Origin of the sequence: Clostridium intestinale (assembly GCF_035905475.1) — a bacterium.
Classification (GTDB): Bacteria; Bacillota; Clostridia; order Clostridiales; family Clostridiaceae; genus Clostridium_T; species Clostridium_T intestinale.
Window position 1 is genome coordinate 2,995,968 of the sequence record NZ_CP121166.1, and the last position, 115,343, is coordinate 3,111,310.

Annotated in this window: 119 protein-coding genes, 1 pseudogene, 2 riboswitches and 1 other annotated feature (2 of these 123 cut by a window edge); of the genes and pseudogenes, 21 read left to right on the forward strand and 99 right to left on the reverse strand. The window is 32.4% G+C overall.

The window, feature by feature from the left end:
* Positions 1-402, reverse strand: the start of a protein-coding gene (locus P8F83_RS15390; RefSeq protein ID WP_326511811.1) for a homoserine dehydrogenase. It extends 810 nt beyond the left edge of the window; 402 of the gene's 1,212 nt are visible here — the first part of the coding sequence; the start codon lies at positions 400-402; its stop codon lies beyond the left edge, outside the window.
* 170 nt (positions 403-572) lie between these two features.
* A riboswitch (SAM riboswitch) is annotated at positions 573-681 on the reverse strand.
* A 173-nt stretch (positions 682-854) separates the two neighbouring features.
* Between P8F83_RS15390 and P8F83_RS15395 the strand changes: the two genes are divergently transcribed.
* Positions 855-1,946, forward strand: coding sequence for an SIS domain-containing protein (locus tag P8F83_RS15395; protein WP_326511812.1), 1,092 nt, complete (start codon positions 855-857; stop codon positions 1,944-1,946).
* Here the strand turns inward: P8F83_RS15395 and P8F83_RS15400 are convergent.
* The 3 genes from P8F83_RS15400 to P8F83_RS15410 form a co-directional block, all read right to left on the reverse strand.
* Complete coding sequence (locus P8F83_RS15400) at positions 1,937-2,494, reverse strand: 5-formyltetrahydrofolate cyclo-ligase (protein ID WP_326511813.1); 558 nt, start codon at positions 2,492-2,494, stop codon at positions 1,937-1,939. The two genes, P8F83_RS15395 and P8F83_RS15400, sit on opposite strands and share 10 nt — an antisense overlap.
* 146 nt (positions 2,495-2,640) lie before the next feature.
* The gene (locus tag P8F83_RS15405) at positions 2,641-2,829 is read right to left on the reverse strand and encodes a hypothetical protein (RefSeq protein ID WP_326511814.1); all 189 of its coding nucleotides are present in this window, start codon (positions 2,827-2,829) and stop codon (positions 2,641-2,643) included.
* A gap of 121 nt (positions 2,830-2,950) precedes the next feature.
* Complete coding sequence (locus P8F83_RS15410) at positions 2,951-3,730, reverse strand: EFR1 family ferrodoxin (protein ID WP_326511815.1); 780 nt, start codon at positions 3,728-3,730, stop codon at positions 2,951-2,953.
* A gap of 120 nt (positions 3,731-3,850) precedes the next feature.
* Here P8F83_RS15410 and P8F83_RS15415 point away from each other — a divergent pair, with 120 nt between their 5' ends.
* Complete coding sequence (locus P8F83_RS15415) at positions 3,851-4,873, forward strand: IS6 family transposase (protein WP_326511720.1); 1,023 nt, start codon at positions 3,851-3,853, stop codon at positions 4,871-4,873.
* Between the two features lie 273 nt (positions 4,874-5,146).
* On the opposite strand, the gene P8F83_RS15420 is transcribed toward P8F83_RS15415, so the two are convergent.
* Positions 5,147-5,440 carry a hypothetical protein gene (locus tag P8F83_RS15420; protein WP_326511816.1) on the reverse strand — a complete coding sequence of 98 codons (294 nt, stop codon included), beginning with the start codon at positions 5,438-5,440 and terminating at the stop codon, positions 5,147-5,149.
* Between the two features lie 323 nt (positions 5,441-5,763).
* Between P8F83_RS15420 and P8F83_RS15425 the strand changes: the two genes are divergently transcribed.
* The gene (locus P8F83_RS15425; RefSeq protein WP_326511817.1) at positions 5,764-6,837 is read left to right on the forward strand and encodes a 2,3-butanediol dehydrogenase; all 1,074 of its coding nucleotides are present in this window, start codon (positions 5,764-5,766) and stop codon (positions 6,835-6,837) included.
* A gap of 47 nt (positions 6,838-6,884) precedes the next feature.
* Positions 6,885-7,913: a 3-oxoacyl-[acyl-carrier-protein] synthase III C-terminal domain-containing protein gene (locus tag P8F83_RS15430; RefSeq protein WP_326511818.1), complete on the forward strand. Its 1,029-nt coding sequence runs from the start codon at positions 6,885-6,887 to the stop codon at positions 7,911-7,913.
* A 63-nt stretch (positions 7,914-7,976) separates the two neighbouring features.
* Here the strand turns inward: P8F83_RS15430 and P8F83_RS15435 are convergent, their stop codons facing one another.
* The 5 genes from P8F83_RS15435 to P8F83_RS15455 all read right to left on the reverse strand — a co-directional run bounded on the left by P8F83_RS15435 (position 7,977) and on the right by P8F83_RS15455 (position 13,559).
* Entirely contained in the window at positions 7,977-8,336 is a 360-nt protein-coding gene (locus P8F83_RS15435) for a hypothetical protein (RefSeq protein WP_021800276.1), read from the reverse strand.
* A 56-nt stretch (positions 8,337-8,392) separates the two neighbouring features.
* Positions 8,393-10,018, reverse strand: coding sequence for a thiamine pyrophosphate-binding protein (locus P8F83_RS15440; protein WP_326511819.1), 1,626 nt, complete (start codon positions 10,016-10,018; stop codon positions 8,393-8,395).
* 16 nt (positions 10,019-10,034) lie between these two features.
* Positions 10,035-10,466 (reverse strand): GAF domain-containing protein, encoded by a 432-nt coding sequence (locus P8F83_RS15445; protein ID WP_326511820.1) that lies wholly within the window; start codon positions 10,464-10,466, stop codon positions 10,035-10,037.
* Between the two features lie 35 nt (positions 10,467-10,501).
* A complete protein-coding gene (locus P8F83_RS15450; protein WP_326511821.1) occupies positions 10,502-11,818 on the reverse strand; it encodes a methyl-accepting chemotaxis protein in 1,317 nt (438 codons plus the stop codon).
* Between the two features lie 144 nt (positions 11,819-11,962).
* Positions 11,963-12,046, reverse strand: a riboswitch (cyclic di-GMP riboswitch).
* 751 nt (positions 12,047-12,797) lie between these two features.
* Positions 12,798-13,559 (reverse strand): DeoR/GlpR family DNA-binding transcription regulator, encoded by a 762-nt coding sequence (locus tag P8F83_RS15455; protein ID WP_326511822.1) that lies wholly within the window; start codon positions 13,557-13,559, stop codon positions 12,798-12,800.
* A gap of 184 nt (positions 13,560-13,743) precedes the next feature.
* On the opposite strand from P8F83_RS15455, the gene P8F83_RS15460 reads away from it, so the two are divergent.
* From P8F83_RS15460 to P8F83_RS15470, 3 genes are all read left to right on the forward strand, one after another.
* Positions 13,744-14,646 (forward strand): glycyl-radical enzyme activating protein, encoded by a 903-nt coding sequence (locus P8F83_RS15460; protein WP_326511823.1) that lies wholly within the window; start codon positions 13,744-13,746, stop codon positions 14,644-14,646.
* Between the two features lie 5 nt (positions 14,647-14,651).
* Positions 14,652-17,045, forward strand: coding sequence for a glycyl radical protein (locus P8F83_RS15465; RefSeq protein WP_326511824.1), 2,394 nt, complete (start codon positions 14,652-14,654; stop codon positions 17,043-17,045).
* Between the two features lie 129 nt (positions 17,046-17,174).
* Complete coding sequence (locus tag P8F83_RS15470) at positions 17,175-18,515, forward strand: MATE family efflux transporter (RefSeq protein WP_420022622.1); 1,341 nt, start codon at positions 17,175-17,177, stop codon at positions 18,513-18,515.
* Between the two features lie 195 nt (positions 18,516-18,710).
* On the opposite strand, the gene P8F83_RS15475 is transcribed toward P8F83_RS15470, so the two are convergent.
* Together P8F83_RS15475 and P8F83_RS15480 are read right to left on the reverse strand one after the other, a co-directional pair.
* Positions 18,711-19,385 carry a hypothetical protein gene (locus P8F83_RS15475; RefSeq protein WP_326511826.1) on the reverse strand — a complete coding sequence of 225 codons (675 nt, stop codon included), beginning with the start codon at positions 19,383-19,385 and terminating at the stop codon, positions 18,711-18,713.
* Positions 19,378-19,926 carry a sigma-70 family RNA polymerase sigma factor gene (locus P8F83_RS15480; protein ID WP_326511827.1) on the reverse strand — a complete coding sequence of 183 codons (549 nt, stop codon included), beginning with the start codon at positions 19,924-19,926 and terminating at the stop codon, positions 19,378-19,380. The genes P8F83_RS15475 and P8F83_RS15480 overlap by 8 nt, the downstream gene beginning before the upstream one ends.
* Before the next feature lie 228 nt (positions 19,927-20,154).
* On the opposite strand from P8F83_RS15480, the gene P8F83_RS15485 reads away from it, so the two are divergent.
* The 3 genes from P8F83_RS15485 to P8F83_RS15495 all read left to right on the forward strand — a co-directional run bounded on the left by P8F83_RS15485 (position 20,155) and on the right by P8F83_RS15495 (position 24,839).
* Positions 20,155-22,311 carry a beta strand repeat-containing protein gene (locus P8F83_RS15485; protein WP_326511828.1) on the forward strand — a complete coding sequence of 719 codons (2,157 nt, stop codon included), beginning with the start codon at positions 20,155-20,157 and terminating at the stop codon, positions 22,309-22,311.
* A 140-nt stretch (positions 22,312-22,451) separates the two neighbouring features.
* A complete protein-coding gene (locus P8F83_RS15490; RefSeq protein WP_326511829.1) occupies positions 22,452-22,586 on the forward strand; it encodes a hypothetical protein in 135 nt (44 codons plus the stop codon).
* A 60-nt stretch (positions 22,587-22,646) separates the two neighbouring features.
* Positions 22,647-24,839 (forward strand): collagen-like protein, encoded by a 2,193-nt coding sequence (locus tag P8F83_RS15495; RefSeq protein WP_326511830.1) that lies wholly within the window; start codon positions 22,647-22,649, stop codon positions 24,837-24,839.
* A gap of 267 nt (positions 24,840-25,106) precedes the next feature.
* On the opposite strand, the gene P8F83_RS15500 is transcribed toward P8F83_RS15495, so the two are convergent.
* The gene (locus P8F83_RS15500; RefSeq protein WP_315110330.1) at positions 25,107-25,334 is read right to left on the reverse strand and encodes a DUF4177 domain-containing protein; all 228 of its coding nucleotides are present in this window, start codon (positions 25,332-25,334) and stop codon (positions 25,107-25,109) included.
* Between the two features lie 122 nt (positions 25,335-25,456).
* On the opposite strand from P8F83_RS15500, the gene P8F83_RS15505 reads away from it, so the two are divergent.
* Entirely contained in the window at positions 25,457-25,930 is a 474-nt protein-coding gene (locus tag P8F83_RS15505) for a MarR family winged helix-turn-helix transcriptional regulator (RefSeq protein WP_326511831.1), read from the forward strand.
* 420 nt (positions 25,931-26,350) lie between these two features.
* A pseudogene (locus tag P8F83_RS15510) lies at positions 26,351-27,638 on the forward strand (CynX/NimT family MFS transporter).
* Here P8F83_RS15510 and P8F83_RS15515 read toward each other — a convergent pair.
* The 14 genes from P8F83_RS15515 to P8F83_RS15580 all read right to left on the reverse strand — a co-directional run bounded on the left by P8F83_RS15515 (position 27,615) and on the right by P8F83_RS15580 (position 45,274).
* Positions 27,615-27,854, reverse strand: coding sequence for a hypothetical protein (locus tag P8F83_RS15515; protein ID WP_326511832.1), 240 nt, complete (start codon positions 27,852-27,854; stop codon positions 27,615-27,617). The pseudogene P8F83_RS15510 and the gene P8F83_RS15515 sit on opposite strands and share 24 nt — an antisense overlap.
* Before the next feature lie 91 nt (positions 27,855-27,945).
* Positions 27,946-28,101, reverse strand: a complete 156-nt coding sequence (locus tag P8F83_RS15520; protein WP_021800259.1) for a hypothetical protein — start codon at positions 28,099-28,101, stop codon at positions 27,946-27,948.
* Positions 28,102-28,260: 159 nt separating this feature from the next.
* Positions 28,261-30,087: a glutamine--fructose-6-phosphate transaminase (isomerizing) gene (gene glmS / locus P8F83_RS15525; RefSeq protein ID WP_326511833.1), complete on the reverse strand. Its 1,827-nt coding sequence runs from the start codon at positions 30,085-30,087 to the stop codon at positions 28,261-28,263.
* Positions 30,088-30,607: 520 nt separating this feature from the next.
* Positions 30,608-31,615, reverse strand: a complete 1,008-nt coding sequence (gene ilvC, locus P8F83_RS15530) for a ketol-acid reductoisomerase (protein WP_326511834.1) — start codon at positions 31,613-31,615, stop codon at positions 30,608-30,610.
* A gap of 19 nt (positions 31,616-31,634) precedes the next feature.
* Positions 31,635-33,305, reverse strand: coding sequence for a biosynthetic-type acetolactate synthase large subunit (gene ilvB, locus P8F83_RS15535; protein WP_315110339.1), 1,671 nt, complete (start codon positions 33,303-33,305; stop codon positions 31,635-31,637).
* Positions 33,306-33,324: 19 nt separating this feature from the next.
* Complete coding sequence (ilvD, locus tag P8F83_RS15540; RefSeq protein WP_326511835.1) at positions 33,325-34,983, reverse strand: dihydroxy-acid dehydratase; 1,659 nt, start codon at positions 34,981-34,983, stop codon at positions 33,325-33,327.
* 5 nt (positions 34,984-34,988) lie between these two features.
* Positions 34,989-36,071 (reverse strand): 3-isopropylmalate dehydrogenase, encoded by a 1,083-nt coding sequence (gene leuB, locus P8F83_RS15545; protein WP_326511836.1) that lies wholly within the window; start codon positions 36,069-36,071, stop codon positions 34,989-34,991.
* A gap of 101 nt (positions 36,072-36,172) precedes the next feature.
* Positions 36,173-37,765 (reverse strand): citramalate synthase, encoded by a 1,593-nt coding sequence (cimA, locus tag P8F83_RS15550; RefSeq protein WP_326511837.1) that lies wholly within the window; start codon positions 37,763-37,765, stop codon positions 36,173-36,175.
* Positions 37,766-37,800: 35 nt separating this feature from the next.
* Positions 37,801-38,316, reverse strand: a complete 516-nt coding sequence (gene ilvN, locus P8F83_RS15555; RefSeq protein ID WP_073021422.1) for an acetolactate synthase small subunit — start codon at positions 38,314-38,316, stop codon at positions 37,801-37,803.
* A gap of 700 nt (positions 38,317-39,016) precedes the next feature.
* Positions 39,017-40,366 carry a phosphoglucosamine mutase gene (glmM, locus tag P8F83_RS15560; protein ID WP_326511838.1) on the reverse strand — a complete coding sequence of 450 codons (1,350 nt, stop codon included), beginning with the start codon at positions 40,364-40,366 and terminating at the stop codon, positions 39,017-39,019.
* Between the two features lie 72 nt (positions 40,367-40,438).
* Positions 40,439-41,272: an AIM24 family protein gene (locus tag P8F83_RS15565; protein WP_073021418.1), complete on the reverse strand. Its 834-nt coding sequence runs from the start codon at positions 41,270-41,272 to the stop codon at positions 40,439-40,441.
* 10 nt (positions 41,273-41,282) lie between these two features.
* Positions 41,283-43,052: a M3 family oligoendopeptidase gene (locus P8F83_RS15570; RefSeq protein WP_326511839.1), complete on the reverse strand. Its 1,770-nt coding sequence runs from the start codon at positions 43,050-43,052 to the stop codon at positions 41,283-41,285.
* An 84-nt stretch (positions 43,053-43,136) separates the two neighbouring features.
* Positions 43,137-44,363 (reverse strand): ABC transporter permease subunit, encoded by a 1,227-nt coding sequence (locus P8F83_RS15575; RefSeq protein ID WP_326511840.1) that lies wholly within the window; start codon positions 44,361-44,363, stop codon positions 43,137-43,139.
* On the reverse strand, positions 44,363-45,274 hold the full coding sequence (locus P8F83_RS15580; RefSeq protein WP_326511841.1) for an ABC transporter ATP-binding protein: 912 nt from the start codon (positions 45,272-45,274) through the stop codon (positions 44,363-44,365). The genes P8F83_RS15575 and P8F83_RS15580 overlap by 1 nt, the downstream gene beginning before the upstream one ends.
* Before the next feature lie 314 nt (positions 45,275-45,588).
* On the opposite strand from P8F83_RS15580, the gene P8F83_RS15585 reads away from it, so the two are divergent.
* Entirely contained in the window at positions 45,589-45,942 is a 354-nt protein-coding gene (locus P8F83_RS15585; protein ID WP_315110481.1) for a YmaF family protein, read from the forward strand.
* A 51-nt stretch (positions 45,943-45,993) separates the two neighbouring features.
* Here the strand turns inward: P8F83_RS15585 and buk are convergent, their stop codons facing one another.
* The 5 genes from buk to cdaA all read right to left on the reverse strand — a co-directional run bounded on the left by buk (position 45,994) and on the right by cdaA (position 51,874).
* On the reverse strand, positions 45,994-47,064 hold the full coding sequence (buk, locus tag P8F83_RS15590) for a butyrate kinase (protein ID WP_326511842.1): 1,071 nt from the start codon (positions 47,062-47,064) through the stop codon (positions 45,994-45,996).
* 19 nt (positions 47,065-47,083) lie between these two features.
* A complete protein-coding gene (gene ptb / locus P8F83_RS15595) occupies positions 47,084-47,989 on the reverse strand; it encodes a phosphate butyryltransferase (protein WP_073021406.1) in 906 nt (301 codons plus the stop codon).
* 228 nt (positions 47,990-48,217) lie between these two features.
* Complete coding sequence (locus P8F83_RS15600) at positions 48,218-49,816, reverse strand: NAD(P)/FAD-dependent oxidoreductase (RefSeq protein WP_326511843.1); 1,599 nt, start codon at positions 49,814-49,816, stop codon at positions 48,218-48,220.
* 16 nt (positions 49,817-49,832) lie between these two features.
* Positions 49,833-51,050 carry a CdaR family protein gene (locus P8F83_RS15605; protein ID WP_326511844.1) on the reverse strand — a complete coding sequence of 406 codons (1,218 nt, stop codon included), beginning with the start codon at positions 51,048-51,050 and terminating at the stop codon, positions 49,833-49,835.
* Complete coding sequence (gene cdaA / locus P8F83_RS15610; RefSeq protein WP_073021400.1) at positions 51,017-51,874, reverse strand: diadenylate cyclase CdaA; 858 nt, start codon at positions 51,872-51,874, stop codon at positions 51,017-51,019. Before cdaA ends, P8F83_RS15605 begins: the two co-directional genes overlap by 34 nt.
* 158 nt (positions 51,875-52,032) lie before the next feature.
* Here cdaA and P8F83_RS15615 point away from each other — a divergent pair, with 158 nt between their 5' ends.
* Positions 52,033-52,944, forward strand: a complete 912-nt coding sequence (locus P8F83_RS15615) for a hypothetical protein (protein ID WP_326511845.1) — start codon at positions 52,033-52,035, stop codon at positions 52,942-52,944.
* A 71-nt stretch (positions 52,945-53,015) separates the two neighbouring features.
* Positions 53,016-53,627, forward strand: coding sequence for a cell wall hydrolase (locus tag P8F83_RS15620; protein ID WP_021800209.1), 612 nt, complete (start codon positions 53,016-53,018; stop codon positions 53,625-53,627).
* A 23-nt stretch (positions 53,628-53,650) separates the two neighbouring features.
* On the opposite strand, the gene P8F83_RS15625 is transcribed toward P8F83_RS15620, so the two are convergent.
* From P8F83_RS15625 to ptsP, 6 genes are all read right to left on the reverse strand, one after another.
* Positions 53,651-54,508 (reverse strand): NAD(P)/FAD-dependent oxidoreductase, encoded by an 858-nt coding sequence (locus tag P8F83_RS15625; RefSeq protein WP_326511846.1) that lies wholly within the window; start codon positions 54,506-54,508, stop codon positions 53,651-53,653.
* Positions 54,509-54,526: 18 nt separating this feature from the next.
* Entirely contained in the window at positions 54,527-54,838 is a 312-nt protein-coding gene (gene trxA, locus P8F83_RS15630; protein WP_021800208.1) for a thioredoxin, read from the reverse strand.
* A gap of 83 nt (positions 54,839-54,921) precedes the next feature.
* Positions 54,922-56,100: a beta-aspartyl-peptidase gene (iadA, locus tag P8F83_RS15635; RefSeq protein WP_326511847.1), complete on the reverse strand. Its 1,179-nt coding sequence runs from the start codon at positions 56,098-56,100 to the stop codon at positions 54,922-54,924.
* Positions 56,101-56,117: 17 nt separating this feature from the next.
* A complete protein-coding gene (locus P8F83_RS15640) occupies positions 56,118-57,341 on the reverse strand; it encodes a tetratricopeptide repeat protein (protein WP_326511848.1) in 1,224 nt (407 codons plus the stop codon).
* Between the two features lie 165 nt (positions 57,342-57,506).
* Positions 57,507-58,802 (reverse strand): homoserine dehydrogenase, encoded by a 1,296-nt coding sequence (locus P8F83_RS15645; protein WP_286909946.1) that lies wholly within the window; start codon positions 58,800-58,802, stop codon positions 57,507-57,509.
* A gap of 261 nt (positions 58,803-59,063) precedes the next feature.
* The gene (gene ptsP, locus P8F83_RS15650; protein WP_326511849.1) at positions 59,064-60,680 is read right to left on the reverse strand and encodes a phosphoenolpyruvate--protein phosphotransferase; all 1,617 of its coding nucleotides are present in this window, start codon (positions 60,678-60,680) and stop codon (positions 59,064-59,066) included.
* 368 nt (positions 60,681-61,048) lie between these two features.
* Here ptsP and P8F83_RS15655 point away from each other — a divergent pair, with 368 nt between their 5' ends.
* The gene (locus P8F83_RS15655) at positions 61,049-63,052 is read left to right on the forward strand and encodes a sigma 54-interacting transcriptional regulator (RefSeq protein WP_326511850.1); all 2,004 of its coding nucleotides are present in this window, start codon (positions 61,049-61,051) and stop codon (positions 63,050-63,052) included.
* A 49-nt stretch (positions 63,053-63,101) separates the two neighbouring features.
* On the opposite strand, the gene P8F83_RS15660 is transcribed toward P8F83_RS15655, so the two are convergent.
* Positions 63,102-63,686, reverse strand: coding sequence for a DUF1836 domain-containing protein (locus P8F83_RS15660; RefSeq protein ID WP_326511851.1), 585 nt, complete (start codon positions 63,684-63,686; stop codon positions 63,102-63,104).
* A 219-nt stretch (positions 63,687-63,905) separates the two neighbouring features.
* On the opposite strand from P8F83_RS15660, the gene trhA reads away from it, so the two are divergent.
* The 3 genes from trhA (at position 63,906) to P8F83_RS15675 (ending at position 67,216) form a co-directional block, all read left to right on the forward strand.
* Positions 63,906-64,553 carry a PAQR family membrane homeostasis protein TrhA gene (gene trhA, locus P8F83_RS15665; RefSeq protein ID WP_073021378.1) on the forward strand — a complete coding sequence of 216 codons (648 nt, stop codon included), beginning with the start codon at positions 63,906-63,908 and terminating at the stop codon, positions 64,551-64,553.
* Between the two features lie 162 nt (positions 64,554-64,715).
* Positions 64,716-65,975 (forward strand): hypothetical protein, encoded by a 1,260-nt coding sequence (locus P8F83_RS15670; RefSeq protein WP_326514852.1) that lies wholly within the window; start codon positions 64,716-64,718, stop codon positions 65,973-65,975.
* Between the two features lie 29 nt (positions 65,976-66,004).
* Positions 66,005-67,216 carry an alanyl-tRNA editing protein gene (locus P8F83_RS15675; protein WP_326511852.1) on the forward strand — a complete coding sequence of 404 codons (1,212 nt, stop codon included), beginning with the start codon at positions 66,005-66,007 and terminating at the stop codon, positions 67,214-67,216.
* Positions 67,217-67,235: 19 nt separating this feature from the next.
* Here the strand turns inward: P8F83_RS15675 and P8F83_RS15680 are convergent, their stop codons facing one another.
* From P8F83_RS15680 to P8F83_RS15695, 4 genes are all read right to left on the reverse strand, one after another.
* Positions 67,236-68,276 carry a ribonucleotide-diphosphate reductase subunit beta gene (locus P8F83_RS15680; RefSeq protein ID WP_315110381.1) on the reverse strand — a complete coding sequence of 347 codons (1,041 nt, stop codon included), beginning with the start codon at positions 68,274-68,276 and terminating at the stop codon, positions 67,236-67,238.
* Between the two features lie 9 nt (positions 68,277-68,285).
* Positions 68,286-70,511 carry a ribonucleoside-diphosphate reductase subunit alpha gene (locus tag P8F83_RS15685; RefSeq protein ID WP_326511853.1) on the reverse strand — a complete coding sequence of 742 codons (2,226 nt, stop codon included), beginning with the start codon at positions 70,509-70,511 and terminating at the stop codon, positions 68,286-68,288.
* Positions 70,512-70,776: 265 nt separating this feature from the next.
* Positions 70,777-72,633, reverse strand: coding sequence for a sensor histidine kinase (locus P8F83_RS15690; RefSeq protein WP_326511854.1), 1,857 nt, complete (start codon positions 72,631-72,633; stop codon positions 70,777-70,779).
* Positions 72,611-73,318: a response regulator transcription factor gene (locus tag P8F83_RS15695; RefSeq protein ID WP_286909965.1), complete on the reverse strand. Its 708-nt coding sequence runs from the start codon at positions 73,316-73,318 to the stop codon at positions 72,611-72,613. Before P8F83_RS15695 ends, P8F83_RS15690 begins: the two co-directional genes overlap by 23 nt.
* A 229-nt stretch (positions 73,319-73,547) precedes the next feature.
* Between P8F83_RS15695 and P8F83_RS15700 the strand changes: the two genes are divergently transcribed.
* On the forward strand, positions 73,548-74,405 hold the full coding sequence (locus P8F83_RS15700; protein ID WP_286909968.1) for a YitT family protein: 858 nt from the start codon (positions 73,548-73,550) through the stop codon (positions 74,403-74,405).
* 48 nt (positions 74,406-74,453) lie between these two features.
* On the opposite strand, the gene P8F83_RS15705 is transcribed toward P8F83_RS15700, so the two are convergent.
* On the reverse strand, positions 74,454-75,011 hold the full coding sequence (locus P8F83_RS15705; RefSeq protein WP_286909970.1) for a Fe-S-containing hydro-lyase: 558 nt from the start codon (positions 75,009-75,011) through the stop codon (positions 74,454-74,456).
* A gap of 13 nt (positions 75,012-75,024) precedes the next feature.
* The gene (locus tag P8F83_RS15710) at positions 75,025-75,867 is read right to left on the reverse strand and encodes a fumarate hydratase (protein WP_286909972.1); all 843 of its coding nucleotides are present in this window, start codon (positions 75,865-75,867) and stop codon (positions 75,025-75,027) included.
* Between the two features lie 105 nt (positions 75,868-75,972).
* Between P8F83_RS15710 and P8F83_RS15715 the strand changes: the two genes are divergently transcribed.
* Positions 75,973-76,770, forward strand: coding sequence for a hypothetical protein (locus P8F83_RS15715; protein ID WP_326511855.1), 798 nt, complete (start codon positions 75,973-75,975; stop codon positions 76,768-76,770).
* Between the two features lie 51 nt (positions 76,771-76,821).
* Here P8F83_RS15715 and cwlD read toward each other — a convergent pair whose 3' ends face one another.
* The 54 genes from cwlD to tuf (P8F83_RS15985) form a co-directional block, all read right to left on the reverse strand.
* Entirely contained in the window at positions 76,822-77,490 is a 669-nt protein-coding gene (gene cwlD, locus P8F83_RS15720; RefSeq protein ID WP_326511856.1) for an N-acetylmuramoyl-L-alanine amidase CwlD, read from the reverse strand.
* 179 nt (positions 77,491-77,669) lie between these two features.
* Positions 77,670-78,062 carry a 30S ribosomal protein S9 gene (rpsI, locus tag P8F83_RS15725; RefSeq protein ID WP_021800189.1) on the reverse strand — a complete coding sequence of 131 codons (393 nt, stop codon included), beginning with the start codon at positions 78,060-78,062 and terminating at the stop codon, positions 77,670-77,672.
* Positions 78,063-78,087: 25 nt separating this feature from the next.
* A complete protein-coding gene (gene rplM, locus P8F83_RS15730; protein ID WP_021800188.1) occupies positions 78,088-78,522 on the reverse strand; it encodes a 50S ribosomal protein L13 in 435 nt (144 codons plus the stop codon).
* A 161-nt stretch (positions 78,523-78,683) separates the two neighbouring features.
* The gene (gene truA / locus P8F83_RS15735; RefSeq protein WP_326511857.1) at positions 78,684-79,418 is read right to left on the reverse strand and encodes a tRNA pseudouridine(38-40) synthase TruA; all 735 of its coding nucleotides are present in this window, start codon (positions 79,416-79,418) and stop codon (positions 78,684-78,686) included.
* 11 nt (positions 79,419-79,429) lie between these two features.
* Positions 79,430-80,239, reverse strand: coding sequence for an energy-coupling factor transporter transmembrane component T family protein (locus P8F83_RS15740; protein WP_073021349.1), 810 nt, complete (start codon positions 80,237-80,239; stop codon positions 79,430-79,432).
* A 15-nt stretch (positions 80,240-80,254) separates the two neighbouring features.
* Positions 80,255-81,109, reverse strand: a complete 855-nt coding sequence (locus P8F83_RS15745; RefSeq protein ID WP_326511858.1) for an energy-coupling factor transporter ATPase — start codon at positions 81,107-81,109, stop codon at positions 80,255-80,257.
* Positions 81,094-81,939, reverse strand: a complete 846-nt coding sequence (locus P8F83_RS15750) for an energy-coupling factor transporter ATPase (protein WP_326511859.1) — start codon at positions 81,937-81,939, stop codon at positions 81,094-81,096. Before P8F83_RS15750 ends, P8F83_RS15745 begins: the two co-directional genes overlap by 16 nt.
* Positions 81,940-82,058: 119 nt before the next feature.
* Positions 82,059-82,400 (reverse strand): 50S ribosomal protein L17, encoded by a 342-nt coding sequence (gene rplQ, locus P8F83_RS15755; protein WP_021800183.1) that lies wholly within the window; start codon positions 82,398-82,400, stop codon positions 82,059-82,061.
* Positions 82,401-82,412: 12 nt separating this feature from the next.
* On the reverse strand, positions 82,413-83,360 hold the full coding sequence (locus P8F83_RS15760; protein ID WP_021800182.1) for a DNA-directed RNA polymerase subunit alpha: 948 nt from the start codon (positions 83,358-83,360) through the stop codon (positions 82,413-82,415).
* 100 nt (positions 83,361-83,460) lie between these two features.
* Positions 83,461-84,081 carry a 30S ribosomal protein S4 gene (gene rpsD, locus P8F83_RS15765; RefSeq protein WP_326511860.1) on the reverse strand — a complete coding sequence of 207 codons (621 nt, stop codon included), beginning with the start codon at positions 84,079-84,081 and terminating at the stop codon, positions 83,461-83,463.
* Between the two features lie 26 nt (positions 84,082-84,107).
* Entirely contained in the window at positions 84,108-84,503 is a 396-nt protein-coding gene (gene rpsK / locus P8F83_RS15770; protein WP_021800180.1) for a 30S ribosomal protein S11, read from the reverse strand.
* 15 nt (positions 84,504-84,518) lie between these two features.
* On the reverse strand, positions 84,519-84,887 hold the full coding sequence (rpsM, locus tag P8F83_RS15775) for a 30S ribosomal protein S13 (RefSeq protein WP_021800179.1): 369 nt from the start codon (positions 84,885-84,887) through the stop codon (positions 84,519-84,521).
* A gap of 209 nt (positions 84,888-85,096) precedes the next feature.
* On the reverse strand, positions 85,097-85,210 hold the full coding sequence (gene rpmJ / locus P8F83_RS15780; protein WP_003448032.1) for a 50S ribosomal protein L36: 114 nt from the start codon (positions 85,208-85,210) through the stop codon (positions 85,097-85,099).
* A 71-nt stretch (positions 85,211-85,281) separates the two neighbouring features.
* On the reverse strand, positions 85,282-85,500 hold the full coding sequence (gene infA / locus P8F83_RS15785; protein WP_021800178.1) for a translation initiation factor IF-1: 219 nt from the start codon (positions 85,498-85,500) through the stop codon (positions 85,282-85,284).
* Between the two features lie 7 nt (positions 85,501-85,507).
* Positions 85,508-85,789 (reverse strand): hypothetical protein, encoded by a 282-nt coding sequence (locus P8F83_RS15790; RefSeq protein ID WP_326511861.1) that lies wholly within the window; start codon positions 85,787-85,789, stop codon positions 85,508-85,510.
* Positions 85,790-85,874: 85 nt separating this feature from the next.
* Positions 85,875-86,624 (reverse strand): type I methionyl aminopeptidase, encoded by a 750-nt coding sequence (gene map / locus P8F83_RS15795; protein ID WP_073021336.1) that lies wholly within the window; start codon positions 86,622-86,624, stop codon positions 85,875-85,877.
* Positions 86,625-86,626: 2 nt separating this feature from the next.
* Complete coding sequence (locus P8F83_RS15800; protein ID WP_326511862.1) at positions 86,627-87,274, reverse strand: adenylate kinase; 648 nt, start codon at positions 87,272-87,274, stop codon at positions 86,627-86,629.
* Between the two features lie 23 nt (positions 87,275-87,297).
* A complete protein-coding gene (gene secY, locus P8F83_RS15805; protein WP_326511863.1) occupies positions 87,298-88,578 on the reverse strand; it encodes a preprotein translocase subunit SecY in 1,281 nt (426 codons plus the stop codon).
* Position 88,579: 1 nt separating this feature from the next.
* Positions 88,580-89,020, reverse strand: a complete 441-nt coding sequence (gene rplO, locus P8F83_RS15810; protein WP_021800173.1) for a 50S ribosomal protein L15 — start codon at positions 89,018-89,020, stop codon at positions 88,580-88,582.
* 20 nt (positions 89,021-89,040) lie between these two features.
* Complete coding sequence (rpmD, locus tag P8F83_RS15815) at positions 89,041-89,220, reverse strand: 50S ribosomal protein L30 (protein WP_021800172.1); 180 nt, start codon at positions 89,218-89,220, stop codon at positions 89,041-89,043.
* Between the two features lie 13 nt (positions 89,221-89,233).
* Entirely contained in the window at positions 89,234-89,731 is a 498-nt protein-coding gene (gene rpsE / locus P8F83_RS15820) for a 30S ribosomal protein S5 (RefSeq protein WP_021800171.1), read from the reverse strand.
* Positions 89,732-89,750: 19 nt separating this feature from the next.
* Positions 89,751-90,113 carry a 50S ribosomal protein L18 gene (gene rplR, locus P8F83_RS15825; RefSeq protein WP_021800170.1) on the reverse strand — a complete coding sequence of 121 codons (363 nt, stop codon included), beginning with the start codon at positions 90,111-90,113 and terminating at the stop codon, positions 89,751-89,753.
* Between the two features lie 18 nt (positions 90,114-90,131).
* The gene (rplF, locus tag P8F83_RS15830) at positions 90,132-90,674 is read right to left on the reverse strand and encodes a 50S ribosomal protein L6 (RefSeq protein WP_021800169.1); all 543 of its coding nucleotides are present in this window, start codon (positions 90,672-90,674) and stop codon (positions 90,132-90,134) included.
* 72 nt (positions 90,675-90,746) lie between these two features.
* Positions 90,747-91,145, reverse strand: coding sequence for a 30S ribosomal protein S8 (gene rpsH / locus P8F83_RS15835; RefSeq protein WP_073021328.1), 399 nt, complete (start codon positions 91,143-91,145; stop codon positions 90,747-90,749).
* 31 nt (positions 91,146-91,176) lie between these two features.
* Complete coding sequence (locus P8F83_RS15840) at positions 91,177-91,362, reverse strand: type Z 30S ribosomal protein S14 (RefSeq protein ID WP_021800167.1); 186 nt, start codon at positions 91,360-91,362, stop codon at positions 91,177-91,179.
* 15 nt (positions 91,363-91,377) lie between these two features.
* Positions 91,378-91,920: a 50S ribosomal protein L5 gene (gene rplE / locus P8F83_RS15845; protein WP_326511864.1), complete on the reverse strand. Its 543-nt coding sequence runs from the start codon at positions 91,918-91,920 to the stop codon at positions 91,378-91,380.
* 22 nt (positions 91,921-91,942) lie between these two features.
* Positions 91,943-92,257, reverse strand: coding sequence for a 50S ribosomal protein L24 (gene rplX, locus P8F83_RS15850; protein WP_021800165.1), 315 nt, complete (start codon positions 92,255-92,257; stop codon positions 91,943-91,945).
* Positions 92,258-92,277: 20 nt separating this feature from the next.
* On the reverse strand, positions 92,278-92,646 hold the full coding sequence (gene rplN / locus P8F83_RS15855) for a 50S ribosomal protein L14 (RefSeq protein ID WP_021800164.1): 369 nt from the start codon (positions 92,644-92,646) through the stop codon (positions 92,278-92,280).
* Between the two features lie 31 nt (positions 92,647-92,677).
* Positions 92,678-92,932, reverse strand: a complete 255-nt coding sequence (gene rpsQ, locus P8F83_RS15860) for a 30S ribosomal protein S17 (RefSeq protein ID WP_021800163.1) — start codon at positions 92,930-92,932, stop codon at positions 92,678-92,680.
* Positions 92,933-92,962: 30 nt separating this feature from the next.
* On the reverse strand, positions 92,963-93,175 hold the full coding sequence (gene rpmC, locus P8F83_RS15865) for a 50S ribosomal protein L29 (RefSeq protein ID WP_021800162.1): 213 nt from the start codon (positions 93,173-93,175) through the stop codon (positions 92,963-92,965).
* Entirely contained in the window at positions 93,175-93,609 is a 435-nt protein-coding gene (gene rplP / locus P8F83_RS15870; RefSeq protein WP_021800161.1) for a 50S ribosomal protein L16, read from the reverse strand. The genes rpmC and rplP overlap by 1 nt, the downstream gene beginning before the upstream one ends.
* A gap of 21 nt (positions 93,610-93,630) precedes the next feature.
* Positions 93,631-94,296 (reverse strand): 30S ribosomal protein S3, encoded by a 666-nt coding sequence (rpsC, locus tag P8F83_RS15875; RefSeq protein ID WP_238905885.1) that lies wholly within the window; start codon positions 94,294-94,296, stop codon positions 93,631-93,633.
* A gap of 18 nt (positions 94,297-94,314) precedes the next feature.
* Positions 94,315-94,650 carry a 50S ribosomal protein L22 gene (gene rplV, locus P8F83_RS15880; RefSeq protein ID WP_021800159.1) on the reverse strand — a complete coding sequence of 112 codons (336 nt, stop codon included), beginning with the start codon at positions 94,648-94,650 and terminating at the stop codon, positions 94,315-94,317.
* A 23-nt stretch (positions 94,651-94,673) separates the two neighbouring features.
* Positions 94,674-94,955 carry a 30S ribosomal protein S19 gene (rpsS, locus tag P8F83_RS15885; RefSeq protein WP_021800158.1) on the reverse strand — a complete coding sequence of 94 codons (282 nt, stop codon included), beginning with the start codon at positions 94,953-94,955 and terminating at the stop codon, positions 94,674-94,676.
* Positions 94,956-95,022: 67 nt separating this feature from the next.
* Positions 95,023-95,856: a 50S ribosomal protein L2 gene (gene rplB / locus P8F83_RS15890; RefSeq protein ID WP_021800157.1), complete on the reverse strand. Its 834-nt coding sequence runs from the start codon at positions 95,854-95,856 to the stop codon at positions 95,023-95,025.
* A gap of 56 nt (positions 95,857-95,912) precedes the next feature.
* Positions 95,913-96,212, reverse strand: coding sequence for a 50S ribosomal protein L23 (gene rplW / locus P8F83_RS15895; RefSeq protein ID WP_326511865.1), 300 nt, complete (start codon positions 96,210-96,212; stop codon positions 95,913-95,915).
* Positions 96,212-96,832, reverse strand: a complete 621-nt coding sequence (gene rplD, locus P8F83_RS15900) for a 50S ribosomal protein L4 (RefSeq protein ID WP_021800155.1) — start codon at positions 96,830-96,832, stop codon at positions 96,212-96,214. The genes rplW and rplD overlap by 1 nt, the downstream gene beginning before the upstream one ends.
* A 23-nt stretch (positions 96,833-96,855) precedes the next feature.
* Positions 96,856-97,485: a 50S ribosomal protein L3 gene (gene rplC, locus P8F83_RS15905; protein ID WP_021800154.1), complete on the reverse strand. Its 630-nt coding sequence runs from the start codon at positions 97,483-97,485 to the stop codon at positions 96,856-96,858.
* Between the two features lie 87 nt (positions 97,486-97,572).
* On the reverse strand, positions 97,573-97,881 hold the full coding sequence (gene rpsJ, locus P8F83_RS15910; RefSeq protein ID WP_021800153.1) for a 30S ribosomal protein S10: 309 nt from the start codon (positions 97,879-97,881) through the stop codon (positions 97,573-97,575).
* A gap of 397 nt (positions 97,882-98,278) precedes the next feature.
* On the reverse strand, positions 98,279-99,472 hold the full coding sequence (gene tuf, locus P8F83_RS15915) for an elongation factor Tu (protein WP_021800139.1): 1,194 nt from the start codon (positions 99,470-99,472) through the stop codon (positions 98,279-98,281).
* A 54-nt stretch (positions 99,473-99,526) separates the two neighbouring features.
* Positions 99,527-101,590 carry an elongation factor G gene (gene fusA, locus P8F83_RS15920; RefSeq protein WP_073022863.1) on the reverse strand — a complete coding sequence of 688 codons (2,064 nt, stop codon included), beginning with the start codon at positions 101,588-101,590 and terminating at the stop codon, positions 99,527-99,529.
* Between the two features lie 75 nt (positions 101,591-101,665).
* Positions 101,666-102,136, reverse strand: a complete 471-nt coding sequence (gene rpsG / locus P8F83_RS15925) for a 30S ribosomal protein S7 (RefSeq protein WP_073022862.1) — start codon at positions 102,134-102,136, stop codon at positions 101,666-101,668.
* Positions 102,137-102,277: 141 nt separating this feature from the next.
* Positions 102,278-102,655 carry a 30S ribosomal protein S12 gene (gene rpsL, locus P8F83_RS15930; protein WP_021800150.1) on the reverse strand — a complete coding sequence of 126 codons (378 nt, stop codon included), beginning with the start codon at positions 102,653-102,655 and terminating at the stop codon, positions 102,278-102,280.
* 50 nt (positions 102,656-102,705) lie between these two features.
* Entirely contained in the window at positions 102,706-102,945 is a 240-nt protein-coding gene (locus tag P8F83_RS15935; RefSeq protein ID WP_073022861.1) for a ribosomal L7Ae/L30e/S12e/Gadd45 family protein, read from the reverse strand.
* A 150-nt stretch (positions 102,946-103,095) separates the two neighbouring features.
* Entirely contained in the window at positions 103,096-106,632 is a 3,537-nt protein-coding gene (gene rpoC, locus P8F83_RS15940) for a DNA-directed RNA polymerase subunit beta' (protein WP_073022860.1), read from the reverse strand.
* Positions 106,633-106,652: 20 nt separating this feature from the next.
* Positions 106,653-110,357, reverse strand: a complete 3,705-nt coding sequence (rpoB, locus tag P8F83_RS15945; protein ID WP_073022859.1) for a DNA-directed RNA polymerase subunit beta — start codon at positions 110,355-110,357, stop codon at positions 106,653-106,655.
* A gap of 298 nt (positions 110,358-110,655) precedes the next feature.
* Positions 110,656-111,018 carry a 50S ribosomal protein L7/L12 gene (gene rplL / locus P8F83_RS15950; protein WP_021800146.1) on the reverse strand — a complete coding sequence of 121 codons (363 nt, stop codon included), beginning with the start codon at positions 111,016-111,018 and terminating at the stop codon, positions 110,656-110,658.
* Positions 111,019-111,073: 55 nt separating this feature from the next.
* A complete protein-coding gene (gene rplJ, locus P8F83_RS15955) occupies positions 111,074-111,580 on the reverse strand; it encodes a 50S ribosomal protein L10 (protein ID WP_021800145.1) in 507 nt (168 codons plus the stop codon).
* A gap of 35 nt (positions 111,581-111,615) precedes the next feature.
* Positions 111,616-111,745 (reverse strand) — a sequence feature (ribosomal protein L10 leader region).
* A gap of 44 nt (positions 111,746-111,789) precedes the next feature.
* Positions 111,790-112,479 carry a 50S ribosomal protein L1 gene (gene rplA / locus P8F83_RS15960; RefSeq protein WP_021800144.1) on the reverse strand — a complete coding sequence of 230 codons (690 nt, stop codon included), beginning with the start codon at positions 112,477-112,479 and terminating at the stop codon, positions 111,790-111,792.
* 55 nt (positions 112,480-112,534) lie between these two features.
* Positions 112,535-112,960, reverse strand: a complete 426-nt coding sequence (rplK, locus tag P8F83_RS15965) for a 50S ribosomal protein L11 (protein ID WP_021800143.1) — start codon at positions 112,958-112,960, stop codon at positions 112,535-112,537.
* A gap of 85 nt (positions 112,961-113,045) precedes the next feature.
* Positions 113,046-113,567 carry a transcription termination/antitermination protein NusG gene (nusG, locus tag P8F83_RS15970; protein WP_073022858.1) on the reverse strand — a complete coding sequence of 174 codons (522 nt, stop codon included), beginning with the start codon at positions 113,565-113,567 and terminating at the stop codon, positions 113,046-113,048.
* Between the two features lie 33 nt (positions 113,568-113,600).
* Positions 113,601-113,834, reverse strand: a complete 234-nt coding sequence (gene secE, locus P8F83_RS15975; protein WP_073022857.1) for a preprotein translocase subunit SecE — start codon at positions 113,832-113,834, stop codon at positions 113,601-113,603.
* Between the two features lie 36 nt (positions 113,835-113,870).
* Positions 113,871-114,020, reverse strand: a complete 150-nt coding sequence (rpmG, locus tag P8F83_RS15980; RefSeq protein ID WP_021800140.1) for a 50S ribosomal protein L33 — start codon at positions 114,018-114,020, stop codon at positions 113,871-113,873.
* A 171-nt stretch (positions 114,021-114,191) separates the two neighbouring features.
* On the reverse strand, positions 114,192-115,343 hold the 3' portion of the coding sequence (gene tuf / locus P8F83_RS15985) for an elongation factor Tu (RefSeq protein ID WP_021800139.1). It continues 42 nt past the right edge of the window; 1,152 of the gene's 1,194 nt are visible here — the last part of the coding sequence; its start codon lies beyond the right edge, outside the window; its stop codon occupies positions 114,192-114,194.

Consider the following 115,343-nt stretch of genomic DNA (forward strand, 5'->3'; position numbering starts at 1 on the left):
TATTAGTGGTTTTAAAATAGGAATTCCTCCACCTACAGAAGCTTCAAACTTCAACGTCACTCCACTCTCTTTAGCTAAAGATAATAGTTCTCCCCCATACTCCGCTATAAGATCCTTATTTGCAGTTACCACATGTTTTTTAGCTTGTAGTGCCCTTTTCACATATTCATAGGCTGGATGTAATGAACCCATGACCTCAACTACAATATCGCTTTCTTGACTAAAAAACTCCTCAACATTATCAGTCAAATATTCACTATACTTTTTATCCTCATGTTTGCTTAAACATCGTACAAGTATTGAAGACACTTCTAAATTGTCTATCTTGCTTTTGTTATTATCTATTAGTTCTATTAATCCACTTCCTACTACTCCATAACCCATTAATGCAATTTTTGCCATAAAAAAAGCCCCCTTATTATTTAAAAGTGGCCTTTTACCAAATATAAAAACAGCTAAAGCTACACTATTAAACAGCTTACTTATAGCGAAATAAAAAAACTACTTCTACTATAAGATAAGCAGAAATAGCTAATAAAGCACATTAATATATGCATGCAAAATTATTATTCCTCTTATCTATCAGGATATACCTGCAGGATTTAGCACAATTCCAACATAATGAGTGTTAGCTGTTGCTAGGTTTCATAGGGCCAGTCCCTCCACCATTCTTGATAAAAGACCATTTTGTATTTTTCATTACTTTTATTATACTTCTACCATATAAAATTGCAATGATTTTTAAATAAATAATTATTTTTAAATATAGTAACCTTTTTCATTATACTTAATAATATATTAAAAAGAAAAGGTTTTCTATCTCTTTCCATCACATTTTAAGGAGTTGATATTCAATGAAAATTCTTCCTAACAACAGTTGCTACACATTGGAAGAAATAAAACAACAGCCTAAGTTATGGCAAAAAATATATTATTCTATTAAAAGCAAAAAGGATGAAATTAATAATTTTCTAACGCCCTTACTAAATAACACTATATCTAGAATATTATTAATTGGTTCAGGTGCATCTGCCTATGTAGGAGATACCCTTATGCCTTATTTATCAGAAGAACTTAAAATTCCTGTAAACTCTATTCCAGCTTCAGAGATTTTAAACAATCCATATACTTATTTAAAAGACTTATCAAATATACTAGTAATTTTATATTCTAGATCAGGAAATACTAAAGAAACTTTAGATGCTTTAAATACATGCACAAAACTATTACAAAATTCTCATTTTATACTAGTAACAAGTAATAATGAAGGTATATTCTCAAAAGAATACTCAGATAAATCAAACTTTTATGTACTCACACTGCCAGAAGAATCAAATGATAAAGGATTCGCTATGACCTCTTCTTATTCCTGTATGGTTTTATCCTCAGTATTGCTATTTAATATTAATAATTTAGAAAAGCAAAAACTATATTTAGAAGAAACTTTGGTTAATTCAAAATATATACTTAATACAATTTGGAGTGATACACTAAACATAGTTAGAAGAAACCCAAGTAGAGTTCTTTATGTAGGTACTTCTGAACTAAAAGGAATGAGTAATTACTGTGCATTAAATACCTTGAAATTAACAAATGGAACAGTATATTCATTAAGCTGGTCTCCTTCTGATATCAATCAAAGTATAAAACCTTTTATAAATGACAATACATTAATATTCTTATTTAAATCCGTAAATAACCCTGACTTGGATTATAACCAACATTTTCTAGATATCATAAAAACTCAAGATAAAAAACCATTTGTTATAGTTGTATCTGAAAATTCCTCTTATTTAGATTCCTGTAATAAATGCTTTTATGTAAACTATAAAGATTCTATATTACCTAACATATACTTAGCACTTAACTATGTTTTATATTCTCAAATATTTAACTACATGTATTCCTTACATCTTGGTTTATCTCCAGATTTACCTTATTCGTGACACTTATATGTAAAGTCCTCAGTGACTATATAATCTATGGGTTTATCATAACTTTCTGTAGGAATGAAATCTATCACTTGTATGGAGTAGGCAACTGCTATTTTTAAAGTATTACTATTATATTGTGCTAAATATTTATCATAATAGCCTCCTCCATAACCTAATCTTTTCCCTTCCTTAGTAAAAGCTACTCCTGGCATAAGTATAAGATCACAATCCGCCTTAAGCTCTTCTCCATCTTCAGGCTCAAGTATTCCAAAAACTCCTGGTTTTAAGTTATCTAGTGAATCTATCTGTATAACCCTCATTTCCTTCTTTCTAACTCTAGGAACATATACCTTTTTCCCATCCTTTAATGCATCCTCTATTATACCAATAGTGTTAACTTCACTTCCAAATCCAATAAAACAAAAAATACTTTTAGCTTCTTTATAAAAAATATTACTTAAAATTTTATTTTTTATTTTTTCACTAAATTTGTTTCTTAAATCCGAATTAAGAGCATCTCTCTTATCTATCATTTTTTTTCGTATATTTATTTTATTCAAAAAATCACCTCATTAAAAAAGCACTTTTTTTCTTTTATTATAACATTTAATATTTATTTAGAAATATTTCTATGTTTTTATATTTCAAGTTTCTTCATAATAAAAATAAGGAGCTGCCTATTATAAAAGGCTGCTCCCTATAATCTTTATGATTCTACATAGTTACTTATTGTATCTTGAGCTTTTGTTAAAGCACTTTGTACTGCATCACAAGTTTGTTGTATTCTAGCTTTGTTTTCTTGTTTTTCTACACTTTGTAGAGCCTGATCCAAATGTTGTTTAACCTTCTGTAAATCATCTATTGAACATTCTACATTTTGTTTTGCATTTTTCATTATAAATCCCTCCAAGAAAATAATATTTGTGATCGAACACAATATTATTATTATCTTTTATAAGATTAAAATACTACTAAATACTTAACTAATTTAACATAAATTTTATAACATTAAATTATTATTTTTGATTAATTATATCATTAACATGAACATAGGGATTTATGTATCTTTTTCTATTAACCGTCTTTTTACCTATATTTATAGACTTTTTAGGGCAGGCTTGTATACATGCCATGCATTGTTGACATTGATGTTTCCAGCTTGGAACTCCATTCACTAGATATATATTATCAACAGGGCATATCTTTTGACACAACCCACATCTTGTACAATTTCCATCTATAACAAGTTTTTGATCTTTAAAATTTACGTTTCTGATAAGACTTCTATAAAGAGGTGAAATAGTATAATAATATAAACCTTTTTTTATAGGTTTTATTTTATTATCCTTAACTAAGTTTAATTCTCTTAATAAAATTCTTTTTTCTTTTTCAATTAGATTTTTAATATATTCATCATTTTTAACCTTATATATTTTAATATAATTATCCGGCATAGTAACATAATGGCTAAAACTTAGTTTATTGTTTTGTTTTTTCAATATAGAATCAATTTGCTTCATAGGTACACCTTCTGTACCACCTTTAGTGCTAATAGCAAATACATATGTATTTTCTTTAACTTTTAATTTTTCCATAAACTCCACAACAATTTTAGGTAACCCTCCATAATACATTGGAAAAATTACACCTACCTTATCATAATTACATTCTATGTTGTCTTCATTTATTAGCCTAGCTATAGGAACTATATCGCAATCACCTAAATAGCAGGCCGTTTCTCTAGCTATATAGAGAGAATTACCTGTTCCAGTAAAATAATATATAATTGTATTCATTTCTTTTCTCCCCATAAAAAATTACGTTCTGTTAAGTTATATGAACATTGCTCTTCTCAATCCTAGGAAATACAATAAGTTTGACTAGAACTAAATGTCCCCCTTGAAAGGAGAAGCGCAATGAACAAAACAAAAGTAAAATGTCCTCGTTGTAACTCTGACCAACTATATAAGTTTGGTTTAGATAAGCAGGCTAATCAAAAATATCAATGTAAAAAGTGTAAGCGACAATTCGCACCTGACTCCGTCAGAAAGCGGGTAACATCTAAATATCCAAGATGTCCAAAGTGTGGTAAAGCAACTTTCTTGCATCACATCTATAAACACTATAATCGCTATAAATGTGGTAATAAGAAGTGCAATCATATCATTGTTCATCACCATAACCTAAATATAGATGATGCCTCCAGTGAAAACCTAACCGGTTCCCTTTCTATGAAAGGTATGCGTTTTCCACTCCATACTATTCTGACTGCATTAACTTTATATTTTTTAAACAACTCATCAACAAGAACTATTTCACAGTTCCTTTTCGTAACTTCAAATATAAAGGTTTCTCATGTCACAATAGCTAGTTGGACTCAAAAGTTTGCACCTTTTTTCAAACAAAAAGCTGATAAGTTTAAAGAGCAGCTAGATCTCCAATCTGACGATTGGCATGCTGACGAAACAGTGGTCTTTATAAATGGTGAACGCTATTATTTATGGTTAGCTATTGACTCTGAAACGAGATTTATTTTAGCTTTTCATCTAACCAAATCACGTAGTGAGGATTCAGCATTTACACTAGTAAACCAAGCTAAACAATTTGGAATGCCATCAAACTTTATAACTGATAGACTACCTTCATATAACCAAGCTGTAGCGAAGCTATTGGGCGAAAACAAGCATGTGCCTGTTGCTCCTATGTCTAGCGACATATCAAACAATTTAATTGAGTCTTTTAACAAAACATTTAAAGCTTGGTATAAAGCTAAAAAAGGGTTTAACTCTTTTGAGAAAGCAAATAACTTAATATACTTATTTGTCTTTCACTATAATTTCATTAGGCCTCATGGTTCATTAAATAATCTCACACCTGCTGAAGTTGCAGGCTTCGCTAGCAATAGCATTGATCGTAAATCTTGGTTTGTCGCTGCTTAATCTCAACTTAATATCTTTGATTAACCTGCAAAAATCTAACTTTTTGTAGGCTTATTTGCCATACAAAAATTTATTCAAACTTATATAATTTTCAAAGAACGAGTAATTCTACGAAATGTTAAGCTATTTTTTCATAACAACCTAACAGAATCAAAAATTATCCCCTAGAATAAGTATAAATAAATTTATAAAAAATACAAATACAAATCCCTTCAATTTATGTTAATAAAAACAAGGTAGATAAATTATTAATATTTATCTACCTATTTAATCTTACTTATTTTTCTTTTTACTTTTTTTCTTATTTTTATTATTTTTGTTCTCTATAACAGGCTCTTTAACTTCTTCAACCTTTGGAGCTTTTTTCTTTTTTATAAAATAAAGTACAACCTTTACTGCACCTATAGCTAAAAGTAAAATCCCTATTCCAGATTCAACAGTTATAGTTCCATCATTTTTCATCTTACCTGAAAAATATAAAATAACTCCTAAAGAAAGATAAAATAATGCAGGTAGTTGAGTGCTTTGTTTCTTTTCTTCATTATTGTTTTTCTTATCCTTTTCCATCTATTTCCCATCCTTTTAAACTATATAATATTAACATTATATCACAGCAATTTATTTTTAAAAGGTTTTCAAGTATTTAATTTTACTTATAATAAACCTCCACATTTCCTTTTCCAAGTCTTAAAATTATATTTAATCCTTAAACTTAGAAATTTGTAATAATTTAGTTCTTTTTGTATTCTCAATACTTCCCATACTGAATTAGTTAAATTATTTATTAAATTTAATCAAATTTTTACCATAATTCTAATACTATTTTTCCTTTTTTTATGATATAATTGTAGTTAAAATTACATATATTTCATCTTTAGGAGGATTTTATTATGAAAGCAGCTTTTTGGTACAATAAGAAAGATATGCGAATTGAGGAAATCGACGAACCAAGTGTCCCTAATGATTCAGTAAAAATCAAAGTAAAATGGTGTGGAATTTGTGGATCAGATTTACATGAATATGTAGCAGGTCCTATTTTGATTCCTACAGAACACCCTCATCCACTTAGCGGAAAAACTGCTCCTGTAGTTCTTGGGCATGAGTTTTCTGGTGAAATTGTTGAAGTAGGCAGTAATGTATCTAAACTTAAAATTGGTGATAGAGTTGTTGCTGAACCTATGATAGTTTGTGGCAAATGTCCATCATGTCTTGAAGGTAAGTATAACTTATGTACAAGCTTAGGATGCCATGGACAGTGTGGTACTATAGGAGGATTTTCTGAATATAGTGTACTACCTGAAAGATTTGTACATAAAATTCCTGATGAATTATCTTATGAAAGAGCAGCCTTAGCTGAGCCAGTAACTGTTGGAATGCACTCAATAGATAGAGCAAACTTCAAAATAGGACAAACTGCCTTAGTTCTTGGAGCTGGTCCAATAGGTTTAGGAACTATTGAATGTTTAAAGGCAGCTGGAGCAAGTCTTGTAATTTGTTTTCAAAGAAAATCAGTAAGACAAGAATATGCAAAACGCGCTGGAGCAGATATAATTCTTGATCCAAATGAAGTTGATGTTGTTTCCAAGATAATGGAGATTACTGGTGGAGCAGGAGTAGATGCTGCTTTCGAAACAACAGGTTCTGAAATAGGCTTTACAACTGCTTTTAATAGCATTAAATCCGATGGAACACTTGTTATTACAAGCCTTTGGGAAAGTGAAATAAAATTCAATCCAAACTTCTTAGTATTTTTTGAGAAAAAAATTGTAGGTACAATGGGCTATAGAAATAATTATCCAACTACAATAGCTCATATGAATAATGGAAATATAAAAACTGAAGGATGGATAACTAAAAAAATTCACCTCGATGACATAGTTGAAGAAGGATTCGAAACGCTATGTGGTCCTGATAAAAAGAACCATGTAAAAATCCTTGTTACCCCTGATAAATCATTGTTATAAAAACTTACTAAAAGAAAAATATAATAATAAACGTGAGGTGTCGCATAATGGAAAATAATCAAAAATTTCTTAATGTAAATATAATAGGAGTAGGAACTTATCTTCCTGATAATAAAGTAGATAATGAATATTATATTAATCACTTTAAAGAATTAAAAGGAATAGACATTACAGGCGCTTTAGAATCTATAGGTAGAGATTACAGACATATCTCCACAGATTTAGATGAAACAGTTATAACTATGAGTACAGAAGCAGCTTTAGTTGCTCTTAAAGAATCAAATACTAATCCAGAAGAATTAGATATGGTTGTTTTCTCTACAGATAGCCCTGAATTTACAACTCCAACTAATGCAATTAAATTAGTAAATGCTATTGGTGCAAAAAACGCAAAGTTAGTATATGATATTAACGCAAACTGTCTAGGTATGACTCTTGGTTTAGATCAAGTAAGCAGAACTATGAAAACTAATAAAAGATTTAAAAAAGCATTAATAGTAGGAAGTGTTTTAATAAGTTCAATAGCTAGAAAAGATGATTTCCTTACATATGCAACCTTTGGAGATTCAGCTTCTGCAGTGGTATTAGAAGCCGTTGAAGAATCTTACCAAAGAGGAGTTATTGACTCTGTTTCTTATACAGATTCAGATCAACATGCAACATCTCAAAGTCCAATTAATGGATTCTCAAGATATTTAAGAACAGATGTTACTGATAAAGAAGAGTTAAAATGGTTTTCTTATCCTGTAGAATCTGCTAATTATCCAAGTATATGGTCAGATATGATAAAAGATTTGCTTTCTGAACATCAAAAAACACAATTTGATATAGACTTTTTTGCTCTTCCACAGTTTACTGAACCTCTAATAACTGATACATTAAAAGCATTAGATATAGAAAATATAGAAGAACACTATAACTTTGTTTCAAGAAATATAGGTTATACTGGTACAAGCTGTGTTATTTTCTCAATTAAAGATGCTTTAAATAAAGGAAAAGTTAAAGAAGGCTCTAGCGTAATATTCGTAGGATCTGGTGTTGGTTTTTCAACTATGGCACTATACTATAAATTCTAATTAAATATATATATGAAAAAAGAGAACCAAAATTCTGGTTCTCTTTTTTATGTATGATTTTTATTAAATCTTAGCTATAGCATCTTCATAAGATTTTACAAGTATAACTTGTCCCATGAAATCATTAGAATCAGCCCTCTTATTTTGCATGTTAGTTATAGCACTTTCTGGTACTACAAAGAATTTATTCTTAAATTTAGTTACTGTGTATATTTCCATTACTGATTGTAATACATCAACAGCATCTGCAGGAGTAGTTTTTACTTCTTTTGAATCGATTATTAAATTGTATGATGCTGTGTTTACACTTCCAAAAGTATCTTTTAACTTTTGAAGTATTTCTAAAGCTTCTGCTCTAGCGATCATTCCTTTACAAACTACATAGATTACACTTTTCTCTTTGTTTACTTCGATATTATTCATTTAACTCTCTCCTTTTAATTTGCAAATTATTTATATTAAATATATTTTCATATATTTTAATTCTTTAATGATTTAAGTCTGTCCATAATTGGAGCTGGTTCAGTTCCATCTGTTATTATTTCAATAACACAAGGTCCATTTAAATCTTTAGTAAAATCAGCAATTTTTATTATGTCCTCAATATTCTCAACTCTCATTGATTTTACGCCAACTGCATTCATCATATCAGCTATTGAAACTCTCTCTTGCTTAAATACTTCTAAACTTCTGCCATACAAAAATTTATGTCCATGATCAACATAAGCAAGCATTGAATTATTGATTATAAAATATATAATCTGCATATTATTTTCTTTAGCAGTTAAGATTTCTGTTCCATTCATAAAGAATGAACCATCACCTGAAAATACAGCTACAGGTCTGTTTTCTTCTACTAAATATGCTCCAACTGCTCCACCTATTGCTGACCCCATAGCAGCATAGTTAAGATTCACTTCAAAATTTCCTTCTTCAGGTATGTTTAAATATTTAAACACAAAGTTCATATGCTCTCCTAAATCAGAAAGATAAAGGGTATTTTTAGGAACAAATTCTGTAATTCTATCTAAAAATAATCTTAAAGAAACACCTGTATGATTTTTTACATAGCCACCATTAAGTTCTGGTCTAACCTCAGGCTCTTTAATAGATTTTTGTGTATTTTTAATTAACTCAGGTACTACTTGTCTTAGATCTCCATGAATTTTTAAATCTTCATCAAAAACCTTCCCAAGTTCTTTCTTATCCCAATCAACGTGAATTACTTTTTTACCTTCTATAAGTTTAGTATTAAAATTACAAGTTGCTGATTCACCAAGGCTTGTTCCAAGAATTAGTAAGCAGTCAACATCTTCTGAATAAGCTAGATTTAACGCTGCATCAGTACTTGAATATCCAAAGTTACCATAATTCAATTTATAGGTAGACGGTATAACCCCTTTTCCTTCTGGTGTAGTTATGATTGGCCAATTAAGATGTTTACTTAATTCAACTACTTCATCTCCCAGTCTCCTACATCCTTTACCTACCATTATTATTCCATGTTTAGAATTATTTATTATATCTGTAGCTTCCTTAATATCATTAGAATTAGCTTCGATAATATTATCACTTGGATTCGAAAAATCCCAGTTTATATCTTCTTCAAACTGCATAAGCTGGATATCTAATGGTATAGAAATATGCACAGGTCCATGTGGCGGCGTAAGTGCAATAGTTATAGCTTTTTTAAGACTCTCTATAACCTTATTTTCATCAAGAATAGTTTCACTATATTTTGTAATAGGTTTTAATATATTTTCTGTATCAAGTTCTTGTAGTGCTCCTTTACCTATTTGCCAGCGGTTAACATAGCCTGAAATAATAAGAACTGGTGCTTTTGCTCTTGCTGCATCTGCAATACCATTGATCATATTATTAACTCCTACTGCTCCAGCTACTATGCAAACTCCTAACTTTCCTGATATATTTGCATATCTAGCAGCTGCATATGCTGCCCCTGCTTCATTTTTTGTTACTATAGGCAATATATCTTCATCATTCATTGCATCATAAATTGGACTTACTGTTCCCGCAGGAATACCAAAAACATGCTTAACATCAGCTGCTTTTAAACACTTCAATATTGAATTACTTATTCTCATCTCAAATTCTCCTAACTTATAGCTTATCCTTGTAGTCATTTACTAATTTTACACACTCATCTATTTCTTCTTGAGTAAAGGTGTGAACTTCATTAATAGATACTGTACATACTATTCCTTCAACTTCATCATTTTTGATTACAGGTATAATTAAATTGCTATCTAACCCAAAGAAAAAGAAAGCTTCGGAAGATCTAGTATCATTTTTTGTGTCTGAAATAGCAACATAATCTTTAGTTCTTACAATTTCCTGTAATATAAAAGTATCTTTTATGTATACTGGATTTCCATAATGACCACTTTTCCATTTATCAATACTTAAAGTATCAGTACTTGTCTTATGAATAGGATTAAGTTTTCCTTCTTTGATTTGATGGTACGCAACATCCTTTAAACTTGTTACTTTGCTTATTTTCTCAAATAATTCATCTAAAATATCATATGCCATAATCTAACCCTTTCAACTACCTTTTTATGTATTAATTATTTTTCATCTAACAGTACCATAAGCTCTTTCCATCTTCCTGATATAGCTGATGTAACTGTAGTGATTTCCTCTGTTCCTGCAGCTAATTCTTCTATGCATCCTTTAACCTCTTCAACACCTGATGCTATCTGTTGTATGCTTGCAGATTCCTCCATTGTTGTAGCAGATATTTCTTGAACCACACTAGTTAATTCGTCTACAGATTCCATAACTTCTCTACGAGACTCATCTTGAAGCCTTGTGCTTTCTGTTACTGAAACCGCATATTGGTTAGTTTTGTCTACTACAGATAGTATCTTACTAATAGAATCTCCACTAGCTTTAACTAGAGACATTCCAGTTTCTAGCTCCTCAAGTCCTTTGTTCGACTTATCCACTGCTTCTTTAATATCTAATTGTATTTTTCTAATTATATCCGCAATGTTTGTTGTTGCATCCTTACTTCTATCTGATAATTCCTTTATAGATCTTGCAACAACTGCAAAACCTCTACCATATTCTCCAGCTCTAGCAGCCTCAATACTTGCGTTTAGTGATAACATGTTAGTTTGATTAGCTATATTTTTTATAACTTCGATTATTTTACCTATTTCCTCAGCTGATTTACCTAATACAAGTATTGAATCAGCCAAATCTCTTATTCTAGTTGAAACATTATTCATTTCACTAATTGCAGTAGTAATTATTTCATTACCATCACTAACAGCTACTCTTGCATTACCTGATTCCTTAGTAAGAACTTCTGCTGCTTCTGCAACCTCAGCTATAGAGTCAGTCAATACACTTATTGTTGCATGTATGGTTGACACAAAATCTGAAGCCTGCTGAATATTTTCTGCTGTCTGTTCTATTCCACTTGACATCTCTTCCATAGAAGCCGATAACTGTTCAATACTTACTGCTTGGCTTTCTGTGAAATTTGATAATTCACTAATTGAAACACTAACTTCTTCTGTACTACTATTTAATTCCCTACAAATCTCTAAAGCTTCATCATTATTTTTTGCTTTCGAAATATCGCTTATTTTTTGCTCTTCTAACTTTTCTTCTTCATTTTCTTTATTATTTGACTTATTATTTTTCTTATTTGAGATAATCATAAAACAAACATAAAAAATAATTGCTATTAAAATACTAACTAATAAAGAACTAACAGATATGTTTCTTAATCCAATGCCTGATTCTGCATTAAAATATCCTAAATCCTTAAGCATAGCCATTCCTCTAAGATAATTAAAAACAGCTTGAATTAAAATGATTGCAAATGTACTACTTATCCAAAGTAAAATCATAGACTTTTTTGAATTTTTCAAGTTATTTCCTCCCATAGCCAATTTATTTTAATTATATATTTTAATACAATGACCTTTACTTAACATTCCAAATTTTCATAAACCTTGAATTAAAAAATCAAAAAAAAGATAACACTAAGAAATGCTATCTTTGACATGCATTAACTTAGCAACCTGGCAATCATAGGATAACCCGTTAGACCCATAGCTTTGCGTCCTTACTTTTCAATAAGTTTGCCTTTTTAAGTTTTTAAAGAATTTCACTATTTAAGTATACCACAATTTCTCACAATTACAATAAATTACGAAGGATATTTTGGAATATTAAGTATTATTTTGTCAGTATTTAATATTTAATGTAAATTTGTCGATTATTTATCATTTATTTTAGGGTAAAGTCTTATTTACATTCATCACCAAAAGTAATATTATTTCTTTCTTCGTAAGCATTATTATATACTTTAATCTCTCCATATGCTCCAATAACTAAGCTTACTGAATTAGATTTATTTTTTATTCAACTAAAAGGATTAGACTGACGCTGGGAAGAGCGTCTACCGAATAAATGTGTATGGTTATTCTACTATACGGTTATTCCACTTTATGGTTTGTCGACTTTATGGTTATTCCACTATATTGCTGTTCCACTTTATGGTTCTTCTACTATACGGTTGTTCTACTTTATGGTTTGTCAACTATATTGCTGTTCCACTATACGGTTATCCTACTTTACGGCTTGTCAACTATACTGTTGTTCCACTTTATGGCCAATAATCTAAACAGGAATCTAATGAAGTTCTTCGAACTTCTACAGATCAGCAGTTAAAATGATTTGATGAAGCTGTGGAACGCTTCTACAGAGCATAGGTGTACATCTCTATTCCTCTACTCCTCTACAGTTTCATAAAATTCCTTTAGCTAATTAACTTGAGTTTGTAAAACAAAAATATCCCTATACTGTAGCTGAAATTTTACAGTATAGGGACTCTTATTTTATTAATTAAATTATATTAATTCCGCTTTCATCAAGTATTTTAATTATACCTTTATCAGGTTTTTCTTCTGTAATTATTGTATCTATATCTTCAAGTTTTGCGAAGTTATAGGAGCCATCTAAGTTAAATTTCTCATTTTCTATTAATGCATATACTTTTTTTGAGTGATTCATTATTGCCTTTTTTGTATTTCCTTCTTCTAGATCAAAATTACTTAGAGTGCCTTCATGTACATTAACTCCACAGCTTCCTATAAAAGCTTTATCTGCTCTATATCTAGAAATATTTTCAATAGCCGTAGAACCTATTACCCCTCCTAGGGTTTTATTATATGTGCCTCCAATACAAAGTAGCTCAGTCTCCACACTATCATTAATTAGTGCAGATATCTCTACCATATTTGTTACTAGAGTAACTTTTTTATTTCTTTCTATTATTAGTTTTGCTAAAAGATAATTAATACTTGATATATCTAAAAATATTACTTCTTCATCTTTGATTTCATTGAATGCTTTCTCTATCAATGTATTTTTTATGCTGGTATTTTTTATAAGTCTTGTTTGAATACTTGAGCTCTCACTTTTTCCTCTTTCAAGAATAGCTCCTCCGTAAGTTCTCTTTAACTTTCCTTCCTTCTCAAGTCTTTGCAAATCCTTTCTAATTGCAGGTTCAGACATATCAAATCTTTCGCTTAAGTCTTTGACATATACTCTCCCCTCTTCTTTTAATATATCTATAATTTTATTTAATCTCTCTTCTATAAACATTTTCTAACCACCTTAATTGATAATGAATAATAACAATTGATATACCCTATATTTTATAGCATAAGCAGGCAAAAATAAAGATTTTTCTCTATTTATTAATATTGACCTTTGGTATTAAATAACATAAAATGATAATAAACAGTAATAATTGATATCAAATGCACTGTAAAGGAGATGAATTGTTTTGAGGAGTACTCTAGTATGTGAAATAGAACATTATGCTATCCATGATGGACCTGGTATTAGAACCGTAGTTTTTCTTAAAGGTTGCCCACTTAGATGTCTTTGGTGTAGTAATCCTGAGACTCAGAGAAAAGAAAATGAGCTTTATTACAATAAATCCACCTGTATAAACTGTGGTGCTTGTATTAAGGTATGTAAAGAAAAAGCCTTAAATATTTCCTCTGAAGGTATGGTGATAAACAGAAATAACTGTACAGGCTGTAATCTTTGTGTAAAGGTTTGCCCTACTTCTTCTTTAAAACTTGTAGCTAAAACTATGACTGTTGATGATGTTTTTAATGAAGTTATGAAAGACTCCTTATTCTATAACCAATCTGGTGGAGGGGTAACTGTTTCTGGTGGTGAGGCTTTAATGAATGTTGACTTTGTTTTAGATCTTTTTAAACTTTTAAAAGAAAATTATGTGCATACCACCTTAGAAACTACAGGTTTTGGGGATACAGAGAAATTAAAAACCTTAAGTTTGTACACAGATCTTTTTCTATTTGACTTAAAACATGTGGATAAGTATACCCATAAAACTCTTACTGGAGTGGATAACTCTCTTATCTTAAAAAATCTTCAGCTTTTAAAAGATTTAAATAAGGAAGTTATTATTAGAATTCCTTTAATCACTAATCTAAATGACAGTATAGAAAATATTCAAAACTCTATAAATATAGCTAAGGATAATAATATAAACGAAATTCACCTTCTACCTTACCATACTCTAGGTCTTGATAAATATAGACGACTTCAGAAAAATTATAATTTAGACCATATTGATAAGCCTATACCTGAATATCTTAATAAGCTTAAAACTCTCATAGAAGAGTCAAAAATAAAATGTATTATAGGGGGATAAGTATTATGAAACAATATGAAATTAAAAGCGAAAGAATAAAAAAACTAAGAGAATCTGTACTTTCACAAACTCCAATGGTATGTATAGAAAGAGCTAGATTTGTTACAGAAGCCTATAAAGAAAATGAAGCTGAGTCTGTATATATTAAAAGGGCTAGAGCTTTAGAAAAAACCTTGAAAAACATGCACATATATATTAAAGATGGAGAATTAATAGTAGGAAATCAAGCCTCAGAAGAAAGAACTGCTCCAGTCTTTCCAGAATATGCTGTTGATTGGATGGAAAAAGAACTATTAGAAAAAGGTAACTTCAACTCAAGAGATGGTGATAATTTTTATTTGCCAGAACAACATAAAGAGGAACTTTTAGAAATCATACAATATTGGAAGGGAAAAACCTTAAAGGATAAATGTATGGCGATTATGCCAGAAGAGGTTAAAATAGCCTCCGAAATAAAGGTTATTCACGGAGAAGGAAATATGACTTCAGGAGATGGACATATAGTTCCTGATTTTGAGAAAGCTTTAAGATTAGGTTTAAGTGGAATCATAAAAGAAACTGAAGAAAGATTATCTAAAGTTGATATAAGTGAAAATGATGCTTTTAGAGAAATTGCTTTTCTTAAATCTATTGTTATAGTGAATAAAAGTATCATAGAATTCGGAGAAAGATATTCAGCTCTTGCTTATGATTTAAGTTTAAAAGAGAAGGATGAAAATAGAAAAACTGAACTTCTTAAAATATCAGAAGTCTGCAAAAATGTTCCTAAAAATTCTCCTAAAAACTTCTATGAAGCTGTGCAGATGATATGGTTTGTGCACTTAGCCATTCAAATAGAAAGTAATGGTCACTCTGCATCTTTAGGAAGAGTGGATCAATATCTCTATAAATATTATAAAAATGATAATTTAGATAAAGATTTTGTGAAAGAACTTCTTCAATCTCTATGGATAAAGTTCTACTCCATACTTAAAATAAGATCAACCTCTCATTCAGGTTATGGAGCTGGATACCCAACTTATCAAAATGTGACTATAGGTGGCTCTAATCCTGATTATTCAGATGCTGTAAATGAATTAAGTTTTCTAATTCTAGAAAGCGTGGGTGAAGCAAAACTTACTCAACCTAATCTTTCTGCAAGAGTTCATTTAAACACTTCTGAGAAATTTTTAAGAGAATGTACTGAAGTAATTTCAACTGGTTTTGGTATGCCCGCCCTTCATAATGATGAGATTATAATTCCTGCTTTATTAAATAAAGGAGTAAGTCTTAAAGATGCCTTCAACTATACTATGGTTGGATGTGTTGAAGTTGCTGTTCCAGGAAAATGGGGATATAGATGTACTGGAATGACTTTTTTAAATCTTCTAAAAGCTTTTGAGCTTACCATAAATGATGGTTTAGATAAAAGAACCGGCTATACTCTTTTAAAGGGAAATGGAAGTTTAAAAGATTTCACTGATTACACTTCTCTATGGAACGCATGGGAAAAGAATATTGAATATTATACTAAACTTTCTGTAGTATCAGATAAAATAGCAGATACTATGCTTTTAGAATATCCAGATATTTTTTGCTCTTCCTTAATAGATGACTGTATAGAAAGAGCTAAAACAGCTAAAGAAGGTGGTGCAGTTTATGATATAGTGTCAGGACTTCAGGTTGGGCTTTCTAATGCTGCTAACTCTTTTGCTGCCTTAAAGAAAGTTGTGTACGAGGATAAAACTCTTACCTTAGAAGAGGTCATAAATGCTATAGAAACTGATTTTTCAGGACTTAAAGGAGAAAAAATACGAGCCTTATTAGAAAATGCTCCTAAGTACGGAAATGATATTGACTATGTTGATTCCATAGCTTCAGATATTTATGATACCTATATTAATGAAATTTCTAAGTATAAAAATACTAGGTTCGGTAAAGGTCCTATTGGAGGTAATTATGGTTTATCAACCTCTGGTATTTCCTCAAATGTTCCTATGGGTTGTGTTACAGGAGCTACTCCTGATGGAAGAAAAGCATGGACTCCTGCCGCTGAAGGTTGTTCTCCAGTTCAAGGAACAGATATTAAAGGACCAACATCAGTTCTTAAAACTATATCAAAACTCCCTAACATTCTAATGACAGGTGGACAATTACTAAACGTAAGATTTTCACCTGACTTAATAAATAACGATATAGGATTTCAAAAATTCCTTATGTTCATTAAAAGCTTTATAGCTATAAAGGGATGGCATATTCAATTTAATATAATGTCAACTGAAACTTTAATTAATGCTCAAAAGAACCCTGAGGAGTATAGAGATATAATAGTAAGGGTAGCCGGATACTGTGCACAATTTATAACTTTAGATCCTACTACTCAAAACGACATAATAAGCCGAACTCAGCAGAGATTCTAATCTATATCCCCTAGAGGCTCTCTCTCATAGTTCAATGAGGCTTAACTAACTTTGATAATATTCTACTTAGGTATATAATTGATATGAGATTAAAATATGCTACGGAAGGATATTATTGAAGGTGCAAAAATGAAGTTTATTCGAAAAGATGTTATTAGCTTAACCCTACCAATATTGGCTGAACAATTATTCGTAATGTCCATGGGAATGATTAACACAATGATGGCTGGTCATATAGGAAAAGAGGCAGTTTCTGCAATTGGTATGGTTGATTCCATAAACAATATAGTAATTGCCTTTTTCTCTGCCCTTGCAGTTGGTGGAATGGTAGTTGTAGCTCAATTTGTAGGACAATCTAACATAAAAAAAGCAAATGCCTCCATGAAGCAAGCCCTTTACTCTTCTATACTTATATCAATATCTATTACTCTACTTATGTTTATCTTTAAGAAACTTATTCTTTCTTTCCTATTTGGCTCTGCTGAAGCTGAAGTTATACGTTCAGCAAATATATATTTATCTATTACTTTATTGACCTATCCCTTAATTACAATGGATCTTATTTGCAACGGAATCTTAAGAGGTGCTGGTGATACTAAAACCCCTATGAAGATAACCATATTTATGAATGTAATGAATGTTGTTTTTACTTTTGTATTTATAAATATTTTTAGCTTTGGAATAGTAGGCGCTGCTTTAGGTATAGCTCTAGCTAGAAGTATAGGTGCCTTTATTGTTCTTGGCGTATTATTAAGAGGTTCAAGCATACTTAAACTAACAGACCTTAAAAAATTTAAATTTGATTTAAGTCTATTAAAACCAATTTTTTCAGTGGGAGTACCTGCTAGTATAGAATCTTTAGTTTTTAATGGTGGTAAGTTAATAACTCAAGTATTTATAGTAGGCATGGGTACAGCCTCCATTGCTGCAAATACTATAACTAGCTCTATTGGTGGAATGCTTAATATTCCTGGAAATGCCTTATGCATAGCCGCTACAGCTTTAGTAGGTCAACATATGGGTAAAGGTGAAACTGATGAAGCAAGCGATACTTTAGGTTATATAACCAAGTTATCAACTTTTTCTTTGATTGCTATGGCTTTAATATTTTTACCTTTCTCAGGATTACTCCCTAGATTATATACAAGTGATCCAGAAATAATTAACTTAGCAAGACGTGTGTGTATACTATATTCACTATGTATTCCTATGTGGTCTATCTCCTTTGTCCTTCCTGCTGGGTTAAAAGGAGCTGGAGATGCAAAATACACAATGGTTACTGCCCTTATAGGAATGTGGTTATTTAGAATTACGCTTGGATACTTTTTAGGAATCACCTTAAATCTTGGCCTTATAGGAGTTTGGAGCGGAATGTTTATTGACTGGACCGTAAGGGGAACTCTCTACTTTATAAGATTTAAAAGAGGTAAGTGGAAAGAGAAACTAGTAATAGCAAGACTAGCTTGCTAACAAAAAAAGCTGCCATACTAAACAATTAGTAGGCAGCTTTTTCTATTACCCTAAGGAATATATATTTCTATCAATATAAGAATTTAAGAATACAACAATAAAAGAATATAAGAATATATAGTATTTATGCGCCTTGCAAGGAATCTCAATTATAAATTTACTTTTAATATCAGAGTAAATATAATATCAACTTTACTAAGGTATGTTCCTTAAACTCTCCATAAATAGTTTAAATGCATCAATCCCTATTCCAATAAAAGCTCCTATGGCTAGAACTACCATTATCCAAAAAAACATTCCAACCTTTGGTCTTTTTATTTCCTCAAAAGGGGAGTTTGTTCTTTCTCTTAAATACTTTATCATATCTAGAAAAATTTCTTTATTTTCTTTTTCAAAAGGTCTTGGAAACACATTTTTTCCATCTTTAAAGTTTAAGGAAATTGTGTCGCACTTTTCCCATAAATCAGTAAAGCTCTCTAAATTATTTATATCATTACTATACTCCTCTAAAACTTCGTAAAAATGATCCAACCTAAAGACAAAAATTCTCTTATTAGTTACAAATAAGCCCATATAAATAGCTACCGTTCCGCCCCAATCACCTACATACCTTGCAAATATTTTTTTCTCAAGATAACTTTGAAGAAGCATCATTTTATATTTAATATTCTCATCTTTTTCTAAATAACTTTTAACCTTTCTCTCTAATTCTATAAAAGCTATATTTCTTAACACTTTATCATTTTTTATTTTGTATAAATCCTCTCCAATAGAATTACTTCTACTAATAGCTTTTTTTTCTAATTTTTTAATTTCTTCTTCACTATATTCAACAGAGTTCAAAAGTTCTAATACCTCTCTATCATTCATTAATCTCACCAACTATCTTTTTTAATTTTTTCCTTGCCCTAGATATTCTAGTATAGATATACTCTTCCGAGTAACCTGCATCCTTAGATATTTCCTTAATCGAGTCTCCTCTAAAATATCTTTTAATAAATATTTTCCTATCTTTCTTATATAGTGTGTTTAGAAGTTCATTAATCAAATCCAAGTTTTCTATTCTTTCTAATTCATTTTCTTGATTTCTTACTAACTCATCATCATATTCTATACTCTGATTATGCTTTAAATTTTTCTTCTTAATGTCTATTGCCTTATATCTAGCTATGGCGATTATCCAATTCTTAAAACTGCCTTTTTCTACTTTAAAACAGTCTATATTAAACCAAATAGCTGTAAATACTTCATTATAACAATCTTCTATACTTTCTTTTTCGTAGGGCTCTATTAATATAGTTCCTGCTATATAGTATATCAATTTACCATAGGCATCCATTAGCTTCATAAGACTTTCTTTATCTCTTTTAATTATTCCATTTATAAGAGCACTTTCCTGATCACCCTTCACTATCATCACCTCTTTTAATGTCCTAATTTCCATTTCATTTATTTATTCTTCAATTAATACACTAATCTGTCATCTATAATAAGATATATTGCTTTAAATTTGTATATTTTTTTAAGCAATAAGTGTGTATATTTTATTTCACAATCAGTTAAAGAAAAACATAATATAACAAGATGATATATTTTTTTTAATAGTATATCTTAATTTTTTAATATTCGGAGGAATACCATGAGTAATATAGCTTTACAAATTGAACGTTTAGCTGGGGGAAATGTCGATTCTGGATCAAGTGTTATATTTGATAACATTGTCTATAGTGCTGGAAATATTTCATATAACTCAGGTACTGGAGTAATAACCTTCAATGAAGCTGGACGATATGTTTTAGATTGGTGGGTAGCCACTCAAACATCTACTAGTCCAAGTTTTGTTGTATTTACAGCAGTTTCATCGCAAGGTGATAATCTTGAAGGAAATTCTCCTACCAAAACTGGAGAAGTTGTTGGAGTTGGTATTGTTGATGTAACAGTAGCTCCTGTCACATTAACACTCGATTATACAGGTTCAGGAACTGTTATTCTTGGCACATCTGTACCTGTTAAGGCAACTTTAGTTATAATACAAGATGATATTGTTGCTACAAGTGCTACTGGTGCTACCGGTGTTACTGGTACAACAGGTGTTACTGGCGCTACTGGTATTACTGGTATAACCGGTGCTACTGGTGAGACTGGCGCTACTGGTATTACTGGTGCTACCGGCGCTACTGGTGAGACTGGCGCTACTGGTATTACTGGTGAGACTGGCGCTACCGGTGTTACTGGTGTAACCGGCGCTACTGGTGAAACTGGCGCTACTGGTATTACTGGTGCTACTGGTGCAACAGGGGCTACCGGTGAGACTGGCGCTACCGGTGTTACTGGTGTAACCGGCGCTACTGGTGAGACTGGCGCTACTGGTATTACTGGTGCAACAGGGGCTACCGGTGAGACTGGCGCTACCGGTGTTACTGGTGTAACCGGCGCTACTGGTGAGACTGGCGCTACTGGTATTACTGGTGTAACCGGCGCTACCGGTGAGACTGGCGCTACTGGTATTACTGGTGTAACCGGCGCTACTGGTGAGACTGGCGCTACTGGTATTACTGGTGTAACCGGCGCTACTGGTGAGACTGGTATTACTGGTGCAACAGGGGCTACCGGTGAGACTGGCGCTACCGGTGTTACTGGTGTAACCGGCGCTACTGGTGAGACTGGCGCTACTGGTATTACTGGTGTAACCGGCGCTACCGGTGAGACTGGCGCTACTGGTATTACTGGTGTAACCGGCGCTACTGGTGAGACTGGCGCTACTGGTATTACTGGTGTAACCGGCGCTACTGGTGAGACTGGTATTACTGGTGCAACAGGGGCTACCGGTGAGACTGGCGCTACCGGTGTTACTGGTGTAACCGGCGCTACTGGTGAGACTGGCGCTACTGGTATTACTGGTGTAACCGGCGCTACCGGTGAGACTGGCGCTACTGGTATTACTGGTGTAACCGGCGCTACTGGTGAGACTGGCGCTACTGGTATTACTGGTGTAACCGGCGCTACTGGTGAGACTGGTATTACTGGTGCAACAGGGGCTACCGGTGAGACTGGCGCTACCGGTGTTACTGGTGTAACCGGCGCTACTGGTGAGACTGGCGCTACTGGTATTACTGGTGTAACCGGCGCTACCGGTGAGACTGGCGCTACTGGTATTACTGGTGTAACCGGCGCTACTGGTGAGACTGGCGCTACTGGTATTACTGGTGTAACCGGCGCTACTGGTGAGACTGGTATTACTGGTGCAACAGGGGCTACCGGTGAGACTGGCGCTACCGGTGTTACTGGTGTAACCGGCGCTACTGGTATTACTGGTGTAACCGGCGCTACTGGTATTACTGGTGTAACCGGCGCTACCGGTGAAACTGGCGCTACTGGTGAGACTGGCGCTGGCTTAGCGGCACAAGGATATGTATATGAACTTGCAACTATTGCTGATTCAACTGTTGTAGGTGGAGCAGACGTTCCATTCTCTAATAATGGACCTTTAAGTGGCATAACTCATACACCAGGTACTACTACAATCACTGTAACAAGTGCTGGCATTTATGAAATTAATTATGGTATAAGTATAACTGCTGGTGTTGGCTCACAAATTGCAATTGCTGTAAATGGCACTGTTGATGCCTCTACTCCTATAACAGCTTTAGTTGCTACTGGTGAATTATTTGGAAGCGCTATAATAACTCTAGCTGCTGGAGATGTAATCACTTTAAGAAATAATTCAGCAACACCTTTAGTAATGACATTAGCTCCAGGAGTTGGTTCCCAATTAACTATTAAGAAACTAGATTAATATTACAAAGCTGCCCTCTGCTTAAAGCAGAGGGTTTTTTATGTATTGTGTCAATCATTGTAATTATATATATAATATTGTGGCTATTTTTAGTAGTAGCCATATAAGAACCTAAGATAAAAAAGTAAGGAGATGATGCAATGTTTACTGTGAATCTTACTCCTATTGCAGATGCTTATATCTCATTATTAAATCCTAATACAAATTATGGTTTTTTAGAAGCAATAAAGGTGCATATTTTATTTCACAATCAGTTAAATAAAAACATAATATAACAAGATGATATATTTTTTTCAACTAATATGTCTCAAGCTTTTAATATTCGGAGGAATACCATGAGCAATATAGCTTTACAAATAGAACGTTTGGCTGGAGGAAATATAGATTCTGGATCAAATGTAATGTTTGATAACATTGTCTATAATTCTGGAAATATTTCATATAATCCAGCTAATGGAGTAATAACCTTCAATGAAGCTGGAAGATATGTTTTAGATTGGTGGGTAACCACTCAAACATCTACAAGCCCAGGATTTGTTGTATTTTCAGCAGTTTCATCACAAGGTGATAATCTTGAAGGAAATTCTCCTACCAAAACTGGGGAAGTCGTTGGGGTTGGTATTGTTGATGTGGCATCTGCACCTGTCACATTAACACTAGATTATACAGGTTCAGGAACTGCTATTCTTGGCACATCTGTACCTGTTAAGGCTACTTTAGTTATAATACAAGATGATATAGTACCACCTACAGGTATCACTGGTTCTACAGGTGCCACTGGAGTTACTGGTGTTACCGGAGCTACTGGAGAAACTGGTGCTACCGGAGCTACTGGCATTACTGGTGAAACCGGGGCTACCGGCGAAACTGGCGCTACCGGAACCACTGGTGTTACCGGGGCTACCGGAGCTACTGGCGTTACTGGTGAGACTGGTGTTACTGGAGCTACAGGTGTTACTGGATCTACTGGAGCTACAGGCATTACTGGTGAAACCGGCGCTACCGGAGCCACTGGTGTTACCGGAGCTACTGGGGCCACCGGAGCCACTGGCGTTACCGGGGCTACCGGAGCTACCGGCGCTACTGGTGCAACTGGTGTTACTGGCGCTACTGGAGCTACTGGCATTACTGGTGTTACCGGGGCTACCGGCGAAACTGGCGCTACTGGGGTTACTGGAGCCACTGGGGTTACCGGTGAGACTGGAGCTACCGGTGTAACCGGAGAAACTGGTGAAACTGGGGCTACTGGGGAAACCGGGGCTACTGGGGTTACCGGAGCTACTGGTGTTACTGGAGTTACTGGAGTTACCGGTGTAACTGGGGCTACTGGTGAAACTGGAGCTACTGGTGAAACTGGGGCTACCGGAGCTACTGGAGCTACTGGCATTACTGGTGAAACCGGAGAAACTGGTGAAACTGGAGCTACCGGTGTTACTGGGGCTACTGGTGAAACTGGAGCTACTGGTGTTACTGGAGCTACAGGCATTACTGGTGAAACTGGAGCCACTGGTGTTACCGGGGCTACCGGCGAAACTGGCGCTACTGGTGAAACCGGAGTTACTGGCGCTACAGGCGTTACCGGTGTTACTGGTGTTACTGGGGCTACCGGAGTTACTGGCGCTACCGGTGAGACTGGAGCCACTGGAGCTACCGGTGCAACAGGTGCTACTGGTGCCACCGGAGAAACTGGTTCTACTGGTGCTACAGGTGTTACTGGTGAAACCGGGGCTACTGGTTCTACAGGTGTTACTGGTGAAACTGGCACTACTGGCGTTACCGGGGCTACTGGGTTTACTGGCGCTACTGGTGCAACTGGCACTACCGGGGCTACTGGTGCTACCGGAGCTACTGGTGAAACTGGGGCAACCGGAGCTACCGGGGCTACTGGTGCTACTGGTGTTACTGGTGCAACCGGAGCTACCGGGGCTACTGGTACTACTGGTGCTACTGGTGTTACTGGTGCAACCGGAGCTACCGGGGCTACTGGTGCTACTGGTGCAACCGGAGCTACCGGGGCTACTGGTGCTACTGGTGCAACCGGAGCTACCGGGGCTACTGGTGCTACTGGTGCTACTGGTGTTACTGGTGCAACCGGAGCTACCGGGGCTACTGGTGCTACTGGTGTTACTGGCGCCCCTAGTATATTATTCAATCAAGTTGCTGCACCAGTTGCTGCTTTTCCTCCACTAAATACTGAGGTTACAACAAATACCCTTGCAGTACCTGTAACGACTGGGCAAAATTTGAAAATTGATTTAGCTATTTCTGTTGAAGCAATTACTAGTGCAAACTCTTCACTGACCTTTGAAGTAAGACTATATAGGGATGGAACTTTGATAGCTACAAGAACAATTCAAAGAAATCTTTCCGCTGCTGGAACTCAAAGATTTCCTATGGCTAACACCTTTGTAGATACCGCCATAGCAACTACTACAAGCATTTATGAAGTTAGAGTAATATTCACAACTGCAACTAATGTTACTTCGGCAACTGCTCTTAATAGGAATATCAATATAATTAGTTTCTAACTTTTCTTAAAAATATCAGCGTTCTTTAGTATTAATTACTAAAGAACGCTTTTCTATTTTATAAAATTTATATTTATATAATTTCGTTTCTAGTACGTCATATCGTCTTAAATTGCAATTACAAAATTAGTGTTAAAGACATTCTATAAACTTTTCTTAACAATAAAAACTCACATACATTCTGATAAAGGAAAGTATGTGAATTTAGACTTATTATAAATTTTTAATTTATATACCAAATTAAATACATAATTTGTAAGTAATAAGCTAACTATAGTTATTACTTTTTAAGTTAAATAACTGCTTCTTTAATACAACAGAGTCTTCAGGTAATTTTGATGAATTTCCTAAAGATTGAGTTTTCTTAGGCATAATTCCAACTAATTCCCATCCATCTTTACCGTATTCATTTAATTTATCTTCAATAGTTGCTCCATTACCTGCATTTATGAATTCATCAACTGTAAAAACTTTGTATTGCCATTCAGCATTCATAATATCACTCCTCTTAATTTCAAGCTTTTATTGTATTATTCCCATAAAAAAATCCATTCATTCCTAAATATTTTAATTTATGATGACTTGACAAAAGCGTATAGCAACCATATACTATTGACATGGATAAATTTATAAATAATAAACATGAAATTGCATATAATTCTCTGAATTTAGCGGTTGCCTTGACTGATCTTGATAAAAAGACTCGCTACTTTGGAACTGATGTACCGATTTTTCACTCTGAAATACATGTAATAAAGGTCATTGCCGAGAATCCTGGCATTCATGTAGGTGGACTGGCCGAGATTCTAGGAGTAACTAAAGGGAGTGTTTCCGAGATTCTTAAAAAGCTAGAGAGAAAGGATCTAGTTATAAAAGAAATTGATGATCTTAATTTATCTAGATATTCGTTAAGTCTGACTGAGAAAGGTAAAAAAGCTCATAACAACCATATGCTCTATCATTCTATTGTAAATAATATGGTTGAAGATGGACTACAAAATGCCTCTGAACATGAATTGGAATTTTTGTCAAACTTTTTGTCGACTCTAATAGACAAGGTTAAATTTTTTAGTGAAAATCTTGATGAATAAAATTTTTATGCAAGTGTATGGTTACTATACACATTCTATTACATTTTAGTTAGGAGGTGTTAACATCAAAAGAAAAAAATTATTAAAGCCATATATAGCTTCTGATAATAGTGAAGCGAGTGAGCAGATATATAAACAAATACTTGAAGCTGATGAAAAGGCTTTGTGGATTATATATAATTCTTTAACCTCATGTGTTTCATTTGGTTTTTATCCATATGAATATCCAATATTTCCACCAGCCAATTCTTTTAATAAATAATAAAATTTATAACTGCTTAAAAAAGTAATTTTAATGAACAGTTTTACTTAAGTGTATAGTAACCATACTCATTTTACCTATAATTTATGTAAGAAGTGTTAGTCGTGTATCTAAATTTGAGGAAAAAGCATATTACATTTTAAGGAGAGACTATATAAATGAATCAATTACATAACAAGCACGAAAAGAACCTATATTCCAAAAGAAATACGACAATAATGTTGATAATCGGAATTGCATTTATTGCAGCAAATTTACGTTCACCTTTAACAGCGGTTGGCCCTTTGGTTGAACAAATTCGTGGTAGCTTAAATATTTCAAATACATTAGCAGGTATGATTACAACCCTTCCGTTATTCGCTTTTGCAGGATTTTCACCTTTCGCTCCACGATTAGCACGAAAATTTGGCACTAAATTGGTGTTGCTTTGGTCACTTATTTTTCTAACTTTCGGAATTATATTACGTTCATCGTTTGGAGGTGTGGGACTATTTCTTGGAACATTAATTCTTGGATTGTCCATTTCTGTCGGCAACGTGCTAATACCTAGCCTAATCAAACATGAATTTTCTAAACAAATCGGTGTGATAACTGGCATCTATACTGCTTCTATGGGCCTTTTTGGGGCAATAGCATCTGGTATCAGTGTCCCTGTTGCGGCAGAATGGAGCTTAGGATGGAGTGGATCATTAAGCATTTGGGCTGCACTTAGTTTCTTATCTATTATCATCTGGATACCTCAAATAATACGTAGAAATCAAGAAATGCCCATTGTTAAAGGAAGATTAGATAATTATATTATAACAAATGAAAAAGACGTTCATGAAGAAAAAAATCAAATAGAGAGTATTGAAGGAGATGTCATTAATAAAGTTAATCTATGGAAATCTACTTTAGCATGGCAGGTAACAGTATATATGGGATTACAGTCTATGCTACTCTATTGCATGGTTACCGGCTATCTTAATCCAGCAGGGTATGAATTCAGACAAAGCAGGATGGATGCTCTCTCTTTATCAATTGGTATCTCTCCCTATTTCGTTTTTAGGTTCTGTCCTAGCTGAACGTAAAGCCAATCAACGTACATTAGTTATCATTGCCTCTCTATGTGTTTTGGTGGGACTTTTCGGCATATTTTTAGAATGGACAGGGCTTATATTCCTATGGATGATTATGTTAGGAATTGGCGGAACACTTACTTTTTGCCTTGCTATGATATTTTTTAGTTCTCGTACAAGAAATGCAGATGAAGCTGCAAGACTGTCCGCCATGGCACAGTCAGTCGGCTACCTGCTTGCAGCTTTTGGGCCGATACTTTTTGGTTTTCTACATGATACAGCTAATAGCTGGAATTTACCACTTATTGTCTTAATGGGCACTGTCTGTTTATGCTTTTTTGATGGCCTAGGTGCATCACGTGATCTACATATTAACTACAACCGTTGAAATGATGTCACATATAAATTTTAGATTACTGTAATAAACTATTTTAGGTTCAAAAAAGGTATAAGGGGTAAGAATTTCAACTTTCTTAATCCCCTTTACCCTTGTTACTCTACCTAATGAAAGTACGTATTGCATCTTAATCCATAGATTATATTCTTTACTTCCACCAATATCCATCCCTTCTCTTATTAACTTATTAATATTAAATTTTCTCAACTTTTTCGACAATAAATTCACTACAATATAAAAAACCACATACTCTCAGTATTTTGAGAATATGTGGTCTATTAACTTTATAGTTTCAGTATTAACCTATTAATTTTTCTAAATCAGCTATTATCACATTAACTTTTTCAAGTTTGCCTATAGCATAATCTTTTTCTATTAACCATTCAATGCCCATTTCTAGACATCTTTTTTCCTCTTTATATTCAGCTAATAATTCTACTAACTTATTACTCATAAACTCACCCCATATGAATATTTTTTAAATATTTTACACTAATAATACTTATGAATAAAAATCATTATATTTGACAAAACTTATTGTAATAAGAACTATTTATCTTATTTTATAACTCAAGTATTTATTTTATAATATAACAACTTTATATCATAAAAACTATTCTACAGTTACTGATTTTGCAAGATTTCTTGGTTTATCAACATCAAGACCTTTATCTTTAGCTATATAATAAGCCATTAATTGGTGAGGTATAACTGCTAAAACTGGTGCTAATAAATCGCTTGTTTGTGGAATTTCTATTGGATAATCTAAAGATTCCATAATCTCTTTTTCTCCTTCATAGCAAATTCCTGCTATTTTAGCTCCTCTTGTTACAACTTCTTTTATATTACTAACCATTTTATCTATTAATTTTCTTTGAGTTAAGGTAGTTATAACCATAGTTCCTTCTTCTATTAAAGCTATAGGACCATGTTTTAATTCTCCACCTGCATAAGCTTCTGAATGGATATAAGTTACTTCTTTAACTTTAAGAGATCCTTCTACACTTATTGCATAGTCTACTCCTCTTCCTAAATAGAATATATCTTTCTCCATATAGTGTTCTGCTGCGAATCTTTGAACTATATCTTTGTTATCTATAACTTTTTTTGCTTTCTCTGGTAAGGTAAGCATTTCTTTTTTAATTTCTTCAATCTCTTCTGCTGTTAATGTTCCTTTTAATTCAGCAATATAAAGTGCTAATATATCAAATGCTATTAACATTGTAATATAAGCTTTTGTTGATGCAACTGCAACTTCTGGCCCTGCCCAAGTGTATATTACATCATCTGCTTCTCTTGATACTGAGCTTCCTACTACGTTAGTAATAGCCATAACTCTAGCGCCTTTTTTCTTAGAGTCTCTTAATACTGCTAAGGTATCTGCTGTTTCTCCTGATTGGCTTATAACTATTAATAAAGATTTATCAGTTATTAATGGTTCTCTATATCTAAATTCAGAAGCTATATCTACTTCAACAGGTATTTTTCCCCATCTTTCTATAACTGTTTTTCCTACTAATCCTGCATTATATGCTGTTCCACAGGCAACTACAAATACTTTATCTATTTTATCTAAATCTTCTTTTGTAAGAGAGATATCATCTAGTTTAATTTTTTCACCTAAGGCAATTCTTGAAGTCATTGTATCTCTTATTGCTTTTGGTTGTTCATGAATTTCTTTTATCATGAAGTCTTCATATCCACCTTTTTCTGCTGCATCAGCATTCCAAGTTACGTGGAAAACATCTTTTTCTACTTTATCTCCATCTTCATTATATAAAGTAACTCCATTTTCATCTATTACAACAAATTCTTTATCTTCTAGTAAATAAACATCTCTAGTATAGTTTAAAACTGCTGGAATATCTGATGCTATGAAGTTTTCGCCTTCACCTAAACCAACTATAAGAGGGCTGTCTTTTCTTACTGCTACTATTTTATTTGGTTCATTTTTAGATATTACTCCTATAGCATAACTACCTTCCATTTTCTTAGTAGCTTCCATAACAGCTTCTAATAAGTTTCCTTTGTAGTAGTAATCAACTAAGTTAGGTATCACTTCTGTATCAGTTTCTGAAAAGAATTTATACCCTTTACCTTTAAGCCATTCTCTTAATCTTCCGTAGTTTTCTATTATACCATTATGAACTACGCTGATTGTTTCGCTTTCATTTGAATGTGGATGAGAGTTTACATCTGATGGTTCTCCATGAGTAGCCCATCTAGTATGCCCTATTCCTAATGATCCTTCTATAGGATTTTTTTCTAATTTATCTTCAAGATTTGCTAATCTTCCTTTACATTTACTTATTTCAATTTCTCCGTTATTTAATACAGCAACTCCTGCTGAGTCGTATCCTCTATATTCAAGTTTTGATAATCCTTCTACTAATATATCTGAAGCTTTTTTACTTCCTAAATAACCTACTATACCGCACATATTTTTTACCTTCCTTTTTGCAATCATTATAATATTTGTATTTTTTTACTAAAAAAGGGTATAAAAATACTAGGGTCCAAAAGCCCTAGTTTTTTTGCTTTAACACCTGATAGGATTTGTGCTAGAAATTGCTCCCTAGTTTTGTCCTTTCGTTAACGGTAGTGCGATACCGTGGGGCACCCGCCGAAATATTCGATAAACCCCAACCCTCGTCAACTTAAAAAGTATATACCCGATCCCTTCTTAAGTTCTGGCGCTTGTATAAAATTTTCTTGAAACCTTGTTTTTTCTTACTCTATATGCATCCCACCTTTCACAAATATATTATTACACTTTCATATTTTATCATATACACTTACAAAAGCAAGTGATTTTTTATCATATACTAATATTTATGCAAATATTAAGAAAAATGTTACTTTATATTAATAATATAAAAAGCCTAGAGACTTTATATCTTTTGGCGAAAGATTTGTGAGAGAAGCAAGTTCTCTTGTCCCTAGGCTAATTAGCTATTTTTTTATTGTTCTAATTTATTTTCATTGATCCAAGACATCATTTCTCTAAGTTCTTTTCCAACTTTTTCGATTTGATGTTCTTTTTCTATTCTTCTTCTTGCATTAAATGCTGGTCTGTTTACTTGATTTTCTACTAACCAGTTTTTAGCAAATGTACCATCTTGAATTTCATGAAGTACTTTTTCCATTTCCTTCTTAGTTTCAGATGTTATTATTCTCTTACCTACTGAATAGTCTCCATATTCAGCTGTATCACTTATAGAATATCTCATCAAGCTCATTCCACCTTGATACATTAAATCAACTATTAATTTCATTTCATGCAAACACTCAAAGTAAGCATTTTCTGGAGCATATCCAGCTTCAACTAAAACTTCAAATCCTGTTTTTATAAGTTCTGAAACTCCTCCACATAAAACAGCTTGTTCTCCGAAAAGATCAGTTTCTGTTTCATCTCTAAATGTAGTTTCTAAAACTCCAGCTCTAGCTCCACCTATTCCATTTGTGTATGCTAATGCTAATTCTTTAGCGTTTCCAGTGTAATCTTGGTGTACAGCTATTAAACATGGTACTCCTGATCCTTGTGTATATGTTCTTCTAACCATATGTCCTGGTCCTTTTGGAGCAGCCATAAATACATCTACATTTGCAGGAGGAACTATTTGTCCATAATGAATATTAAATCCATGAGCAAATACTAAAGCTTTTCCTTCTGTAAGATTTGGTGCTACTTTTTCACTATATAATTTAGCTTGTTTTTCATCTGGTACTAATATCATTATTACGTCTGAAGTTTTAACCGCTTCTGCTGTATCTAAAACTTTTAATCCAGCTGCTTCTGCTTTTTCCCACGATTTACTACCTTCATATAATCCTACTACAACATCTACTCCACTTTCATAAAGGTTAAGTGAATGAGCGTGTCCTTGGCTTCCATAGCCTATAACTGCAACTCTTTTTCCTTTTAATAATTCAAGATTTGTGTCCTTTTCATAATACATTTTTGCCATTTTAGCTCCCCCTTATTATTTATACATCTTCTTCATATATGATTTGATTTATAAGTGCTCCTGGTGCAACCATTGGGAACACCTTTTTATCCTCATGCACCCTATAGTCAATAACTACTGGCACTGAAGAATTGATGGCTTCTTTTAAAACAGGTTCTAATTCTTCCCTTTTTTCTACTAAGTATCCTTTTCCTCCATAAGCTTCAACAAGCTTAACAAAATTAGTCCCTCTGTTTATACTGGTATGAGAGTATCTTTCTTCATAGAAGAAATTCTGCCACTGTCTTACCATTCCTAGTGCATTATTGTTTACTATTATAGTAACTACTGGCGCTTTTTGAGCGTAGGCAGTTGCAAGCTCATTACAGTTCATTGCAAAACTCCCATCTCCAGCAATATTAATAACTAATTTATCTGGATTTCCAACCTTACTTCCTATAGCTGCCCCAAGTCCAAAGCCCATAGTTCCAAGGCCTCCAGAAGTTACAAATCTTTTAGGTTTCATATGTTTATAAAATTGCGACGCCCACATCTGATGCTGACCAACTTCTGTTGTTATTATAGCTTCTCCATTTGTGAGGTCATTTATTTTTTCAAATAAAAATTCTGGAGTCAATTCTTCTTTTTTACTATTTAAATTCTTCACAGAATCCTTATATCCTTTTATTTTTTCTGTCCATTCATTATTATTTTTCTTTTCTACAAGCGGAATAAGTTTTCTTAATGTTTCTCTTACATCACCTATTATACTTGCATCAACTTTAACATTTTTATTTACCTCTGCTGGGTCTACATCTAGATGAATTATTTTAGCTCCTTCAAGATTGGAATTAGAGCTTATAACTCTATCACTAAATCTTGAACCTATCGCTATTAATAAATCACATTCCCAAGCTCCTAGATTAGAAGCCTTAGTTCCATGCATACCTATCATTCCTGTAAATAATGGATGAGTTACTGGGAATCCTCCCATGCACATTAATGATGTAGCTGTAGGAGAATCTATCTTTTCTGCAAATTCCATCAATTCTTCTGATGCATCTGCTCTGATTATTCCTCCACCTGCATATATAAATGGTTTTGATGATTGATTTATTAGCTTTGCTACTTCATCAAGAGCCTTATCTGTTATAAACTCAGTTTTCCTCTTAACTTTTACTGGTTCTTGTTTTATATATGCACCCTTTTGTGCACTTATATCTTTAGGAATATCTACAAGCACAGGGCCTGGTCTTCCTTCTTGAGCTATTCTAAAAGCTTCTCTAATAATATCAGCTAATTCATTAATATCTCTCACCATGAAATTATGCTTTGTAATAGGAAGGGTTATTCCTGTAATGTCTACTTCCTGAAAACTATCCTTACCAAGTAATGGTCTGGTTACATTCCCCGTTATTGCAACCATAGGTATAGAATCCATATATGCAGTAGCAATTCCTGTTACTAAATTAGTTGCTCCTGGTCCTGATGTTGCCAGACAAACCCCAACCTTTCCTGTACTTCTTGCATATCCATCTGCGGCGTGAGACGCACCTTGTTCATGGCAAGTCAACACGTGTCTTATATCATCCCTGTATTTATATAAAGCATCGTATATATTTAATACTGCCCCTCCAGGATAACCAAAAATAGTATCTACTCCCTGCTCTATTAGACATTGTATTAGTATCTCTGAACCATTTAATAACATTTAGCCCCCTCCTTATAAATTATTTAAATACAGCTCCTTTGCTGGCAGAACTTACAAGTTTGGCGTATCTTCCAAGATATCCATCTGTCACTTTAGGTGGTGGGCATATCCACCTGCTTCTTCTCTCAGCTAATTCCTCTTTTGTAACATTAACCTCTAATTTACCTTCTTGTATATTTATAGAGACTATATCCCCTTCTTGAACTAAAGCTATTATTCCGCCTTCAGCTGCTTCTGGAGATACGTGACCTATTGCTGCACCTCTAGTAGCACCTGAGAATCTTCCATCTGTAATAAGTGCTACAGAAGAATCTAAACCCATACCTGCTATCGCTGAAGTAGGAGATAACATTTCTCTCATACCAGGACCACCCTTTGGACCTTCATATCTTATTATAATTACATCCCCACTTTTAATTTTCCCTCTCCATATAGCTGCTATTGCATCTTCTTCAGAGTCAAATACTCTTGCTGGTCCCTCATGAACCATCATCTCTGGAAGTACAGCTGACTTTTTAACAACAGCTCCTTCTAAAGCAAGATTTCCTTTTAACACCTGAATTCCACCAGTTTGGCTATATGGTTTATCAATAGGTTTAACAACATCATAATCTCTAACTACTACATTTTTAATATTTTCCCCAACTGTTTTAGTAGTAGCAGTGATTCCATCTAAATACAATAGATCCTTTTTGGATAATTCATTCATAACTGCTTGTATTCCACCTGCAAAATATAAATCTTCTATATGATTATCTCCTGCTGGTGCAAGCTTACATAGATTAGGTGTTTTAGAACTTATCTCATTTATCATATCTAAATTAAGCTCTAATTTAGCCTCGTTAGCTATAGCTGTTAAATGAAGTACTGAATTAGTTGAACAGCCTAGTGCCATATCTACAGTTAATGCATTTCTTAAAGTTTTATCTGTAACTATATCTCTTGGTTTTATATCTTTTTTAACTAAGTCAAGTATTGCCATTCCAGCATTTTTAGCTAATCTTATTCTATCTGAATAAACGGCTGGAATTGTTCCATTTCCAGGAAGACCTAATCCTAGAACCTCAGTTAAACAATTCATAGAGTTAGCTGTAAACATACCTGAACATGAACCACATGTAGGACATGCACTTGACTCCATATCACATAAGTCTTCTTCACTCATCTTGTTTGCATTATAAGCTCCAACTGCTTCAAACATAGTAGAAAGAGAAACTGCTTTCCCCTTAAACTTTCCTGCAAGCATTGGCCCACCTGATATAATAACTGATGGAATATTTAATCTAAGTGCTGCCATTATCATACCTGGAACTATCTTATCGCAGTTAGGTACTAAAACTAATCCATCAAATTGATGAGCTCTTGCCATACATTCTATTGAATCAGCTATAAGTTCTCTGGTGCATAATGAATATCTCATCCCTTCATGCCCCATAGCTATACCATCACATACTCCTATAGTTGGAAATACTACCGGGGTACCTCCTGCAAGCAATACTCCACTTTTAGCACCATTTACTATTTTATCTAAGTTAACATGACCTGGAATAATATCATTTTGTGAACTTACTATTCCTATCATGGGTCTTTTCATCTCTTCATCTGAAAATCCTGCTGCTCTTAAAAGTGATCTATGAGGAGCCTTATCAGCTCCAAGTTTTATCTTATCGCTTCTCATATTAATTACTTCCCTTCTTTTATATAATTAACTACAAGTTCCCCCATTTCCCTAGTACCTATAAGTTTCATCCCTTCACTCATTATATCTCCAGTTCTATAGCCTTCTTCTAGAACCTTCTCTACAGCTTTTTCTATAAGTTCAGCTTCCTCTACTAAACCAAAAGTAAACTTTAGCATCATAGCTGAAGAAAGAATTGTTGCTAATGGATTTGCAACTCCTTTTCCTGCTATATCAGGAGCTGAACCATGAATAGGTTCATACATACCAAAAGAGTTTTCCCCTAAACTAGCTGATGGTAACATTCCTATTGAGCCTGTAATCATTGACGCTTCATCTGATAATATATCTCCAAATATATTGGAAGTTAAAATAACATCAAAACCTCTTGGATTTCTAACTAATTGCATTGAGGCATTATCCACATACATATGTTCCAAAGTTACTTCTGGATAGTCCTTATGAACTTCCTCAACTACTCTTCTCCATAATCTTGAACTTTCTAATATGTTAGCCTTATCTACAGAAGTCACTTTCTTGTTTCTTTTCATAGCAGTTTCAAAAGCTATTTTTGCTATTCTCTTTACTTCAGAAGTTGAATACTTTTCAGTATCTGTTGCTATTTCCTCTTCTCCTTCTTTCCATAAAGCTCTTTCTCCAAAATAAATCCCTCCTGTAAGTTCTCTAATAACGCAGATGTCTATTCCATCTCCTATTATTGAGTCTTTAAGCGGAGAGGCATCTCTTAAGGATGAATAAAGCACTGCTGGTCTTAAGTTACAATAAAGATTTAATCCTCCTCTTAGTCCAAGTAAAGCTTGCTCTGGTCTTATTTTAGCTGTTGGATCATCCCATTTAGGACCTCCTACTGCACCTAAAAGTACTGCATCACTATTCTTACACACTTCTAAAGTTTCCTCTGGAAGAGGTGTTCCTTTTTCATCAATAGCAATACCACCTGCTAATACATACTCATAGTTGAACTTATGAGAGTATTTATCCCCTATCACATTTAAAACTTTTACTGTTTCTTCAATAACTTCTGGTCCTATTCCATCTCCTGGTATAACCGCAACTTTATATTCCATAATTAGCCCCCTAATATTTAAAAATATTTTTTATTTATTTAACTAAATTATTTATAATTTTTCCATAAACTCTAGGAATGATTCCCCTCAGCATCACTCCCTTAAAAATACATCCTTACTTTTCTTTCAATATCCTTTATTAACTTATATTCAATAGAATCTACAAGAGCTATCCAGCTTGCTTCAATAATATCTTTAGACACCCCAACAGTAGTCCAATGTTCTAGCCCATCAGTAGATTCAATTAATACTCTAACAGATGCTTCTGTAGCTGACCCTGCATCTAAAACCCTAACCTTATAATCTATAAGCCTGACATCCTTAAGCTGTGGATAGAAAATTTCCAAGGCCTTTCTTAATGCTTTATCTAATGCATTAACTGGCCCATCGCCTTCTGCTACAGTCATTTCTTGTTTTCCTTCTACATTTATATTGATTAATGCTGTAGATGTAAAATCTCCTTTTAAAGATGGATGTTCCCCAATTACTTTAAAATTATTAAGTTTAAAAAAAGGCTTGTACTTTCCTATAACTTTTCTTATAACCAATTCTACAGTTCCTTCGGCTCCTTCAAATTGATATCCTTGATGTTCAAGTTCCTTAAGCTTATCTATGATAGTTTGTACTTCCTTACTGTCCTTAGACATATTAGGAAATATCTTTTGAACCTCTTTAAGAATTGTACTTTTTCCGCTAACCTCAGAAACTAAAAATCTTCTCGAATTTCCTACAGCTTCTGGATTTATGTGTTCATAAGACTTAGACATTTTAATTACTGCATCTATATGCATTCCACCTTTATGAGCAAACGCTGAGTTTCCTACATAAGGTGCATAGTCTTTAAGTGTAATATTGGATATTTCTGAAATTATTAGTGCTGCAGTTTTAAGCTTATTAAGTGCCCCGTCCTCTAAAACCTTCATCCCCATTTTAAGTTCTAAAGTTGGTATTATAGCACTTAGATTTGCATTACCGCATCTTTCACCTATTCCTATAAATGTGCCTTGTATATGATTTGCCCCAGCACTTGCACTCATTATAGAATTAGCTACTGCCATCCCCATATCATCATGACAGTGTATACCAATACTTCCTCCAACAAGTTCTTTAACTTCCAAAGTTATCTTTTCAACCTCTGTTGGAAGGGTTCCCCCATTAGTATCACAAAGTACTATTACATCTGCTCCAGCTTCCTTTGCAACCTTTAAGGTTTCTAATGAATATTGCTTATTGCTTTTATATCCGTCGAAAAAATGCTCCCCATCAAATATTACTTCTTTTCCATTCTTTTTTAAGAAGTCTATGGACTCTTTTATAAGTTTTAGATTTTCTTCTAAACTTGTCTTTAATATATCTATAACATGAAAATCTGAACTTTTCCCAAATATAGTTACAGTTTTTGTATTAGCTTCTAAAAGATCTCTTAGATTTTTATCTTCCTCAGCTTTAACTCCTAACCTTCTAGTACTACCAAAAGCTACTATCTTGGTGTTTTTAAGATTAAGTTCATTAACTCTCTTAAAAAACTCCATATCCTTAGGATTTGAACCTGGATTTCCAGCTTCAACATAATGTACTCCTAAATCATCTAATGCTTTAGCTATTTTTAACTTATCCTCTACTGAAAAGGAAATCCCTTGCCCCTGTGCCCCATCTCTCAGGGTTGAATCTAGAATAAATACTTCATTGCTCATTGCTAAATCACTCCTAATAACAAACTTTCCCCAAATTAAGTTTCAAAATATTCAGAATGAGAGCTTATATCTTTTTCTCCTCTTTCTAGCGCTGTAAGACCAGTTCTAACTATTTCTTTTATCCCGTAGTCATCCATTAGCTTAATAAGTGCTGCTACTTTACTTTCATCCCCAGTTAGTTCAATAGTTAAGGTCTCCATGGAAATATCTATAACCTTACATCTAAAAATTTTAACTATCTCATTTATAGCTGCTCTTTGATTAACATCTGCATTTACCTTTATGAGAACCAATTCTCTATAAACAGAAGAATCTGGATCTAATTCTATAACTTTTTTTACATCTTCAAGCTTAGCTAATTGATTCTTAACTTGCTCTACGATATCACTGTCCCCATTCATAGTTATAGTCATTCTAGATAACTCTGGATTTTCGGTTCTTCCTACGGTTAAACTATCAATGTTATATCCTCTTCTAGAAAATAGCCCCGCAACCCTACTAAGTACACCAGAATAATTCTTTACAACTACTGATAAAACATGTTTATCCATAGTAATCCCCCTTTTTTGTGTAAATAAAACCCACCTTAATGATATAATCATTATAGGTGGGAATATAATCATTCTATATACCGCCTTTAGTATAATATCACTCGGTTCTAACAAACCCTTGCTTTTAACGGGGCTTACCGGAGATCGCTTACTCACTAATTAATGAAATTAGTTTTCTGGACTCTGCTCTGGAGTGATATCTGTCTAGTAAAAGTATCGGTTTTCACCAACCACCGACTCTCTGAAACTTTAAATTCCAAACAAAAGTCTCCTTCTTAGCATTTCTTTTTACTACTAAATATTAACTTAATAAATCCTTATTTTTAATTTATTGTACTCTCTGATACGAATTTAGTCAACACATTCTTTATTCTTTATTTATTTAATAATATTAATTTGTTTTTCTTAATAAATTAATATCTAAAATCCATAATTTTCTTACTAATCTGAATAATTCCTTGTGAATTATTTGTCTAAACCTTTAATTTATATTCGTAAAAACCTCTGTTTTTCGTGTCTATTTTTGTCGATTTTCTTTTACTCTTATCGTTTTCTCTTTACTTATCTATTCTATCCTTAACCCCATGAGGTTATGATAATTCTACTTATTATGTTATAATATATATGACTTGATTTCATGTTTCAAGTCCCCCAATGTTAAAAGGCTGAGTTAATTTCTTAACTCAGCCTTTTAACATTTCTAACTATTAGCTTTTTGTTCTATCAAAGCACCTAGTTCTTTAGCCATCTTATCTATTTCTTCTTGATTTTCTCCTTCTAGCATAACTCTTACTAGAGGTTCTGTTCCTGAAGGTCTTATTAGAACTCTTCCACATCCATGAAGAGCTTTTTCTATTTTTTCTATTTCATTTTTAATTTCAGTATCTTTTTCATGAATATCTTTTTTATCATTTGGAACCTTAGCATTAATTAATACTTGTGGTAAGTCCTTCATTATCTTAGCTAACTCGCTTAAACTTTTTTTGCTTCTTTTTATGGTTGACGCTATTTGAAGTGCAGTTACTAATCCATCCCCAGTAGTATTATAATCAAGGAAGATTACATGTCCAGATTGTTCCCCACCTAATACATGGCCACTCTTAAGCATTTCCTCTAATACATATCTATCTCCAACTTTAGTTATAGAAGTTTTTATGCCTTCTTTTTCGCAAGCAATCATAAGTCCTAAATTACTCATAACCGTAACAACTAAAGTATCGTCTTTTAATCTTCCAAGTTCTTTAAGATGTTTTGCACAAATAGTCATTATGAAATCTCCATTAACAAGATTTCCTTTTTCATCTACAGCTAAACATCTATCTGCATCTCCGTCAAAAGCGAATCCAACATCACAGCCTTTTCTTACTACATAGTCCATAAGTTCTTCTGTATGGGTTGATCCACAGTTTTCATTTATATTAGTTCCATCTGGAGTATTGTTTATAACATAAACATCTGCTCCTAACTCTCTAAAACATTTTACAGCAGCTTCATAAGCAGCTCCATTTGCACAGTCTAACGCTACCTTTAATCCTTTTAAATCTACAGATATGGTATCTTTTGCAAAATCTATATAATGCTCTAAAGCAGCAATTTCATGAATTTTTCTTCCTAGATTTTCTCCTGTTGGTGATGGTACATCTTCAAAATTATTTTCTATAACTCTTTGAATTTGATCTTCCAATTCATCTGAAAGTTTTAATCCTTTATCATCAAAAAATTTAATTCCATTATATTCAACTGGATTATGGGAAGCAGATATCATTATACCAGCATCAGCCCCATATTTTCTAGTTAAATAGGCAACTGCTGGGGTAGGAATCACATCTAAACATACAGCTTCTGCACCTACCGAAAGTATTCCTGCAACTAATGCAGATTCTAACATATCTCCTGATATCCTAGTATCTTTTGCAACTAATATCTTAGGTTTATGAGTTCCTTCTGTTAATACATAAGCTCCTGCTCTTCCTAAGTTATACGCTAAAGTTGCTGTAAGCTCTGTATTTGCTACTCCTCTAACACCATCTGTTCCAAACATTCTATCCATAAAATTTACCTCACTCTTTCATTAAGTAATTCAATCCACTTATTATTATACAAAAATATAAAAATTGTGCAACTACACTTCAGTATTACTATTTCCCTGAGGATTGCTTTGATTTTGAAGTGGCTCCATTGCCAATTTATCATAAACAGATTTAGTGGGAATAAGCCATACTTGCCCAGTGCCTCTATATACGTTCAAAAAACCTTCTCCAGATGTTACTGACCCTACTATAGATTTAGCTGCTTTTTCTACGGTGAAATCTATATTTCCGCTTCTAAGCATAACAAAATTACCATCAACCTTAAGTGTATCATCTATCAATGTACACTTAAAAACTTCTTTTTCTGGTACGGGAATCTCTAACACCACAATTCCACTTCCTGAAAGTTTAGTTTGAAAATATCCTTCATTTCCAAGAGCCATTGAACTTAAACTCTTAACTCTAGAAACCCCTACTTCTACATTACTTTCACACGCAAAAAAAAGTCCATCATCAACTATTATCTCTTCATCTTCAAGCTCTAATAGTGCAAAATGTCCAAAGGAGGGCTCTAAAAACATTTCACCCGTTCCTTTGTACATTGGCTTAAACATAGTTTCTCCTGTGACCTTACTAGCAAAAAATTTCTTACCAAGACCTAATACTCCCCCTACATTAGAGTGTATTTCTATATCACCCTTCATATAGCTTAATACACCAGATTCAAGAGTTACTGCACTACTATCTAAAAGTATCCTTACTTGTTTAAGCTTAATCCCAGAATCCTTCATAAACTTAAATTTTATAGCATCTTCTATCCTATTCCCTCCTTCTAGAGCATCATACTCAAGAACTTGAAAAACAGAATCTCCTGCCATATCACTAAGCATAGTAAGCTTGTTTGTAATATTTAATGAAGATCTCATAATACACCTCTTAACTTAATTTAATAAATTCCTCAATATCTTCTTCAATAGTTTTAAGGGAGGCTCTCCAAAAATCTATATTTCTTATATCAATGTTCATTACCTTTGTAACATCTGCTAACTTATTTTTTCCTGTAATTGATAAAAGTTCTTCATAAACTTTTGGGAAGTCTTTTCCACTTTTTAGATACTCTGCATAAAGACCTTTTGAGAATAATAATCCAAATGCATAAGGGAAATTATAAAAATTACTATTTGCATAATAATAATGAGGTTTCCAAGTCCACATATAAGGATGTAAATATTCAGGATCTAATCCATCACCATATGCCTCTCTTTGAGCATTTACCATAATTTCTTTAATTTCTTCAGCTGATAATGCTCCATTTTTTCTTCTCTCAAACAATTCACTTTCAAATAAAAATCTTGAATATATATCAACAATTACTTGTGTGCAACCACTTATTTCTGTTTCTAATATAGATAGAGCCTCTTCTTTGCTTCCAGCTTTTATACCAGCTTTCATCACTATTGTTTCACAAAAAGTTGAAGCTGTCTCCGCTATAGGCATAGGATAATCTGCATTAAGTACCGCTTCACCTTTAAGACATTCTCCATGAAAACCGTGACCTAATTCATGCGCCATTGTAACAACGTCATTAAAGGAGTTCCCATAATTTAATAAGAATCTGCTTTCTCCTAGGAAATGAAGATTTTCACAAAAAGCTCCTCCAACCTTACCTTCTTTAGGCATAACATCTATCCAGTTCTTATCGAAAACCATTTTAGCAAAATCAGCTAAATTATCACTAAATGTTCTAAAATTATCTTCAACAAACTTCTTTCCCTTTTCATAAGAAAACTCCATATCAGCATCTGAAATTGGTGCATAAAGTTCATAGAAAGGAAGTCCGTTTTTATATCCTAATAGTTCTGCTTTTTTTCTTAAATACTTTCTGAAAATAGGTAGGGACTCCTTCATAGCTTCAAGCATAGCATTTAAAGACTCTTCATCCATCCTTGAATTAATTAAAGACATTTCTAAAGGTGATTTATATCCTCTTAAATCACTTATAGTTAAAACTTCCCCCTTAATTGCATTTAAGGCCGCAGCTACCCCATCTTCTATCTTTTTATAAGATTCAATCTCAGCTTCATAAGCTGCTTTTCTAACTTCTTTATCTTTATCATGAGCCATGTTTAAAACAACTGTAAGTGGCACTTCTTTCTTTTCACCTTTAATATTCAACTCAACTTTATGATTGGATATTAAAGAATCTTTAAGCTTTAACCATGCATTAGAACCTGTATTTTGCATTTTCGCTATAACTTTCTCTTCTTTTTCACTTAAAATGTACTTGTTCAGCTCAACTTTTTCTTTTAAGAAAAATTCATATTCTTTTAGGAAAGGAGATTTTTCTAGAAGTTCATCTATATTGGATATTTCTCCTATCCATTTCTCTATCTTCGCATCTGATTCAGCCATATTACTTACATTTTGATTAAGTATATCTGAAGCCTTTAGCGCCTCAGTATTTTTAGTATTAACACTTAAAGAAAGCTCTATAAATGATCCTAACTTAAAAAAGAAATTTTTCAAAGAACTTGTTTTGTTTATATATTCATGCAGTTTATCTATTACATTATCATAACTTGTACTTGTATTATTAACCCATGAGTTGTAGTCTTCTATTAATGTATTTGTTTTTTGAAGATCACCTTTAAATTCATTACTTTCAAAAGATGAATATAATTCTTCTAAACTCCAATTTAAACTCATATTTTATTCCTCCTGAATTTCTATAATTATAATTTTTATTATATCATAATTTTATCCAATTATAGAGGAATAAAACCTTACTTATTATATTAATATATCTCTCTTTGTAAATGTAACGTGAGAAATGATGTAGAAAACAATCGTACTTATCAAAAGTAACCCTATACTAAAGCCTATAGTTATATTAGGATTATTATATTGTAATGCAATACGCCCACTTAATATTTGGCCAGCATCACCATAAGTAGTAAATAAATAATGAGAAATTTTCTTCATAGGTGATAGTATTTCTGTAAGTATTTGAATAAGTACAGTTACCGATGTTGTTACTGCCATTGATATCATACTAGTTTTAACTAAAGATGATACTAAAAACACAAATGCACAACATGCTATTATAAATAGTGCCTGCATAAGAAATGTTCTTATAGTAAAATTCCAAAGTGGTATTTGTTCACTCGTTCCAGCTATTTGAACTAAAGGATGCACGCCATCCTGAAGCTGACTCATATCAAATTGATACCTAGCACCAAACATAGTAGGCACTCCTGAATATCCGAACCCTCTTAACAATCCTACTAGTAAAAAGGCAACAATCTCAATAGATAGTATTAAAGTTACACAACTTATTACTACAGCTATAAACTTTGATAATAAAACTTTACCTCTAGATACGGGTTGAATAAGTAAGAACTTCATAGTTGCTGGAGTAAATTCTCCTGATACCATATCACTCATAAATAATGCTATCCCTACAGCTAAAAATATCATCCCCAAGGCCGACATAACTGTATCCATAAAATTAAAGCCTGTTACATCCCATGAATTTATTGGTTTTAAATTGTTGTCCTTATAATAGTTAAGTTTATCTAAATCTGATTGTATGCTTGCTTTATACCTATTGGGAAGAGTTTCATCCTTTAGTTGATTTTTTAAATCATCTATCTGAATATTTAACTCATCTTTCCAGTTATCTTTAATTGTTCCATTATCTATTTGTTTCTTTAATGTATCTATAGTAGTTTTATTCTTTTCTATTTGCTCTTTCATTTGCAATTTCCTTGTTTCTAATGAAACATCTGAACTGGAATTTGAATCTAAATTCTTAAGATCTTCTTCCATCCACTTATTGTTTTCCTCTAGTTGACTTAGTCTACCTTCTGGGGAATTTATTTGATTCATTCTTTTTTCATTAATATAGCTACCAACAAAAAGCATGGCTACAAACGCAACAAATAGTATTGATATTACATATGTCTTTCCTCTACTGAATATTTTTTTTAATTCATTCCTTATTAACGTAAATAGCATTATCTTACTCCTCCTTCAACAAGTTCCATATATCTTTGTTCTAACCCTTTATGTCTCTTATAAACCTCTACTATCTCTATATCTTCCTTGACTAATTGTTGTACAAGTTTAGGAGAATATCCTTTTGGTACTGAAACTACAACTTGATCATCAAATAAGTTAACGCTATTTACAAATTTTAAATCTTTCATTAGATTCATAGCCTTATCATCTGCAGTTGTAACTACAACTAATGTTTCTTTTTCTGTTGCTAATCCATCTTCATTTATTTTTTCTACAGACTTTATCTCTCCTCCATTTATAAAAGCTACCCTATCACATAAATGTTGTACCTCACTTAATATATGAGAAGAAACAAAAACAGACATACCTCTTTCTTTAGCAGCTTTTTTAACTATTTCTCTAAAATCTAATATCCCTGATGGGTCTAATCCATTGGTAGGTTCATCTAAAATCATAAGTTTAGGATTACCAAGTAAAGCCGCTCCGAGCCCTAATCTTTGTTTCATTCCTAAAGAATATTTCTTAACTTTATCCTCTATTCTAGTTCCCAAACCTATTAGGTCTATTATTTCATCTACTTCTTTTTTAGGTATTTTTCTTATTCTAGCTATCTGCATTAAGTTTTCTCTTCCTGATAAATACCCATATAGCTCTGGATTTTCAACTACAGCTCCTAGGTTAGCTAAAGCCTTTTCTCTTTCTTTTTGTATATCATGTCCTGTTATAATTATATGCCCTTCATTTGGCGCTATAAGACCTACAAGCATCCTTATAGTAGTTGTTTTACCTGCTCCATTTGGTCCTAGAAACCCAAATATCTCTCCTTCTTCTACCTCAAAAGAAATATCTTTTATTATTTCTCTTTTTCCTAATCTTTTTTTAAGATTCTTTACTTCTAAAACTTTCATATTTTCCTCCCTGTATATAAAATCTAATAAAATTAATAGTTCATTAATAATGTTACCCTTAATTTCTTTCAATATAGTTATTAATATCTTAACTTTTTCTTATTTGCTTATTAATAAATACTTACAGTATCTTTATTAGATATATCTTTCAACATATTGTGACATGATTCATATAATATATTACTGAACAATGGAGGTGTGCCATGATTAATAATACAATTTCAGATTTTATGAATTCTTTAGACGATTTTTCTGATTTACAAGATAGTAATTGTGATTGCAAGAGAAAGAAATGTAAACCTAAGTGCTTTAAGATATGCGAATGTGATTGTGAAGATAAATGCGAAGATAAATGTGAGAGACAAAGACATGTTCATGAATTTTTGGGAAGTACTAGACTAGCTAACTATGTTGGTGGTGTTCATAACCATCGTTTTGCAGGGGTTACTAGTCAAGCTATTCCTTATGGAAATTCACATGTTCATAAGATTTCTGTTAATACAGACTATTTTTCTGATCACTTTCATGGTATCTGTGTAGTTACCGGTCCAGCTATAGATGTAGGTGGAGGAAAGCATGTACATCTAGTTCAAGGATTTACAACTGTATCAGAATGCCATAAGCATAGTTTTATATTTACTACTCTAATAGAAAACCCTATACAATAAAAATTTAAAAGAGGTTTTCTGCATTTTTGCAGAAAACCTCCTCATTTTATATTATTTATATTCTTTTGCTTTTTCTTCGTTATCTAATACTCTTATAGTCCCTTGAGCTAAGGCTAAAAGTTCATCTTCTCCTGGATAAACTACTATTGGAGCTATCCAACTTGCTTTTTTAGTTACATCCCTAACTATATCCTTACTATACGCTATTCCTCCAGTTAGAATAATAGCATCCACTTTTCCATCAAGTACAACTGCATATTCACCTATTGCTTTACAAACTTGATATGCAAAAGCATTATATATAGCTGTAGATTTTTCGTCACCAGCTTTAACAGCATCCTCTACTACTCTAGCATCATTAGTGTCTAGATATGCTACATACCCACCATTACCTACTATTTTCTTATAAATTTCTGCTTGTGTATACTTTCCACTGAAGCATAGTTTTATTAAGTCTCCAGCTGGAGTAGACCCAGCTCTTTCTGGAGAGAATGGACCTTCTCCATCTAATGCATTATTTACATCTATAATTCTACCAGCTTTATGAGCACCTACAGATACTCCTCCACCCATATGAACTACTACTAAGTTAACATCTTCATAAGCTTTTCCTTGCTCTTTTGCATATCTTTTAGCTACGGCTTTTTGATTTAAAGCATGGAATATTGATTTTCTTGGTAGTTCTGGAACTCCTGAAAATCTTGCTACGTCCTCTAATTCATCAACGACAACCGGATCAACTATAAATGCTCTTACCCCGACTTCTTTTGCTATTTCATTAGCTAATATAGCTCCTAAGTTAGAAGCATGTTGTCCATATTTAGCTAGCTTTAAATCTTCAAGTAAAGCTTCATTTACTTCATAAGTACCACCTGGAATAGGCTTAAGCATTCCACCTCTTCCTACTATAGCACTTAAAGTTTCTATATCAAAATTATTTTCTTTTAATGCTTCAAGTATTATTCCTTTTCTAAAATCTTTTTGAGCATATATTGATTCATATTTACCTATTTCTTCTGCAGAATGTCTTAGTGTTTTCTCAAAAACTTCTTTTTCATTTTCATAAACACCTATTTTAGTTGAAGTAGAACCAGGATTTATTATTAGTAATTTATAAGCCATGATAGCATCTCCCTTATAATTATTTACTTTCTGCTACTAATGCAGCTAAAGCTATTGAATTAACTTTAGTTTCAACAGAGTCTGCTCTAGAAGTTAATATAACTGGTGATGAAGTTCCTACTAAACAGCCCCCATTTCTTGAGTGAGATAGATATGTTAAGCATTTATACATAACATTTGCTGTTTCTATATCTGGAAGCAAAAATACATCTGCTTTTCCTGCTACTGGACTATTTATATTCTTATGCTGAGCCGCTTCCTCTGAAAGTGCATTATCAAGTGCTAAAGGACCATCAACTATACATCCCTTAATTTGTCCTCTTTCACTCATTTTTGATAACATAGCCGCATCTACAGTTGCTTTCATATCGGTATTAACTACTTCAACTGCACATATTGGTGCAACCTTAGGTACTTCTATGCCACATGCATGAGCCACCTTAACTGAATTGTTTATTATATCAACTTTTGCTTTTAAATCTGGGTAAGTATTAAATGCTGCATCTGTTAAAAATAAAAGTCTATCAAACTTATCTATATCAAAAACAGCTACATGAGACATTAATTTACCCGTTCTTAATCCAACCTCTTTATTTAAAACACTTCTTAAAAAAGTTGCTGTATCTACTAATCCTTTCATAAGCATATCCGCTCTACCTGTAGAAACTAACTGAACTGCAAATAAAGCTGCTTTTTTTGCATCTGCTTCGTGGATAATTTCAAATTTAGTTAAATCCATATCTAACGTTTTAGCTATTTTTTCAATTTTACCCTTATCTCCAACTAATATAGCATCTGCAATTCCTTGCTCTTTAGCAACTTTTATAGCTTCAAGTACTGGTTCATCTTGAGCTACAGCTACAGCTACTTTTTTTCTGCTTACACTTTGTAATTTTGATAATAATTCATCAAAGTTTTTGCTCATGTATTACACCTCTTTTATAAATTTATTAATATTTCAATGTTTTATTAGCATTTTTTAGAATATTATTAATTATAATCCATATTTATTGTTAATTTTATAACAATAAAGAGTAAAATTTTTTCCTATCTCTATTCTATCAGAAAAAAATACTAAAGCTCCTTTTTTCAGAATATTTAAATTAATCTTTTTTAACTAGGCAATTAATTTTTACTAATTGCCTAGTTAATATTAAATTGGCTTAAACTCTTTAATTATATTCTCAGCGGCTTTTATTCCATCTACAGCTGCTGATACTATTCCACCAGCAAAACCGGCACCTTCTCCTGTTGGATATAGACCTTCTACAGATACACTTTCAAGTTTTTCGTTTCTTTTCATCCTAACAGGTGCTGATGTTCTAGTTTCAATACCTGTCATCACAGCATCTTTATCTCCAAAACCTTTTATCTTTCTATCAAAAGCCGTTAATCCTTCTTTCAATCCCTCAATAACATAACTTGGTAGACATTTACTCATATCTGTTAGTTCATAACCTGGCTTGTAGCTAGGTTTAACATTTCCAATAAGTTTTGATCTTTCTCCTCTTAAGAAATCTCCCACTAATTGTACTGGAGCTATGTAATCCCCGCCACCAGCCTCGTAAGCTAGTTGTTCATATTTTCTTTGAAATTCTATTCCTGATAAAGGCGATTTTGTATCAAAGTCTTCTGGTCCTACTGTCACAACAATAGCCGAATTTGCATTTTCTTCACTTCTAGAATTATAACTCATACCATTAGTAACTAATCTATTTTCCTCAGAAGCTGTTGCAACAACTAACCCTCCCGGACACATGCAGAAAGAATATACCCCTCTTCCTGTTTTTTCACCTTTATGTGTTAATCTATATTCAGCTGCCTTTAATCTTGGATGTCCAGCGTATTTACCATATTGATTCCTATCTATAAGCTCTTGAGGATGCTCAACTCTCACCCCTATTGCAAAAGGTTTTTGTTCCATGTCAACACCTATTTTATGAAGCATTTCGTAAGTATCTCTTGAGCTATGTCCTATTGCAAGTATCAATCTTTCACAAGGTATAATATCCTCATTTACTTTTATAGCTTTAACTTTTCCATTTTCTATTGTTATATCTTTAAGTAGTGAGTTAAAATGAACTTCTCCACCTAACTCTATAATTTCATTTCTTATTTTCTCAACAACCTTCTTCAATACATCTGTCCCTACATGAGGTTTAGCTTTATATAAAATCTCCTCTGAAGCTCCACCTTTAACCAATGCCTGCAATACATAATCACATCTGTAATCTTTTATTCTTGTAGTTAATTTTCCGTCTGAGAATGTTCCTGCTCCACCTTCTCCAAATTGAACATTAGATTCTTTGTTTAATATTCCCTTTTCCCAAAATAGTTCTACAGTTTTGCTTCTTTTATTAACTTCTTCTCCACGTTCAAACACGATAGGCTTATATCCATTTCTAGCTAATAAAAGTGCTCCAAACAAACCAGCTGGTCCCATTCCTATAACTACAGGTCTATTTTTTAGCTTTTTATCACCAATACTTAAATTATCACTATAGTCCATATCCTCTAGCTTTACATCTTTATCTTTAAGCTTGTTTACAATTGACCTCTCATTTTCTATTTCTACATCTATACAATAATTAAATTTTATTAAATCTTTTTTTCTAGCATCAATTGATTCTTTCACTATTTTTATTTCTGGTACATCACTTAAAGGTATATTTAATTTTTTAGCCACCTTTTTTTTTAATAATGAAGTATCCTCTTCTATATTTAAGCTTAAATTATTTATCCTAATTGACATATTTCCTCCTCTAAAACTACTGTTCTTTTTTTGTTATAGTAGCTTTAACTTTATCATTAGATGTTATAGTTATATTCTCTATTGAATTATCAAAAGTTATCTTAGGTGAAATATCATAACTTCCTTCTATTAAAGAAGTCAAATCAACCTCTCCTTTAAACATATTAACATTTACCTTGTTTACGCTGCTCTCATTACCTTTTACAGTTACCTTAACCTCAGTTTTACTTAAAGCCGAATTATAATTATCTCCTAATCCTTTAGTAATTAGCGAAACCGAAAAATCCTTAGAGATTATCTTCTCTACTTCCACATTTACAGATATAGTATTATCTACACTCTGTACACCTTCTGGTAGACTTAACTTTACGCTAATATCTGTTGTGGTAGTTATTTTAGATAAATCTATAGCTTCAGTATACACTTCAGATATTTTATCAGTTATGTCTTTATCTCCTTTTAACTCTATATAGGTTTTAGAAGGAGTTATAGCTTTTATTGCCAAGTCACTCCTTAGTTGCCCTGAAGTTTTAATGCTTACTTTAGCTGGCTTTAACTGCCTTACTGGAACAGTTATATCAACTGTAGATGGTTGAATAATTACATTTTCGACTACTTTATTTTCATCATCTACAGCTTTTAGCTGTACCGTAGAGAGTAAATCAGAATCTAAACTTTTAAACTCTCCTTTAGCTACTACATTTTGAACTGAATTAACATATTCTGCTGGTCCAGATATATTTACCTTGTTATAAGACAAGGTAGTTTCCCCTAAATAATATCCACTTTTAGCTGTTAATGTTAACTCCTGCTTTATTGATACACTTCTAGTCTGAAGCTCATCAATCACTATATTTACTTTTAAATTACTACTTTTTTTAATATTTATATTATCTGGATAATCTACTATCTCTACAGGTACGCTGTTTTCACCCTTTTTAAGTACATAATCTCCTAAATCTACGGTTATTTTAAACTGATCTCTCTTTACAGAATAAAGCTCTGATCTAGGTCCCTCCAGCTTCAAGTCTACATAAACAACTTGATTTGGAGATAAAGTTAAACCTGAGTTATTAAGTGCTGTTTCATTTATTAGTTCAACAGGTACCTTATCTAGATTATAGGTGGTGACAGGATTTTCTACATTTGATATGTAAAGCCATAATCCGAAGGAAAGTACTAAACAAATTAGTTGTATTATTATTTGTCGTTTTTTACTACTTTTCTGATCCATACTTTCACCCTTTCTCCTGCTGTTTTAACTCGTTTACTCTGTTTATTTTCTATTACCTTACCTAAAATAGTCCTTAATTTTTCTTTATCATAATTTCTAGTTAATCTTCCATTGATAGCTAAGGAGATAGTACCAGTCTCTTCCGATACTATTATTATTATTGCATCACAAATTTCAGATAATCCTATTGCTGCTCTATGTCTTGTTCCTAATTTCTTATTAATATCATTATTTGAGGTTAGCGGTAAAACACATCCAGATGCAACTATTCTACTATTTTTAATAATTGTAGCACCATCATGTAGTGGAGTGTTAACTACAAAGATATTTTCAAGCATAGCTGATGAAACCAATCCATCTATCCTAGTTCCACTGGCCATAAAGTCTCCTAAGCCTGTACTTTGTTCAATTACAATCAAAGCTCCTGTTTTAGTTTTTGCTAATGCATCTACTGCAATAACTACTTCATTTATAGTTTTATTTATTTCTTCTTTATCTTGTACTGTATGAATATCATCAAACGCACTTCTTCCCAAATGCTCTAAAGCTCTTCTTATTTCAGGTTGAAATATTATTACTATTGTTAATACTCCAATAGTAATAGTTTTATTCAAAATAACATATAACATATTCAATCTAAGTACATAGCTAATAGGAATAAGTACAACTATAAATAGTATTCCTTTCAAAAGCTGCTCAGCTCTAGTATCTTTAATAAGCATATAAGATTTATAGAATATATACGCTACTACTAGAATATCTAAAACGGACCAAACTGATATATTTTTAATTGTATTAATAGTTAAATTTATGAACTCGTTCAAACTCTTCACCTCCAGCTAACCCTTATGTATATCTTAGATTATACACCAATTTTTACATTCTTAGTATCATTCCTGTCACAAATTTGTATAAAGTAATCATTAAATCAATAGGATTAACATAATATTAAATATACTTATTATAGAAATGGGGGATTTAAATGAAAATTAAAAATAATCTTCATTATATTATTCTTATAATCGTTTTGTTTATGCTTGTTACTTATATAGGATTTGATTATTTTTCTAAATCTAAAAACACTACATTGATACCATCTACTATTTCATCAATTAACAACTCCTATAATGATTTAGATGGAGTTAATTATGACTTTGATAATATCGTTGAAATATGTAAAGAAAACTTAAATGCGATTAGTTCTTTAAAAGCTAAGGATAGCAACTATTCAGAACTACTTAACAATTATAACTCTTACTTTACTAGTTTTATATCACTAAAAGATAACAAAAATCCTACTTCTAATTATATTATCGTACTAAATTCATTATTAGAAACCCTTGAAGACATTAAAAGTTATTATTCAAACGATGATACTTCTTCTACTATAAAAAATTTTCAATCTTTTTATAAATACAATAGAACTTTTTTACTTAAAGAGCTTGATGCTGCTAAAAAATCTCTTAATGCTGAGATTACTAATTCTATAACCACCAATTACTCTAATTCCATGAATAAATTTTATTCAACCTTATCAGCAATATGTCAGAACTTAACACCGGCTCTCCAAAGATGTTATGATAACAAATCAACTGTAGATAATATACTTAATGATGTTTATATAAAACAGGCTGATATTAAAACATTAAAGGAAGAAATAACAAAAGTATCTATACCTCCAGAACATTATTCAAGTTTTGAAGGGCTACAAGAGTTAGTAAAATTATGTGACATATATTTAGAATCCATGAGAGAGGTATTGGTTGCAGAATCTTCTTCCCCTTCTTATGATAAGGAACTTAAAGACATATATGAAAATCCATTTTCAAAATATGATGACTTAACTATAAGACTTTCCGAATACAGAGAAAGTAATTCTCCTATAATCAAATAAATTTTATGTATTAATATCTTTTTTTGGGTTAAACTACCTTAGAACAGGGTTTATCCAAAAGGAGGAGAAATATGAAGAAATTCTATTTATTTTTATTCTTCTTTTTAACCTTTTTCTTTTTTTTAGGTGGTTACAGGGCATATTCTGTAGAGAAAATAGTCCCTAAGGATTTGACCAACAATATAAGTCTTATGGATATTGACAGCATAAATGGGGAGAGAAGATTATTAACCATTAATAAAAATGAGACTAAAGATTTATACAAGGAAAAAGAAGAAGTTGTTGAAGTTTTTTCTTACAACAACAAAACTCTGTATATTACAGAAGACGACTTAAATTTAATGGCTAAAATTGTTCATGCGGAATCAAAAGGGGAACCTCAGCAGGGTAAAATTGCAGTTGCATCTGTAATTTTAAACAGAGTAACTGACCCTAAATTTCCGGACACTATAAGAGAAGTCATAATGCAAAAAAATGCATTCTCTTGTGTTGTAAATGGAGAGATTAATGTAACTCCTAATGAGGCATCATACGCTGCTGTTTACGATGCTATTAAAGGAGTGGATCCAACAAACGAAGCCTTGTTCTTCTACAATCCATCCATAGCTACTTGTAGTTGGATGAAGAATGTAGAAAAGAAAAAAGTAACTAATATCGGACATCATGTTTTCTTCTGTACTTAAAAAAGGTCGCTTATAGCGACCTTTTACAATTTACTTACATATGAAACTGCATTAAGCGCAGCTATCAAACCTTCTCCAGCAGCTTTTATATACTGGTGTGGTCTTCCTACACAGTCACCTGCTGCAAAACATCCCTTTAAGTTTGTAGCCATATTCCTATCAACTTTAATATGTCCTTCTTCAACTTCTAATCCAGGAACTAATTGATCTGGAGATATAGCATCTCTTAAAAAGAATATTCCATCGGTTATGATTTCTCTATTTTTAAGTTTAAGTTTCTCTACTTTACCTTCTCCTATAACCTGCTCAGGAGTATCAAATACAACTTCTACTTTTTCACTTAATGCATAAACTCCTTTATACATAGGTATATAATAAACTTTTGAAGCCAGCTCACTTACATAATTAGCTTCTTCTTCACTTTCAGTATTATACCCCACTATGGTAACAACTTTTCCTTTATACAAAGGAGCATCACAGGTCGCACAATATCCAACACCCTTGCCTAATAGATTTTCTTCTCCATCAATAGGTTTAGTATATTCCACACCTGTAGCTAAAATTACAGAACTAGCTTCATAAATCTTATCATTTACCATTAGTGCATAATAATCTCCCATAGCATATATGTTATTGACTCTTTCATAATTAATACTTATGTGCATTTCTTTAATATGCTTTTCAAAAGAATCCTTAAGTTCTGTACCTTTTATGCCTGGAAGTCCTAAATAGTTATTTATTTTAGGAGCTTTAGTAAGCTTCGTACTAAACTCCTTATTTCCAAATATTATAAAATTTTTATTTCTAATTTTGGCATTTATAGCAGCTGAAAGCCCTGCAGGACCAGTTCCAACAATAGCTATATCATATCTCTCACTCATAATATATCTCCCAACATATTAAATGTGTTTTTTAAGTTCAGCTGCAAGAACCTCTTTAGGTTTAAAACCAGTTATAGAGTTAACTAATTCTCCACTTTTAAATACCTTTAGAGTTGGTATTGTTGTTACTCCATACTCGTTAGCTAAAGCTGGATTCTTATCAACATCTAGTTTTACGAACTTTACAGCATCCATATCTTGAGAAAGAGAGTCTAATACAGGAGCTAGCATCTTACATGGACCACACCAAGTTGCCCAAAAATCTACTACCACAACTCCATCGTGTTCTTTAACCTCTTCATTAAAATTATTTACATCTACTTGTAACATATTTATACCTCCTTATACCCCCTTAGGGTATTATATGGTATTAATTATAGATTTAGTTTTTCTATTTGTCAACAAAATATATATCAGCTCTTTTCAAAGGTTCCTTTGATTAACACCTCTTTATTTTTCATTAATATCTTTCCCTTGGCTATAACAGTATCTATGTCTAAATTATCTTTATCTAAAAGAAGAATATCTGCATCTTTGCCTTTTTCTATAAGTCCTTTATTTTCTAATTTTAAGATATGTGCTACATTAGAAGTAACTACTTGAAGCACATCTTCCAACGATAATTTTTCTATTAATACAGCATCTTTGAATTCCCTATATAATGATTCTGGTAAACATATCCCTACACCTATTATTTGATGCTTTTCATCAAATACTGGTAAGCTACCATTACCATCAGAAGAGAAACTTATTTGTTTTAAAGGCACTCCCTCACTTAGCATTCTTTTAAGTCCGTTACTTGCCTTTACCTCATCTTGTTCTAGGTGTTCAGGATCAGAGGCTGTGGTTAAATCTACATATCCACCATCTTTAGCATATTTTATAGCCTCTTTAAAAAGTTTCTCATTTCTATTAACATGAGTTGGAAGTAATTGCTCTAAAGGTATGTCACCCTCTTCTTTTACTCTGAAAAGATAGTTCATCTTATTATTTCCATTACCTAAGTGTATATTTACAATTCCTGCTTTACCAGATAAAAGTCCGCCTACTCTAGTATCTGCAACTACCCTTATAAATTCACTATACGTAGCTTGAGAACTTCTACTATCACTTATAGCAACTTCTCCAACTCCTATAACCTTTTGAAGAAGAATTATATCATTCTTAATACTATCTGTAGCTGTAATAACAGGTATATCATAAGATCCTGTATAACAATATGTTGTTATACCTTCTTCCTCTAAAGCATAAGCCTTAGCGAGAAGTGCTTTTAAGTTTCTAGTGATTCCATCCGTTCCTATACATCCAACTACAGTGGTGGTTCCAGCTTTTATAAATTCACTTAAAGATATTTCTGGAGTTCTGCTTTTAAATCCATCTTCCCCACCAGCTCCCATTATATGTACATGAGAGTCAATAAATCCTGGAACAGCTACAAAGCCTTCTCCATCTATAACATCAATTTCTAAAAAATCCTTTGGAATTTTAATGCTATCATAAATCCCTTCAATTTTGTCATTGGCAAGTACTATAATTTTCCTACCTTCATATTTTGGTGCATATAGCTCTACATTCTTTATGATTTTTATCATTGATGTACCTCCTAAAACTATTGTCCTAATATTTCCTTAATATTAGAGTTATTATACATGGAGTTACTGTATGTATCTTTAATAATTTGAGCATATTTTTTACTTTCTTCCTTATTTATATCTTTGTTTATCATCGCTAATTTATACGTTACCTCAGCCCTATACTCACCATCTGCAAATTCATTTAAGTAATACTTATATTGCTCTATTGCTTTATCATACTCCTCCATCTTTTCATAACAAGAAGCTATCATATAAGCAACATGGGGTCTTAAATAATTCCCCTCACTTATACTGTACGCTTTCTCATATTCTTTTATAGCATTCCCAAAATCTTTAGATTTAAATAATGTATTTCCTTTATCATAAAAATGTTTTACTCCCTCTAAATCTAACAATTCTTTAGATTGACTATATAACTTCTTTTGATTTGTATCCAAAGTGTTTTTATCTACATCTTTGATAAATTCACCAATTTTTTCGTAATCCTTGCTAGATATATAACTCTTTAAATCATCCCAATTCTTAACAGTCAATTCCTTTTTAACTAATTCATCAATTTTTGCATCATTTTCTTTTTGTTCAGCACTTTCATTAATAGTTATATCACTGCTTGTATTATCTTTCCCTTTAATCATTGAACTTATGGGCTTTATTAATACCACTATTGCTAATACAACTACTAACGAAGCTCCTATAACTATTTTTTGCTTTTGAGTAACCTTTGGTTTTTCTTCTGGGAAATCAGCTATCTCCTTTTTTAATTCCTTTAACTCTTCATTATTTCTATCTTTTTCTGCAACTTTTATTAAATGAAATTTAGCTTTATCTTGTTCACCTAGTTTAAGATAACATTTAGCTATTAATATGTTTACATTTATAAAATTAAAGTCACTTTCTCTACATTCTTCTAAAATTTCTAAAGCTTCTTTGATTTTTGTTTTATTAAATAAGGAATTTGCTTGAACATGCATCTCTAATTTATTAGAATCTTCCTCTAAAGAAATTAAATATTTTTTAGCAGTTTCATCGTCATTAAAATCCTTACATATTTTCCAGGTAGCTTTAGCACCTTCATAATCACCTTCTATATATAACAATAATCCTTTTAAATTAATTAATGCAGCATTCGATAGCCCTAATGACATACCTATTTCACATACATCTAAAGCCTTTTCTAAGTTACCATTTGAATAATGTTTCATCGCTCTATTATAAAGTTTACTTCCTTCATTTTTCATTATTAACATCACCTCAACATATTTCTACATAAAATTATATCATATATAAAAAACTAGATGGTTAACAAAATGAAAAACATTGTAGGAAATTTAAGGATTATATAATAAAACATCACAAAAAAGAGCTTTATATCTATATTATTGATACAAAGCTCTTTAAATATATTATTTACTATTAAAACTTTCTATTCTAAGTATATTATCCACACTTTCCAAAGAGTCTAACTCCTTTATTCTATCTACGGAATTCATTAAATCTCCCTCTTTAGTATGGTGAGTTATTATAACTAATGAAGCACTATCTGCTTCTCTTTCTCTTTGAATGATTGATCTCATACTTACATTATTTTTACCAAAGATAGTAGTTATATCTCCTAATACTCCTGGTTTATCTTTTACTGTTATTCTTAAATAATATCTTCTATTAACCTCTGACATAGGTTTAAGGTTTCTTTCCCATAAATTATTCTTTATAGCAGAATAATTTTCTAGATTGCTTTCATTTCTTAATACAGAAAGTATATCCCCAACCACAGCTGAACCGGTCGGTAAATCTCCTGCTCCTCTTCCATAAAGCATTAAATCTCCTACTGCATTTCCTTTAATGAATATAGCATTAAAAGAATCATAAACATTTGCTAGTGGATGAGTTTTAGGTATAAGTGTTGGATGTACTCTTAGTTCTAATTCTCCATTTACATCTTTAGCAATAGCTAAAAGCTTTATTACAAAACCTAATTCCTTAGCATATTTTATATCCATAGAATTTATTTTAGTAATTCCTTCTCTATAGATATCTTCATATCTTATTTTTGTTCCAAAGGCTAAAGATGATATTATAGCTAATTTATAAGTTGCATCATATGCTTCTATGTCCGATGTTGGGTCTGCTTCTGCATAGCCCTTTTCTTGAGCTTCTTTTAAAGCATCATCAAAATCCATATCTTCCAGTTCCATTTTAGATAATATATAGTTAGTTGTTCCGTTAACTATTCCATAAATTTGTTCAATTTTATTTGCAGCTAAACTTTCATTAACACCTTGAATTATAGGAATTCCGCCTGCTACAGAAGCTTCATAATAGAACATAACGCCTTCTCTATCTGCTGCCTCAAAAAGTTCTTCTCCTTCAGTTGCTAATACCATTTTGTTAGCTGTAACTACATGTTTTTTCTTACTCATCGCCTCAAGCATATATTCTTTGGCAGGATTTACTCCTCCCATAAGCTCTACAACTATTTTTATTTCTTTATCTTCTACTATATCAGAGTAATTTGTTGTAAGTATTTCTTCTGGAACCTCTACCCCTCTAGCCTTATCTTTATCTCTAACTAGAATCTTAGAAATTTCCACATCATAACCAGAACGCTTTCTTATCTCTTCTCCGTTCTCGTTAATTATATTCCAAACTCCTCTTCCTACATTACCTAAACCTAATAAGGCAATCTTTATCTTTTTCATTACGCTCCCCCTTTTTATTTAATAAAACACCCCAATGAAATAAATAAAAAGTCAAATATAAATTATATTATATCTATATTTTAAATAAAATTCCACATAAATATTCCTATAAAAAAATATACGTTGCCTTCTATAGCAATTTTCATCTTTAAATGTCCGAACATTCGAACATTCGAATGTTCGGACATTTAAAGATAAAAAAAGAAGAAGTGATTTCTCACTTCTCCAATACGCATTTTGATTAAAGAGCTATCTATATATCTATTGCTCCATTATTAATTTTTTAGCATTTAGCATTGATGAAGCACTCATTGAGAACTCATCTAAGCCATATTCTACTAGTGTAGGTATAGCTGTTTCATCACCAGCCATTTCGCCACACATTCCTACCCACTTACCATGTTTGTGTGCACCATCTATTGTCATCTTTATTAATCTTAATACTGCTGGGTGCATTGGGTTATATAAGTATGATACTTTTTCACTCATTCTATCAGCAGCAAGTGTGTACTGAATTAAATCATTTGTTCCTATTGAGAAGAAGTCAACATGTTTTGCTAATTCATCAGCATAAACAGCTGCAGCTGGAATTTCAACCATGATACCCCATTGAATTTTATCTGAGTATTCTTTTCCTTCAGCTTTTAACTCAGCTTTACATTCTTCTACAGCTTCTCTTGCAGCCTCGAATTCTTCTAAGCCAGAAATCATTGGGAACATTACTGCAAGATTTCCATAGATAGAAGCTCTTAATAAAGCTCTTAATTGAACTTTAAATATTTCTTTTCTATCTAAACAAAGTCTTATTGCTCTATATCCTAAGAATGGATTCATTTCTTGTGGTAATGGTAGGTATGGAAGAGTTTTATCTCCACCGATATCTAAAGTTCTTATTACAACTTGCTTTCCTTCCATTTTTTCAAGAACATATTTATATGATTCATATTGTTCATCTTCAGTTGGAGCACTATCTCTATCCATATATAAGAACTCAGTTCTGAATAGACCTACTCCATCTCCACCGTTTGCTAATACCTGAAGAACATCTTCTGGCTTACCGATATTTCCACACACTTCAACTCTTTTACCAGCTTTAGTAACTGTTTTAACATCTACTAATTTTCTTAACTCTTCTTGTTCTTTTAAGAAGTTTTCTCTTTTAGCTTTATATTCTTCTATTGTAGCATTATCTGGATTTATGATAACATCTCCATTTATACCATCAACTATGATTGTATCTCCAGCTTTAACAGAAGTAGTTATATCACCTAATCCAACAACAGCAGGAATTTCTAAAGTTCTAGCCATTATCGCAGAGTGAGATGTTCTTCCTCCTATATTAGTTAAGAAAGCTATTACCTTACTTCTATCTAATTGAGCAGTATCTGAAGGTGTTAAGTCGTGTGCAACAACTATTGTATCTTCTTCAGTTATAGAGAATGCATCCCCGCCTTTTCCTGCAAGGTTAGCTATTATTCTGCTAGATACGTCTTTTATATCAGCTGCTCTTTCTCTCATGTATTCATCATCCATAGATTCGAATATCATTACAAATGTGTTAGTAACACCTTCTACAGCCTTCATAGCATTTAAGCTATTGTTTTCTATTTCCGCTTCCATTTGTCCACTGAATTCTGGATCGTCAAGAAGTGTTATATGAGCTTCAAATACAGCTGCTTTTTCTTCACCCATTTCTTTAGCAGCCTTTTCTTTTATTTTCTCTAATTGAGCTTTTGATGCGTCTAATGCTATATGTAATTTTTCTTTTTCACCTGCTATATCACTTACTTTTTCATCAGTTATAATTATTTCTTCATGTTCTTGTATATATGCTTTTCCTATAGAATAACCTTTAGAAGCTGCAATTCCTTTTTTCATACTAGAATTCCTCCTTATAAAAATAGCTATTAGCTTATATATTTCTCAATAAATCACCATATAAATAACAAGCAATTATAATGCCAAATATATTCTTTTCAATACAAACAATAATATTATAACACACTTTTTTAAATTTATATGAAATGTAAATGTTTTTATAGTAAATGTATATTCACACTTTTAACTTTATTTTACAATTTCTTAATATTTTGTTGAAAAAATTATCCTAAATTTAAATTTCCTTGATACTTTTTATCAAGAAAATACAAAACCCTTGCTATATTAAGGGTTTATGTTAAAATTATATTGTTGATATTTTTTATCAACCCTATTATTTTCGATAAATTTTATCAAGGAGTGGTCTTATGTATACAAAATCTATATCAATTTTAGACCCCAACGGACTTCATACAAGAATTGCAGCCATGATAGTTAATAAGGTAGATAAGCTAAAATCTAAATATAATGTTAATCTTTATATTCAAAAGCCACCTAAAACTGATTGGCTTGGAGTTTCCATGCTTGCTCTACTTTCTTTAAAGGTTCATTATAAAGAATCTATAAATATAGGAGTTAAAGAACATACTGAAGCTGCTACAGCTGCGCTAGATGAGCTTTATTCATATATACTAACTAAGGTTAATCTTAATTCCTCTATGATGGAACAAATTGATGTATTCATAGAAGAGAGTAAAATAGCTAACGAACAAATTTTAGACTCTATTCCAATAGGAATCGTTGTAATTGACTTAAACTCAAATATAACTTACATAAATGATTATGCTCTTAAGGTATTTGAAAAGGAACATGTTAAATCCATAGGTAAGTCTATTGAAAAGATAGTACATAATACTAAACTGCCTAATATAATAGCTAATCCTCAAAAGCAATTTGGGCAGATTCAGCATATAAACGGAAAGATTATCACTGTAAATCGCAGTCCTATTTTTAACAACTCCAAACTCATTGGTGCCTGTGGAGTTTTTCAAGATGTATCTGACATAGTCGGCATGAAGGAATTAAATGAAAAATTCAAAAAAATCCTTGAAAGTTCCCATGACCTAATTTGCTTTGTTGATGAGAATGGTTTTATTAATTATACTAATCCTGCTTATGTGAATTATTTAGGGGATAGTTCCAACTATTTAGGCAAAAGCATTTTTGATATATCCCAAGATGGATTGAGAGTTAAAGTTTTTAATACTAAAGAAAGAGTTGAAAATGTTGTCCATACAAAAAATAATATAGATATTATTTCTACAGTCACTCCTTTATTTATAGATGGAGAATTCAAAGGAGTTTTATCTACCTCTAAGGTAATTTCAGAGATGAAGGACTTAGTTAATAAACTAGAGTTATCTGAAGAACAACTTAAGTATTATAAAGAAGAGCTTTTAAAACACACTCTTAACTCAAAAGCTTTCAGCGGAATAATTGGAATAAGTTCCTCTTTAAAAGATATTTTATATATTTCTCAGAAAGCTTCTGAAAGTACTTCTACAGTTTTAATACGAGGTGATAGTGGAACAGGAAAAGAGCTTATAGCTAGTGCTATCCATCAAAATTCAAATAGAAACAATAAACCTTTTATAAAAGTGAATTGTGCTGCTATACCTGATAACTTGTTAGAAAGTGAATTGTTTGGTTTTGAGAAAGGTTCCTTTACAGGTGCAATTAAATCAAAACCTGGTAAGTTTACTATAGCTGACGGCGGAACTATTTTCTTAGATGAAATAGGCGATATGCCACTATCTATGCAGGTGAAGCTACTTAGAGTTCTTCAGGAAAGAGAAGTTGAAAGCATAGGTGGAATTACACCACAAAAGATAGATGTTAGAGTTATTGCTGCAACCCACAGAGATTTAGAAGAAATGATTAAAAACGGAGAGTTTAGAGAGGATTTATATTATAGGCTTAATGTCCTATGTATTCAACTTCCTCCTCTAAGAGATAGAAAAGAAGATATTCCTGATTTAGTAGAGTTTTTTATACACAAAATGAACTCTCGATTAAATAAAAATATAAAAGGAATAACTAAAGAAGCTTTAAATCATCTTATAAATTACTCTTGGCCCGGTAATATACGTGAGTTAGAGAATATAATTGAAAGAGCTATTAACCTATCTTCAAGAGACATAATAACTCCAAGAGATCTCCCCTACTATTTTAGAGAAGATGGAAAACATAAAGAAAGCCTCTTACCGCTTGATCAAGATGAACTTCTAACTTTTGAAGAGTACGAAAAGATAATTATAGAAAAGGCCATGAAAGTCTATGGTAGCTATAATAAGGCTGGTAAAGCCTTAGGTTTAACTCATAGAACCATATCTTTGAAGTGTAAAAAATACGGAATTGAAGTTAATAAATAGGATACAAGAGGCTACATAAGCGAGTTTTAAGCGCAAATGTAACCTCCTTTTATTTATCTGAACTATTTATATCATCAACTACCTTCTCTGCAAGCCTTCTATAAAAGTTACTCATATTAACTAGTGAGCTTAATAAAACTAATTTCCTATTAAATCCATCTAATATACCCTTTTCAATTTTAAGTTTATCTTCTATGTATTTTAACCTATCTGCGGCACTCTCTTTAAAAAGATTTACATCTTCTCCATATACTTCAGTATAATCTCTATATAAACTTCTTATGTCATACTCTTCATTATTATTTAAAGTTGAAACTATTGGAGTTAAAACTTTTTTTATATCACTTATAGATAAAGAACCCTTTAATTCATATATAAGAGATATAAGTATCAGATGTTCTTTAGAATATTTTTTGTTTTTTATGGGCATAAATATTTTATCTTTTGCATAGTTGTTAATCATAGTTTTGGTTAAAACTTTATCTTCTTCAGTCCTTAAAGTTTTATTGTATTTATTTTCGAATAACTGAATTACTTGATCCATATATAAATCTAGCTCTGGTATTTCATCTAATTCAATAATTTCATCTAAATACAAATTATCTATCAATTTATCTAATTCATTTTTATCCATGTAAACCTCCAAGGGGTAGTTTTATTTACTACATTCTATTATATTTATATCATATACTTTATAAATTATCGACATTAATTGTAATTTAATATTACTGTAAGAAAATTTTTTAATAAATATGGTAATATATTATTGACATATGGATATAATACCATCATAATATAATCAAGATACAACGTAGTTATAGTAACTACATGTTGTCACTAGGAGGTTTTAATCATGAATAAATATATTAGAGAACCTATAAATGGATTAACTCATTTATTTGGTGCTATTGCTTCACTTGTTGGATTAATTGCTATGATAGTTAAAATAGCATTTTCCTCAGCCACACCTTTAAATATTACTGCAGTAATAATATTTGGTATTAGCATGATACTTCTTTACTCTGCTTCTGCTACTTATCACATGGTTATTGCTTCTGACAAAGTAATAAGCTTTTTAAGAAAACTTGACCATTCAATGATTTTTGTACTTATTGCTGGTTCCTATACCCCTATCTGCTTAATAGCTCTAAATGGAGTTACAGGATGGGTATTATTTTCAATCATAATGACAATAGCTGTTCTTGGAATATCCTTTAAAATGATTTGGTTCAATTGTCCTAGATGGCTTTCAACCTTAATATATATACTTATGGGATGGATAGCTGTATTTGCTATAGTTCCTTTATATTCTGCCATATCTCTTAATGGGGTTTTGCTTTTAGTATTAGGTGGAATTTTATACACAGTTGGTGGTGTGATTTATGCAGTTAAACCAAAATTCCTAACTTTTAAACACTTAGGTTTTCATGAGATATTCCACATCTTCATATTATTAGGTACATTATCTCATTATTTTTGTATATTTAAATATGTTTTATAGTAAGCTTTTATATCTGGAGGTAGAGATTCATTCCTACTCCAGATTTTTTTATTTCAGAAAAATTTAAGATATCCTTATGAAAAGTTTTATATACTAACGGTCTTAATATGCCTTCCATTATGATAAAATAGTATTAATTACTTTGGAGGATATTTGAACTTTATGACTTATTTTATTAATATAGATTTTTTAAATTCTCTTTATAGAGAACTTTGGTGGAATTCCAGTACTGAGTTAAACTTCAATTTAACTTCTACTGATTACTGGAATAAGATACAAAAAGAAAAACTTTTTAACTCACAAATTGATATATTTTTAAAACATATCAATCAATTTCCCGAAGATATCAATAAACGATTGGAGTGGAAAGAAGATTTTTATAAACTTATTGATTCTACAATTTATGAAAATGAAATGTTCAGTCTAGGTACTTTAGATAAAACAATGAAAGAAGAGTTTATAATCAGTACTAAATTATTTATCAAAAAGTGTAAAAATTTAGATTCTTCCTTATCTTTTGAAGATATAGGGCAAGCTTTACGAAACGTATGGATAGTTAACATTTTTCAAAAAATTTTAAATCTCCCAATGAAATTAACTGATGCTATTTCAGGCTACAGCCTTCTTTATCCTTACACCGATAATTTTTTAGATGATACTACTGTTGATTTAACCACAAAAAAAACTTTCAACTTGAATTTTTCTAAAAGGTTAAAAGGAGAACCTGTAATTTCAAAAAATCCCAATGAAGATATTATTTTTGACTTAGTTTCGCATATAGAATCGGTATTTAATCGCGAATCTTATCCACTTGTATATGAGAGTCTTCTACTAATTCACAATGCACAAGAAAAAAGTCTGCTTCAACAAGATGCAATTACCCTTCCATATGAAAGTGATATACTTGGTATATCCATTGAAAAAGGAGGCACTTCTGTTTTAGCAGATGCTTATCTAATAGATGGTTCACTTACTAAAGAAGAAGAAATTTTCTCCTATGGCTATGGCTTTTTCCTTCAACTCTGTGATGATCTTCAAGATATAAAAAAAGATTTAGAGAATAATCATATGACGATAATGTCTCAACTAGCCGGTAAATACCCTTTAGACTCAATTACTAATAAGCTGATTAATTTAGTATACTATGTACTTGATACAGCTGATTGTTTTAAGTATTCTAAATCTAATGAGTTAAAAAAACTCATTAAGGATAATTGCATTCAAATGATATTGTTTGCTATTGTAGATAACAGAGAATATTATTCCAAAGAATATATAAATACTATCGAAAAATACTTACCTTTTAGACTTTCTTATATTAAAAATATAAAAAGTAAACTAAGTAAAAAATTTAAAACCCTTAATTCCTCTTACTACGGTCTGTCTTTAGAAGAAGTGTTTTTGTTTTTACTAGAGGATTAATTCTTATTCAAATTAAAAGGAGCTATTAAATGGAAAAACTTTATTACTATAATCAATATGAAAAAACTTTTACTGCTGAAGTACTCGAAGTAATAGAAAAAAATAATGAATTTCATATAAAACTTGATAAGACCTACTTTTATCCAGAAGGAGGTGGAGCTCCTTCTGATACTGGTTATATAGAAGCTTCTCCTATAACTTATGTTTACGAGGAGAATGATAATATATATCATGTAAGTTCAATAAAGCCAATTAAAATCCACAGAGTTAAGTGCTCTATACATTGGAAAAGACGATTTGATATTATGCAGCAGCATCTAGGACAACATATTCTTTCTGCTTCTTTTTCTAAGCTTTTTAATGCTTCTACTATTGGTTTTCATTTAGGAGAATCTATCTGCACTATAGATATTGATAAGTTTCTTACTAAAGAGCAGATTGATGAAGCTGAAAATTTATCTATTGGCTTAATATTAGATAATATAACTGTAGAATTTCTCTATCCTACTAAATCAGAGCTTAAAAAAATGCCTATAAAGAAAATTTCACCTAAAATAAATGAGCAAATACGTGTAGTTAAAATTGGAGACATTGATTTTAATCCTTGCTGTGGATTACATCCCAAATCCACTATAGAAGTCCAATTGATTAAAATCCTCAAATGGGAAAAATATAAAAATTCCACTAGAATACACTTTTTATGCGGAGAAAGAGCAATAAAAGAAAGTCTTCAAAAATACATATTTTCTACTGAAATATGCTCTTTGCTAAAATGTAGTGAAGCCGAAGCTATAGATCAAATTCAAAAACAAAGAGACGAGTTAAACAAAATACTATCAGAAAATAGACTTCTTAAAGATAATATCTCTAATTACGAAATTAAAGATATTTTAGAAGAAAGTGAAAAAATATCTGGTATCACTGTGGTTAAGAAAACTTATTCCAGCGAAAGTTTGAAATATATTAACACCCTAGCTACCAAATTAACTACTTTTAATGATGTAATTGCTCTTTTTGCTGTAAAGGATGAAGACAAGGCTAATCTTATATTCTCTTGCTCTAAAAATATTAACTTTATAAATATGAATTTGCTTCTTAAAGATGCTATCAGCCTTATCGATGGAAAAGGTGGCGGAAGTACTTTTTCTGCCCAAGGTGGAGGTAAAAATACAAACAATCTCAATTCTACCTTAGATTATGCTTTCATGAAAATTAAAAATACTCTTAATGAAAATAAGTAGGATTTCTCCTACTTATTTTTTATAAATCATCTATTAATGCTCCAGCTTTTGCATAAGCTGTTGATTTCGCTTCAAAGAAATCTGTTTTAACTTGATTAGCATCTGCATAAAAATCAACCCATTGAGCTGGATTATCTTCATATCCCTCATATAGCGGTTCAAAGCCTAATGACCATGCTCTTAAGTTTCCTAGATACTTTATATAGTCTTCTATCATTTGCTTGTTTATACCTGCTATATTATCCCCTATAACATAGTGACCCCAAGCTATTTCATTTTCAACACCTGTTTTAATCATTCCTCTGAGTTCTTCCACTATTTCAGGAGTGAACATTTGAGGTTGCTCTTGTTGAAGCTCTTTTATTATGCTTCTAAATAGCCATAAATGTGTATTTTCATCTCTATTTATATATCTTATCTCTTGAGCCGAACCTGGCATCTTACCATTTCTCTCTAGATTATAGAAGAACATAAATCCTGAATAGAAGTAGACACCCTCTAATATATAGTTAGCCATTATTGCTCTTATAAAGTTTCTTTCAGTAGGAGATTCTACAAAATCGTTATATAAATCTCCTATGAATTTATTTCTTTCTAAAAGAATCTTATCATCTTTCCATTGGTATAATATTTCATTTCTTTTCTCTGGAGAGCATATGGAATCTAACATATATGAATAACTTTGAGAATGGACAGCTTCTTGGAATGCTTGAATAGTTAAGCATAAATTTACTTCTGAAGCAGTTATAAAGTTGTTTATATTCCCTAAATTAGCTGTTTGTATTGAATCTAAGAATATTAAGAAAGATAATATCTTATCATAAGCTACTCTTTCTTTCTCTGTAAGAACTTTATAGTCCTTTAAATCTTGAGATAAATTTATCTCTTCTGGTATCCAGAAGTTATTCATAGCCTGCCTATACCAGTCTGAGGCCCAATTATATTTCATATTATTAAAGTCATTTAAATTTGTAGTATTTCCATTTATCATTTGTTTTTTAGATGTGTCTATATCACCATTTTCATTAAATAATGGCTTTTTATTAATTAAATTACTCATTTTACCCTCCTAAGCTGAACAACTTTCACAATCTTCAACTGTTAATGATTTTGATCTTACATAGTAGATACTTTTTACTCCATACTTACATGCATCTATATACAAATTCATTATTTGTCTCATAGTGTAGTTTGTAGTTATATATAAATTAAATGATTGACCTTGATCTATATGTCTTTGTCTCACACCATTCATTTTTACGCTCCAAGCCTGATCTATATTATAAGCAGATATATAATACCAATAATTATCCATAGAAAGATTCGGTGCTGTTTTAGGAGTTATGCTTCCCTTCTTTTCTTCTAACCAGAACCTAGCCATAACTGGATCAACACCCTCTGAAGTTCCTGCTATAGTTGCTGTAGATCCGTTTGGTGCTACTGCAATTAAATACCCATTTCTCATACCTTGGAGTTTTACTTCCTCTTTTAGCTCTTCCCATCTTGGTGAGTTATACTCTCTCAGTTCAAAATAATTTCCATTATCCCAATCTGAACCTTTAAAATACTCATAGTAACCTTTTTCTTTAGCTATGTTCATACTTGCTTTTATAGAGAAGTAGTTGATATTTTCATAAACTTTATCTGCAAAAGCTTCATGTTCATCTGATGTCCATCCAATTTTATTGTTTGCTAACATGTGGTGGTAACCAGATGTTCCAAGTCCTATAGCTCTATATCTTTTATTAGTTACTTCTGCAAAAGGCACGGAATAATAATTTAAATCTATAACATTATCCATAGCTCTTATCTGAGTTTCTACTACATATTCAAGTTCCTCCTCATTTAGTACTTCTATATTACCTAATACAAGAGATGATAGATTACATACAACAAAATCTCCTGACTTTGTTTTCTCTATTATTATTTTATCACCATTCTCATCTACTATTTCTTCTTTATATATTTCCATTGGGCTCATATTTTGCATTATTTCCGTGCATAAATTAGATGAATAAATCATTCCCTTATGTTTATTAGGGTTCATTTTATTTACAGTATCTCTATAAAAAGCAAAAGGTGTTCCTGTTTCTGCTGCTGACTTTATTATGAGTCTTACTATATCTTTAACAATCATCGCTCTTTTTTCTATTCTTTCATCTTCTACACACTCATAATACTTCTTTTCCCACTCTTCACCATAGAAATCTTCAAGCGAGTATCCCTTAATACTTCTAATTTCATGAGGACACATCATATACCAATTTGCATCTATATTAGTTTCTGCAAGTTTCCAAAATAAATCTGGATAACAAATTCCAGGGAATACATCATGAGCTTTTTTTCGATCATCTCCATTGTTAGTTCTTATTTGAAGAAATTCCGGCATATCTTTATGCCACGCATCTAACCAAATAGCTACACTACCATTTCTTACACCTAATTGGTCCACAGCCACAGCTGTATCGTTAAATAGCTTTACCCATGGAATAACTCCTCCTGAAGCTCCTTTAAAGCCTCTTATAGGTGATCCTAGTGCTCTTATCTTTCCTATATATATACCCATTCCACCGCCAAACTTTGAAACTTTAGCAAAGTTATCTATTGACTTATAAATTCCATTCAATGAATCATCTACTGTGTCTATAAAACAGGAGCTTAATTGATAGAAAGGCTTTCTAGCATTAGACATTGTAGGTGTTGCCATAGTAGCTTTTAGTGAACTTAAAACATCATATATTCTTTTAGCCCAATATAATCTATTTTCCTTTTTTTCTGGTATAGCTAAATGCATTGCTATTCCCATAAACATCTGCTGTGGTAACTCTAGAGTTTTTCTATTGAAGTCTTGAATTAGATATCTTTTATCTAAAAGGTTTATTCCACTATAAGTAAATAGAAAATCTCTCTCAGGTTTTATCTCTTTTTCTAATTCTTGTACTTCATCCTTTGTATAGTTATCTAATATGTATTTTCCATAAAGACCTTTATCTGTCAATGTTTCAATAAACCCATATAAATCTTCATAAGGGTTTTCTTCTTCTAATCCTCTGTTTTCCTTTACTTTATTATATAATAAATGTATATATAATCTAGCAGCACCCACTTGCCACTGAGGCTCTTCCCCTGAAGTTAATTCAAGTAGTATCTGCATTACACTTTTTGTTAATTCAGTCTCCTTCATATATGGAGTTATTATTCTATTTAAAGAGTTTTTTAATTTCTCCTCATTATATATCTCTTTTTCACTCCCTATCGCTTCTAATGCCATTTCACATAAAGCTTTCAAATCCATAACGCTCTTCCCCTCTTCACTATATATTGTGGTCATTCATTGCATACTTTTTATTTATGCACAATATATTGACTTGTTAATTATAATGGTAATTTGTAGATTTGTAAATTTCAATAATCCTAGTTTGTATTTAAAATTCTATAGTTATCTCTTATTTTCTTATTATTTCCTTGTAATTGATATTTTTTATTTTTTAAAACAAGAACTTAGATAATATAATTTATCGACAAAAAAAGCAGGGAGCTAACTACTCCCTGCCTTAAGTTTACTTTTTTAACATAACATAAGTTTTAAACATATCTCCTTCAACTTCTAATTTTAAGTCACCCTCATGCATCTCCACTATACTCCTAGCTATAGCTAGCCCTAGTCCAGAACCTTCAACATTAGAGTTTCTAGATCTATCTCCTCTTACAAACCTCTCCATCATATCTTCTGGCTTAAAGTTCATCTCATAAGAGGAGATATTTTTAGTACTTATTGTTACCCAATTACCATCATCAAAAATATCTATATAAATTCTTGTGTTTGCTAAAGAATACTTTATTGCATTTACAATTAAGTTATCAAAAACTCTGACCATTTTATCCGGATCAATCTGTATAAAAACACTTTCGCTATAAGATATTACTCTAGTTGTTAATCCTTTTTCTTTAAGTTTATCTTCCTGTTCACCTATTACCATATGAACTAATTGAACTATATCTACTTCATATTTATCTAAATTAATCTTTCCTGAATTAAATTTAGACATCTCAAATAAATCTTCTATTAGTCCCTGTAATCTTTGAGACTTAGTTCCAAGTATCTTTAAATATTGTTTTCTTTCCTCATATGTTATGTCATCTCTATCTAGTATATTTACGTAATTTATTATCGAAGTGAGAGGTGTTTTTAAATCATGAGAAACATTAGATATAAGTTCTGTTTTTAATTGTTCATTCTTTATTCTTTCTTCAGCAATTATTTTATACTCTTCCTGAATATATTTAATTCCCTCTACTATTTCATTCATCTCTCTTTTATCTGTATATGTTAATTTTATATTCATGTTCCCATTTTTAAATTCTCTAACTATATCAAGCAATTCATACACGAATATATAATTTCTAAGAATGCAGAATATAAAATACCCTATGTAGAAAAGAATTGATGAGAAATTAATAATGTCCACAAGTTTATTAGTCATGATTAAACTATCTATATATCTATTAGTAAATAAGTTTATAACACTATCTATAAAAGTGAAAAACTTAGACGCTTCTAATACTCCAATTGCTATATTAAATATAATAATAGAAATTGTGAATTTAACTATTCTTTTATTTATATTTCTTAAAAATCTTTTTGGAGTTTCCTTTAAATAATACATAGTTTCTCCAAATTTACTTTTATAAATCCCTTCAATTATAAACCTATTCCCCTTGCGTTTTATCAACTCTTCATACTTTATTATTATTAATATTACTAAAGACAAGTTTAAAATATAGGTTATAAATAACATCCGGCTTTTTATTATGAAATTTTCATAGTAATCTGCTTTAATAAAATAATATTCAGTTATATTCTCTATGTTTTTTTTAACCTCTGGAGTTAACATATTTTGATCCATGCTATTAACTTCATTGAAGTTCTTTTTATTATCTACGCTATACCATATTACGCCTTGAGACTGATGCAAATTTTCAAAAAGTGTATTTATATCTGCTCCTCCATCAATTTGCTCAGCTAACCAACTCCTATTTGTTATATAATAGTACTTTCCATTCTCATCTTTTTTATCTTTTATTATGTATAAATATCCAATAAAAAATCCATCTCCTATAATATTGCTATTACTAAGATTTCTATTATCTTTTATAAATTTTTCTCCCATATTCATAATATTTGACTGGGTTTGAATATTATGAATTAAAACCTTACTTTCCTTTTTCAGTCTATTCTTTCTATAGTTATCTGGACTAATAATTGCGTCCATAGCAAATACACCTTTAGATGCCTGTTCTACAAATATTCCCAAAGCATTAAAAGTTAATATTACTATACATATACATATAACAAAATCTATTATATAGACGTTATCTTTCCACCTAATATATCTATTTTTGAATTTTGTACCCAATACCCCACACCACCTTTAGATACTCAGGCTCTTTTGGATTTATCTCAATTTTTTCTCTTATTCTTCTCACGTGCACGGTAACTGTATTTTCACTATTATAAAAAGGCTCATCCCAAACTCTTTCGTATATCTCCTGTATAGAAAAAATTCTACCTGGATTAGAAGCTAATAATAACAGAATTTTGTACTCCGTAGCAGTAACTTTTATTTCCTTGCCTCTTACCGTAATACTTTTTATCTCTTTATTAATAACAAGATCCCTTATAACTAAAATTTCACCTTCTATTTCTTTTTCTCTTTGTTTAGCTATAATCGGATTATCATATCTTCTTAATTGGGACTTAACTCTAGCTACTAGCTCTAAATGATTAAATGGTTTAGTTACATAATCATCTGCTCCCAAGTTAAGACCAAGTACCTTATCGGAATCTTCTCCTTTAGCAGATAGCATTATTATAGGTACATTACTTTTCTCTCTTATTTTTAAACATGTTCTCATTCCATCTAACTTAGGCATCATTATGTCTAGGATAACTAAATGAGGTTTCTCTACATTAAATACTTCTAATGCTTCTATCCCATCTTCTGCTTTTAATATGATATGATTTTCTCCTCTTAAATATATCTCAACTGCATCTCTAATTTCTTTTTCGTCATCAACTACTAATATTTTATATTTTTCCATTACTCTCATCCCCCTATCTTATATATTAATAAAAATTTCATAAATATTTTGCAAGTTTTTATTAAAAATTTCTTAAAATATGCAAGTAAAGTTTTATAGATAATCTGCGCATAATTTAATTATATCAAATTATTTGGATATAACGGTATTTTTCATCACAAATCGTATTTGTTTATTTTATGTTTTATTACTATAATAAATCTGAATATTTCACTTACAGGAGAATCTTATGGACTTTTTAAATGATAGAAAAACTCTTTTCTTAGACATTATACTTATTTTTATAGGTTGCATTATTGCATCCATAGGCATTAATATGTTTTTAGCCCAAGCTAAGCTTTTAAGTGGGGGAGCTACAGGTCTAGCTTTAATCCTTCAATATCTAACTGGTTTTAAAGCTGGTTACTCAGTATTTCTAATTAACTTTCCACTTTTTATCATTAGTTATATTAAGTTAAGTCGTCAATTTACATTTTACTCAGCAATAGGAATGCTTTCATTATCTATCGCTTTATTATTAACTGAAAAACTTCCTATATACGTTAACGTTGATGATATTTTAGTTTATTGTATATATGGCGGGGTGTTATGTGGACTTGGATATAGTATTGTATTTGCTAGAAATGGATCAACAGGTGGTATGGATATAATTACTATGCTTGTTAGAAAAAACTTTAACAATTTTGATATAGGTAAACTTGGTTTTTCTCTAAATATGATAATAGTTGTTATTGGAGCTATATTCTTTGGCCTCCCAAGAGCCCTATATACTGTTATATCCATTTACATACAAAGTTTAATATTAGACAAGGTTCTTAAAGGTTTTGGGTCTAAAAAGCTTTTAATGATTCTAACTGAAAAGGAAGAGGATATAATTAAATTTATTATTAAGGATGTTCATAGAGGTGTAACTTCCCTTCCAGCTGAAGGTGAATATACTCATAGTAAGAAAAAAATGATTTACTGTATAGTTACACTTTCACAATTAATCTACCTTAAAAATAGTATAATGCTTATGGACCCTAAAGCATTTATAACTATAATAGATGTTTCTGAAGTTAGGGGAAAAGGATTTAATAATATATAGTTTAATGAGGATGTCACTATAATTATAGTAACATCCTCATTTTATATTTTACTTAATGGTTTCTAAATATTCTTTTTGTCCTATTTGGTATAAATTATTTCCATGAGAATCTATCACTACTACTAAAGGCATATCCTCCACCCAAAGTTTTCTAATAGCTTCTGCACCTAAATCTTCATAGGCTATCAACTCTGACTTCTTGATACACTTAGCCATTAATGCAGCTGCACCACCAATAGCGCCAAAATATATGCATCTATTTTTAATCATCGAATCTATTACTTCTTTTCCTCTTAATCCTTTACCAATCATTCCTTTTAGTCCTAGATCTAAAAGCTTCGGTGTATAAGAATCCATTCTATAACTAGTAGTAGGTCCTGCTGATCCAATTACTTCACCAGGTTTAGGCGGCGTTGGACCAACATAGTATATTATTGCATCTTGTAGTTCTAACGGAAGCTTTTCATTTTTATCAACAAGTTCAACTAATCTTTTATGTGCGGCATCTCTTGCAGTAAATATTTCTCCTGATAGTAACACAATATCTCCTGCATTTAAATCTCTTACTTTATCTATTGTTAATGGTGTTTCTATTTTCTTATTCATCTCAGTTATCCCCCTATAGAATTATCTCTGCATGCCTAGTAGCATGACAACTTATATTAACTGCTACTGGAAGTCCTGCTATATGAGTAGGATAAGTCTCTATATTCACTCCCAAAGCAGTTGTTTTACCTCCAAATCCTTGAGGCCCTATTCCTAGCTTATTTATTTTACTAATTAATTCATCCTCTAAATCACTATAATAGGTATCCTTATTTCTCTCTTCAATGCTTCTTAAAAGAGCTTTTTTAGATAATTCTGCTGCTTTTTCAAAAGTCCCGCCTATTCCTACACCTACAATTATAGGAGGACATGGATTTGGACCTGCAATTTTAACCGTTTCTAGCACAAATTCCTTTACTCCTTCAACACCATCTGACGGTTTTAACATCTTTATTCTACTCATATTTTCTGATCCAAACCCCTTAGGTGCTATTGTTATCTTTAATTCTTCTCCCTCTACTACATCTATATGTATAACAGCTGGAGTATTATCCCCAGTATTTACTCTTGTTAATGGATCTTTCACTACAGATTTTCTTAAATATCCTTCACTATAGCCTTGGCGGACTCCTTCATTGATTGCCTCCTTCAAACCCCCACCAACTATATGAATATCTTGACCTAATTCAACAAATATTACTGCCATTCCCGTGTCCTGACACATTGGCATGTTTTCTTTACTCGCTATATCCGAATTAATTATAATTTTATCCAACATTTGTTTTGCTATAGGAAACGTTTCTTCTTCCCTGCTTTTTTTTAGTTTTTTTGATATGTCTTTACTTAAATAATAATTAGATTCTATACATATTTTTTTTACTCCATTAATTATCTCATTTGTATTTATTTCTTTCATATTTTCCTCCCCAAATAAATTCTATCTAAATTTAATTTATATTATGGAATATTACTTAATAATGTTAATTATAATTTAAAGAAAGATATTTCGAAAGGATTAAGTATGAAAAAAAATGATAGTGATAAACTTTTTGCTTTAATTGTTTATATATTAATGGGTTTTCTCATAATTTTTGTAAGCTATAATTCATATATACATCTATTAAAAAAAGATGTTAAAGATCAAACTACTCAACCACCTAATTCTATAAATGTTTCTCCTATAACAGGTGAAGTTATTCAAGATGTTAATACATCGTATAATTTATTAAAAGTTTGCTATAATAGTTCAAATATAACAGAGCTATATGGAATTAATAAAGCAGATATTGTTATAGAAACATATAACGCTGTATCTAATACTTTAAGTTATGACGGTATATTCTACAATAAACATATACCTATTCAGGAATCTATTGAGAATATTTCTACTATATCTCTAGATACTTTACCTTATATTGATTTTATTGATCCTCCTGATTTAGATTCACATGAATTTAATGAAAATATTGATACAATTTTTATACCCTTTAGTGATTCTATAAGTACAAGTTTTATTTTTCAAAAAGGTCAATATTATCATTTTTCTAAAAATGTAAAAGACGTTCATAAAACTTCTAACACACCGTTAGCTTTTACCAATATACTTATAGAATTTACTTCCTCATCTAATGACAGTATTAATCAAGGATTACTTTTTTCTGGTGGAAAACTACAACGTCTTAATATAGAAGGAAATAATATAAAAATGATAAATAATTCTAAAGAAATTAATCTCTCTCTATTAAGAGGTAATACTATATGGATAAAATGTTCTGATAAGATAAAAATAATCACTGCTAATGCTAATATTGAAAGCTAAAAAAAGACCTAGTTCTACATAGGTCTTTTAAATTTCCCAGGAAATTATTATTTATTCTTTGTAATATGATTTTATTCCTTTAACCAGTGCACTAACTATTTTATCTTGATATTTTTCATCTTTTAATAGCTCAGATTCCGTCGGATTTGACAAAAATCCACATTCAACTATTACACTCGCTCCATCAAATCCATCTCTTAATATTCTATAATCATCTTTAGAATCTTTAGCCACTCTATTATTATTTTGTTCTAGTTTTTCTTTTAATGAAGCTTGTAGTAATTCCGCTAACCTTTTGCTATTTTCATTTGAAGCGTACCAAACTTGTGCTCCGTTTATTGCACTCTGCACATACATATTCTGATGTATACTTATAAAAATATCGCAATTTGTTTCTTTTTTCATTTCACATCTCTTTTTTAAATCTTGAACTTTTTTTTGTTTTACCTTTAAGTTCTCATCATATAATCCTTTGTCTTCTTCTCTAGTAATAAACACTTTAAATCCTTCATCCTCTAGAGCCTTTTTCAATTTAAGGCTTATAGCTAAATTAATCTCTTTTTCTAAAGTACCATCTTTTGCATGGCCTCCACCATCTATACCTCCATGACCAGGATCTATAAGTATTATCCTTTCCTTAGTCTCCTCCGCTTTAGCTATTGTAGGATTTAATATTAAACTTGCTACTAGCAAAAAAGATGCAACATATCTTTTAAACATTTTATAATCCTCCATCTTTAATAATCTACTATGTAGCTTTCTCATTTTTATATAATATATACTATTTTTGTGTATTATATAAAGTCTCCAATTATATTTTTAATAAAAATATTTTTCAATTAAGTTTTTTGCCCAAATAAAAAAAGAGAGGTAAAACCTCTCTTGTAAAAAGGCAGATACTATCTCTTTGAGAATTGAGGAGCTCTTCTTGCCTTCTTTAAACCATATTTCTTTCTTTCCTTCATTCTTGGGTCTCTAGTTAGGAATCCAGCTTTCTTTAACTCTGGTCTTAAAGCTTCGTCAGCTTTTAATAAAGCTCTAGTTATTCCATGTCTGATTGCTCCTGCTTGACCTGTTAATCCACCACCATGAACATTAACTAACACATCAAATTTTTCTTTAGTTGATGTTAAAACTAATGGTTGGTTAACTACAACTCTTAGAGTTTCTAATCCGAAGTAGTTTTCTATTTCTCTCTTATTTACTATAACTTTACCTTCACCTGGTACAAGTCTTACTCTTGCAACTGATTTCTTTCTTCTTCCAGTTCCCATGTATTGAACTTTTGCCATTTTTCTTCCTCCTCCCGAGTCTGTATTAGTACTTTAATTCTAGTACTTCTGGTTGTTGAGCAGCGTGATTATGTTCTTCTCCTCTATAAACCTTAAGTTTCTTTAACATTTGTCTTCCTAATACTCCCTTTGGAAGCATTCTTCTTACAGCTTCTTCAAAAGCAAACTCAGGTTTTTTTTCTAAAACTTCTCTATATGGAGTTTCTTTTAATCCACCTGGATATAAACTATGTTTTCTTAAGAATTTTTGGTCTAATTTCTTACCAGTTAAAACAACTTTCTCAGCATTTATAACTATTACGAAATCTCCACAATCAACATTTGGTGTAAATGTTGGTTTATTTTTTCCTCTTAATATTGAAGCTATTTGGCTAGCAACTCTACCAAGTGGTTTACCAGCAGCATCAACTACATACCATTTTCTTTCAACTTCTTGTGGTTTAGCGATGTATGATTTCATCATTTTCCCTCCCTGAACTACTATTTTAAACATTTATGTCCTAACTTTATGTTTAGATTCCAATACTATGAATCTTATACACAAACTATCATAACAACAAGTAACATTATAATACACGCTTACGGGCGTGTCAATAAATTTAACACTTTTATTTTAACTTTTTAATAAAAAACTTTTTCTAAACATAAACCTGCAGCTGGAGCACACTTACCAGCATTTTTTCTATCCTTTTTATTAATTATATCTTCTATTTCTGATGGTTCTATTTTATTTCTTCCTACTTGTATTAAAGTACCTACTATTATTCTTACCATATTATAGAGAAAACCATCACCTGATACATAAATTTTTATAACTTCTTCATCTTTTTTTACTTTAATATCCCATATTGTTCTTACTGTTGTCTTTACAGAACCACCTAGAGATCTAAATGCATTAAAATCATGAGTACCTATAAAATATTTAGATGCGTCAGATATCTTATCCACATCTAGCTTCCACTTAAAGTGATATACATAATCTTTGCCTGTAGCTCTAGGTAATTCAGAATTTAATATAGTATAGCAATAAGTTTTACCTTTAGTATGATATCTCGGATGAAATTCTTCTGAAACCTCTTCTGAACAAAGTACTACTATATCTTTAGGCAGTTTTGTATTAATAGCATCTTTAAATTTTTCAGCCGGTATTTTACTATTGGTTTTAAATGCTACCACATATTCTTTTGCATGCACCCCAGAATCAGTTCTACTACATCCTATTAGCTTTATATCTTCCTTAACTATAGTTTCTACAGCAATCTGCAATACCGCTTCTACTGTTCTTCCATTTGTTTGTTTCTGCCACCCACAAAAATGAGTACCATCGTATTCAAGCTTAAGCTTAATATTTCTCATTCAGTTTCACCTTATAATAAAACTCTTACACCAATACTTATAACAATTAACATAGCTACTATGAAGTAAGCTAATGTATCTATAGATGTATATTTGAGTTGTTTCATCCTAGTTCTACCATCTCCACCTCTATAGCATCTAGCTTCCATTGCCATCGCTAACTCATCAGCTCTCTTAAATGAACTTATAAATAAAGGCACTAATAGTGGTATAAGACTCTTAGCTTTCTGAAATATATTTCCACCATCAAAATCAGCGCCTCTTGCTTTTTGTGCTTTCATAATCTTATCAGTTTCATCTATTAAGGTTGGTATAAATCTTAAAGCAATAGTCATCATCATAGCTACTTCATGTGAACTAATCCCTATTACCCCTAAAGGTTTTAACAGCCTTTCTAAAGCATCTGTAAGCTCTATAGGTGATGTAGTTAAGGTTAATATAGATGTTCCTATTATTAAGAACAATAGTCTTAATGTCATAAATATAGCTATATTGATTCCCTCTTCATATACTTTTATAAACTTCCAACTAAATAGAAGTGTATCGCTTGTTCCTTTTATCATAAAAATATTCAGTATAGCAGTTATTATTATTAAAGTCATGACAGGTTTAATTCCTTTAAAATAGAACCTAGGAGATACTTTAGAACTAATTATTGCAGATGCTATAAATGCCACTACAAAAATATAACCAATAAATTCATTTATTATAAATAACGACACAATAAATAATATTGCAGATATTATTTTTGTCCTAGGATCCAATTTATGTATGAAGGAATCTCCAGGAACGTATTGCCCAATAGTTATATCTTTTATCATTTTAAAATCCCTCCCCTAGTTCTTCCTTAAAATCTTAATGAGATCTTCCTTAGCTTGGTCAATTGTAAATATATCTTTATCTACTTTAAAACCTTTTTCTATCAACGCTTTTATTAAGTAAGTTACCTGTGGAACTGCTAATCCAACACTCTCTAGTACTTCACTTTCCTTAAATACTTCTTTAGGCTCTCCATCTAATATAATTTCACCAGAATTCATTACTATAACTCGATTAGCAACTTTGGCTACGTCTTCCATACTATGAGATACTAATACTATAGTCATTCCATATTCTTTGTGTAACTTTTGAATCTGTACTAATATCTCATCTCTTCCCTTAGGATCTAATCCTGCAGTAGGTTCATCTAATATCAAAACCTTAGGTTCCATTGCAACCACACCCGCTATAGCAACTCTACGTTTTTGGCCACCACTTAACTCAAATGGAGATTTATCTTTATAAATCTCATAATCTAGTCCAACCATATTCATGGCCTTGATAACTCTTTTATGTATCTCTTCTTCTCCTAATGCTAAGTTCCTAGGTCCAAATGCAATATCCTTCTCTATAGTTTCTTCAAACAATTGATATTCGGGATATTGAAACACTAGCCCAACTTTTTTTCTTATCTCACTTAGCTTAGCGCCCTTTGCAGTGATATCAGTTCCATCTACTATTATTTCCCCAGAACTTGCTTGCAATAATCCATTTAGATGTTGAATTAATGTTGACTTACCTGAGCCTGTATGTCCTATCAATGCCACAAACTCACCTTGTTCTATTTCAACAGATACATTATTTAATGCTTTTTTTTCGAAAGGTGTCTTAGGCATATATATATGAGTTAATTTATTTACTTTAATTGACATAATGCATTCACCATCTCATCCACATTTAATATTTCGGTACTAATATTTATACCTTCTTTTTGAAGTTCATAAGCTAATTCCGTAACCTGAGGAACATCCAGTCCTATTTCCTTCATTGTTTTAACTTTTGAAAACACTTCTCTTGGATTTCCTTCAAGAACAATTTTACCTTGCTCCATAACTATAACTCTATCTCCTTGAGCAGCCTCATCCATATAATGTGTTATAAGCACTATTGTAATTCCTAAGTTTTTATTTATTTCTCTTATGGTATTCATAACTTCTTTTCTACCTGATGGGTCTAACATAGCAGTAGGCTCATCAAATATTATGCACTCTGGTTGCATAGCTAATATCCCAGCTATAGCGATTCTTTGTTTTTGCCCCCCTGACAATAGGTGAGGTGCATGCCTTCTATATTCATACATTCCAACTTTTTTAAGCGCTTCATCTACCCTAACTCTTATTTCCTTAGACTCGACCCCTAAATTTTCAGGACCAAATGCTACATCTTCCTCAACTATAGTTGCAACTAATTGATTATCTGGATTTTGGAAAACCATTCCTGCGGTTTTTCTAACTTCCCATAAATTATCTTTATCTTTAGTATTCAAACCTTTAACATATATTGCCCCCTCAGTGGGTAATAATAAAGCATTTATATGTTTTGCAATAGTAGATTTTCCTGATCCATTATGACCAAGTACTACTAAAAACTCTCCTCTTTTAACTTCTAGGTTCACACCATTTAATGCGTAATGTTCTTCTCCATTTTCATGCGAAAAATATTTAAAACTAATATCTTCACATTTAATGATTTTGTCTTCCATGCTATTCGCCCCCTTAGCTATATAATTATTATAAAATCTATAATTGAATATATACTTTATAATAATTATATCTAAGTATGATAAAATGGGGACTAAGTATATACTTAATCCCCTCTATATTATACTAACTCAAGTATAACTACTTCTGCTCCGTCTCCTCTTCTAGGACCAACTTTGAACATTCTAGTGTATCCACCATTTCTCTCAGTATATTTAGGAGCAATTTCTTCAAATAATCTTTTAACTACAGCTTCTTCAGTAACAAAAGATAATACTTGTCTTCTAGCGTGAAGATCTCCTCTTTTAGCTAAAGTAATCATCTTTTCAGCAAGACTTCTTGCTTCCTTTGCTCTTGTATCTGTAGTTTCTATTTTACCATGCTTTAAGAAGCTTGTAACAAGGTTTCTTAGCATAGCTCTTCTTTGGTCTGTTGGACGACCTAACTTACGATATCCTGCCATGATTCTACCTCCTTACTCGTCACTTAGTCTTAAACCTAAGCCTAATTCCTTAAGTTTTCTCTCAACTTCTTCAAGAGATTTTTTACCTAAGTTTCTTACTTTCATCATATCATCCATTGATCTCAATGCAAGCTCTTGAACAGTATTTATACCTGCTCTCTTTAAACAGTTATATGATCTAACTGAAAGATCAAGCTCTTCAATAGTCATCTCAAGGACTTTTTCTTTTTTATCTTCTTCTTTTTCAATCATTATCTCCATGTCATTTGTATTATCTGTAAGTGACATGAAAAGTTTGAAGTGTTCAATTAAAATTTTGGCTGAAAGACTTATTGCTTCATCTATCTTGATTGTTCCATTAGTCCATATTTCTAATGCTAACTTATCATAGTCAGTAATTTGACCTACTCTTGTATTTTCAACTGTAAAGTTTACTCTTTTCACAGGAGTATAGATTGAATCTACTGCTATAGCGCTTAATGGTAATGAATCTGACTTATTTTTATTTTGAGTCACATATCCTCTACCTCTGTTAACAGTAAGCTCCATATATAATCTTCCATTTTCGTCTAAAGTAGCTATATGCATATCTTTATTAACTACTTCAACGTCTCCATCTGTTTTAATATCTGCACCTGTTACTACTCCAGGTCCTTTAGAATCAATGTAAATAACCTTTGGTCCTTCTCCATTCATTCTAAGAGCTAACCCTTTGATATTAAGGATAAGTTCAGTAACATCCTCCTTAACACCAGTAACAGTAGAAAATTCATGTAGTACTCCATCAATTTTAACAGAAGTAGTAGCTACACCAGGTAATGATGAAAGAAGTATTCTTCTTAACGCATTTCCCAGAGTAATTCCATATCCTCTTTCTAATGGTTCAACTACGAATTTCCCATAAGTACCATCTTCACTTTGTTCTATACATTCAATTATTGGTTTTTCTATTTCTAACATGCGCAAAACCCTCCTTTTTATAATGTGGCAACCTTATTATGAGGGCAACTGATTCAATATTTGCAAAGGAGAGTATAACCCCCTCGCAAATAGCATATTATTACTTGCTGTATAACTCAACGATAAGAGTTTCATTGATTGCAGTATCAATGTCTTCTCTTGCTGGTATAGCAACTATTTTACCTTCAAAGTTTTCAGGTGTTGACATTATCCATTTTGGTAATGTTTTTGGATTTTCAGCAAATACTTTGAACTTTTCAGTTCCTCTGCTTTTTTCAGATACAGAGATAACGTCGTTAACACTTACTTTATATGAAGCAATATCAACTTTTTTACCGTTAACTAAGAAATGTCCGTGATTAACTAATTGTCTAGCCTCAGTTCTAGATGCACCGTATCCTAATCTGAATACTGCGTTATCTAGTCTCATTTCTAGTAACATAAGTAGGTTTTCACCTGTTATGCCTCTCATCTTATCTGCTTTTTCATAGTACTTAGAAAATTGTTTTTCAAGTACTCCATAAATTCTTTTAGCTTTTTGCTTTTCTCTTAACTGCATTCCGTAGTTAGAAAGCTTCTTTTTACTAGCTCCATGTTGTCCTGGTGCGTAGCTTCTTCTCACGAAAGCACATTTATCTGTATAGCATCTATCTCCTTTAAGAAATAGCTTAGCGCCTTCTCTTCTGCACAATCTACATGATGCTCCAGTATATCTTGCCATTAATTACACCTCCTATGATGTTTCTACTACACTCTTCTTCTTTTTGGTGGTCTACATCCGTTATGTGGAATTGGAGTAACATCTTTAATTAAAGTTACTTCTAATCCTGCTGCTTGTAAACTTCTTATAGCAGCTTCTCTACCTGATCCTGGACCTTTTACATATACTTCAACACTTTTTAATCCGTGTTCCATAGCTGTTTTAGCCGCTGTTTCAGCTGCCATTTGAGCCGCAAAAGGAGTACTCTTTCTTGACCCTCTAAATCCTAACGCACCCGCTGATGACCATGATAATGCATTACCAACTGCATCAGTTAAAGTTACGATAGAGTTATTGAAAGTTGACTTAATGTGAGCTGCTCCATGTTCAACATTTTTTCTTTCTTTTCTTCTTCTAGTTTTCTTAACTTTTGCTGCTACCATTGTCTTCCCTCCTTACTATTTTTTCTTATTAGCAATAGTTTTCTTTGGACCTTTTCTAGTTCTTGCATTTGTTTTTGTTCTTTGTCCTCTTACTGGAAGACCTCTTCTATGTCTCATTCCTCTATAGCAACCAATTTCTACTAATCTTTTTATGTTAAGTGCTATTTCTCTTCTTAAATCACCTTCAACAACTAAATTCTTGTTGATGAAATTTCTTATAGCGTTAACTTCGTCTTCGTTTAAATCTCTAACTCTTGTGTCTGGATTTACTCCAGTTTCTGCTAATATTTTGTGTACGGTTGATAAACCGATTCCGTATATATAAGTTAGACCTATCTCAACTCTTTTTTCTTTTGGTAGATCTATACCAGCTATTCTAGCCATTAAAACTTACACCTCCTGGTAATTAAATTCCCTTTTCAATGTGGTAAATATATATAAATAAAATCTCAGGTCAATGGAAACACCACTGTCAGCCGCCCTAAAATTTATTTATGCTTAATTAAATGCCTATCTAATGATATTTTAGAATGGAAAAAAAGTCAATAAAATTTGTATTCCATTCTATCAAATTTTTATGGATTTTATTTATTTTAGCCTTGTTTTTGCTTGTGCTTTGGGTTTTCGCAAATAACCATTACTCTACCTTTTCTTCTAATGATTTTGCACTTTTCGCAAATAGGCTTAACTGATGGTCTTACTTTCATCGCTAACCCTCCTTGTATTACTTATAATCTTGAAAAAATATTCGCAAGATATTAATTAGTATTCTATATTACTATTTTGCTCTCCAAGTAATTCTTCCTCTAGTAAGGTCATATTGAGATAATTCAACAGTAACCTTATCTCCTGGCAGAATTCTTATGAAATTCATTCTTAGTTTACCTGAAATATGAGCTAATATTTTATGACCACTTTCTAGTTCAACTTGGAACATAGCATTAGGTAGTGACTCTAAAACTGTTCCTTGCATTTCTATTACATCATCTTTTGACATAAGGTAATCAAACCTCCTTATCAATGCCTTCAAATTTTATAAAATTCTTAACTTTTAAATCTAGATTATCCTCATTATTTAAAATAGAGTTCTTTAGTTCTTCATCTATGATTTCCGTAAAATTCAAGTGCTTTATTTTCTTCTTTTTAGGCATTTCTATCTTTTTTGTACTTCCATTTGCTAAGTAAACATAGTCTTCAGCTATTACGTTCACTATTAAATAGGGATTGTTTTTATCTCTACCAGCTTTTGAAAATACTAACTTTCCAATTAAGTTGCTTTTATTCAACTTATTTCACCTCAATGATTACCCTAGTAATAAATCTACAAATCCCTCTATGGTAATTGTGAATTTATAACTAAGCAACACTTAATTACTTAATTAGTGTTAAAATCTCAGGACCATTTTGTAATATAGCAACAGTGTTTTCATAATGAGCTGACTTCATGCCATCCGCTGTTACAACAGTCCAATCATCATCTAATGTTTTTACTCTCCATGTTCCAATATTAACCATTGGTTCTATAGCGAGTACCATACCTGATGATAATCTTGGACCTCTACCTGGTCTACCAAAATTAGGTACTTCCGGATCTTCATGAACAGCTTTCCCTATTCCATGACCCACATAATCTCTTACAACTGAAAATCCATTTTGTTCAACATAACTCTGGATTTCATAAGATATATCTGTTAATCTATTACCTTCAACAGCTTTTTCTATACCTTTAAAAAAACTTTTTTCAGTAACATCTATAAGCTTTTTAGATATTTCTGATATCTCTCCTACAGGAAAAGTTCTTGCAGCATCACTATGGAATCCATCTAAAAAGACACCACAATCAATACTTACAATATCTCCATCTTGTAATTTATACGAACTCGGAAATCCATGGACAACCTGTTCATTTATAGAGATACAAAGTGCACTTGGAAAACCATATAATCCTTTAAAGGAGGGCTTTCCTCCCTGCTTAGTTATAAATTCTTCTGCTATTCTATCTAACTCTGCAGTAGTAATACCAGGTTTGACTTTTGATTCTACTAAAAGTAGGGCCTCTGCCAAGGTTCTACCTGCTTTTCTCATTAGGTCGATTTCTTTATCATTTTTTAATATAATCACATTTACTCACTTCCTAATATCTTACAGATACTTTCAAAGACCTCATTGATTGCTTTTGTGCCATCAACAACTGAAAGTAAATCCTTCTCCTTATAGTACTCTATAAGTGGTTGAGTCTGTCTTTCATATACAGCTAATCTTTCTTTAACTGTTTCTTCCGAATCATCTTTTCTTTGAATGATGTCGGATCCACAAACATCACACTTTGATTCAATCTTTGTTGGATTAAATTTAACATGATAACTTGCTCCACATGAAGGGCATACTCTTCTTCCAGTCATTCTTTCTAGTATGAACTCACTAGGAACTTGAATTAATAGAGCAGTATCCAAAGATTCTTTTCTATCATCTAAAAATTCCTCCAGTGCATTAGCTTGATGTACTGTTCTTGGAAATCCATCTAGTAGATAACCCAGTTTACAATCTTCTGCTTGTAATCTATCTTTAACCATATTAATAGTTACTTCATCCGGAACTAATTGACCATTGTCAATATATTTCTTTGCCTCAATTCCCAATGGTGTATTTTCAGAAATGTTCTTTCTAAAAATATCCCCAGTTGATATATGAGGGATGGAGTATCTATTACAAATTGATTTTGCTTGTGTTCCTTTTCCTGCCCCTGGCGGACCAAATAAAACAACTTTCACCGACACCATCTCCATTTTGTACTTTATTTAAGGAATCCTTGATAGTGGCGCACAACTAATTGAGACTCAAGAGTTCGCATTACATCTAATGCAACACCAACTAAGATCAATAGTGAAGTTCCTCCAAATGAAATACCCTTAAATTGAGTGTTATTTTCTATTATTATTGGAGTGATCGCTAATATTGCAGCAAATATGCCACCAAAGATTGAAACTTTTGTTAAAATATTTTCTAAATACTTTTCAGTTGGTTTACCTGGTCTAATTCCAGGTATAAAACCTGCTGATTTATTCATATTTTCAGCCATTTCATCTGGCTTAAATGTTATTTGAGTATAAAACCAAGTAAAGAATATTGTCAATACAGCATAAATCACTGGATACATCCAAGTTTTTTCATTAAATACACTGTATGTACTTCCCGTTATCCATTTTGCCCAGTCTTTATCTGGGAAAAGTTGTGCAATAGTCTTAGGAAATTGCATAACTGACATAGCAAATATTATTGCAATAACCGCTGAACCAATTAAACTTAATGGAATATGGGTTGATTGACCTTTAGCTACTCTATTACCAACAGCTTTACTAGCATACTGAACAGTTACTCTTCTTTCTGCTAATGATAAATATATTACTACTGCTAAAAGTAAAACAACAAAAACTGCAAATAAAGCTATCTGAATTATATCTACCTGATCCATATTCTTTAATGCTGCTATTGATGCAATAGTATTTGGTATTCTTGATACTATGTTGATAAATATTATCAGCGATATACCATTTCCTATTCCTTTTACAGTTATTTGATCACCTAACCACATACAGAAAGCTGATCCTACAGTTAAAGTTAGTATAATAAGATATACGAATGCAAAACCCGATTCACGTATACCACCTTGATTATACATTAATACATAAGTACCGTAGGCTGTAATTACACCAAATAAAATCGATGCATATCTTGTTATATTTTGAATCTTCTTACGTCCTTCTTCTCCTTCTTTAGATAATTGCTCTAAAGGTGGAATAGCTATAGTAAGTAATTGCATTATTATTGATGAGTTAATATATGGAACAACTCCTAATGCAAGTATGCTAAATCTACTTAAAGCACCACCAGACATTAAATCATAGAAGCTCCATAAATTATTCCCAGATTCAGTAAGAGTTTTAAGATAGTCAGTATCAATTCCAGGAACAGGAATATGACTTCCCATCCTGTAAATTGCAACAAATAAAACTGTCCATAATAACTTTTTTCTTAAATCTGGAACCTTCCAGGCATTACGTAGGGTTGATAGCATATTAGATCACCTCAACTTTTCCTCCAGCTGCTTCTATCTTTTCTATTGCAGACTTAGAGAATTTACATCCTTTTACAGTTAGGCTCTTTTCTAAGTTTCCATTTCCTAATATCTTAACTCCGTCTCTGATTTTACTTATTACTCTAGTTTCAAGTAAAACTTCTGGAGTGATTTCAGTTCCATTTTCAAATATATTTAATCTATCAACATTTATAGAAATGTATTCTTTAGCAAATATATTAGTAAAACCTCTTTTGGGAAGTCTTCTATATAGTGGCATTTGACCTCCTTCAAATCCAGGTCTTACTCCACCACCAGTTCTAGAATTTTGTCCCTTTTCACCTTTACCAGCATTTCTTCCTAATCCTGATCCAGTACCTCTACCGACTCTTTTAGGAGCTTTTTTGCTTCCTGCTGCTGGTTTTAACTCATGAAGTTTCATGCTACTTACACCTCCTCGTTTTAAACTTCTTCAACTTTTAATAAGTAGCTTACTTTGTTTATCATACCGTTGATTTGAGGATTAACCTCATGTTCTACTGATTTACCTATTTTCTTTAGTCCAAGGGCATTTGCAGTAGCGATATGATCTTTTTTTCTACCGATTAAGCTCTTAACTAATGTTACTTTTAGTTTAGCCATAGCAATTCCCCTCCTAACCTAGTATTTCTTCAACAGATTTGCCTCTTAATTTTGCAATATCTTCTGCAGTTCTTAAGCTTGCTAATCCATTAATTGTAGCGTTAACCATGTTTCTTGGGTTATTAGAACCTAATGACTTAGCTCTAACATCTTTTAGTCCTGCTAATTCAAGAACAGCTCTAGCTGGACCTCCAGCGATAACTCCTGTACCTTCTGTAGCTGGCATTATTAGAACATTACCAGTACCGAATTTTCCATATATTTGATGTGGAACAGTTGTTCCAACCATAGCAACTTCTACTAAATTTTTCTTTGCGTCTTCAATTCCTTTTCTGATTGCTTCAGGTATTTCAACTGATTTTCCCATTCCAACGCCTACGTGTCCGTTTTCGTCACCTACAACGACTAAAGCGCTGAATCTGAAGTTTCTACCACCCTTAACAACCTTAGTTACTCTGTTTATGAAAACAACCTTTTCTTTAAGGTCTAGTGTGCTAGGATCGATTCTCATTTATTTCCCTCCTTGTTTTTTAGAATTTAAGGCCTGCTTCTCTTGCACCTTCAGCTAACTCTTGAATTCTTCCATGGTATATGTATCCACCTCTGTCAAATACCACATCTGAAATTCCTTTTTCAATAGCTTTCTTTGCAACTGCAGTTCCAACTATTCTAGCAGCTTCTTTGTTGCTTCCTGCTTTTCCATCGAAGTCTTTATCTAAACTTGAAGCAGCAACAAGTGTTACAGCGTTAACATCATCTATGATTTGAGCATATATATTTTTATCACTTCTGAAAACACATAATCTTGGTCTTTCAGGAGTCCCAAATATTTTCTTACGAACTCTTAGGTGACGTTTCTCTCTTGATTGTTTTCTGTCTACCTTTTTGAACATAAGTCTCACTCCTTTCTATTATTTCTTACCAGTTTTACCTTCTTTACGTCTAATAACTTCATTAGAGTACTTAATACCTTTGCCTTTATATGGCTCTGGCTCTCTCCATGATCTAATGTCAGCAGCAGCAGCCCCAACTTTTTCTTTGTCTATACCTTCAACTATAACCTTAGTAGTTCCATCAGTTTTGAAAGTAACCCCTGTAATTGGTTCTATTTCTACTGGATGAGAATATCCAAGATTCATAACTAATTTTGTTCCTTGAATTTGAGCTCTATAACCTACACCTACTAGTTCAAGAGTCTTTGCATACCCTTGAGAAACTCCAGTAACCATATTATTTATAAGTGCTCTTGTTAATCCGTGAAGAGCTCTATGATCTTTGTTGTCGCTTGGTCTTGTTACAACAACTTGATTGTCTTCAACTGCTATTTTTATGTCTTTGTGCATAGTTTTTACTAACTCACCTTTAGCTCCTTTTACAGTAACAACGTTCTCTGGTGTTACTGTAACAGTAGTTCCAGCAGGAATAGCTATTGGTAATCTACCTACTCTTGACATAATTGCACCTCCTGTATTCCATTTTAGAACATTTCTATATTAAAACTTTATAGATATTTTTCAATCTGAAAATTACCATACGTAGCAGATAACTTCTCCGCCTAAACCTTGGTTTCTAGCTTCTCTATCTACTATAACTCCTTTAGAAGTTGATATAACAGCAACTCCTAAACCATTAAGTACTTTAGGTACTTCATCTTTTTTACAGTAAACTCTTAATCCTGGTTTAGATATTCTCTTAAGACCAGTTATTACTCTTTCCTTATTAGCACCGTATTTAAGCGCTATTCTTAACATAGGTACTACACCGTCGTTATATTCTTCTATTTCTTTAACATAACCTTCTTGTAGTAATATATTAGCTAAAGCCTTCTTTACATTTGAAGAAGGAATCTCTACTGTTTCGTGTCTTACAGCATTTGCATTTCTTATACGTGTTAGCAAATCTGCAATTGGATCTGTCATAACCATTGAATTGTGCCTCCTTTCACTACATTAGATATTACCAGCTTGCCTTTTTGCATCCAGGAATTTGACCCTTATAAGCAAGTTCTCTGAAGCAAATTCTGCAGATACCAAATTTCTTTAGCACCGCATGTGGTCTTCCACATATTCTGCATCTAGTGTACGCTCTTGTTGAATATTTAGGTTCTTTTTTCCACTTTTCGATCATTGCTTTACGTGCCACGATATCCCCTCCTTATTATTGAGCGAATGGCATACCAAGAAATCTTAACAATTCTCTTGCTTCTTCGTCAGTATTTGCACTTGTAACGAAGATAATATCCATCCCTCTAACTTTATCAATTTTGTCATACTCGATTTCTGGGAATATTAATTGTTCTTTAATTCCTAAAGCGTAGTTTCCTCTGCCATCAAAAGAATTAGCAGAAACTCCTCTAAAGTCTCTAACTCTAGGAAGTGCTGTAGACATTAATTTATCTGCAAATTCAAACATTTTTGCTCTTCTTAATGTTACTTTACAACCTAAAGGCATATTTTCTCTTATTTTAAAGTTCGCAACTGATTTCTTTGATCTAGTTAAGATTGGCTTTTGTCCTGAAATCAATGTTAAATCATTAACTGCTGATTCTAAAACCTTTTGGTTTTCTTTAGCCTCTCCAACTCCCATATTTATTACGATTTTTTCAAGCTTTGGTACTTCCATGACGTTCTTATATCCGAACTTCTCGATCATCGCTTGAACTACTTCTTTTTCATATTTTTCATGTAGTCTAGGTACCATTTAAAGAACCCTCCTTTCAGATCTAGAATGTTTCTCCACACTTCTTACATACTCTTACCTTAGAACCATCTTCTAAGATTTTGTTTGCTATTCTTGTAGCATTTTTGCATTTAGTACAGTATAACATTACTTTTGAGCTGTATATTGCAGCTTCCTTTTTGATTATACCACCTTGCATATTTTCTTTGTTTGGTTTTTGGTGCTTACTTACTATATTAACGCCTTTAACGATAACTTTACCGCTCTTAGGTATTACTTTTAAAACTTCGCCAGTTTTTCCTGAATCTTGTCCTGATATAACTATAACTGTGTCGTTCTTTCTTACGTGTACCTTCACCTTAGCCACCTCCTACTCTATTATAGAACTTCTGGTGCTAATGATAATATTTTATTAAATTCTTTATCTCTTAGCTCCCTAGCAACTGGTCCGAAGATACGAGTTCCTCTTGGTTGCTTATCATCTTTTATAATAACAGCTGCATTCTCGTCAAATTTTATATATGACCCATCAGCTCTTCTTAATCCTCTTACTGATCTTACTATAACTGCTTTTACAACGTCACCCTTTTTAACAACTCCACCTGGTGTTGCACTTTTAACTGAAGCAACGATTATATCTCCAATATTTCCGTACTTTCTCTTGGATCCACCTAAAACTCTGATACACATAATTTCTTTCGCACCAGAATTGTCTCCAACTTTTAGTAAGGTTTGTTGTTGTATCATATAATTAACCTCCTTTCAATCTTACGAAAGACTACTTCGCTCTCTCGATGATCTCAACTAGTCTCCATCTCTTATCTTTTGATAATGGTCTAGTTTCCATTATTAATACTCTATCATTTAATTTAGCTTCATTATTTTCATCATGAGCTTTAAATTTAGTAGTTCTGTTAACAGTTTTTCCGTATAATGGGTGTCTAACCTTAGTCTCAACAGCAACTACAATTGTCTTATCCATTTTATCTGAAACGACTCTACCAATTCTCTTTTTTCTTAATCCTCTTTCCACTGGGACTTACCTCCTTTCAGCCTATCGAAATTACTGCTCAATCGCCTTTAATTCTTCTTCTCTGATGATAGTCTTAATTTGGGCAATTGATTTCTTAACTTCTCTAATTCTCATTGGGTTTTCTAACTGTCCTGTAGCTAATTGGAATCTTAAGTTGAATAATTCAGCCTTAAGGTCACCTAACTTAACCTTTAAATCTTGAGGATTGCTTGATCTTAACTCTTTTAAATCATTAGCCTTCATTATTCTTCACCACCCATTTCCTCAAAATCTCTTCTTGTAACGAACTTACTCTTTACAGGAAGTTTGTGCTGAGCAAGTCTCATTGCTTCTCTAGCAACTTCTTCTTGAACTCCTGATAGTTCGAACAATACTCTGCCTGGCTTAACAACCGCTACCCAATACTCTGGTGATCCTTTACCGGAACCCATTCTTGTTTCAGCTGGTTTTTCAGTAACTGGCTTATCTGGGAAAATCTTTATCCAAAGTTTTCCTCCTCTTCTAATGTATCTATTAATTGCGATTCTGGCAGACTCTATTTGATTGCTTGTTATCCATCCGCAAGATGTAGCTTGAATACCGAAATCTCCATATGCAAGGAAATTACCTCTAGTAGCTTTTCCTTTCATTCTACCACGTTGTACCTTACGATGTTTTACTCTTTTAGGCATTAACATGACGTATTCCTCCTTTCCTTATTACGCGTTAATTTCTTCCTTTTCCACTTTCTTAGTTGGAAGAATTTCTCCGTTGTATACCCACACTTTAACTCCAATTTTTCCATATGTTGTATCTGCTTCAGCAAATCCATAATCTATATCAGCTCTTAAAGTTTGTAGTGGTATAGTTCCTTCATGATAGTGCTCTGTTCTTGCGATTTCAGCTCCGCCTAATCTACCTGAACATGCGATCTTAACTCCCTTAACACTTGATCTCATAGCTCTTTGAATTGTTTGTTTCATAGCTCTTCTAAAAGATATTCTCTTTTCTAATTGAGCTGCTACATTCTCAGCCATTAATTGTGCTTCAACTTCAGAGTTTTTGATTTCTACTATATTTATTAGTATATTTTTTTCAGTAACGAATTTTTCTAAATCTTTTTTTAATGCTTCTATTCCTGATCCGCCTCTACCAATAACAACACCTGGTTTAGCAGTAGATATATTTAACTTAACTCTATTAGTATATCTTTCGATTTCAATCTTTGATATACCAGCTGAGTATAGTTTCTTCTTTACAAATTCTCTTATTTGGTTATCTTCAACAAGGTTATCTGCAAAATTCTTTTTATTAGCATACCATTTTGCGTCCCAACCTTTGATTACACCAACTCTAAGTCCATGAGGATGTACTTTTTGACCCAATCTATTTCCCTCCTTCTACTATGCTCTTTCTTTAACTACTACAGTTATGTGGCTAGTTCTTTTATTTATTCTGAACGCTCTACCTTGAGCATGTGGTCTAAATCTCTTTAATGTAGGACCTTGACCTACGTGAGCTTCTGCAACATATAATTTACTTAAATCTAAGTTTAAATTATTCTCTGCATTAGCAACAGCTGATTTCAACACTTTGTTTATAACAACTGCAGCGTCTTTTGGAGTATATTGTAATATTGCGAAAGCTTCATTAACATTCTTTCCTCTTATTAAGTTAAGAACTACTCCTACTTTCAAAGGAGACATTCTTATATACTTAGCTATAGCTCTAGCTTCCATTGATGATCCTCCTTTCTAGGCTACTACTTTCTCTTTGATGACTTTTCTGTGTTCACGTGACCTTTATAAGTTCTAGTTAAAGCGAATTCTCCTAGTTTGTGTCCAACCATATCTTCTGATACATAAACTGGAACATGTTTTCTTCCATCATGTACAGCTATAGTGTGACCAATCATTTGTGGAAATATTGTTGAAGTTCTTGACCATGTCTTTACTACTTTCTTATCTCCACTTGCATTCATTTCTTCTATTTTCTTTAAAAGACTATCTTTTATAAAAGGTCCCTTTTTAATTGATCTACTCACTTGAAATCCTCCCTTCATTAACCTTTATGCTTGCAGACTATGAAGAGAAATATATATTCTCTTCATACTATTTGCTATTTCTTCTCTTGATGATGAATCTATCTGAGTACTTCTTGTGTTTTCTTGTTTTGTATCCAAGTGCTGGTTTACCCCATGGAGTAACTGGACTTGGTCTACCAACTGGTGATTTACCTTCACCACCACCGTGTGGATGGTCATTAGGGTTCATGACAGATCCTCTTACTGTAGGTCTCCATCCCATGTGTCTCTTTCTACCAGCTTTTCCTAAATTAACTATATTATTAGTTGTATTTGATACTGTCCCGATAGTAGCTCTACACTCTATTCTAACGTATCTCATTTCACCTGAAGGTAATCTAAGTGTTGCATAGTTTCCTTCTTTAGCCATTAACTGAGCTGAAGCTCCTGCTGATCTAACTAATTGACCACCTTTACCTGCTTGTAATTCTATATTGTGTACAATTGTACCAACTGGCATATCCTTTAGAGCAAGTGTGTTACCTGGCTTGATATCAGAGTTAGGTCCTGATACTACTACATCTCCAACTTTTAATCCAACTGGAGCTAATATGTATCTCTTCTCCCCATCAGCGTATACAACTAATGCTATATAAGCTGTTCTGTTTGGATCGTATTCTATAGTTGCAACTTTTGCAGGAATACCATCCTTATTTCTTTTAAAATCTATTATTCTATATTTTCTCTTAGCGCCACCACCATGGTGTCTTACAGTTATTTTACCTTGAGCATTTCTACCACCAGTCTTAGTTAAAGATACAAGAAGTGATTTCTCAGGTACATTTGTTGTTATTTCATCAAATGTTGACATAGTCATCTCTCTTCTTGATGGGGTAGTAGGGTTAAACTTCTTAACTGCCATTTAAAATTCCCTCCTTACTGTAGCTTCTCTGGCTTCTTAGCCAATAATACGCTTTGTTATTGTAGCATTCCTTCGAAGAATTCTATTCCTTTGCTATCTTCTGTCAACTTAATAGTTGCCTTCTTATAGCTAGCTCTCTTTCCTACGTGAACGCCAACTCTTTTAGTTTTTCCTTCAATATTCATAGTATTGATATCTTCAACTTTTACGCCAAAAACTTCTTCAATAGCTCTTTTTATTTGAACTTTGTTTGCTGATGTATGAACTATGAAGGTGTATTTTCTATCTGCCATTTCTGCCATACTTTTTTCTGTTATAACAGGTTTTCTTATAATATCATGGCTAGTTAATTTCATTATGCGTACACCTCCTCAATCTTAGTTACAGCATCCTTAGTAATTAATACTTTTTCATACTTTAACAAGTCATAAACATTTATATTGTTAACTGGTAAAACAGCTACACCTTGAATGTTTCTTGCTGATTTATAAACATTTTCGTTTGATTCAGCAGTTACTATTAAAGTTTTCTTAGCTTCGAATGCTTTTAAAATATTAACAACATCTTTAGTCTTTGGAGCTGCTAATTCTAAGCTTTCTAAAACTATTAATTCATTTTCAGCTACCTTACTTGATAATGCTGATTTCATAGCAACTCTTCTCATAGTTTTTGGAACTGAAACTTTATAGTCTCTTGGTTTTGGTGCAAATACAACTCCACCATGTATCCATTGTGGTGCTCTTATAGAACCTTGTCTTGCTCTACCAGTTCCTTTTTGTCTCCAAGGCTTAATTCCGCCTCCTCTTACTTCAGCTCTTGTTTTAGCTGATTGTGTTCCTTGTCTTTTGTTAGCTAATAGTGCAACAACTACTTGATGAAGTGCTGCTTCATTAATTTCAACTCCGAACACATTTTCATTTAGTTGAAAATCTCCAACTTTTTGACCTTCTTTATTGAACAATCCTACTGTAGGCATCCTGCTTCCTCCTTTCTAGTGAATTAAGCTTTAACAGCGTTTCTTATAACTACTGTTGCTTTGTTTGGACCTGGGATACCACCCTTTATTAATATTAGGTTCTTTTCAGGCATTATTTTAACTACTTCTAAATTTAATACAGTAGTTTTTTCTGCTCCCATATGTCCTGGCATTCTTTTGTTTTTGAAAGTTCTTGATGGATCAGATGACGCTCCCATTGAACCTACTGCTCTATGGAACTTAGATCCATGTGACATAGGTCCTCTGCTTGCATTCCATCTTTTTATTGTTCCTTGGAATCCCTTACCTTTAGAAACCCCAGAAACATCCACTTTATCTCCAGCTTCAAATATGTCAACCTTTATTTCTTGACCTATTTCGTAGCTGCTAATGTCTTCTAATCTGAACTCTTTTAAAGTTCTCTTTAAAGCTACATTGGCTTTTGCGAAATGTCCTTTTCTAGGTTTATTAACTAACTTTTCTCTTATATCACCGAATCCAACTTGAATAGCTTCATATCCATCTTTTTCAGTTGTTTTCTTTTGTACCACTACACATGGACCAGCTTCTACAACTGTTACTGGAACTACTTTGCCATTAGCATCGAAAATTTGTGTCATACCTATTTTCTTTCCGATTATAGCTTTTTTCATTTACTACACCTCCTAAACATATTAGCGGATTACATCTGCAATCATAATAGTCTATTAATTTAAATTGTTAATTTTTTATTAAATCTTCTATAGTTTTATTTCTATATCAACACCAGCTGGAAGATTCAATCTCATTAATGCATCAACAGTTTTTGGTGATGGATTAACTATATCAATTAGTCTCTTGTGAGTTCTTATTTCGAACTGTTCTCTAGAATCTTTGTACTTATGAACGGCTCTTAATACTGTAATCACATCTTTTTCAGTTGGTAGTGGTATTGGACCTGCTACCTTAGCTCCTGTAGCTTTTGCAGTTTCAACAATTTTTTCAGCTGATTGATCTAATATTGTGTGATCAAACGCTTTTAATCTTATTCTGATTTTTTGTTTTGACATCTTATTCCCTCCTTTTCATGTACGCTTTACTTCTAACGCACACCAGCTGTATTAATGTAAACTGTCCCAGGTGTATCCAACCTTTAAACACAAACAAACACAACTGTCGTCGAATTCTAGATTCTAACGTGCTCAACAAGAATTACCCGGAAGTCCGGCAACCTCTTGAATCATCGCTGTATGCTTTGCAACTTCTTTATTATACTATATAACTATTTCCTTAGCAAGTTTTTTTTAACTTAATTTTTATCTATTTATCTTTTTAAATTCTAACCCATATTCTATTATTTTATAAGTGTTAATAATCTTTTTTATAAAAAAAGTAATAGGGCGTCCCCTATTACCTTTTTTTGTGATATCACTGTTTTTTAGCGCTATTTATATCTTTTTTTAAAAACTATTTAACTATAGTAGTAACAACTCCAGAACCTACAGTTCTTCCGCCTTCTCTTATAGCAAATCTTAATCCTTCATCCATAGCTACTGTTGTTATTAATTCAACATTCATATCTATATGATCTCCTGGCATTACCATTTCCATTCCATCTGGTAATTTGATTGATCCTGTTACGTCTGTTGTTCTGAAATAGAATTGTGGTCTATATCCATCAAAGAATGGTGTATGTCTTCCGCCTTCTTCTTTCTTTAATACGTAAACTTGACCTACGAATGCACTATGTGGGTTTACTGATCCAGTTTTTGAAAGTACTTGACCTCTTTCGATATCTGTTCTTTGTACCCCTCTTAATAATGCTCCTATATTATCTCCTGCTTGTGCTTCATCTAGTAACTTTCTGAACATTTCTATTCCTGTTACTACTACTTTTCTTCTATCTTCACTTAGTCCAACGATTTCTGCTTCGTCTCCTACGTGTAGTATTCCTCTTTCCACTCTTCCAGTCGCAACTGTTCCTCTACCAGTAATTGTGAATACATCTTCTACTGGCATTAAGAATGGTTTATCTGTTGCTCTTTCTGGTGTTGGGATATAGCTATCTACTGCATCCATTAACTCTAAGATTGGTGCTATTTTAGCTTCATCTGTTGGGTTTTCTAATGCTTGTAATGCTGATCCTTTTATTACTGGAATATCATCTCCTGGGAAGTTGTATTCACTTAGTAATTCTCTTACTTCCATTTCTACTAACTCTAATAACTCTTCGTCATCTACCATATCTGCTTTGTTTAAGAATACTACGATATAGTCAACTCCTACTCTTGATGCTAGTAATATATGTTCTCTTGTTTGTGGCATTGGACCGTCTGCTGCTGATACAACTAAGATAGCTCCATCCATTTGTGCTGCTCCTGTTATCATGTTCTTTACATAGTCAGCATGTCCTGGACAGTCTACGTGTGCGTAGTGTCTGTTTTCTGTTTGGTATTCTACGTGAGCGGTATTTATTGTTATACCTCTCTCTTTTTCTTCTGGTGCCTTATCTATATCTGCATAGTTAAATGCTTCTGCAAACCCTTTTTTTGCTAATACTGTTGTTATTGCTGCTGTTAATGTTGTCTTACCGTGGTCTACGTGTCCTATTGTTCCAATATTTACGTGTGGTTTATTTCTTTCGAATTTTGACTTAGCCATTTTTATTTTCCTCCTTAATAAGGTCAAATTTAGAATAACTTATTTTAAAAGCCATTAAGCTCTTTTTCCTGCTATTTGCTCTTGAATATTCTTTGGAACTTCCTCATAATGATCAAATACCATTGAGTAAACTCCTCTACCTTGAGTTCTTGATCTCAAAGTAGTTGCATAACCAAACATTTCTGAAAGTGGAACGAATGCTCTAACTACTTGAGCACCATTTAATGCTTCCATACCTTCAATTCTTCCTCTTCTTGAGTTTATGTCTCCAATTACGTCACCCATATACTCTTCTGGCATAGTAACTTCAACCTTCATTGATGGTTCAAGTAATACTGGACTTGCTTTTGACATCGCATTTTTAAACGCCATAGATCCCGCAATCTTAAATGCCATTTCTGAGGAGTCAACTTCATGGTAAGATCCATGAACTAACTTAATCTTAAAGTTGATAACTGGATATCCTGCTATGATACCATTTTTTGAAGCTTCTTGTATTCCATTATCTATTGCTGGAATGTATTCTCTTGGAATAGCTCCTCCAACTACAGCATTTTCAAATACATATTCACCTTCAGTAGGTTCCATTTCAATTACACAGTGACCATATTGACCCTTACCACCTGATTGCTTAGCGTATTTAGCTTCCGCTTTAACAGCAGATCTAATTGTTTCTTTGTAAGCAACTTGTGGAGCCCCTACGTTACACTCAACTTTAAACTCTCTTGTAAGTCTATCAACAATTATTTCTAAGTGTAATTCACCCATACCTGCAATAATTGTTTGACCAGTTTCTTCATCAGTCCAAGTTCTGAATGATGGATCTTCTTCAGCTAACTTAGCTAATGCTAACCCCATCTTCTCTTGGCTTGCTTTTGTTTTAGGTTCAATAGCTACATTTATAACTGGTTCTGGGAATTCCATAGATTCAAGTATTATTGGATTGTTTTCATCACATAAAGTATCACCTGTAGTAGTGTTCTTTAATCCAATAACAGCTCCTAATTCACCAGCTTCTAGCTCTTGAACTTCTTCTCTTGTATTTGCGTGCATTTTTACAAGTCTTCCAACTCTTTCTTTTTTGCCCTTAGTTGAGTTAAGAACATAAGAACCACTACGCATTACTCCAGAATATATTCTTGTAAATGCTAACTTACCAACAAATGGGTCAGTAGCAATTTTAAATGCTAATGAAGACATTGGAACTTCGTCTGAAGCCTCTCTTGAATCTTCTTCACCATCTAAAGAAGTACCTTGAACTGGTGGTATATCTAATGGTGATGGTAAGTAATCAACAACTCCATCAATCATTAATTGCACACCTTTGTTTTTATATGAAGATCCACATATACATGGAACTATCTCATTTGCTATAGTAGCTTTTCTTAAAGCTGCTTTTAACTCATCAACAGTTATTTCTTCACCATCTAGGTATTTCATCATTAATTCTTCATCAGTTTCAGCTATTGCTTCAATTAAAGCTCCTCTATATTCTTCAGCTTGATCCGCTAAGTCTGCAGGTACATCTTCTTCTCTAACATCCTTACCTAAATCATCATAATATACTTCAGCTTTATTTTTAATAAGATCAACAATACCTTTGAAGTTTTCTTCTGATCCAATTGGAATTTGTATTGGAACTGCATTAGCTTTTAATCTATCTCTAACTGTATTAATACATCTAAAGAAATCAGCACCAGTAGCATCCATTTTATTTACATAAATCATTCTTGGAACACCATACTTATCCGCCTGTCTCCAAACAGTTTCAGTTTGAGGTTCAACACCAGATTTAGCATCAAGAACAGTTACTGCTCCGTCTAGTACTCTTAGTGATCTTTCAACCTCTATCGTAAAGTCTACGTGTCCTGGTGTATCTATAATATTCAATTCATGATCTTTCCATACACATGTTGTAGCAGCGGAAGTAATTGTTATACCTCTTTCTTGCTCTTGAACCATCCAGTCCATAGTAGCTGCTCCTTCATGAACTTCACCAATTTTATGGCTTCTTCCTGTATAGAATAATATACGCTCAGTAGTTGTTGTTTTACCAGCATCTATATGAGCCATTATTCCAAAATTACGGAATTTGTCTAAAGGATATTTTCTAGCCATGAAATTTCCTCCTCTCAAATTGTGTTTTTTAAATTAGATAAAACTGTTTTGGCATTAGCCAAAACAGTTTTGAAATTAGTATCTGTAATGAGCAAATGCTTTATTAGCTTCAGCCATTTTGTGAGTATCTTCTCTCTTCTTAACAGCTGCTCCAGTATTATTAGCTGCATCCATTAATTCTCCAGCTAATTTTTCTCTCATGTACTTTTCGCCTCTTTTTTTAGTTGCGATAAGTAACCATCTTAAACCTAAAGTCTGTCTTCTTTCTGGTCTAACTTCTATTGGAACTTGATAGTTAGCTCCACCTATTCTTCTTGCCTTTACTTCTAGTAATGGCATTATATTATTCATTGCTGCCTCGAATACTTCTAATGGGTCTTTACCTGTTTTTTGTTCAATAGTTTCAAAAGCTCCGTAACACACTTTTTGTGCTACCCCTTTTTTACCATCTTCCATTATACTGTTGATTAATTTTGTTACAACCTTTGAGTTGTAAACTGGATCTGCTAATACATCTCTTTTAGATATATGTCCTTTTCTTGGCACTTTTCTTCCCTCCTTAACAATCTTAGTTTAAGTTCATTGGTACTCGACTCATTTGCCGTAAAGTGCGCTGCTCCTGCAGTATATATTAAAGATTTTTCTTTATCTATGTAAATGCTGAAGGCATTGCACTAAATTACCATATTATTTTTTCTTTGGTCTCTTTGCACCATACTTTGATCTTGCTTGCATTCTGTTAGCAACTCCTGCAGAATCAAGAGCTCCTCTAACAATATGATATCTAACACCTGGAAGATCCTTAACTCTACCACCTCTTATAAGAACAACGCTGTGCTCTTGTAAGTTGTGACCTACTCCTCCGATATAAGCTGTTACTTCGTAACCGTTAGTTAATCTAACTCTTGCTATCTTTCTTAGAGCTGAGTTTGGTTTCTTTGGAGTCGTAGTTTTAACTACTGTACATACTCCTCTTCTTTGTGGACATTCCTTTAGTGCTGGTGCAGTTGATTTAGTAACAACTGTCTTTCTACCTTTTCTTACTAATTGGCTAATAGTTGGCATGGTTTCACCTCCTGATTTTTTCACTTATCTATATAAATTAGATAATTGCGTTATTCAAGCATTAAAGCAGATGTCGCACCTACTTCTATGCTACACATTTTGCCTAAATCCCTCATGGTGTCAACATAATTAATTTGAATGTTTTTTTCTGTGGCTAATTCTATTAAAGGTAAAATTAACCTTTCATCTGAATCTTTAGCTACATATAACTTTGTACCAGAACCATTTTTCATAGCTTTGGCACATTGTTTGATCCCAATAAGCTTTTTCCCTATCAGTCTGTCTATCATGAAATCCCCCCAATTATATAGAACATGGGCAAAGTTTAGAAAACTTTGCTCATGTAATCATGTAGACAAATGTATACTATACAGTAGCTTACAAATCACACAAAGTTTATTTTATCATCTAAGCATACACATGTCAATAATATTGATTGTTTAATCTTCAATAGCAATTTCATCTATTTCATCTGCAATATTATCCTCAGTATTGAGTTTTACTGTTCTATATCTTAACATACCTGTTCCTGCCGGAATCAGTTTACCAATAATTACATTTTCCTTCAATCCAAGAAGTGGATCTATTTTTCCTTTTATTGCTGCATCAGTAAGAACTCTTGTAGTTTCTTGGAATGACGCTGCGGAAAGGAAACTATCCGTTGCAAGTGCTGCTTTAGTTATACCTAGAAGTACCTTTTCTCCTTGAGCTGGTTCTCCACCAAAAGCTTCCACTCTAGCATTTTCTTCATCAAAATCAAACATATCTATTAAAGTTCCTGATAATAGTTCAGTATCACCTGATTCGCTTATCTTAACTTTTCTAGTCATTTGTCTAACTACTACTTCAAGATGCTTATCATTTATATCAACACCTTGTAGTCTATAAACTTTTTGAACTTCTGAAAGCAGATATTGTCTAGCCCCATCTACTCCCTTAATACCCATGATATCATGTGGATTTACAGATCCTTCTGTGATTTCATCTCCAGCTGAAACTATATCTCCATCACTAACCTTAAGTCTTGATCCAAAAGGTATATCATAAGTTTTCTCAGCACCTTCGTTAGATACTACATAAACTACTCTCTTTTTCTTTGTCTCTTCAAACTTAACTGTACCGTGTATTTCACTTACTATAGCTAATCCCTTAGGTTTTCTAGCTTCAAATAACTCCTCAACTCTAGGAAGCCCTTGAGTTATATCCGCTCCAGCAACTCCACCTGTATGGAATGTTCTCATTGTAAGCTGAGTTCCTGGTTCTCCTATAGATTGGGCTGCTATAATACCTACTGCTTCACCGATATTTATCTTTTGTCCAGTTGCCATATTCATACCATAACACTTAGCACAAACTCCAACTTTAGCCTTACATGTAAATACTGATCTAATTTTAACTTTCTTAACACCAGCTTTTACTATTTTATCAGCCATATGAACATCCATATAGTTATCTTTAGCAAGTATAACATCTCCAGTTTCTGGATCAATTATATCTTCAGCATTATATCTTCCTGTTAATCTTTCCTTTAAACCTTCGATAACTTCATTTCCTTCTTTAATATCCGCAACAACTATTCCTTCAGTTGTTCCACAATCCTGACTTCTAACTATAACATCTTGAGATACATCAACAAGTCTTCTTGTTAAGTATCCAGAGTCAGCTGTCTTAAGAGCTGTATCGGCATTACCTTTTCTAGCTCCATGAGTTGATATAAAGTACTCTAATACATCTAGGCCTTCTCTAAACGATGCTCTAATAGGTAATTCTATAATCTTACCTGAAGGATTTGCCATAAGTCCTCTCATACCAGCTAATTGCTTGATCTGAGATTTAGATCCTCTGGCTCCAGAATCCGCCATCATATATATAGGATTAAACTTATCCATACTATCCATAAGTGCATTCGCAACTTCTTCAGTCGTATCAGTCCACTTTTGAATAACTCTATCATATCTTTCTTCTTCTGAAATCAATCCTCTTCTAAACATCTTTTCAATTCTATCAACTGTTTTGTCAGTTTCTTCAAGTAACTCATATTTTCTTTGAGGAACTATCATATCTGAAGCTGCTATTGTAATAGCTCCAATTGAAGAATAATGATAACCTGTAGCTTTAATATTATCTAACATTACAGAAGTCTTAGTTGGACCATGTTTAACATAGCATCTATCAATTACTCCCCCAAGTGTACCTTTTGTCACCAAGAAATCAACCTCTAGATTAAATCTTTCAGCAGGATTAGTTCTATCTACATATCCAAGATCTTGAGGAATTGATTCATTAAATATAATCTTTCCTACAGTAGTTTTAACTATTCCACTTTCAAGTTTACCATCTATTTCTCTATACAATCTTACATTTATTTTAGCATGAATATCAATTTCCTTTAACGAATATGCCATAAGCACTTCATCTACTGAAGAGAAGTAAGATCCCTCTCCTTTAACACCATCTTTATCTACAGTTAGATAGTAAGAACCTAGAACCATATCCTGTGTAGGTACAGAAACTGGCTTACCATCAGATGGTTTTAGTATATTTCCAGCAGCTAGCATTAAGAATCTAGCTTCTGCTTGTGCTTCAACTGATAAAGGAACGTGAACAGCCATTTGGTCACCGTCGAAGTCAGCATTATAAGCTGTACAAACTAACGGATGAAGTTTAATAGCTCTACCTTCAACTAAAACTGGTTGGAATGCTTGAATACCTAATCTATGAAGAGTAGGAGCACGGTTTAATAATACAGGATGATCACTTATTACTTCTTCAAGTATATCCCACACCTGAGCACTAACTCTTTCAACCATTCTCTTAGCAGCTTTTATATTATGAGCTACACCATCTTGAACTAATTTTTTCATAACAAATGGCTTAAATAATTCTAGAGCCATTTCTTTTGGAAGCCCACATTGGTACATCTTTAACTCAGGTCCAACAACTATAACAGATCTTCCTGAGTAGTCAACTCTTTTACCAAGAAGATTTTGTCTAAATCTTCCTTGCTTACCTTTAAGCATATCAGATAAAGATTTAAGTGGTCTGTTTCCAGGACCTGTAACAGGTCTTCCTCTTCTACCATTATCTATTAGTGCATCTACAGCTTCTTGAAGCATTCTTTTTTCGTTTCTCACTATTATGTCAGGAGCTCCAAGATCTAAAAGTTTTTTAAGTCTGTTATTTCTGTTTATAACTCTTCTATATAGATCATTTAAGTCAGACGTTGCAAATCTTCCTCCGTCTAATTGAACCATTGGTCTTAAATCTGGAGGTATAACTGGTATAACATCAACTATCATCCATTCAGGATTGTTTCCTGATTTTCTGAAAGATTCAACAACTTCTAATCTTCTAATTATTCTAACTTTCTTTTGACCTGTACTTTGTTTTAATTCTTCTTTAAGCTCTACTGAATGTTTCTCTAAATCTATTTCTCCTAATAACATTTTTATAGATTCAGCACCCATTCCAGCTACAAAACTTTCCTCACCATATTTATCTACAGCTTCTCTATATTCTTTTTCATTTAATAACTGTTTCTTTAATAATGGTGTTTCTTTAGGGTTTATCACTACATAAGAAGCAAAATACAATATTTTTTCAAGAGCCCTTGGAGACATATCTAATATTAGCCCCATTCTTGACGGAATCCCTTTAAAATACCATATGTGAGATACAGGGGCAGCAAGTTCTATATGCCCCATTCTCTCTCTTCTTACCTTAGCTTTAGTTACCTCTACTCCACATCTATCGCAGACAATTCCCTTATATCTTACTCTCTTATATTTTCCACAATGACATTCCCAATCCTTTTGTGGTCCAAATATTCTTTCACAGAACAAACCATCTCTTTCTGGCTTTAATGTTCTATAGTTAATAGTTTCTGGTTTTTTAACTTCCCCTCTAGACCATTCTCTTATCTGTTGTGGAGAAGCCAAACCTATTTGCAATGCATCAAAATTATTTAATTCGATCAAGGGTATATCCTCCCTTCAAATTAGTGTTCATCATTAAAATCATCAAGTTCTAAATCTTCTTGGAATTCATCTAATTGGAATGATTCATAATCTAACTCTTCTTCCAATTCCTCATCTCCAGTTAAATAACTATCTTCTCCATCTGGAGTTGCTGGTACAAAATCTTCATTACCCTCTATATTTACATCTAATTCAACTGCGTCATCATCTTCTGTCAATTCTTTTAGTTTAACTTCTTGATTTTCATCATTAAGAACTCTTACATCTAAGCAAAGAGCTTGAAGTTCTTTAATAAGAACCTTAAATGACTCAGGTACGCCTGGTTCAGGTATATTTTCACCTTTTACAATTGATTCGTAAGTTTTAACTCTACCTACAATATCATCTGATTTAACTGTTAAAATTTCCTGTAATGTATGAGCAGCACCATAAGCTTCAAGTGCCCAAACTTCCATCTCACCAAATCTTTGACCACCAAATTGAGCTTTACCTCCAAGTGGTTGTTGAGTAACTAGTGAGTATGGACCTGTAGATCTAGCATGTATCTTATCATCAACCAAATGGGCTAGTTTTAAGATATACATTATCCCAACAGTAACAGAGTTATCAAACGGTTCTCCAGTTCTACCATCATAAAGTACAGTCTTTCCATTTGCATTATATCCTGCATCTTCAAGACAGTTTTCAATATCTTTTTCTGTAGCTCCATCAAATACTGGTGTAGCTATATGCCAGCCTAATTTACTTGCTGCCCATCCTAAATGAACTTCAAGTACCTGACCAATATTCATACGTGAAGGAACCCCTAGAGGGTTTAGACATATTTGTAGTGGTCTTCCATCAGGTAAAAATGGCATATCTTCTTCTGGTAAAACTCTAGAAATAACCCCTTTGTTTCCATGACGTCCAGCCATCTTATCTCCAACAGATATTTTTCTCTTTTGTGCTATATAACATCTAACTAATTCATTAACTCCCGGAGTAAGTTCATCACCATTTTCTCTAGTGAACACTTTAACATCAACTATTATACCAGCTTCTCCATGAGGAACTCTTAAAGAAGTATCTCTTACTTCTCTAGCTTTTTCTCCGAATATAGCCCTTAATAGTCTTTCTTCTGCTGTTAATTCAGTTTCTCCTTTAGGTGTTACTTTACCTACAAGAATATCTCCAGATCTAACTTCAGCACCAATTCTGATGATTCCTCTTTCGTCAAGATCTCTTATTGCATCATCACCAACATTTGGAATATCCCTAGTTATTTCTTCTGGTCCCAATTTAGTGTCTCTAGCTTCACATTCATATTCTTCTATATGAATAGATGTGAACACATCCTCTCTAACTAGTTCTTCTGAAATAAGCATAGCATCTTCGTAGTTATATCCTTCCCAGGTTATAAATCCCATTCTGATATTTTTACCTAATGCTATTTCTCCTAAATCAGTAGATGGTCCATCAGCTAATACAGTACCATTTGATACGTATTCGCCTTTAGAAACTATAGGTCTTTGATTAATACAAGTACCTTGGTTACTTCTCTTGAACTTTAGAAGTCTGTATGTGTCAGTTCCTCCATCAGAATCTCTTTTAACTCTAACTTCATTAGCACTTACATAGGACACTACCCCTGCATTAACTGCTTTAGGTAGAACCCCAGAATCTACAGCCGCTTTAAATTCAATCCCAGTACCTACAATTGGTGCTTGTGGTTTTAATAATGGAACTGCTTGACGTTGCATGTTAGATCCCATAAGTGCTCTGGAAGCATCATCGTTCTCTAAGAAAGGAATCATAGCAGTAGCAACAGAAACTATTTGTCTTGGAGATATATCAATTAAATCCACATCTTCTCTAGGAATCACAAGAACATCTTCCATGTATCTTACAGTAACTCTAGAATCTAATAGTTTTCCATCTTCTCCTATCGGTTCCTTAGCTTGTGCAACGTAATATTGATCTTCAACATCTGCTGTGAAGTATCTAATCTCATTTGTAACAAGACTAGTTTCTTTATCTATAACTCTATAAGGAGTTTCTATAAAACCATATTCATTAACTCTTGCATAAGTAGCTAAAGAGTTTATAAGTCCTATATTAGGTCCTTCTGGTGTTTCTATCGGACACATTCTCCCATAGTGTGAGTAGTGAACGTCTCTAACTTCAAACCCAGCTCTTTCTCTCGAAAGTCCTCCAGGTCCTAAAGCTGATAATCTTCTTTTGTGAGTAAGCTCAGATAATGGATTTGTTTGATCCATGAACTGAGAAAGCTGTGAACTACCAAAGAATTCTTTAATAGCAGCTGCTACTGGTCTTATGTTAATTAATACTTGTGGAGTTATTCCTTCTTGGTCTTGAATAGTCATTCTTTCTTTAACTACTCTTTCCATTCTTGATAAACCAATTCTAAATTGATTTTGTAGAAGTTCTCCAACACTTCTTAATCTTCTATTTCCTAAATGATCTATATCATCAACATTTCCTATACCATAAGGTAATCCTAATTCATAACTTATTGTTGCATATATATCATCTCTAACAATATGCTTAGGTATAAGTCTGTTAATATTCTTCTTTATAGCATCCTTAATCTCTTTTTCAGTAGAATAAGTATCAAGAATTTCTTTTAGGGTAGGGAAATGAACATTTTCTTTAATATTCAAATCATCTACATTAAAATCAACATGATTTTGGATTTTAACAAAGTGATTTCCGATTACTCTAAAGATTCTATCATCAACTAATATATCTACAGAGTTTATCCCTAAATTTTGAATTTCTTTAGCTACAGTTCTTGCTATCTTTTGATTCTTCTCTACCAGAATCTCTCCAGTTTCTGGGTTAACTATATCTGTTGCTGCTATTTGATTAGCAATTCTTAAGTTTATAGCTAACTTTTTATTGAATTTATATCTTCCAACTCTAGATAAATCATATCTTTTTGCGTCAAAAAATAATGAATCAATAAGAGATACTGCACTATCAACAGTTGGTGGTTCTCCTGGTCTTAATCTCTTGTAAATTTCTAATAGTGCTTCTTCTTTAGTCTTAGTATTATCTTTTTCAATAGTAGCCTTGAATCTTTCGTCTTCACCAAAATACTCAATAAGTTCAGTATCAGTTCCAAAACCCATAGCTCTTGCTAAGATTGTTATCGGTAACTTTCTTGTCTTATCAATTCTTACATAGATTACATCATTAGAATCTGTTTCATACTCTAACCATGCTCCTCTATTAGGTATTACTGTTGAAGAAAATAGCTTCTTACCACTTTTATCTCTTGACACATTATAATAAACACCTGGTGATCTAACCAATTGGCTTACTATAACTCTTTCTGCTCCATTTATAACAAAAGTACCTTGCTCAGTCATTAATGGGAAATCTCCCATGAAAACCTCTTGCTCTTTAATTTCTCCAGTTTCCTTGTTCTGAAGTCTTACAGATACTTTTAAAGGTGCAGCATAAGTTGCATCTCTTTCTTTACACTCTTCTACTAAGTACTTAATGTTATCTTTGTCAAGCTTGAAGTCAGTAAACTCCAAAACTAGATTTCCCGTGAAGTTAGTTATAGGGTTTACATCTTCAAAAACCTCATAAAGCCCTTCTTTTAGGAACCAGTTGTATGAATCTAATTGAACCTCAATCAGATTTGGCATTTCTGCAACTTCTTTTACCTTTCCAAAGCTCATTCTAGTTCTTTTTCCCACTTGGACAGGATGTACCATCAACTTTCACCCCTCGTTTAAACTAAAATAACCAAAAGTACGCACTTCCCCCTACGGAAGGTTACTTTCGGGTAATGTCATTATTTTAGTATAACCTAGATTATTAATTTATATACGGCTATTCTAAAATTATATATACTATTCCATATTGAATAGTACATTAAATGATATTATCATATTGATCTTGCGCTGTCAATACTTGTTTTACCTTATAATCACTTTTATTGTAATTTCTAAATTATTTATAGAGAAATTAAAGAGGCGCTAGTACTAGCACCTCTTTTATGCTAAACAGAAATTATTTTACTTCAACTTCTGCTCCAACTTCAGCTAATTTAGCTTTTATTTCTTCAGCTGCTTCTTTAGCTATAGCTTCTTTAATTGTTTTAGGAGCTCCGTCAACTATTTCTTTAGCTTCCTTTAATCCTAATCCAGTTACTTCTCTAACTACTTTTATAACTTTTATTTTGTTAGCTCCAGCGCTAGTTAAAACTACGTCGAATTCAGTCTTTTCTTCAACAGCAGCAACAGCAGCTCCGCCTGCAGCAGCAACTGGTGCAGCAGCACTTACTCCGAATTCTTCTTCACAAGCTTTTACTAATTCATTTAATTCTAAAACGCTCATAGCTTTTACAGCTTCTATGATTTGTTCCTTTGTCATTTTAAGGCACCTCCGAAATTTTTTACTAATTATTTTTTTCTGCTATAATCACTAATTATTCAGCAGATTCTGATTCTTTTTTCTCTTTTATTGCATTTAATAAATATGCAAGATTTGATAATGGAGCTTTGAAGCTTCCAAGAAGTTTTGCAATAAGAACTTCTTTTGGTGGTATTGCAGCAAGTTGTTTAACTTTCTCTGCATCATAAACTTCACCAGATACTATTCCTGCTTTTAACTCTAATTTCTTATGAGTTTTAGCAAAATCACTTAAAATTCTTGCTGGAGCTGTAACATCTTCGTAACCGAATGCTATCGATACAGGTCCTTCTAAGAATGGAACTATTCCTTCGTGGCCTAATTCCTTAGCTGCTAATGTAACTAAAGTATTTTTATATACTTTATATTCTATACCAGCTTCTCTAAGAGTCTTTCTAAGTTGAGTATCTTCTTCAACTGTTAATCCTTGATAACTTGTAAGAACTACAGATTGAGCTTTTTCTAACTTCTCTTTAATTTCAGCAACTTTCGCTTCTTTTAACTGTCTATTCTTATTTACCACTGTGTGTCCACCTCCTCACAGTTTTTAACTGCTTTTTTATAATTAAGAAAGGGTCTTTCCGCAGACAAGGAAAGACCCATTACAAGCATTTGTATGGAACCCTCGGTAGGTTGTTTACGTTATGCACATCGCACCCACTGTCTACGGTTTTACCTATTCAGTTATTACAACGTTATTGATTATATATCATTTCTCGACATATGTCAATACTATTCTAAAACCTTAACTGGGTTAACTTTAACTCCAGGTCCCATTGTTGCTGATAAAGAAACTGACTTAACGTATTGTCCTTTAGCAGCTGCTGGTTTAGCTTTTACTACAGCTTCCATTAAAGCACGGAAGTTGTCAGCTAATTTTTCCACTCCGAAAGATTTCTTTCCGATTGGGCAGTGAACTATAGCAGTTTTATCTACTCTATATTCAACTTTACCAGCTTTGATATCAGCGATTGCTTTAGCAACATCAAATGTAACTGTACCTGATTTTGGGTTCGGCATTAATCCCTTTGGTCCTAATACTCTACCTAATCTACCAACTACACCCATCATATCTGGAGTAGCTACAACTACATCATAATCAAACCAGTTTTCGTTTTGGATTTTAGAAACTAATTCTTCAGCTCCAACGAATTCTGCTCCAGCTGCTTCAGCTTCTTTAGCTTTATCACCTTTAGCAAATACTAATACTTTAACTGATCTACCAGTTCCGTGTGGAAGAACAACTGCTCCTCTAACTTGTTGATCAGCATGTCTTGGGTCTACCCCTAATCTTACGTGTATTTCTATTGTTTCATCAAACTTAGCTTTTGCAGTTTTTACTGCTAAATCTAAAGCTTCAACTGGAGTGTATAAAGCACTCTTATCTACTAATTTTGCACTTTCAACATATTTCTTTCCCATTATTAAGCCTCCTTTGTGGTATTAACGGTTATTACCTCCCACCAATTTCTAGAAATTACTCTACTACAGTTACTCCCATGCTTCTAGCAGTACCTTCAATCATACTCATTGCAGTTTCTACTGATGCAGCATTTAAGTCTGGCATTTTTAACTCAGCAATTTTTCTTACTTGTTCTTTAGTTATTTTTCCAACTTTAGTTCTGTTTGGAACTCCTGAACCACTTTCTAGTCCTAATTCTTTTTTAATTAAAACTGCAGCTGGTGGAGTTTTTAATATAAAGCTAAATGATCTGTCTTGATACACTGTTATAACAACTGGTATTATTAAACCAGCTTTATCAGCAGTTTTAGCATTAAACTCCTTACAGAATCCCATTATATTAACTCCATGTTGTCCTAATGCTGGACCAACTGGTGGAGCTGGTGTTGCCTTACCTGCAGGAAGTTGAAGTTTTATCATTCCTGTTACTTTCTTAGCCATGTGTTATTCCTCCTATACTGTGGTAATACGGACTTTAGCCCTCCCACTTAATTAAGACCATAGTCTTTATTGATAAAAATTAGTATTAAACTAATCTTTCAACCTGATTTAATTCGGCTTCAATAGAAGTCTCTCTACCAAATAATTCTGCTAAAGCTTTCACTTTACGCTTTTCTGTGTTTATCTCAACAACAGTAGCAAGCATATCCTTAAATGGTCCTGATACTATTCTTACGCTCTCTCCAACCTCTAAATTAATCTCAACAGGCATATCAACTACACCCATAGAATCAACTTCTTCATCAGTTAAAGGAACAGGTTTTGATCCAGGTCCAACAAAACCTGTAACTCCTCTTGTGTTTCTAACAACATACCAAGATTCGTCACTCATCAACATTTTTACTAAAACATATCCTGGAAACTTCTTCTTTAGAGATATTTTTTGTTTTCCATCCTTTTCTTCGATAACTTCTTCCATAGGAACTTGTATATCCTGAATTAAGGACTCAAGAGCTCTATTCTCTATAGTTTTTTCAATGTTTGCTTTTACCTTATTTTCATATCCAGAATATGTGTGTACCACATACCATCTAGCTCTTTCACTCATATTATCAGGATGAATAGCTCACCCAAACCTCCCTTATTTTAATTTTAAAATAATTTCAAAGAGGTTTTTAAAAACAAGGTCTAAGCCACCAACTAGCACAACATATGCTAGTGTAAAGGCAATTGTAGCTATTAAGGCTTTTTTTGCTTCATTTTTATTAGGCCAAGTTATTCTATTAACTTCACCTTTAACCTCTCTAAAGAACTTAACAATGCCTGCTTCCCTTTTAGGTGCAGACTCTTTTTTAACCTTGCCATTTACAGCCATTATTATTCACATCCTTAAAAAAAGCTGAGAACTTTATTACTTAGTTTCTCTGTGAAGAGTATGTTTTTTGCAAAATTTGCAGTACTTTTTAACCTCTAATCTATCTGGGTCATTTTTCTTGTTCTTCATTGAGTGGTAATTTCTTTGTTTGCAATCTGTGCAAGCTAAAGTTATCTTTACTCTCATTGTCTGCACCTCCAGTTTTTTTCTATATACAGCATAAGCTTTGTATTAGTATAAGCTTTTACCTTACTATGTCATTCACTTCATAACATTATCACAAATAAATTACAAAGTCAACATTTTATCACTATGTAAAGGACTAGGTTAGAGAACCCAGCCCTTAAACATCTTGTATTATTTAACTATAGTAGTAACAACTCCAGAACCTACAGTTCTTCCGCCTTCTCTTATAGCAAATCTTAATCCTTCATCCATAGCTACTGTTGTTATTAATTCAACATTCATATCTATATGATCTCCTGGCATTACCATTTCCATTCCATCTGGTAATTTGATTGATCCTGTTACGTCTGTTGTTCTGAAATAGAATTGTGGTCTATATCCATCAAAGAATGGTGTATGTCTTCCGCCTTCTTCTTTCTTTAATACGTAAACTTGACCTACGAATGCACTATGTGGGTTTACTGATCCAGTTTTTGAAAGTACTTGACCTCTTTCGATATCTGTTCTTTGTACCCCTCTTAATAATGCTCCTATATTATCTCCTGCTTGTGCTTCATCTAGTAACTTTCTGAACATTTCTATTCCTGTTACTACTACTTTTCTTCTATCTTCACTTAGTCCAACGATTTCTGCTTCGTCTCCTACGTGTAGTATTCCTCTTTCCACTCTTCCAGTCGCAACTGTTCCTCTACCAGTAATTGTGAATACATCTTCTACTGGCATTAAGAATGGTTTATCTGTTGCTCTTTCTGGTGTTGGGATATAGCTATCTACTGCATCCATTAACTCTAAGATTGGTGCTATTTTAGCTTCATCTGTTGGGTTTTCTAATGCTTGTAATGCTGATCCTTTTATTACTGGAATATCATCTCCTGGGAAGTTGTATTCACTTAGTAATTCTCTTACTTCCATTTCTACTAACTCTAATAACTCTTCGTCATCTACCATATCTGCTTTGTTTAAGAATACTACGATATAGTCAACTCCTACTCTTGATGCTAGTAATATATGTTCTCTTGTTTGTGGCATTGGACCGTCTGCTGCTGATACAACTAAGATAGCTCCATCCATTTGTGCTGCTCCTGTTATCATGTTCTTTACATAGTCAGCATGTCCTGGACAGTCTACGTGTGCGTAGTGTCTGTTTTCTGTTTGGTATTCTACGTGAGCGGTATTTATTGTTATACCTCTCTCTTTTTCTTCTGGTGCCTTATCTATATCTGCATAGTTAAATGCTTCTGCAAACCCTTTTTTTGCTAATACTGTTGTTATTGCTGCTGTTAATGTTGTCTTACCGTGGTCTACGTGTCCTATTGTTCCAAT

What these genes read in the sequence shown, in the direction of transcription:
- P8F83_RS15395 (WP_326511812.1), top strand. Translation starts at nt 855, where the DNA reads ATGAAAATTCTTCCTAACAACAGTTGCTACACATTGGAAGAAATAAAA.
- P8F83_RS15405 (WP_326511814.1), bottom strand. Translation starts at nt 2,829, where the DNA reads ATGAAAAATGCAAAACAAAATGTAGAATGTTCAATAGATGATTTACAG.
- P8F83_RS15410 (WP_326511815.1), bottom strand. Translation starts at nt 3,730, where the DNA reads ATGAATACAATTATATATTATTTTACTGGAACAGGTAATTCTCTCTAT.
- P8F83_RS15415 (WP_326511720.1), top strand. Translation starts at nt 3,851, where the DNA reads ATGAACAAAACAAAAGTAAAATGTCCTCGTTGTAACTCTGACCAACTA.
- P8F83_RS15420 (WP_326511816.1), bottom strand. Translation starts at nt 5,440, where the DNA reads ATGGAAAAGGATAAGAAAAACAATAATGAAGAAAAGAAACAAAGCACT.
- P8F83_RS15425 (WP_326511817.1), top strand. Translation starts at nt 5,764, where the DNA reads ATGAAAGCAGCTTTTTGGTACAATAAGAAAGATATGCGAATTGAGGAA.
- P8F83_RS15430 (WP_326511818.1), top strand. Translation starts at nt 6,885, where the DNA reads ATGGAAAATAATCAAAAATTTCTTAATGTAAATATAATAGGAGTAGGA.
- P8F83_RS15435 (WP_021800276.1), bottom strand. Translation starts at nt 8,336, where the DNA reads ATGAATAATATCGAAGTAAACAAAGAGAAAAGTGTAATCTATGTAGTT.
- P8F83_RS15440 (WP_326511819.1), bottom strand. Translation starts at nt 10,018, where the DNA reads ATGAGAATAAGTAATTCAATATTGAAGTGTTTAAAAGCAGCTGATGTT.
- P8F83_RS15445 (WP_326511820.1), bottom strand. Translation starts at nt 10,466, where the DNA reads ATGGCATATGATATTTTAGATGAATTATTTGAGAAAATAAGCAAAGTA.
- P8F83_RS15455 (WP_326511822.1), bottom strand. Translation starts at nt 13,559, where the DNA reads ATGTTTATAGAAGAGAGATTAAATAAAATTATAGATATATTAAAAGAA.
- P8F83_RS15465 (WP_326511824.1), top strand. Translation starts at nt 14,652, where the DNA reads ATGAAACAATATGAAATTAAAAGCGAAAGAATAAAAAAACTAAGAGAA.
- P8F83_RS15470 (WP_420022622.1), top strand. Translation starts at nt 17,175, where the DNA reads ATGAAGTTTATTCGAAAAGATGTTATTAGCTTAACCCTACCAATATTG.
- P8F83_RS15475 (WP_326511826.1), bottom strand. Translation starts at nt 19,385, where the DNA reads ATGAATGATAGAGAGGTATTAGAACTTTTGAACTCTGTTGAATATAGT.
- P8F83_RS15485 (WP_326511828.1), top strand. Translation starts at nt 20,155, where the DNA reads ATGAGTAATATAGCTTTACAAATTGAACGTTTAGCTGGGGGAAATGTC.
- P8F83_RS15490 (WP_326511829.1), top strand. Translation starts at nt 22,452, where the DNA reads ATGTTTACTGTGAATCTTACTCCTATTGCAGATGCTTATATCTCATTA.
- P8F83_RS15495 (WP_326511830.1), top strand. Translation starts at nt 22,647, where the DNA reads ATGAGCAATATAGCTTTACAAATAGAACGTTTGGCTGGAGGAAATATA.
- P8F83_RS15500 (WP_315110330.1), bottom strand. Translation starts at nt 25,334, where the DNA reads ATGAATGCTGAATGGCAATACAAAGTTTTTACAGTTGATGAATTCATA.
- P8F83_RS15505 (WP_326511831.1), top strand. Translation starts at nt 25,457, where the DNA reads ATGGATAAATTTATAAATAATAAACATGAAATTGCATATAATTCTCTG.
- P8F83_RS15520 (WP_021800259.1), bottom strand. Translation starts at nt 28,101, where the DNA reads ATGAGTAATAAGTTAGTAGAATTATTAGCTGAATATAAAGAGGAAAAA.
- glmS (WP_326511833.1), bottom strand. Translation starts at nt 30,087, where the DNA reads ATGTGCGGTATAGTAGGTTATTTAGGAAGTAAAAAAGCTTCAGATATA.
- ilvC (WP_326511834.1), bottom strand. Translation starts at nt 31,615, where the DNA reads ATGGCAAAAATGTATTATGAAAAGGACACAAATCTTGAATTATTAAAA.
- ilvB (WP_315110339.1), bottom strand. Translation starts at nt 33,305, where the DNA reads ATGTTATTAAATGGTTCAGAGATACTAATACAATGTCTAATAGAGCAG.
- ilvD (WP_326511835.1), bottom strand. Translation starts at nt 34,983, where the DNA reads ATGAGAAGCGATAAGATAAAACTTGGAGCTGATAAGGCTCCTCATAGA.
- leuB (WP_326511836.1), bottom strand. Translation starts at nt 36,071, where the DNA reads ATGGAATATAAAGTTGCGGTTATACCAGGAGATGGAATAGGACCAGAA.
- cimA (WP_326511837.1), bottom strand. Translation starts at nt 37,765, where the DNA reads ATGAGCAATGAAGTATTTATTCTAGATTCAACCCTGAGAGATGGGGCA.
- ilvN (WP_073021422.1), bottom strand. Translation starts at nt 38,316, where the DNA reads ATGGATAAACATGTTTTATCAGTAGTTGTAAAGAATTATTCTGGTGTA.
- glmM (WP_326511838.1), bottom strand. Translation starts at nt 40,366, where the DNA reads ATGGATAGAATGTTTGGAACAGATGGTGTTAGAGGAGTAGCAAATACA.
- P8F83_RS15565 (WP_073021418.1), bottom strand. Translation starts at nt 41,272, where the DNA reads ATGAGATCTTCATTAAATATTACAAACAAGCTTACTATGCTTAGTGAT.
- P8F83_RS15570 (WP_326511839.1), bottom strand. Translation starts at nt 43,052, where the DNA reads ATGAGTTTAAATTGGAGTTTAGAAGAATTATATTCATCTTTTGAAAGT.
- P8F83_RS15575 (WP_326511840.1), bottom strand. Translation starts at nt 44,363, where the DNA reads ATGCTATTTACGTTAATAAGGAATGAATTAAAAAAAATATTCAGTAGA.
- P8F83_RS15580 (WP_326511841.1), bottom strand. Translation starts at nt 45,274, where the DNA reads ATGAAAGTTTTAGAAGTAAAGAATCTTAAAAAAAGATTAGGAAAAAGA.
- buk (WP_326511842.1), bottom strand. Translation starts at nt 47,064, where the DNA reads ATGGCTTATAAATTACTAATAATAAATCCTGGTTCTACTTCAACTAAA.
- ptb (WP_073021406.1), bottom strand. Translation starts at nt 47,989, where the DNA reads ATGAGCAAAAACTTTGATGAATTATTATCAAAATTACAAAGTGTAAGC.
- P8F83_RS15600 (WP_326511843.1), bottom strand. Translation starts at nt 49,816, where the DNA reads ATGTCAATTAGGATAAATAATTTAAGCTTAAATATAGAAGAGGATACT.
- P8F83_RS15605 (WP_326511844.1), bottom strand. Translation starts at nt 51,050, where the DNA reads ATGGATCAGAAAAGTAGTAAAAAACGACAAATAATAATACAACTAATT.
- P8F83_RS15615 (WP_326511845.1), top strand. Translation starts at nt 52,033, where the DNA reads ATGAAAATTAAAAATAATCTTCATTATATTATTCTTATAATCGTTTTG.
- P8F83_RS15620 (WP_021800209.1), top strand. Translation starts at nt 53,016, where the DNA reads ATGAAGAAATTCTATTTATTTTTATTCTTCTTTTTAACCTTTTTCTTT.
- P8F83_RS15625 (WP_326511846.1), bottom strand. Translation starts at nt 54,508, where the DNA reads ATGAGTGAGAGATATGATATAGCTATTGTTGGAACTGGTCCTGCAGGG.
- trxA (WP_021800208.1), bottom strand. Translation starts at nt 54,838, where the DNA reads ATGTTACAAGTAGATGTAAATAATTTTAATGAAGAGGTTAAAGAACAC.
- iadA (WP_326511847.1), bottom strand. Translation starts at nt 56,100, where the DNA reads ATGATAAAAATCATAAAGAATGTAGAGCTATATGCACCAAAATATGAA.
- P8F83_RS15640 (WP_326511848.1), bottom strand. Translation starts at nt 57,341, where the DNA reads ATGAAAAATGAAGGAAGTAAACTTTATAATAGAGCGATGAAACATTAT.
- P8F83_RS15645 (WP_286909946.1), bottom strand. Translation starts at nt 58,802, where the DNA reads ATGAAAAAGATAAAGATTGCCTTATTAGGTTTAGGTAATGTAGGAAGA.
- ptsP (WP_326511849.1), bottom strand. Translation starts at nt 60,680, where the DNA reads ATGAAAAAAGGAATTGCAGCTTCTAAAGGTTATTCTATAGGAAAAGCA.
- P8F83_RS15655 (WP_326511850.1), top strand. Translation starts at nt 61,049, where the DNA reads ATGTATACAAAATCTATATCAATTTTAGACCCCAACGGACTTCATACA.
- P8F83_RS15660 (WP_326511851.1), bottom strand. Translation starts at nt 63,686, where the DNA reads ATGGATAAAAATGAATTAGATAAATTGATAGATAATTTGTATTTAGAT.
- trhA (WP_073021378.1), top strand. Translation starts at nt 63,906, where the DNA reads ATGAATAAATATATTAGAGAACCTATAAATGGATTAACTCATTTATTT.
- P8F83_RS15670 (WP_326514852.1), top strand. Translation starts at nt 64,716, where the DNA reads ATGACTTATTTTATTAATATAGATTTTTTAAATTCTCTTTATAGAGAA.
- P8F83_RS15675 (WP_326511852.1), top strand. Translation starts at nt 66,005, where the DNA reads ATGGAAAAACTTTATTACTATAATCAATATGAAAAAACTTTTACTGCT.
- P8F83_RS15680 (WP_315110381.1), bottom strand. Translation starts at nt 68,276, where the DNA reads ATGAGTAATTTAATTAATAAAAAGCCATTATTTAATGAAAATGGTGAT.
- P8F83_RS15685 (WP_326511853.1), bottom strand. Translation starts at nt 70,511, where the DNA reads ATGGATTTGAAAGCTTTATGTGAAATGGCATTAGAAGCGATAGGGAGT.
- P8F83_RS15695 (WP_286909965.1), bottom strand. Translation starts at nt 73,318, where the DNA reads ATGGAAAAATATAAAATATTAGTAGTTGATGACGAAAAAGAAATTAGA.
- P8F83_RS15700 (WP_286909968.1), top strand. Translation starts at nt 73,548, where the DNA reads ATGGACTTTTTAAATGATAGAAAAACTCTTTTCTTAGACATTATACTT.
- P8F83_RS15705 (WP_286909970.1), bottom strand. Translation starts at nt 75,011, where the DNA reads ATGAATAAGAAAATAGAAACACCATTAACAATAGATAAAGTAAGAGAT.
- P8F83_RS15710 (WP_286909972.1), bottom strand. Translation starts at nt 75,867, where the DNA reads ATGAAAGAAATAAATACAAATGAGATAATTAATGGAGTAAAAAAAATA.
- P8F83_RS15715 (WP_326511855.1), top strand. Translation starts at nt 75,973, where the DNA reads ATGAAAAAAAATGATAGTGATAAACTTTTTGCTTTAATTGTTTATATA.
- cwlD (WP_326511856.1), bottom strand. Translation starts at nt 77,490, where the DNA reads ATGTTTAAAAGATATGTTGCATCTTTTTTGCTAGTAGCAAGTTTAATA.
- rpsI (WP_021800189.1), bottom strand. Translation starts at nt 78,062, where the DNA reads ATGGCAAAAGTTCAATACATGGGAACTGGAAGAAGAAAGAAATCAGTT.
- rplM (WP_021800188.1), bottom strand. Translation starts at nt 78,522, where the DNA reads ATGAAATCATACATCGCTAAACCACAAGAAGTTGAAAGAAAATGGTAT.
- truA (WP_326511857.1), bottom strand. Translation starts at nt 79,418, where the DNA reads ATGAGAAATATTAAGCTTAAGCTTGAATACGATGGTACTCATTTTTGT.
- P8F83_RS15740 (WP_073021349.1), bottom strand. Translation starts at nt 80,239, where the DNA reads ATGATAAAAGATATAACTATTGGGCAATACGTTCCTGGAGATTCCTTC.
- P8F83_RS15745 (WP_326511858.1), bottom strand. Translation starts at nt 81,109, where the DNA reads ATGTCAATTAAAGTAAATAAATTAACTCATATATATATGCCTAAGACA.
- P8F83_RS15750 (WP_326511859.1), bottom strand. Translation starts at nt 81,939, where the DNA reads ATGGAAGACAAAATCATTAAATGTGAAGATATTAGTTTTAAATATTTT.
- rplQ (WP_021800183.1), bottom strand. Translation starts at nt 82,400, where the DNA reads ATGGCAGGATATCGTAAGTTAGGTCGTCCAACAGACCAAAGAAGAGCT.
- P8F83_RS15760 (WP_021800182.1), bottom strand. Translation starts at nt 83,360, where the DNA reads ATGTTAGAAATAGAAAAACCAATAATTGAATGTATAGAACAAAGTGAA.
- rpsD (WP_326511860.1), bottom strand. Translation starts at nt 84,081, where the DNA reads ATGGCAAGATATACTGGAGCATCATGTAGATTGTGCAGAAGAGAAGGC.
- rpsK (WP_021800180.1), bottom strand. Translation starts at nt 84,503, where the DNA reads ATGGTAGCAGCAAAAGTTAAGAAAACTAGAAGAAGAAAAGAAAGAAAA.
- rpsM (WP_021800179.1), bottom strand. Translation starts at nt 84,887, where the DNA reads ATGGCTAGAATAGCTGGTATAGATCTACCAAAAGAAAAAAGAGTTGAG.
- rpmJ (WP_003448032.1), bottom strand. Translation starts at nt 85,210, where the DNA reads ATGAAAGTAAGACCATCAGTTAAGCCTATTTGCGAAAAGTGCAAAATC.
- infA (WP_021800178.1), bottom strand. Translation starts at nt 85,500, where the DNA reads ATGTCAAAAGATGATGTAATAGAAATGCAAGGAACAGTTTTAGAGTCA.
- secY (WP_326511863.1), bottom strand. Translation starts at nt 88,578, where the DNA reads ATGCTATCAACCCTACGTAATGCCTGGAAGGTTCCAGATTTAAGAAAA.
- rplO (WP_021800173.1), bottom strand. Translation starts at nt 89,020, where the DNA reads ATGAAACTTCATGAGTTAAAACCAGCAGCAGGAAGCAAAAAAGCTCCT.
- rpmD (WP_021800172.1), bottom strand. Translation starts at nt 89,220, where the DNA reads ATGGCTAAACTAAAAGTAACATTAGTTAAGAGCTTAATCGGTAGAAAA.
- rpsE (WP_021800171.1), bottom strand. Translation starts at nt 89,731, where the DNA reads ATGAGAATCGATCCTAGCACACTAGACCTTAAAGAAAAGGTTGTTTTC.
- rplR (WP_021800170.1), bottom strand. Translation starts at nt 90,113, where the DNA reads ATGTTCAAAAAGGTAGACAGAAAACAATCAAGAGAGAAACGTCACCTA.
- rplF (WP_021800169.1), bottom strand. Translation starts at nt 90,674, where the DNA reads ATGTCAAGAGTAGGTAGATTACCAATAGCTATTCCTGCTGGAACTACT.
- rpsH (WP_073021328.1), bottom strand. Translation starts at nt 91,145, where the DNA reads ATGGTTATGACAGATCCAATTGCAGATTTGCTAACACGTATAAGAAAT.
- rplE (WP_326511864.1), bottom strand. Translation starts at nt 91,920, where the DNA reads ATGGTACCTAGACTACATGAAAAATATGAAAAAGAAGTAGTTCAAGCG.
- rplN (WP_021800164.1), bottom strand. Translation starts at nt 92,646, where the DNA reads ATGATACAACAACAAACCTTACTAAAAGTTGGAGACAATTCTGGTGCG.
- rpmC (WP_021800162.1), bottom strand. Translation starts at nt 93,175, where the DNA reads ATGAAGGCTAATGATTTAAAAGAGTTAAGATCAAGCAATCCTCAAGAT.
- rplP (WP_021800161.1), bottom strand. Translation starts at nt 93,609, where the DNA reads ATGTTAATGCCTAAAAGAGTAAAACATCGTAAGGTACAACGTGGTAGA.
- rplV (WP_021800159.1), bottom strand. Translation starts at nt 94,650, where the DNA reads ATGGAAGCTAGAGCTATAGCTAAGTATATAAGAATGTCTCCTTTGAAA.
- rplB (WP_021800157.1), bottom strand. Translation starts at nt 95,856, where the DNA reads ATGGCAGTTAAGAAGTTTAACCCTACTACCCCATCAAGAAGAGAGATG.
- rplW (WP_326511865.1), bottom strand. Translation starts at nt 96,212, where the DNA reads ATGAAATTAACTAGCCATGATATTATAAGAAAACCTGTTATAACAGAA.
- rplD (WP_021800155.1), bottom strand. Translation starts at nt 96,832, where the DNA reads ATGCCTACAGTAGGATTGTTCAATAAAGAAGGTCAAAAAGTTGGAGAT.
- rplC (WP_021800154.1), bottom strand. Translation starts at nt 97,485, where the DNA reads ATGAAAAAAGCTATAATCGGAAAGAAAATAGGTATGACACAAATTTTC.
- rpsJ (WP_021800153.1), bottom strand. Translation starts at nt 97,881, where the DNA reads ATGTCAAAACAAAAAATCAGAATAAGATTAAAAGCGTTTGATCACACA.
- tuf (WP_021800139.1), bottom strand. Translation starts at nt 99,472, where the DNA reads ATGGCTAAGTCAAAATTCGAAAGAAATAAACCACACGTAAATATTGGA.
- fusA (WP_073022863.1), bottom strand. Translation starts at nt 101,590, where the DNA reads ATGGCTAGAAAATATCCTTTAGACAAATTCCGTAATTTTGGAATAATG.
- rpsL (WP_021800150.1), bottom strand. Translation starts at nt 102,655, where the DNA reads ATGCCAACTATTAGCCAATTAGTAAGAAAAGGTAGAAAGACAGTTGTT.
- P8F83_RS15935 (WP_073022861.1), bottom strand. Translation starts at nt 102,945, where the DNA reads ATGATAGACAGACTGATAGGGAAAAAGCTTATTGGGATCAAACAATGT.
- rpoB (WP_073022859.1), bottom strand. Translation starts at nt 110,357, where the DNA reads ATGGTACATCCTGTCCAAGTGGGAAAAAGAACTAGAATGAGCTTTGGA.
- rplL (WP_021800146.1), bottom strand. Translation starts at nt 111,018, where the DNA reads ATGACAAAGGAACAAATCATAGAAGCTGTAAAAGCTATGAGCGTTTTA.
- rplA (WP_021800144.1), bottom strand. Translation starts at nt 112,479, where the DNA reads ATGGGAAAGAAATATGTTGAAAGTGCAAAATTAGTAGATAAGAGTGCT.
- rplK (WP_021800143.1), bottom strand. Translation starts at nt 112,960, where the DNA reads ATGGCTAAGAAAGTAACAGGAATGATAAAACTTCAACTTCCTGCAGGT.
- nusG (WP_073022858.1), bottom strand. Translation starts at nt 113,567, where the DNA reads ATGAGTGAAAGAGCTAGATGGTATGTGGTACACACATATTCTGGATAT.
- secE (WP_073022857.1), bottom strand. Translation starts at nt 113,834, where the DNA reads ATGGCTGTAAATGGCAAGGTTAAAAAAGAGTCTGCACCTAAAAGGGAA.
- rpmG (WP_021800140.1), bottom strand. Translation starts at nt 114,020, where the DNA reads ATGAGAGTAAAGATAACTTTAGCTTGCACAGATTGCAAACAAAGAAAT.